The 115,343-nt window shown below is 52.4% G+C and carries 82 protein-coding genes and 34 pseudogenes (1 of these 116 running past the window's edge); 74 read left to right on the top strand and 42 right to left on the bottom strand.

The window, feature by feature from the left end:
• Positions 1 to 928 carry the 5' end (the start) of a bifunctional sugar phosphate isomerase/epimerase/4-hydroxyphenylpyruvate dioxygenase family protein gene (locus O3W44_RS20200; protein ID WP_269294569.1) on the bottom strand. Its footprint begins 965 nt before the window's first position, so only the first 928 of its 1,893 coding nucleotides appear in the window; it begins with the start codon at positions 926 to 928; the stop codon falls past the left edge of the window.
• A gap of 226 nt (positions 929 to 1,154) precedes the next feature.
• Between O3W44_RS20200 and pcaH the strand changes: the two are divergent.
• The 3 genes and pseudogenes from pcaH (at position 1,155) to O3W44_RS20185 (ending at position 3,502) form a co-directional block, all read left to right on the top strand.
• Positions 1,155 to 1,894: pseudogene (gene pcaH, locus O3W44_RS20195) on the top strand (protocatechuate 3,4-dioxygenase subunit beta).
• A complete protein-coding gene (pcaG, locus tag O3W44_RS20190; protein WP_269294568.1) occupies positions 1,891 to 2,511 on the top strand; it encodes a protocatechuate 3,4-dioxygenase subunit alpha in 621 nt (206 codons plus the stop codon). Before pcaH ends, pcaG begins: the two are co-directional and overlap by 4 nt.
• Positions 2,512 to 2,571: 60 nt before the next feature.
• A pseudogene (locus tag O3W44_RS20185) lies at positions 2,572 to 3,502 on the top strand (LysR substrate-binding domain-containing protein).
• A 9-nt stretch (positions 3,503 to 3,511) separates the two neighbouring features.
• Here the strand turns inward: O3W44_RS20185 and pcaDC are convergent.
• The 5 genes and pseudogenes from pcaDC to O3W44_RS20155 form a co-directional block, all read right to left on the bottom strand.
• The gene (gene pcaDC / locus O3W44_RS20175) at positions 3,512 to 4,654 is read right to left on the bottom strand and encodes a bifunctional 3-oxoadipate enol-lactonase/4-carboxymuconolactone decarboxylase PcaDC (protein WP_442954675.1); all 1,143 of its coding nucleotides are present in this window, start codon (positions 4,652 to 4,654) and stop codon (positions 3,512 to 3,514) included.
• Positions 4,651 to 5,991 carry a 3-carboxy-cis,cis-muconate cycloisomerase gene (locus tag O3W44_RS20170; RefSeq protein WP_269294566.1) on the bottom strand — a complete coding sequence of 447 codons (1,341 nt, stop codon included), beginning with the start codon at positions 5,989 to 5,991 and terminating at the stop codon, positions 4,651 to 4,653. Before O3W44_RS20170 ends, pcaDC begins: the two co-directional genes overlap by 4 nt.
• A 3-nt stretch (positions 5,992 to 5,994) precedes the next feature.
• Positions 5,995 to 7,197, bottom strand: a complete 1,203-nt coding sequence (gene pcaF / locus O3W44_RS20165; protein WP_269294565.1) for a 3-oxoadipyl-CoA thiolase — start codon at positions 7,195 to 7,197, stop codon at positions 5,995 to 5,997.
• 10 nt (positions 7,198 to 7,207) lie between these two features.
• Entirely contained in the window at positions 7,208 to 7,864 is a 657-nt protein-coding gene (locus tag O3W44_RS20160; protein WP_269294564.1) for a 3-oxoacid CoA-transferase subunit B, read from the bottom strand.
• A gap of 10 nt (positions 7,865 to 7,874) precedes the next feature.
• Positions 7,875 to 8,562 (bottom strand): annotated as a pseudogene (locus tag O3W44_RS20155) (3-oxoacid CoA-transferase subunit A).
• A 186-nt stretch (positions 8,563 to 8,748) separates the two neighbouring features.
• Here O3W44_RS20155 and O3W44_RS20150 point away from each other — a divergent pair.
• The 3 genes from O3W44_RS20150 to O3W44_RS20140 all read left to right on the top strand — a co-directional run bounded on the left by O3W44_RS20150 (position 8,749) and on the right by O3W44_RS20140 (position 11,181).
• Positions 8,749 to 9,552 carry an IclR family transcriptional regulator domain-containing protein gene (locus O3W44_RS20150; protein ID WP_269294563.1) on the top strand — a complete coding sequence of 268 codons (804 nt, stop codon included), beginning with the start codon at positions 8,749 to 8,751 and terminating at the stop codon, positions 9,550 to 9,552.
• Between the two features lie 192 nt (positions 9,553 to 9,744).
• Positions 9,745 to 10,086, top strand: coding sequence for a MerR family transcriptional regulator (locus O3W44_RS20145; RefSeq protein WP_331283447.1), 342 nt, complete (start codon positions 9,745 to 9,747; stop codon positions 10,084 to 10,086).
• Positions 10,087 to 10,482: 396 nt separating this feature from the next.
• Positions 10,483 to 11,181, top strand: a complete 699-nt coding sequence (locus tag O3W44_RS20140) for a diguanylate cyclase domain-containing protein (RefSeq protein ID WP_269294562.1) — start codon at positions 10,483 to 10,485, stop codon at positions 11,179 to 11,181.
• A gap of 327 nt (positions 11,182 to 11,508) precedes the next feature.
• On the opposite strand, the gene O3W44_RS20135 is transcribed toward O3W44_RS20140, so the two are convergent.
• The gene (locus O3W44_RS20135) at positions 11,509 to 12,177 is read right to left on the bottom strand and encodes a DUF3313 domain-containing protein (protein ID WP_269294561.1); all 669 of its coding nucleotides are present in this window, start codon (positions 12,175 to 12,177) and stop codon (positions 11,509 to 11,511) included.
• Positions 12,178 to 12,504: 327 nt separating this feature from the next.
• Between O3W44_RS20135 and O3W44_RS20130 the strand changes: the two are divergent.
• Positions 12,505 to 12,941 (top strand): annotated as a pseudogene (locus tag O3W44_RS20130) (amino acid permease); the annotation flags it as partial.
• Positions 12,936 to 13,229, top strand: a pseudogene (locus O3W44_RS20125) (Rpn family recombination-promoting nuclease/putative transposase); the annotation flags it as partial. The pseudogenes O3W44_RS20130 and O3W44_RS20125, both read left to right, overlap by 6 nt.
• 117 nt (positions 13,230 to 13,346) lie before the next feature.
• On the opposite strand, the gene O3W44_RS20120 reads toward O3W44_RS20125, so the two are convergent.
• Complete coding sequence (locus O3W44_RS20120; RefSeq protein WP_269294560.1) at positions 13,347 to 13,838, bottom strand: DMT family transporter; 492 nt, start codon at positions 13,836 to 13,838, stop codon at positions 13,347 to 13,349.
• Positions 13,838 to 14,274: pseudogene (locus tag O3W44_RS20115) on the bottom strand (DMT family transporter). The gene O3W44_RS20120 and the pseudogene O3W44_RS20115 overlap by 1 nt, the downstream one beginning before the upstream one ends.
• Positions 14,275 to 14,371: 97 nt before the next feature.
• On the opposite strand from O3W44_RS20115, the gene O3W44_RS20110 reads away from it, so the two are divergent.
• Entirely contained in the window at positions 14,372 to 15,307 is a 936-nt protein-coding gene (locus O3W44_RS20110) for a LysR family transcriptional regulator (protein ID WP_269294559.1), read from the top strand.
• Between the two features lie 52 nt (positions 15,308 to 15,359).
• Here O3W44_RS20110 and zinT read toward each other — a convergent pair.
• From zinT to O3W44_RS20080, 6 genes and pseudogenes are all read right to left on the bottom strand, one after another.
• Positions 15,360 to 16,036 (bottom strand): annotated as a pseudogene (gene zinT / locus O3W44_RS20105) (metal-binding protein ZinT).
• Between the two features lie 796 nt (positions 16,037 to 16,832).
• The gene (locus O3W44_RS20100; RefSeq protein WP_269294558.1) at positions 16,833 to 16,964 is read right to left on the bottom strand and encodes a LysR substrate-binding domain-containing protein; all 132 of its coding nucleotides are present in this window, start codon (positions 16,962 to 16,964) and stop codon (positions 16,833 to 16,835) included.
• 195 nt (positions 16,965 to 17,159) lie between these two features.
• Positions 17,160 to 18,266: a hypothetical protein gene (locus O3W44_RS20095; protein ID WP_269294557.1), complete on the bottom strand. Its 1,107-nt coding sequence runs from the start codon at positions 18,264 to 18,266 to the stop codon at positions 17,160 to 17,162.
• On the bottom strand, positions 18,263 to 19,282 hold the full coding sequence (locus O3W44_RS20090) for a hypothetical protein (protein ID WP_269294556.1): 1,020 nt from the start codon (positions 19,280 to 19,282) through the stop codon (positions 18,263 to 18,265). The genes O3W44_RS20095 and O3W44_RS20090 overlap by 4 nt, the downstream gene beginning before the upstream one ends.
• Before the next feature lie 38 nt (positions 19,283 to 19,320).
• Positions 19,321 to 20,403 carry a M23 family metallopeptidase gene (locus O3W44_RS20085; protein ID WP_269294555.1) on the bottom strand — a complete coding sequence of 361 codons (1,083 nt, stop codon included), beginning with the start codon at positions 20,401 to 20,403 and terminating at the stop codon, positions 19,321 to 19,323.
• 165 nt (positions 20,404 to 20,568) lie between these two features.
• Positions 20,569 to 20,997 (bottom strand): annotated as a pseudogene (locus O3W44_RS20080) (recombinase family protein); the annotation flags it as partial.
• 89 nt (positions 20,998 to 21,086) lie between these two features.
• Between O3W44_RS20080 and O3W44_RS20075 the strand changes: the two are divergent.
• From O3W44_RS20075 to O3W44_RS20065, 3 genes and pseudogenes are all read left to right on the top strand, one after another.
• Positions 21,087 to 21,635: a hypothetical protein gene (locus O3W44_RS20075; RefSeq protein ID WP_269294554.1), complete on the top strand. Its 549-nt coding sequence runs from the start codon at positions 21,087 to 21,089 to the stop codon at positions 21,633 to 21,635.
• Positions 21,611 to 21,946: a YopT-type cysteine protease domain-containing protein gene (locus O3W44_RS20070; RefSeq protein ID WP_269294553.1), complete on the top strand. Its 336-nt coding sequence runs from the start codon at positions 21,611 to 21,613 to the stop codon at positions 21,944 to 21,946. The genes O3W44_RS20075 and O3W44_RS20070 overlap by 25 nt, the downstream gene beginning before the upstream one ends.
• 209 nt (positions 21,947 to 22,155) lie before the next feature.
• Positions 22,156 to 22,338: pseudogene (locus tag O3W44_RS20065) on the top strand (Tn3 family transposase); the annotation flags it as partial.
• A gap of 83 nt (positions 22,339 to 22,421) precedes the next feature.
• On the opposite strand, the gene O3W44_RS20060 reads toward O3W44_RS20065, so the two are convergent.
• The gene (locus O3W44_RS20060) at positions 22,422 to 22,631 is read right to left on the bottom strand and encodes a hypothetical protein (protein WP_269294552.1); all 210 of its coding nucleotides are present in this window, start codon (positions 22,629 to 22,631) and stop codon (positions 22,422 to 22,424) included.
• Between the two features lie 692 nt (positions 22,632 to 23,323).
• Here O3W44_RS20060 and O3W44_RS20055 point away from each other — a divergent pair.
• The 3 genes and pseudogenes from O3W44_RS20055 to O3W44_RS20045 form a co-directional block, all read left to right on the top strand.
• A pseudogene (locus O3W44_RS20055) lies at positions 23,324 to 24,123 on the top strand (MFS transporter); the annotation flags it as partial.
• Positions 24,124 to 24,165: 42 nt separating this feature from the next.
• Positions 24,166 to 24,672 carry an MFS transporter gene (locus O3W44_RS25075; protein ID WP_442954679.1) on the top strand — a complete coding sequence of 169 codons (507 nt, stop codon included), beginning with the start codon at positions 24,166 to 24,168 and terminating at the stop codon, positions 24,670 to 24,672.
• 1 nt (position 24,673) lies between these two features.
• Positions 24,674 to 25,372: a cyclase family protein gene (locus tag O3W44_RS20045; protein ID WP_269294550.1), complete on the top strand. Its 699-nt coding sequence runs from the start codon at positions 24,674 to 24,676 to the stop codon at positions 25,370 to 25,372.
• Between the two features lie 190 nt (positions 25,373 to 25,562).
• Here the strand turns inward: O3W44_RS20045 and yjdN are convergent, their stop codons facing one another.
• The gene (gene yjdN, locus O3W44_RS20040) at positions 25,563 to 25,997 is read right to left on the bottom strand and encodes a VOC family metalloprotein YjdN (protein WP_269294549.1); all 435 of its coding nucleotides are present in this window, start codon (positions 25,995 to 25,997) and stop codon (positions 25,563 to 25,565) included.
• A gap of 522 nt (positions 25,998 to 26,519) precedes the next feature.
• Here yjdN and O3W44_RS20035 point away from each other — a divergent pair.
• Entirely contained in the window at positions 26,520 to 27,590 is a 1,071-nt protein-coding gene (locus O3W44_RS20035) for a porin (protein WP_269294548.1), read from the top strand.
• Between the two features lie 128 nt (positions 27,591 to 27,718).
• On the opposite strand, the gene O3W44_RS20030 is transcribed toward O3W44_RS20035, so the two are convergent.
• Both O3W44_RS20030 and O3W44_RS20025 read right to left on the bottom strand, forming a co-directional pair.
• Positions 27,719 to 28,855, bottom strand: a complete 1,137-nt coding sequence (locus tag O3W44_RS20030) for an HlyD family secretion protein (protein WP_269294547.1) — start codon at positions 28,853 to 28,855, stop codon at positions 27,719 to 27,721.
• A 4-nt stretch (positions 28,856 to 28,859) separates the two neighbouring features.
• A pseudogene (locus tag O3W44_RS20025) lies at positions 28,860 to 29,182 on the bottom strand (DUF3302 domain-containing protein).
• A 331-nt stretch (positions 29,183 to 29,513) separates the two neighbouring features.
• On the opposite strand from O3W44_RS20025, the pseudogene O3W44_RS20020 reads away from it, so the two are divergent.
• Positions 29,514 to 30,168: pseudogene (locus O3W44_RS20020) on the top strand (MlaD family protein); the annotation flags it as partial.
• A gap of 321 nt (positions 30,169 to 30,489) precedes the next feature.
• Here the strand turns inward: O3W44_RS20020 and O3W44_RS20015 are convergent.
• Positions 30,490 to 30,843: a DUF1428 domain-containing protein gene (locus O3W44_RS20015; protein ID WP_269294546.1), complete on the bottom strand. Its 354-nt coding sequence runs from the start codon at positions 30,841 to 30,843 to the stop codon at positions 30,490 to 30,492.
• 443 nt (positions 30,844 to 31,286) lie between these two features.
• Between O3W44_RS20015 and O3W44_RS20005 the strand changes: the two are divergent.
• Positions 31,287 to 33,280 (top strand): annotated as a pseudogene (locus tag O3W44_RS20005) (BCCT family transporter).
• 212 nt (positions 33,281 to 33,492) lie between these two features.
• On the opposite strand, the gene O3W44_RS20000 reads toward O3W44_RS20005, so the two are convergent.
• The gene (locus tag O3W44_RS20000) at positions 33,493 to 34,029 is read right to left on the bottom strand and encodes a hypothetical protein (RefSeq protein ID WP_269294545.1); all 537 of its coding nucleotides are present in this window, start codon (positions 34,027 to 34,029) and stop codon (positions 33,493 to 33,495) included.
• Between the two features lie 512 nt (positions 34,030 to 34,541).
• Here O3W44_RS20000 and O3W44_RS25070 point away from each other — a divergent pair.
• Together O3W44_RS25070 and O3W44_RS19985 are read left to right on the top strand one after the other, a co-directional pair.
• Positions 34,542 to 35,893: pseudogene (locus tag O3W44_RS25070) on the top strand (carotenoid oxygenase family protein).
• Between the two features lie 210 nt (positions 35,894 to 36,103).
• On the top strand, positions 36,104 to 36,670 hold the full coding sequence (locus O3W44_RS19985) for a TetR/AcrR family transcriptional regulator (RefSeq protein WP_269294542.1): 567 nt from the start codon (positions 36,104 to 36,106) through the stop codon (positions 36,668 to 36,670).
• Positions 36,671 to 36,717: 47 nt separating this feature from the next.
• Here the strand turns inward: O3W44_RS19985 and O3W44_RS19980 are convergent, their stop codons facing one another.
• Entirely contained in the window at positions 36,718 to 37,638 is a 921-nt protein-coding gene (locus O3W44_RS19980; RefSeq protein ID WP_269294541.1) for a LysR substrate-binding domain-containing protein, read from the bottom strand.
• Positions 37,639 to 37,722: 84 nt separating this feature from the next.
• Here O3W44_RS19980 and O3W44_RS19975 point away from each other — a divergent pair, with 84 nt between their 5' ends.
• Both O3W44_RS19975 and O3W44_RS19970 read left to right on the top strand, forming a co-directional pair.
• Positions 37,723 to 38,205 (top strand): GNAT family N-acetyltransferase, encoded by a 483-nt coding sequence (locus tag O3W44_RS19975; protein WP_269294540.1) that lies wholly within the window; start codon positions 37,723 to 37,725, stop codon positions 38,203 to 38,205.
• 113 nt (positions 38,206 to 38,318) lie between these two features.
• Positions 38,319 to 38,957, top strand: coding sequence for a LysE family translocator (locus tag O3W44_RS19970; protein WP_269294539.1), 639 nt, complete (start codon positions 38,319 to 38,321; stop codon positions 38,955 to 38,957).
• Positions 38,958 to 39,202: 245 nt separating this feature from the next.
• Here the strand turns inward: O3W44_RS19970 and O3W44_RS19965 are convergent, their stop codons facing one another.
• On the bottom strand, positions 39,203 to 40,120 hold the full coding sequence (locus O3W44_RS19965) for a LysR family transcriptional regulator (RefSeq protein ID WP_269294538.1): 918 nt from the start codon (positions 40,118 to 40,120) through the stop codon (positions 39,203 to 39,205).
• 161 nt (positions 40,121 to 40,281) lie between these two features.
• Here O3W44_RS19965 and O3W44_RS19960 point away from each other — a divergent pair.
• The 8 genes and pseudogenes from O3W44_RS19960 (at position 40,282) to O3W44_RS19925 (ending at position 51,863) form a co-directional block, all read left to right on the top strand.
• Positions 40,282 to 40,961 (top strand): annotated as a pseudogene (locus O3W44_RS19960) (type 1 glutamine amidotransferase domain-containing protein).
• A gap of 428 nt (positions 40,962 to 41,389) precedes the next feature.
• Entirely contained in the window at positions 41,390 to 43,570 is a 2,181-nt protein-coding gene (katG, locus tag O3W44_RS19955; protein WP_269294537.1) for a catalase/peroxidase HPI, read from the top strand.
• 94 nt (positions 43,571 to 43,664) lie between these two features.
• On the top strand, positions 43,665 to 43,877 hold the full coding sequence (locus O3W44_RS19950; protein WP_269294536.1) for a hypothetical protein: 213 nt from the start codon (positions 43,665 to 43,667) through the stop codon (positions 43,875 to 43,877).
• Between the two features lie 212 nt (positions 43,878 to 44,089).
• Positions 44,090 to 45,133: an acyltransferase family protein gene (locus O3W44_RS19945; RefSeq protein ID WP_269294535.1), complete on the top strand. Its 1,044-nt coding sequence runs from the start codon at positions 44,090 to 44,092 to the stop codon at positions 45,131 to 45,133.
• A gap of 934 nt (positions 45,134 to 46,067) precedes the next feature.
• On the top strand, positions 46,068 to 46,343 hold the full coding sequence (locus O3W44_RS19940) for a putative quinol monooxygenase (RefSeq protein WP_269294534.1): 276 nt from the start codon (positions 46,068 to 46,070) through the stop codon (positions 46,341 to 46,343).
• A gap of 952 nt (positions 46,344 to 47,295) precedes the next feature.
• Positions 47,296 to 48,315 carry a RepB family plasmid replication initiator protein gene (locus O3W44_RS19935; protein WP_269294533.1) on the top strand — a complete coding sequence of 340 codons (1,020 nt, stop codon included), beginning with the start codon at positions 47,296 to 47,298 and terminating at the stop codon, positions 48,313 to 48,315.
• Positions 48,316 to 49,672: 1,357 nt separating this feature from the next.
• Positions 49,673 to 50,880, top strand: a pseudogene (locus tag O3W44_RS19930) (AAA family ATPase).
• Positions 50,877 to 51,863: a ParB/RepB/Spo0J family partition protein gene (locus tag O3W44_RS19925; protein WP_269294532.1), complete on the top strand. Its 987-nt coding sequence runs from the start codon at positions 50,877 to 50,879 to the stop codon at positions 51,861 to 51,863. Before O3W44_RS19930 ends, O3W44_RS19925 begins: the two are co-directional and overlap by 4 nt.
• A 183-nt stretch (positions 51,864 to 52,046) precedes the next feature.
• On the opposite strand, the gene O3W44_RS19920 is transcribed toward O3W44_RS19925, so the two are convergent.
• From O3W44_RS19920 to xylA, 3 genes and pseudogenes are all read right to left on the bottom strand, one after another.
• Complete coding sequence (locus tag O3W44_RS19920) at positions 52,047 to 52,838, bottom strand: MBL fold metallo-hydrolase (protein ID WP_269294600.1); 792 nt, start codon at positions 52,836 to 52,838, stop codon at positions 52,047 to 52,049.
• Between the two features lie 114 nt (positions 52,839 to 52,952).
• Positions 52,953 to 54,404 (bottom strand): annotated as a pseudogene (gene xylB / locus O3W44_RS19915) (xylulokinase).
• 14 nt (positions 54,405 to 54,418) lie between these two features.
• Positions 54,419 to 55,741: pseudogene (gene xylA, locus O3W44_RS19910) on the bottom strand (xylose isomerase).
• A gap of 367 nt (positions 55,742 to 56,108) precedes the next feature.
• Between xylA and xylF the strand changes: the two are divergent.
• The 5 genes and pseudogenes from xylF (at position 56,109) to O3W44_RS19885 (ending at position 61,430) form a co-directional block, all read left to right on the top strand.
• The gene (gene xylF / locus O3W44_RS19905; protein WP_269294531.1) at positions 56,109 to 57,101 is read left to right on the top strand and encodes a D-xylose ABC transporter substrate-binding protein; all 993 of its coding nucleotides are present in this window, start codon (positions 56,109 to 56,111) and stop codon (positions 57,099 to 57,101) included.
• 57 nt (positions 57,102 to 57,158) lie between these two features.
• Positions 57,159 to 58,684: pseudogene (locus O3W44_RS19900) on the top strand (xylose ABC transporter ATP-binding protein).
• A complete protein-coding gene (gene xylH, locus O3W44_RS19895) occupies positions 58,677 to 59,852 on the top strand; it encodes a xylose ABC transporter permease XylH (RefSeq protein ID WP_269294530.1) in 1,176 nt (391 codons plus the stop codon). Before O3W44_RS19900 ends, xylH begins: the two are co-directional and overlap by 8 nt.
• Positions 59,853 to 59,935: 83 nt before the next feature.
• Positions 59,936 to 61,113 (top strand): annotated as a pseudogene (gene xylR / locus O3W44_RS19890) (D-xylose utilization transcriptional activator XylR).
• Positions 61,114 to 61,304: 191 nt separating this feature from the next.
• Positions 61,305 to 61,430 carry a hypothetical protein gene (locus O3W44_RS19885; protein ID WP_269294529.1) on the top strand — a complete coding sequence of 42 codons (126 nt, stop codon included), beginning with the start codon at positions 61,305 to 61,307 and terminating at the stop codon, positions 61,428 to 61,430.
• Between the two features lie 176 nt (positions 61,431 to 61,606).
• Here O3W44_RS19885 and O3W44_RS19880 read toward each other — a convergent pair whose 3' ends face one another.
• Positions 61,607 to 62,986, bottom strand: a complete 1,380-nt coding sequence (locus O3W44_RS19880; protein ID WP_269294528.1) for an MFS transporter — start codon at positions 62,984 to 62,986, stop codon at positions 61,607 to 61,609.
• 240 nt (positions 62,987 to 63,226) lie between these two features.
• Complete coding sequence (locus tag O3W44_RS19875; protein ID WP_269294527.1) at positions 63,227 to 64,453, bottom strand: LysR substrate-binding domain-containing protein; 1,227 nt, start codon at positions 64,451 to 64,453, stop codon at positions 63,227 to 63,229.
• A 159-nt stretch (positions 64,454 to 64,612) separates the two neighbouring features.
• On the opposite strand from O3W44_RS19875, the gene galB reads away from it, so the two are divergent.
• The 10 genes from galB to O3W44_RS19825 all read left to right on the top strand — a co-directional run bounded on the left by galB (position 64,613) and on the right by O3W44_RS19825 (position 72,579).
• Complete coding sequence (galB, locus tag O3W44_RS19870; protein ID WP_269294526.1) at positions 64,613 to 65,320, top strand: 4-oxalmesaconate hydratase; 708 nt, start codon at positions 64,613 to 64,615, stop codon at positions 65,318 to 65,320.
• On the top strand, positions 65,317 to 66,033 hold the full coding sequence (locus O3W44_RS19865) for a 4-carboxy-4-hydroxy-2-oxoadipate aldolase/oxaloacetate decarboxylase (protein WP_269294525.1): 717 nt from the start codon (positions 65,317 to 65,319) through the stop codon (positions 66,031 to 66,033). The genes galB and O3W44_RS19865 overlap by 4 nt, the downstream gene beginning before the upstream one ends.
• Before the next feature lie 2 nt (positions 66,034 to 66,035).
• Positions 66,036 to 67,118 carry a 4-oxalomesaconate tautomerase gene (locus O3W44_RS19860; RefSeq protein ID WP_269294524.1) on the top strand — a complete coding sequence of 361 codons (1,083 nt, stop codon included), beginning with the start codon at positions 66,036 to 66,038 and terminating at the stop codon, positions 67,116 to 67,118.
• 9 nt (positions 67,119 to 67,127) lie between these two features.
• Positions 67,128 to 68,000, top strand: a complete 873-nt coding sequence (locus tag O3W44_RS19855) for an NAD(P)-dependent oxidoreductase (protein ID WP_269294523.1) — start codon at positions 67,128 to 67,130, stop codon at positions 67,998 to 68,000.
• 395 nt (positions 68,001 to 68,395) lie between these two features.
• On the top strand, positions 68,396 to 70,051 hold the full coding sequence (locus tag O3W44_RS19850) for a tannase/feruloyl esterase family alpha/beta hydrolase (protein ID WP_269294522.1): 1,656 nt from the start codon (positions 68,396 to 68,398) through the stop codon (positions 70,049 to 70,051).
• Between the two features lie 440 nt (positions 70,052 to 70,491).
• Positions 70,492 to 70,761 carry a hypothetical protein gene (locus tag O3W44_RS19845; RefSeq protein ID WP_269294521.1) on the top strand — a complete coding sequence of 90 codons (270 nt, stop codon included), beginning with the start codon at positions 70,492 to 70,494 and terminating at the stop codon, positions 70,759 to 70,761.
• Between the two features lie 140 nt (positions 70,762 to 70,901).
• The gene (locus O3W44_RS19840; RefSeq protein WP_269294520.1) at positions 70,902 to 71,123 is read left to right on the top strand and encodes a hypothetical protein; all 222 of its coding nucleotides are present in this window, start codon (positions 70,902 to 70,904) and stop codon (positions 71,121 to 71,123) included.
• A gap of 247 nt (positions 71,124 to 71,370) precedes the next feature.
• A complete protein-coding gene (locus O3W44_RS19835) occupies positions 71,371 to 71,856 on the top strand; it encodes a VOC family protein (RefSeq protein WP_269294519.1) in 486 nt (161 codons plus the stop codon).
• Between the two features lie 16 nt (positions 71,857 to 71,872).
• Positions 71,873 to 72,352 carry a VOC family protein gene (locus O3W44_RS19830; RefSeq protein ID WP_269294518.1) on the top strand — a complete coding sequence of 160 codons (480 nt, stop codon included), beginning with the start codon at positions 71,873 to 71,875 and terminating at the stop codon, positions 72,350 to 72,352.
• A 50-nt stretch (positions 72,353 to 72,402) separates the two neighbouring features.
• Positions 72,403 to 72,579: a hypothetical protein gene (locus O3W44_RS19825; RefSeq protein WP_269294517.1), complete on the top strand. Its 177-nt coding sequence runs from the start codon at positions 72,403 to 72,405 to the stop codon at positions 72,577 to 72,579.
• A 157-nt stretch (positions 72,580 to 72,736) separates the two neighbouring features.
• Here O3W44_RS19825 and O3W44_RS19820 read toward each other — a convergent pair whose 3' ends face one another.
• The gene (locus O3W44_RS19820) at positions 72,737 to 73,162 is read right to left on the bottom strand and encodes a DUF4174 domain-containing protein (protein ID WP_269294516.1); all 426 of its coding nucleotides are present in this window, start codon (positions 73,160 to 73,162) and stop codon (positions 72,737 to 72,739) included.
• Positions 73,163 to 73,526: 364 nt separating this feature from the next.
• Between O3W44_RS19820 and O3W44_RS19815 the strand changes: the two are divergent.
• A pseudogene (locus tag O3W44_RS19815) lies at positions 73,527 to 74,704 on the top strand (M20 aminoacylase family protein).
• A gap of 15 nt (positions 74,705 to 74,719) precedes the next feature.
• Positions 74,720 to 75,496, top strand: a complete 777-nt coding sequence (locus O3W44_RS19810) for a transporter substrate-binding domain-containing protein (RefSeq protein ID WP_269294515.1) — start codon at positions 74,720 to 74,722, stop codon at positions 75,494 to 75,496.
• 120 nt (positions 75,497 to 75,616) lie between these two features.
• Here O3W44_RS19810 and O3W44_RS19805 read toward each other — a convergent pair whose 3' ends face one another.
• On the bottom strand, positions 75,617 to 76,291 hold the full coding sequence (locus O3W44_RS19805; RefSeq protein ID WP_269294514.1) for a GntR family transcriptional regulator: 675 nt from the start codon (positions 76,289 to 76,291) through the stop codon (positions 75,617 to 75,619).
• A 114-nt stretch (positions 76,292 to 76,405) separates the two neighbouring features.
• Here O3W44_RS19805 and O3W44_RS19800 point away from each other — a divergent pair, with 114 nt between their 5' ends.
• From O3W44_RS19800 to O3W44_RS19785, 4 genes are read left to right on the top strand one after another with little or no spacing between them, the layout of a single operon-like run.
• On the top strand, positions 76,406 to 77,086 hold the full coding sequence (locus O3W44_RS19800; RefSeq protein WP_269294513.1) for a DUF2848 domain-containing protein: 681 nt from the start codon (positions 76,406 to 76,408) through the stop codon (positions 77,084 to 77,086).
• Between the two features lie 11 nt (positions 77,087 to 77,097).
• On the top strand, positions 77,098 to 78,441 hold the full coding sequence (locus O3W44_RS19795) for an amidase (RefSeq protein ID WP_269294512.1): 1,344 nt from the start codon (positions 77,098 to 77,100) through the stop codon (positions 78,439 to 78,441).
• Entirely contained in the window at positions 78,441 to 79,076 is a 636-nt protein-coding gene (locus O3W44_RS19790; RefSeq protein WP_269294599.1) for a DUF4286 family protein, read from the top strand. The genes O3W44_RS19795 and O3W44_RS19790 overlap by 1 nt, the downstream gene beginning before the upstream one ends.
• A complete protein-coding gene (locus O3W44_RS19785; protein ID WP_269294511.1) occupies positions 79,069 to 80,382 on the top strand; it encodes an MFS transporter in 1,314 nt (437 codons plus the stop codon). Before O3W44_RS19790 ends, O3W44_RS19785 begins: the two co-directional genes overlap by 8 nt.
• A gap of 597 nt (positions 80,383 to 80,979) precedes the next feature.
• Here O3W44_RS19785 and O3W44_RS19780 read toward each other — a convergent pair.
• Together O3W44_RS19780 and O3W44_RS19775 are read right to left on the bottom strand one after the other, a co-directional pair.
• Entirely contained in the window at positions 80,980 to 81,474 is a 495-nt protein-coding gene (locus O3W44_RS19780; protein WP_269294510.1) for a hypothetical protein, read from the bottom strand.
• An 866-nt stretch (positions 81,475 to 82,340) separates the two neighbouring features.
• Positions 82,341 to 82,820: pseudogene (locus tag O3W44_RS19775) on the bottom strand (DUF2913 family protein); the annotation flags it as partial.
• A 177-nt stretch (positions 82,821 to 82,997) separates the two neighbouring features.
• Between O3W44_RS19775 and O3W44_RS19770 the strand changes: the two are divergent.
• Both O3W44_RS19770 and O3W44_RS19765 read left to right on the top strand, forming a co-directional pair.
• Entirely contained in the window at positions 82,998 to 83,951 is a 954-nt protein-coding gene (locus O3W44_RS19770; RefSeq protein ID WP_269294598.1) for an Rpn family recombination-promoting nuclease/putative transposase, read from the top strand.
• A 53-nt stretch (positions 83,952 to 84,004) separates the two neighbouring features.
• Positions 84,005 to 84,253, top strand: coding sequence for an AAA family ATPase (locus tag O3W44_RS19765; RefSeq protein WP_269294508.1), 249 nt, complete (start codon positions 84,005 to 84,007; stop codon positions 84,251 to 84,253).
• Between the two features lie 307 nt (positions 84,254 to 84,560).
• On the opposite strand, the pseudogene O3W44_RS19760 reads toward O3W44_RS19765, so the two are convergent.
• From O3W44_RS19760 to O3W44_RS19750, 3 genes and pseudogenes are all read right to left on the bottom strand, one after another.
• Positions 84,561 to 85,855, bottom strand: a pseudogene (locus tag O3W44_RS19760) (NAD(P)/FAD-dependent oxidoreductase).
• Between the two features lie 16 nt (positions 85,856 to 85,871).
• Entirely contained in the window at positions 85,872 to 86,294 is a 423-nt protein-coding gene (locus O3W44_RS19755; protein WP_269294507.1) for a RidA family protein, read from the bottom strand.
• 24 nt (positions 86,295 to 86,318) lie between these two features.
• On the bottom strand, positions 86,319 to 87,458 hold the full coding sequence (locus tag O3W44_RS19750; RefSeq protein WP_269294506.1) for a tyramine oxidase subunit B: 1,140 nt from the start codon (positions 87,456 to 87,458) through the stop codon (positions 86,319 to 86,321).
• A gap of 229 nt (positions 87,459 to 87,687) precedes the next feature.
• Here O3W44_RS19750 and O3W44_RS19745 point away from each other — a divergent pair, with 229 nt between their 5' ends.
• Positions 87,688 to 88,518, top strand: coding sequence for a helix-turn-helix domain-containing protein (locus tag O3W44_RS19745; protein ID WP_269294505.1), 831 nt, complete (start codon positions 87,688 to 87,690; stop codon positions 88,516 to 88,518).
• Positions 88,519 to 88,667: 149 nt separating this feature from the next.
• Positions 88,668 to 90,062, top strand: coding sequence for an APC family permease (locus O3W44_RS19740; protein ID WP_269294504.1), 1,395 nt, complete (start codon positions 88,668 to 88,670; stop codon positions 90,060 to 90,062).
• Between the two features lie 267 nt (positions 90,063 to 90,329).
• On the opposite strand, the gene O3W44_RS19735 is transcribed toward O3W44_RS19740, so the two are convergent.
• Entirely contained in the window at positions 90,330 to 91,439 is a 1,110-nt protein-coding gene (locus O3W44_RS19735) for a class II histone deacetylase (RefSeq protein WP_269294503.1), read from the bottom strand.
• Between the two features lie 237 nt (positions 91,440 to 91,676).
• Between O3W44_RS19735 and O3W44_RS19730 the strand changes: the two genes are divergently transcribed.
• Positions 91,677 to 93,161, top strand: coding sequence for an aldehyde dehydrogenase family protein (locus tag O3W44_RS19730; RefSeq protein ID WP_269294502.1), 1,485 nt, complete (start codon positions 91,677 to 91,679; stop codon positions 93,159 to 93,161).
• Between the two features lie 27 nt (positions 93,162 to 93,188).
• Here O3W44_RS19730 and O3W44_RS19725 read toward each other — a convergent pair whose 3' ends face one another.
• Together O3W44_RS19725 and hpaR are read right to left on the bottom strand one after the other, a co-directional pair.
• Positions 93,189 to 93,854, bottom strand: coding sequence for a helix-turn-helix domain-containing protein (locus O3W44_RS19725; protein WP_269294501.1), 666 nt, complete (start codon positions 93,852 to 93,854; stop codon positions 93,189 to 93,191).
• A 357-nt stretch (positions 93,855 to 94,211) separates the two neighbouring features.
• A complete protein-coding gene (gene hpaR, locus O3W44_RS19720; RefSeq protein WP_269294500.1) occupies positions 94,212 to 94,661 on the bottom strand; it encodes a homoprotocatechuate degradation operon regulator HpaR in 450 nt (149 codons plus the stop codon).
• A 342-nt stretch (positions 94,662 to 95,003) separates the two neighbouring features.
• On the opposite strand from hpaR, the pseudogene O3W44_RS19715 reads away from it, so the two are divergent.
• From O3W44_RS19715 to O3W44_RS19630, 17 genes and pseudogenes are all read left to right on the top strand, one after another.
• Positions 95,004 to 96,286, top strand: a pseudogene (locus tag O3W44_RS19715) (fumarylacetoacetate hydrolase family protein).
• Entirely contained in the window at positions 96,283 to 97,737 is a 1,455-nt protein-coding gene (gene hpaE, locus O3W44_RS19710; RefSeq protein WP_269294499.1) for a 5-carboxymethyl-2-hydroxymuconate semialdehyde dehydrogenase, read from the top strand. Before O3W44_RS19715 ends, hpaE begins: the two are co-directional and overlap by 4 nt.
• Positions 97,738 to 97,796: 59 nt before the next feature.
• Positions 97,797 to 98,870, top strand: a complete 1,074-nt coding sequence (hpaD, locus tag O3W44_RS19705; RefSeq protein ID WP_269294498.1) for a 3,4-dihydroxyphenylacetate 2,3-dioxygenase — start codon at positions 97,797 to 97,799, stop codon at positions 98,868 to 98,870.
• Between the two features lie 53 nt (positions 98,871 to 98,923).
• Positions 98,924 to 99,304, top strand: a complete 381-nt coding sequence (locus tag O3W44_RS19700) for a 5-carboxymethyl-2-hydroxymuconate Delta-isomerase (RefSeq protein ID WP_269294497.1) — start codon at positions 98,924 to 98,926, stop codon at positions 99,302 to 99,304.
• Between the two features lie 95 nt (positions 99,305 to 99,399).
• Positions 99,400 to 100,550, top strand: a pseudogene (locus O3W44_RS25065) (NAD-dependent succinate-semialdehyde dehydrogenase); the annotation flags it as partial.
• A complete protein-coding gene (locus tag O3W44_RS24705) occupies positions 100,537 to 100,782 on the top strand; it encodes an aldehyde dehydrogenase family protein (RefSeq protein WP_331283443.1) in 246 nt (81 codons plus the stop codon). The pseudogene O3W44_RS25065 and the gene O3W44_RS24705, both read left to right, overlap by 14 nt.
• Before the next feature lie 2 nt (positions 100,783 to 100,784).
• Positions 100,785 to 101,588: a 2-oxo-hept-4-ene-1,7-dioate hydratase gene (gene hpaH / locus O3W44_RS19680; RefSeq protein ID WP_269294495.1), complete on the top strand. Its 804-nt coding sequence runs from the start codon at positions 100,785 to 100,787 to the stop codon at positions 101,586 to 101,588.
• Positions 101,589 to 101,597: 9 nt separating this feature from the next.
• Positions 101,598 to 102,398, top strand: a pseudogene (hpaI, locus tag O3W44_RS19675) (4-hydroxy-2-oxoheptanedioate aldolase).
• A 17-nt stretch (positions 102,399 to 102,415) separates the two neighbouring features.
• Positions 102,416 to 103,790 (top strand): annotated as a pseudogene (hpaX, locus tag O3W44_RS19670) (4-hydroxyphenylacetate permease).
• Positions 103,787 to 104,655 (top strand): annotated as a pseudogene (hpaA, locus tag O3W44_RS19665) (4-hydroxyphenylacetate catabolism regulatory protein HpaA). The pseudogenes hpaX and hpaA overlap by 4 nt, the downstream one beginning before the upstream one ends.
• Before the next feature lie 224 nt (positions 104,656 to 104,879).
• Positions 104,880 to 106,440, top strand: a pseudogene (hpaB, locus tag O3W44_RS19660) (4-hydroxyphenylacetate 3-monooxygenase, oxygenase component).
• An 11-nt stretch (positions 106,441 to 106,451) separates the two neighbouring features.
• Positions 106,452 to 106,968, top strand: a pseudogene (gene hpaC, locus O3W44_RS19655) (4-hydroxyphenylacetate 3-monooxygenase, reductase component).
• 37 nt (positions 106,969 to 107,005) lie between these two features.
• Positions 107,006 to 108,636 (top strand): annotated as a pseudogene (pckA, locus tag O3W44_RS19650) (phosphoenolpyruvate carboxykinase (ATP)).
• A gap of 151 nt (positions 108,637 to 108,787) precedes the next feature.
• A pseudogene (locus tag O3W44_RS19645) lies at positions 108,788 to 110,088 on the top strand (NAD(P)/FAD-dependent oxidoreductase).
• 15 nt (positions 110,089 to 110,103) lie between these two features.
• Positions 110,104 to 110,472 (top strand): cupin domain-containing protein, encoded by a 369-nt coding sequence (locus tag O3W44_RS19640; protein ID WP_269294494.1) that lies wholly within the window; start codon positions 110,104 to 110,106, stop codon positions 110,470 to 110,472.
• A gap of 249 nt (positions 110,473 to 110,721) precedes the next feature.
• A pseudogene (locus O3W44_RS19635) lies at positions 110,722 to 112,153 on the top strand (APC family permease); the annotation flags it as partial.
• A 66-nt stretch (positions 112,154 to 112,219) separates the two neighbouring features.
• Positions 112,220 to 112,684 carry a DUF3156 family protein gene (locus tag O3W44_RS19630; RefSeq protein ID WP_442954678.1) on the top strand — a complete coding sequence of 155 codons (465 nt, stop codon included), beginning with the start codon at positions 112,220 to 112,222 and terminating at the stop codon, positions 112,682 to 112,684.
• 108 nt (positions 112,685 to 112,792) lie between these two features.
• On the opposite strand, the gene O3W44_RS19620 is transcribed toward O3W44_RS19630, so the two are convergent.
• From O3W44_RS19620 to O3W44_RS19610, 3 genes are read right to left on the bottom strand one after another with little or no spacing between them, the layout of a single operon-like run.
• The gene (locus O3W44_RS19620; RefSeq protein WP_269294493.1) at positions 112,793 to 112,927 is read right to left on the bottom strand and encodes a hypothetical protein; all 135 of its coding nucleotides are present in this window, start codon (positions 112,925 to 112,927) and stop codon (positions 112,793 to 112,795) included.
• The gene (locus O3W44_RS19615) at positions 112,881 to 113,384 is read right to left on the bottom strand and encodes a Na+/H+ antiporter NhaC family protein (RefSeq protein ID WP_269294492.1); all 504 of its coding nucleotides are present in this window, start codon (positions 113,382 to 113,384) and stop codon (positions 112,881 to 112,883) included. The genes O3W44_RS19620 and O3W44_RS19615 overlap by 47 nt, the downstream gene beginning before the upstream one ends.
• Positions 113,385 to 113,419: 35 nt before the next feature.
• On the bottom strand, positions 113,420 to 113,668 hold the full coding sequence (locus O3W44_RS19610) for a hypothetical protein (protein ID WP_269294595.1): 249 nt from the start codon (positions 113,666 to 113,668) through the stop codon (positions 113,420 to 113,422).
• A 95-nt stretch (positions 113,669 to 113,763) separates the two neighbouring features.
• On the opposite strand from O3W44_RS19610, the gene O3W44_RS25060 reads away from it, so the two are divergent.
• Positions 113,764 to 113,943: a hypothetical protein gene (locus O3W44_RS25060; protein WP_442954677.1), complete on the top strand. Its 180-nt coding sequence runs from the start codon at positions 113,764 to 113,766 to the stop codon at positions 113,941 to 113,943.
• A 647-nt stretch (positions 113,944 to 114,590) separates the two neighbouring features.
• Here O3W44_RS25060 and O3W44_RS19605 read toward each other — a convergent pair.
• A pseudogene (locus O3W44_RS19605) lies at positions 114,591 to 115,343 on the bottom strand (tyrosine-type recombinase/integrase); the annotation flags it as partial.

The following is a 115,343-nucleotide window of genomic DNA, read 5'->3' as shown; positions in this document are numbered from 1 at the left end:
TGACGGCAAATTCGATGAACTCCAGCGCCAGCAGCGCCGGCTGGGGTGCCGAGTGAAACAGCCCTTCACCGGCAAGCGAGGCCAGCGCGCTGGGCAACAGCGGCTGTTTTACCAGCCAGTCGCGAGTTTGTTCCTCCAGCCACAGCAGCGATCGGTAGCCATCCTGCGCGGTGGGCACGACCGGCGAGGCGCGGAACCCATCGTTAAAAATTTCCAGCGACCAGGCACCGCGATAGCCGTGTGCCGTCAGCTGCGTCATAAACTGCGTCAGGTTCATTTCTCCCTGACCGGGGAAGCAGCGAAAGTGACGACTCCAGGAAAGAACGTCCATTTTAAGCAGCGGCGCATCTGCCAACTGTACGAAAACGATTTTTTCAGGCGGCACCACCTCCAGTCCGTCCAGGCTGTCGCCGCGTGACAGAATATGAAAGCTGTCGAGCACGATGCCAAAGGCCGGATGGTCTACCGCCTCAACGCGGGCCCACGCCTCGCGCCACAGGCTGACATGGCGCCCCCAGGCGAGCGCCTCATAACCGAGAGTAATATTATACTGCGCCGCCAGCTCAGCCAGAGCCCGCAGATCGCTGACCTGCGTGGAGAAATCTTCACTGCATTCCGGGGAGACATTGCTGCACACCAGCATCCGTTGACACCCCAGCTGCTTCATAATCTCGAACTTGCGCGCCGCCCGGGCGAGGTTTTGGGCCAGCCTGTCACGCGGACCGCCTTCAAAGTCACGGAAGGGTTGAAACAGCAGTATCTCCAGCCCCAGCGTTTCACACAGCTGGCGGATGTCTGCGGGTGAGCCTGGATAGTAGACTAAATCGTTATCGAAGATTTCAACGCCATCAAAGCCGGCAGCGGCAATTGCCCGCAGTTTTTCCGGCAGCGTACCCGATACCGAGACCGTTGCGACAGAACGTTTCATTGTTGCCTCCAGATAAACGGTCACAGGGTGACCTCAAAGCGGCCAGTAAGTAGCGAGGCGTTCTACTCATGGAGATTGGCAATTGTTATGAACCATCTGGAACATCTCGTCAATGTAACTGGTTATGACTTTTGGTTATGACAACGCCTACAATTTTTCACTTTTCATTTACAAGTTACGCTTCCTACACTCGTCGATCTGTACTCTAAAAGATAAGGATGCCTGGATGAAAAACGACTGGCCCGCCCGCGAACTGGTACACCGTGATTACCGTCATCACCCACCGGCGCTTGCGCCATTGTATAAAACAAGCATACTGCGATCGCCTCGCAATTCGCTGATTTCCCTGCAAAACTCCTTATCGGAAATCACGGCACCGGTGTTCACCAGACAGGAACTGGGTCCACGCGACAGCGATCTCATTCTCAACTATGCGAAAGATGGCCTGCCGATTGGCGAACGTATCATCGTGCATGGCTACGTGCGTGATGCGTTTGGTCAGCCGGTACGCAATGCGCTGGTGGAAGTGTGGCAGGCGAATGCCGGCGGCCGCTATCGCCATAAAAAGATCAGTATCTGGCGCCCATCGATCCCAACTTTGGCGGCTGTGGTCGAATGCTTACCGACGATAATGGCTATTATTGCTTCCGCACCATCAAGCCCGGCCCTTATCCCTGGCGAAACCAGGTGAGCGACTGGCGCCCGGCGCATATTCACTTTTCCCTTTCTGGCGAAGCCTTCGCCCAGCGCCTGATTACGCAGATGTATTTTGAGGGCGATCCGCTGGTTGGCCGCTGCCCGATCCTTCAGTCGGTGGGCAGTGAAGAGGCCGTGCGCACGCTGATTGCGGAACTGGATACGCATTCGGCGGTTCCGCTGGACTGTCTGGCGTATCGCTTTGATTTGGTGTTACGCGGTCACCGCGCAACCTGGTTCGAAAACCGCACGCAGGGAGCCGCATCATGAAAGAGTACCTGGCTGAAACGGCCTCGCAAACCGCCGGCCCCTACGTGCATATTGGGCTGGCTCCTCATGCGGCGGGCTTTGATATCTTTGAAAATAACTTCACCGGGGTGCTCACTCAGCCGGAAACGCGTGGCGAACGCATTACGGTTGAAGGCTGTGTTTACGATGGCTCCGGCACACCGGTCCGCGATGTGTTAATTGAAGTCTGGCAGGCCAATGCCGCGGGACGCTACCAGCATCCCGCGGACCAGCAGCACCATAAAGCCCTGGATCCGGCCTTTCGCGGCTGGGGACGGACCTGCTCAGATTTTGACAGCGGCACCTGGCGCTTTGAAACCATCAAACCGGGCAGTGTGACCGGCCGCGACGGTCGCCCGATGGCCCCTCACCTGAACTTGTGGATAGTGGCGCGCGGGATCAATATCGGCCTGAATACCCGTCTCTACTTTGCCGATGAACAGGCGGCGAACGCCCTGGATCCGGTGCTGAATTTGATTGAATGGGAAACGCGGCGCAATACCTTGCTGGCACATCGTGAACAACGCGGCGGCGAAAGGGTGTACCGGTTCGATATCTTTCTGCAGGGCGAAAAGGAAACGGTATTCTTTGATGTCTGACAGTTAACATCTTCGCTACATAGTGCTTGCCGCTGCGGCGGCAAATACCTACCATGAACCATGGACACTATTTCCCGCTTTAGCCAACGCGTGCGCCTGCGTCATCTTCACGCTTTTGTTGCCACTGCGCAGCAGGACGCTGGGCCGCGCCGCACGCCAGCTGGGGATCACCCAGCCAGCCCTCTCCAAAACCCTCAGCGAACTGGAGTACCTGACGGGCGAGCAGCTGCTGTTGCGTAGCCGTCAGGGAACGGAACTCACCGCCAGCGGAACGCGATTCCTGCACGACGCAATTAGCATTCTGGATGCGCTCAACATCGTTGACCAGGTAATGCGGCCAGACAGTACGCCCAGCCTTGTGCCGCTGCACATCGGCGCCTTGCCGACCGCCATAATCAGCGTGGTCGCGCCGGTGCTGGCCAGCCTGCAGCAGCACTATCCGGGCTGGCGAATAGAGGTGAGCACGCTGGCGAACGATATGCTGCTGATGGCGATAAAGTCGGGGCAGATGGCGCTGGGGATAGGCCGCATGGCGGAACCGGTACTGATGGAGGGCCTGCATTTTGAACTGCTCTATCTGGAAACTTTGCGCCTGGTGGTCGCCCCACAGCATCCCTTGCTGCATGCCGGCGTGACGCTGGCGGAAGCGATCGCCTGGCCGCTGATACTCTCTCCACGCGGCACCGTACCGCGCCAGAATGCTGAGGCGCTGATGAACAGCCACGGGCTGACCTTGCCGGAAGGTGCCGTAGAAACCCTTTCAACCACGCTGGCGCGCCGTCTGACCCTGAATCACGGTTACGTCTGGCTGGCGCCTTACGGCGCGGTGCGTGACGACTTAACCAGTAATCAGCTTCAGGCGTTGCCGCTTCCGCAACAGGGGATGGCCGAGGCGGTTGGCATCCTAACCCGCCAGCAGCACACGCCGCCACCCGAGCAGCTGCGACTGGTAGCGGCATTGCGTCAGCGGGTGCTGGATGTACCGGTCTGACGTAGCGGATTAACGGGCGTTATCCTGTTCGTCAAAGACCGCCTGAGCCAGATGGAAGGCGGCATTAGAGGCCGGCAGGCCACAATAAAGCGCGGCATGCATCAGCACCTCTTTGATCTCATCACGCGTGACGCCGTTGTTAAACGCCGCCTTCAGATGCATTTTCAGCTCGGCTTCGCGGTTCAGCGCAATCAGCATGCCGATGGTGATCAGGCTGCGCGTGTGACGAGCCAGTCCTGGCCGGGTCCAGATTTCGCCCCAGGCATAGCGGCTGATAAAGTGCTGAAATTCTTCGTTAAGCGGTGACAGATTCTCCAGCGTGCGGTCAACGTGGGTCTCGCCCAGCACAGCCCGGCGAACCGTCATTCCTTGCTGATAGCGTTGATGCTGTGTCAGCTGCGCCGCAAGAAAAGACTGCAGGGCGCGATTAAACGCCAGCCACATCTCAACGCTGGAGAGGTGCGAGGCGGGCAACACGGCAAGTTGCGCCCCTTGAATTTGCGCCACGAGGGCTTCCGCGTCGGCCACCGTGGTGACCTCATCATCCCTTCCGGCGATCACCAGCACAGGGAGATGAATGGCCGCCAGCTCATGGCGTAAATCTGCCTCCGCCAGGGCGTCACAGCAGTCAGCGTAGCTTTCAGCATCACAGGAACGGAGTTGCGTCAGCAACGTCTGCACGGTCGCAGGCGCACGCTCACAGAACGCCGGGGTAAACCAGCGCGCGGCCGCCCCCGCAGCAACGGCGGCCATGCCGTGCTGCCGTACCTGATCTGCGCGCTGCTGCCAGGCTGCAGGCTCACCAATCTTCGCCGCGCTGTTGGCGACCGTCAGGGTGATCAGACGCTGCGGATGAAAACGCGCCAGCCAGAGTCCGATCAGCCCGCCCATTGAGATGCCGCAAAAATGCACCTTGCCGACAGCCAACTCATCCAGCAGCGACAGAACCGCCGCTCCGAGCGTTTCCAACGAACGGGTTTGCCCGTTGGGCGCCGAGTCACCGTGCCCCGGCACGTCGTAGCGCAGAATGCGATACTGACCGATCAGCGCATCGCGCTGCGGCTGCCACATCCCGGCAGATGTCCCGAGGGAATTACAGAAAAGCAGCACCGGAGCCTCTGCCGGCCCCTCAAGAAGATAATGAAAGGTCATAATTTCCTCGCAGCAGCCAGTACCTGCTGAATAAAGCGTGATGAACTGCCCGTAGCATTTGCTGGGTCGAGCAGCGTCTCCAGGGCAGAACGACTCAAATGGCAGGCGATCAGCGCATCTGCACACAGGACCGACAGCAAACTTTGCTGCGTCTCCAGCGCGCGATGGCAGCACTGTTCGATATGGTGATGCGCCTGCTGGCGTCCCAGCTTGTCTGCCAGCGCCAGGGTTACCGCTTCCGCCATGATTAAGCCCTGCGTCAGAGCGAGATTATGCTGCATCGCCGCTTCATGCACCTCAAGCCCCTCAACCAGCTCCGTACTTTGCGCCAGCGAGGCACCGCTGAGCACGATCAGCTGTGGCAGGCTCTGCCATTCTGCCTGCCAGCCGCCCAGCGCACGCTCATGCTCCTGCACCATACCGGCGTACAAGCCGGACATCAGAGCGGGTACGCGGTTGGCTGCGCTGAGAATCGCGGCGCAGAGCACCGGGTTTCGCTTGTGCGGCATGGTAGAAGAGCCGCCGCGCCCGGGTGCACGGGGTTCACTGACCTCACCCACTTCGCTTTGCATCAGCAGCGACATATCCCGGGCCAGCTTACCCAGCGTGCCGGTCAGGCCCGCATACCAGCCCGCCACCTCGGTCATCCTGTCGCGATGGGCATGCCAGGGCGTCGCGCTGCGCGGCAAATCGAGCGCCTCGGAGAATGCCTGCTCCACCTGCTCCCCCTTCTCGCCCAGCGACGCCAGCGTCCCGGCGGCCCCACCAAACTGGAGGGCCAGTACCCGCGGCTGCATCGCTGCCAGCCGCTGACGAAAGCGCAACAGGGCATCCAGCGTGCCGGCCAGCTTCAGTCCCAGCGTGACGGGCAAAGCATGCTGCAGCCAGGTGCGCCCCACCATGAGTGTTTTACTGTGCCGCTCGCACTGAACGCAGAGCGCGGCAATCAGCCGGTCCAGCAGCGCAGCCGTGCCGTTGAGCGCGGCGCGCAGTTGCAGCATGAAGCCGCTGTCGATCGCATCCTGACTGGTCGCGCCCCAGTGAACATAGCGCGCGGCGTCGGGCGACCGCGCGGCTACCACGGCGGTCAGCTGTTTGACGAGCGGGATCGCCAGATTCCCGGCCAGCCCTGCGGCCTGGGTCAGCGCAGCCGCATCAAGGCGATCGGCTCGACAACACGCCTTTATGACCTGAGCGGACTCGCTGTCGATAATCCCGGTCGCGGCAAGCGCCTGTGCCAGCCCGGCTTCGAAATCGAGCATCCCCTGCAGCAGTGCCGTATCGCTGAAGCAATCGCTGAGGGGAGAAGCCATAAACATGGCGCTGTAAAGAGACATTGGTTATACCCGTTCCAGAATAAGTGCGATTCCCTGCCCAACCCCCACACACATGGTGCAGAGCGCGTACCGACCGCCGGTGCGTCGCAGCTGATAAGCCGCGGTCATGGCCAGTCTGCCGCCTGATGCCCCGAGTGGATGGCCCAGCGCAATCGCGCCGCCGTTGGGATTCACCTGCGCGCTATCGTCGGCCAGTCCAAGCGCACGCGTGACCGCCAGAGCCTGGGCAGCAAAAGCCTCATTTAATTCGATCACGTCCATTTGCGCCAGCGTCAGCCCACTCTGCGCCAGTACTTTGCGCACGGCAGGCACGGGACCATATCCCATAATACGCGGTTCAACGCCGCAGGCTGCCATCGCTACCACTCGTACCAGCGGCGTCAGGCCATGCTCGGCCGCCGCCTTCTCGCCTGCCAGCAATAAAGCGCAGGCACCGTCATTGATGCCTGAGGCGTTGCCCGCCGTCACGCTGCCGTCTGGCGTCACTACGCCTTTCAATCCCGCCAGCGTCACCAGGGAGGTGCTGCGTGGATGCTCATCGCAGGAGACGCTGATCGCTTCCCCTTTGCGCTGCGGAATCGTCACCGTCATCAGTTCATCACTGAACAGGCCCATTTCCTGTGCCCTGGCGGTCCGGATCTGGCTACGCAAGGCGAACGCATCCTGATCGGCGCGGCTGATTGCAAAATCTCTGGCGACGTTTTCCGCCGTTTCCGGCATGGTTTCAACGCCAAAGCGGGCGCGCATCTGCGGGTTAATAAAGCGCCATCCCATCGTGGTGTCTTCCATCTTCAGGGAGCGGCTAAAGGCGCTTTCAGCTTTACCGGTCACGTAGGGCGCGCGCGACATGCTTTCGACGCCGCCCGCGATCATCATATCGGCTTCACCGCATTTTATCGCCCTGGCCGCCATGCCAATGGCATCCAGCCCTGACCCGCACAGACGATTGACCGTGGTGCCAGGCACGCTGGTTGGCAGTCCGGCCAGTAACAGCGCCATACGCGCCACGTTGCGATTATCCTCCCCGGCCTGATTGGCGCAGCCGAAAATCACATCATCAATCGCCTGCGTCACGGAAGAGGGCTGACGGGCAAGCAGCGCCGCCAGCGGCAGCGCCGCCAGATCGTCGGCCCGCAGGCTGGCAAGGGCGCCGCCATAGCGGCCAAACGGCGTGCGTAGTGCATCGCAAATAAAAGCCTGTTGCATCTGCGTCTCCTCAGGCGGTGGTCGCCAGTTCAGGTTGCATTAAACGCACCGGCGTTAACGCCTGGAGCGCGTCGAAACTCAGGCCGGGGCAGCACTCCACAACCAGCGGTCCCTGCGGGGTAATATCAATGACGGCCATATCCGTATAAATTCGGCTGACGCAACCCAGCCCGGTAAGCGGATAGCTGCACTGCTTCACCAGCTTGCACTCACCCTTTTTGGTCAGGTAGTCCATCATCACAAACACTTTGCGCGCGCCAATGGCCAGATCCATCGCGCCCCCAACGGCGGGGATCGCGTCTTGCGCACCGGTGCTCCAGTTGGCCAGATCGCCGCTGGCGGACACCTGATACGCCCCCATCACACAGATATCCAGATGTCCGCCGCGCATCATGGCAAAGGAGTCGCCATGATGGAAAAAGCAGCCGCCCGACAACAGGGTCACCAACTCCTTTCCGGCATTGATCAGCTCGGGATCTTCCTCTCCTGGCGCAGGTGCGGGCCCCATGCCGAGCATCCCATTCTCGCTGTGCAGAAAGATTTCTTTGTCCGCGGGCAGATAGTTGGCAATACGGGTGGGCAGACCGATACCGAGGTTGACGTAAGCCCCTTCGGGAATGTCACGCGCCACGCGCTGCGCCAGTTGTTCACGGGTTAACTTTTGCATGACGGCCTCCTCAGGCAGATACGGTCAGGGTAACGGGATGGGAAACGGTCACCAGCCGCTGGACAAAAATGCCCGGCGTGACGACATGTTCGGGATCGAGCTGGCCCAGCGGCACCAGTTCTGCCACCTGCGCAATCGTGGTAGTGGCGGCCATCGCCATGATCGGGCCGAAGTTGCGTGCCGCTTTGCGGTATACCAGGTTACCCCAGCGGTCGCCCTGATGCGCCTTGATCAACGCGAAATCAGCCCTGAGGGGTTTTTCAAACACGTAATGGCGCCCCTCTATTTCGCGGGTTTCTTTGCCCTCAGCCAGCGGCGTGCCAAACGCGGTGGGTGTAAAAATCCCCTAAGCCACCGCCTGCCGCCTGCATTCTGGCGGCAAGGTTACCCTGCGGCACAAGCTCCAGCTCAATGTCACCCCGGCGATAGCGTTCATCGAACACCCAGGAGTCAACCTGGCGCGGAAAAGAACAAATCATCTTATCGACGCAGCCCGCCTTAAGCAGCGCAGCCAGACCGCTGTCACCGTTTCCTGCGTTATTGCTGATCACCGTCAGTCCTCGCACGCTGCGTTCAATCAACGCATCGATCAGTTCCAGCGGCTGGCCTGCTGGCCCAAACCCGCCAATCATGATGCTGGCGCCGTCAGGGATCACCGCCACGGCCTCCGCCAGTGTTGCCACGCTTTTATCGATCATCTGCTGTTCCTTTGACCCGGCACACGCCGGTTTATGTTGAATAGCCAAAAAGTAGATCGCTCTGTGACCGCAAACAATACCGATAATCGAAATAGTGTGCGATTATCGGTCAATGGCAATGCCAGATGTTATACTGTGATCGTTCGCACATGCGCAAACCGATCCAGTCACTCACGGGAGACAATCATGACGGATGAACAGCAACCCCTGCGTGGGAACAGCGATCCCTGGAAAGGCGATCCCAACTTTATGGCCTCGCTGGCGCGTGGGCTGGAGGTTTTGCAGGCCTTCACGCCGCAGCGGCGGCTCATGTCTGTGTCGCAAATCAGTCAGCGCACCGGTATTCCCCGGGCGGCCGTGCGCCGCTGTCTCTATACCCTCAGCAAGCTGGGATTTGTCTACGCGGAAGATGGTAAAAATTTTGAACTGCGTCCACGTGTTCTCTCGCTGGGCCACAACTGGTTAGGGGCGACGCCGCTTGCCAGCGCCTCGCAGCCGGTTTTACGCCAGCTCAGCCAGACGCTGAATGAATCCTGTTCAATGGCGGTGCTGGACGGGGATGACATTCTCTACATCGCCCGCGCGTCAGCATCACGCATCATGACGATTGACCTGCACATCGGCAGTCGTCTGCCGGCCAGTACTACCTCGATGGGCAGAGTGTTGCTGAGCGGGCTGGCCAGCGAACCGTTGAACGATTTTCTGGCACGCTTAACCCAGCTGCGCTACACCAGCCACACGCTGGTCAGCAGCAGCGCGCTGCGCGAAGAGCTGGCCCGCGTCAGGCAGCAGGGCTACGCCATTAACGATCAGGAACTGGAAATCGGACTGCGCTCGCTGGCCGTGCCGCTTTGCGCACCGGATGGGCGCATCGTGGCGGCCCTGAACGTCGGCGTGCATGCCGGGCAGGTTTCCGCCGATATGCTGCGCCAGCATCATTTACCATTGCTGCAGGAGGCTGCCCGGGAAATCTCGCTGCTGCTGCGCTAATGAACTGCGCTGTTGTTCAACGCTGAGCCGCCTTCTGCCGTTGTGGCGGCTATCGAGAAACCCTTACCTAAGCGCGGCAGATGTAGCCGTAGCTTTCTTAGCCCGCCGGACAGTCGATCTGACCGGTAGCAGATCCCCGGAGGGGGTTGGTATAAACGTCAGTCTTGATGCTGCTGAGCAAGCCAGAGCTTAATACCCGCCGGTATATTACCTGAGCCCCTAAAGTGCTGGCAGTCCGCATCCTTTATTCCCCCTCCTTCCGCTGAAGGATATAACGACTCACAGGTCAGTGAAATCAGAGTGATACGCGCGCTGACTTCGTCTGGTGACACCCTCAGCGAGATATCTACCCTCCTGAATCAGTCATGGCAGTACCGGCCAAGCGGCTGGGAACTGCGCCGTCAGGAATTCATTATTCATCTTCACTACGGAACTGACGAAACACGCGCCCGGTATCTCTGGGAGCTCTATACCAGCTACAGCCCGGATGACATTCTGGCTGTAGCTGGCTCCGCTTGTCCGGTGGCGGAGTAGCGAGGACAAACAACTTTTGAGGGCCCGCTTTAAAAGCTGCCTGATGAGTCACGTCTTGCGGCTGCACCAGGTGAGACAGGAACCGAAACACATTAAATCGCTCCTCGGGATCATACGACTGATCCATAACTATCCCACCTCATCCTTACACTGATTGTGTGGATCATGTTCCAGGCAGCTAAATGCCCTTAACTTATCGCTCCGCATTCTTGCCTGGAATATGATGAAGTCACGAAGTTAATCGCGGGTCTGGTTAACCTCAGGAGGCTGTTTGTTGTTACGGACTTTAATCACAAAATTAATTAGCACGCTTATTATTTCATGATGCAAATCAATGAATGCGTTTTCCTGAAGAGTAAGCTGAGTTCTCCTGTAAACCTACTGGTATGAATTATCATGCTTCGCAAAATCAATGGCTTTGAAATAGAGGCCGATATCCGGGAACTGAACGCGGCCGTCGCCAGGCATTTCGAATGGTCTAATCAGCTTATTGCAACTCTCCTTTTCAGCGATAAACCAGATCGCAGCATGACAGATACGGAATCGCACCTTCACTGTAGCTTCAGTAAGTGGCTAAACATCAGTCTGGGATTTGGTCATCAGCAGATCACAGGCCTTCATGCTGTGGAAGAAACACATGCCGGCATGCATGCTGCTATGCATTCACTGTTGAAATCTGTCCAGTCAGGCAACAGCGAACGAACGCTGCTGGACGCTTATTTTTCAGCCCAGCGTGACTTTCTTGCTGCGGTGGAAAGGTATAAGGCGGCGTTGGTTGAGATGCGCAGTCACCATGACACGCTAACGGGCCTTCCGCTCAGGCAACAGCTGTACGAGCAGTTTTCTCAGCTGAAAGAAAACAGCAGACGCAACCAGGCACACCTCTATCTGACGCTGCTCGACGTGGATGGTTTCAGAGAAATTAATGACAAGCATGGCCATGTCTACGGTGATGCCGTTCTCAGAGAGCTGGGTAGTTATCTCTTGTTTGCCATCAGAAATGAAGAAAAAGCATATCGCTTCGGAGGCGAGGAATTTATCATTATTCACGAATGTGAAAACGATGCGGCTTTTTTGCAGCGATGGCTAAAATAATGTGCGGCATCAGGGCACACCTTTTATTACATCTAAAAGCACATTGCGTATGACCGTGACCTGTGGTTCATGCAAAATAAAAGAAAATGCAATACTGCAGTCCGTAATCGACGAAGCAGAGCACACCATGCAATATGGTAAAGAACAGGGTCGTAACCGCGCAGTTTATAATGACAATGCTTTAATTAACGTAATCTGTGAATAAGGTTTCGGAACAATTTTTAAGGCTACTTTGAATCCAACTGATTAAAACAATTGTGACTAATTTGCCCGCTGCGTTTATCCTCATTTGCCCCAGCAGGCACGTAAATTTGAAATGAAACGAAGCTACTGTACAGAAAACGCCACAATGTCTTTTACCATGTCATCTATTGCAGCTTCAACGTCTGCCGCAGTGATGGGCGTATTGCTGTTCGATACGGTTTTACCATAGCCTTTTCGTATAACTTTGATTACGGCTTTATTCGTGGATACGTCTATCGCCTCGGCCTCAAGGAAAAGCTCTGCATTCTGACTACGGTTTCCCGTTGCTGCCATAGTCCCGGCCAGTACAGCGGCGACCGGCACGACTTCATAAACCTGCATGTCTCTGTTTTCCGCCGTGACGGCAGTAATAGCCGTTTTAACCAAAAGACCTCCTGGCTGGGGCCGGTCAGTCAGTGGCTTGCGTGAGGCAAGGGCACTTTTCATCCGGTTCTCCGTATAAAGGCGCACCTGCTCCAGTGTCGCCGCGCTGACCCTGCTGTTTGGTGAAGGACGGGGATAATAAACTACCGGAGCAAAGTAAATACTTGAATATCGCCCGGACTGATAGTCCGGCGAGACCCATTTAAGGGTCTCATGCCCTGTTGCGGTTTTTACAGGCTGTAAACCGGAAGCATTTTTTATGAAGCCAGAATACTGAGACTTTTCAGCAGTTTTTGAAGAGCAACCAGCCAGCGCGGTTACTATCAGGACAAAAGTGAAACCGACCAGGTTTTTATGGAAATTAAACATGCACACCTCATCAAAATGGTTGAATGGTAATTGCAACTTTCTGACATTATTGAATTAAATATCTCCCCTACGAAACGGCCATTATATTTAAAGTGTATTTTTTTAAAAAACCCATTTATTCACCGGACTTAAAATTAACACCACCGGTTAAAGCCAGGTCATTAAAGTATGTTTTTAAAAAAAAGCACAGCTTTCACTTATTCTTTTTTACGCAACAATCAGCTAAAAGAAAATTAATTTTCTAAAAATAGAGCGGATATTAACTTTAGTCTATAAGTATATCCGACCCATATACATTTACTGAATAACCCACTCTGCGGAGGGTTTATGTCTACGCCTGAACAAAAAAGGTTGGTCTGATTCCCGTGACCTTAATGGTGGCTGGAAATATTATGGGCTCGTGAGTTTTTTTGCTTCCGGCAAGCCTTGCCTCTACTGGAGGGATCGCAATTTATGGCTGGCTCGTTACCATAATTGGTGCCCTGTCTTTGTCTGTTGTGTATGCCAAAATGTCGTCGCCTGATTCAAGCCCGGGTGGTTCTTACGCCTATGCCCGACGGGCCTTCGGCCCTTATCTCGGCTACCAGACCAACCTGCTCTACTGGCTGGCATGCTGGATAGGAAATATTGCGATGGTGGTGATCGGGGTGGGTTACCTGAGCTACTTTTTTCCTGCATTACAAAATTCCGTAGTTCTGACCATCACCTGTATTGCTGTGCTGTGGCTGTTTGTGGTGCTGAACATTGTCGGTCCGCAGCTGATTCAGGCGGGTGAAACGCCGGATGCGGAAGCCGTTATTCGCGAACTGGCACAGCGCGTGCCACAGCATGAGGAAGAACTGATGACGATTGCACAACAGCTTGAAGAAAAAGGCCGGGAAAAAGGGCGTCAGGAAGGGCTGGAGATAGGTCTGGAAAAAGGACGGCAGCCTGGCGGGCTGGAAGCCAGCCGGGAAATTGCCCGTAACCTGCTGGCAAACGGCATGGATAGCGTTTCAGTCATGAAAATGACCGGCCTGTCAGAAGAAGAGCTGCAGCAAATCCGCCACTGAGTTGAGTCAACGTTTGAGATGTAACTACAGCCAGTAAGGCAGAAGCCGCTTCTACAGTCGCGAATCGGCATAAACAAGCCCCCGACTAAGGGGCCCGTTACGTTGCAGACAACGATCTCAGTCACGAGCCGTTTTGGTTGTTAAGGTTTTACGCACCGGCGCAGTCGTGTTTCTGCTACTGGAGTAGATAAACGCCAGTGCAATACCCAGACAAATAATCGCGCCAAGGCGACTGAATGAAAATTCAATGGCCGCATTCCCCAGCCAGCCAAAGTTGTCGATCAGCATGCTCATGGTTAACTGACCAAAAATAACCGCGACGGTCGCGACAGCAGAGCCGATTTTCTGAATGGCCAGCACCATAATTACGATATACGGGACACCGCAAAAAGCGCCGAGCAACTGCCACTTCGGCACGTCCAGTAAAGTTATGGCCTGTTTGGGTTCAAAGTAGAGGATCAGTAAAGCAGTAACCAGCGCCCCAATCGAAAACGTCAGGAATGCCGTACGAAATACTCCCACTTTGCTGCCCAGGCGTCCGTTAATAGCCGCCTGAATACTCAGCGTAAAGCCACCAATAACGGCAAGTAAAATCATTAAAAGAGTCATTAGCTTCCCTTAGCCACCAGGATCAGAGCGGCAATAATAAAAATCAGCGCAATAATGCGTTTGCTGTCAATTTTGCGGTGCGGCGTGCCGAATAAGCCAAAATGGTCGATAACCAGACTTTTAAACACTTGCCCGGCCAGAATACCAATCATGGTCATGGCAATGCCGATAGCGGGCGTGGCGATGGTCAGGATCACGACATATATCGGCCCCAAAATCCCCCCAGGAGTTGCCAGCCCGGTTGTGCAAAAAATGACGGACTATTGCGCGGACTGAAAAAAAGCATCAGCAAAAAGGTTAGCGCGGCACCGACGCCAAAAATGGTAAAGGTCGCCCACAGATCGCCCACCTGAGCTCCTAATGGTCCAAGCAGACCCGCTTCAACAGACAGCCCCATGCCGCCACAAATAACAAGTAATATCAGTAAAAGCTGCATCACACCGCCTCCAGTCATTTAGGCGGCGAAGCATAATGCAGTCATCACAAATGAAAAACGGCATAATGTGAGAAACACCTTTGCAGGAATTGCATTAATGTATGAACCCGGATCGATCAGTATCAGGTCGTTGCTGATTTTTATCAGCGTATTTGACGCCCAGAGTTTTTCTGAAGTCGCCAGACGGGAAGGCGTCTCTGCTTCGTTGGTGTCACGCAGTATTCATCAGTTGGAAGATGCACTGGGCCAGCAGCTTTTTTACCGTAACACCCGCGCCGTGATCCCTACCGAGGCTGGCAGGCTGTTTATCGATTATGCCCGGAATATGACCGAGCAACTGAGCGAAGCTCGCAAAGAATTGCAGGATCGGGCGCTGGAACCTGCTGGTCTGGTCAGGCTTAATGCACCGGTATTTTTTGGCCAGCGCCATATTGCGCCCTGGCTACCGGGATTTGCCGCGCATTACCCCAATCTGCAGATAGAGCTTATTTTGACTGATGACTATATTGATCCGCACCGGGACGCCACTGATGTCATATTCCGTATCGGGACATTGACCGACTCTTCCTTTCATGCGCGGGTATTTGGGCCGCAACGCTATCATGCTGCCGCGTCGGCTGACTATATCAGCCGGCACGGGGCACCTGACTCTCCGGGCGATCTCCACAACCATAAATGCCTTGTCTACCGCGGCTCTTCCGGCCCTAACCGCTGGCTGTTCCGGGAAAATCAGGGACAATGGGTGCATTATCCCGTACCGGCTCTTCTGACCTCGAATAATGCGGAAGCCCTGCTTACGGCAGCGTTAGGCGGCATGGGGATTATTCTTTTTCCTGACTGGCTAATAGGTGATTCTATGCAGCGCGGCGATCTGATTAAGTTGTTGCCCGATTATGAAGCAGCAAACAAAACGGAAGCGCAGCATATTGCGGCCATCTACCCGAACGTCCGTCATCCGCCTCTGAACGTTCGCACCGTGATTGACTATTTCATTAGAGTGTATGGCTCGCCACTCTACTGGCGATATGACTGAAAGAGCTGCCCTGCTAAATCCCACAAACGCGGGATTTAGCGCGGTTGTTGACTCAGTGATGCAGCATATCGTCGACGACCTGCTTTTCTGTTAACTGATAGGGATAGTAGGTCGGCCAGTTATCCATCTCCTTCAGCAGGGCTTCCTGTGAGCTGTTACCTGTGAAAATGTGGAAGTGAGCCGACTGGCGTGGAGCAATAATATGATCACTGAACTGAACGTATTTAGGCGCGCTACTGGCGGCATCTTTACATTCAAACAGATAACGCACGCCCTTTTACCCGAAGCATAAGAGAGAATTTTATATCCGGCATAATGGTATTTACAGGCACTGACCTTACCGTGAGCAGTAAACTCGATAATGCCATTCTCAATACCGATCGTTTCGATGTCGGTGGCGTATCCTTTACGGTAATACTCTTTAATCTCAGCAAAAGAGTGATTGTTATCTTTCTCTGCTTTCTTTTTAAAGACGGGATCAAGCTCCCCCGTTAACAGATAGGGATAGACGGACTGCCAGACACCGTCCCAGTCTGTGAGATTTCTGTCCTTTACCGCTTCGTTGTCAAACATACCTTCTGCGGCTTTTTGCTCGGCTTCTGACATCGGTTTACCGTGTGAATGATGAGCATGAGAACTGGCCTGCCCGCTAACCAAAAGCGCACCCAGGAGTAAAACGGTTTTTTTAAAATAAACAGCCAAGATCAAGATCTCCGTATGATGTAACATTCTTCATATGTTATAACATAACATTGAACGGCACGGCAATATTTGCGCTTCCGCGGCTTGCTTAATGAGTTCACAGGTTTGTACCTCCGCTGTTTTTATTAAAACCTGCCGGTAACCGGCGGCTTCAGCGCCATATAGCATGAGTTGTGCTGTCAGACCCAGGGAGTTATCAGCAATGCAATTAGAAACAACAGCTATTCAGGACAAACAACACAACACCGGCCTGCGGCCGGGCGGCGCGCCTTTTCAGGAGGTCATTGCGGGCGCGTGTTAAAGATGTGCACGATTTGGAGCACAAAGGAACACGACAGAAAAAGTGCAACTAAATCTGTGCCTGGAGGGAGTTTAAGGCTCAGGTGACAGAGCGAAGAGATTAACGGAACCTGTTAAAGAATGATGTAACGATTCACATTAACATGACGTCTTCGGGTTGTACCTGAAAAACAGATAATCTCGCAGAATCAAAAGCATGCCCGTTGCCGGACAATCCAGGCTGAACAATACCCAGGCGATACAACCTGCATGATTTTTTCACGCCTCAGGTACTCGCTGTCGGCCATGTCTGAACATATACATCAACAGTGATGGACGGCAAAAGCTGACTAACGGCATATCCGCACGGGGCACTGACTTGTTTATTCAGTCGCTAGAGTGTTGTTCTGTTACCCGCGTTATCCTGCTCAAAAATTTTATGCTTTACCAGACGGTCACGAAGCCAGCTCTGTGCTTTTCCGGCTTTGGCCTGGTTTGACCACAGCAGATCCACAGCCACAATCCAGTCTGTATGGGGATACTCCTACTGACGCAATTCAACCAGGGTTCCGGCGCGCAGTTCACGATGAACGAATTCACGTGGCAGCGAGGCCCATCCCAGGCCAGCAAGCGCCGCATCAAGCATTGCGCTGTAGCTTTCCACTCGCCAGAGCATAGGACTACCTAAATATTCTGTTGTAGGGGTTTGAGGTCCAATGGAACGGAAACGTACGTTAAGATGATAATTCATTGTTTATATTGAATTTTTAATTTATCAGGCGGACCTCCATCAACGCCGCAGTGTCTTACTACCGTCGCTGACAGAGAATGTTATGCTCAGCCGGTTCCTCTGAATCTTCAAAAGTTCCGATTATAAGGGAATGTTTTCCTCTCTGGATTTCCATCCACTTTTTATTGATTTTATATGGCGTAACCCCGTAATCGAGTAAGTGCCAAATATTTTCAAATCTTTCGGTGAACTAATAGTCATTAGCTCACCACGACCAAAATAGCTTTCAACAGAACCGATGAAACACATCCCGTTCAACCAAACAGGGAGAACTGCGACAGGTTGAGTGACATAACTTCCAGCAATTTCAGTTTTATAATGCGCTGCATCTTCAGATGATGTACCTGCTGGGACTGGGCAAATAGGCTCTTGTTCCTGTTCTTCTTTTTGCTTATTGAAATAATACTTCTTAATATTGAGTGATTTAATTAACTGTTTTTTGTCGTGATCGTTTAATGCTGGATTTAACTGTTTTCCTTCGTCTTGCGCTTCAATCGAGGAGTTATCGTATTCGTACTGATAATAAATGGTTATACTTGGAATTTTATTGTCTGTATTAAATGGCCGCAACAAATAAAAGGTATCTTCATCATATTCACCATTAAACCAAAGTGCATAGACTAGGTCATTAATGCGGACCCACTGCCCCCACTGATTGGCTCCGCGCCCATTTTCTGAATATAGAGCACCTGTTATAACCTGAGCGTCATTTTTAGCATTGTTATTTATATCGGCGAATTTATCACCAAGCCGTTTCAGAACCCCCGTGTAACTAAATAATCCAGTACCTCCTGAGTAGCTACTAATAATGAGATCTCGCTCTCCGTCACCATCAAGATCAACAAGTTTGCAATTAACCTCTCCATTTTCCGAGTCAGCCCTGAAAGCTGTGTTGATAAAAGCCTGCCATTCATCATCACTGATTTTAGTGGAAGGCTTTTTGATTGTATTTATTGATGCTTCAGTGTTGATTGTAAAGTCAGTGTAGTTTGTTAATGGAAATTTATCTGCTATTTTTTCCAGCCCTTGTCTTGGTTCGTTTTGAAGCATCTCTGCCATGGTATTATGAAGTAATGTCAATGCAGAATTCTCAGACTCTACATCATGTTGGCTGCGTAGTTGAGCAGCAAAAAGTGGAGATGCGATAAAGAAAATTAAAATTGAAAATAATAGAACTCTGTTCATCATCCTCTCCTTAACTGGTTTGATTCAGGTTTTTCGACTATTGCATTGCCATTGTTGTCTGGGAATTTTTGCTCAGTGAGTACTGAAATAGCACTGCCATATACGCAGCAGCGATCATTGAATCCATTGAGGGCGGTTGAGTATAGAGTGTTTATTCTTCCAGGTAGATTAACTGAAGCACTGGCCCTCCAGAAGGCAGGGCTGCGGTAGTATATTTTTATTCTGAATTTTGTATTTACGCTACATCTTTCAAGCTCATGCTCTGCATCTGAATGATAAGCCATATAAGCCGAAACCCAATAAAAACCGGCACTGCCAACGACGTCATGATCGTTACTACTAACGTTACTTCTCCACGTAATAATATTATGAGGAATATCATTTTCTGTATCTGACAGATGATTGTCTGTTTGTCTGATATTTCTGTTTACATACAGGCGATTGTATTCTGCAGATAATCTATTTTTTATATCAGTAGTGTATATGAGGCCACGAAAACTAAAGTAGTCAAAGTAGTTGCCTGGGCTAGTTAGTTGCAATAACCCTCGCCCATGCCATGGATAATACCAAATTTGTCGGCTTCCAATCTCTTCTCTTTGGTATAACCACTGCGTTTCCTGTATGGCATTTCCAAGGAAGCAGGCAATACGCAGAGGTGTATTGATAAGATATTTTTGCATTCCCTTATTCAGGTGAATACGAATACTATCAGCCATACTTCCAGTCGCATCTCGATAGACTATTGGTTCCCAGAGATAATTATTGCGACGAGCCATTCTTATCACGTTCAGGGGGATAAGTTGTTTTAGCTCCTGCTTACTTATCCAACAGCACTTGCGGAAATGAGCAATAAAAGCCGTCGGATGAAAATGCCACATCCTATTTGTACCGAGTTCGCCCGTGTCAAAACACAGCGCCGAAGCATGACTTTTCAGCCGGTCAAAGCCTTCTTCTGACATGGCAAGGGCATCGTCAGCACCCGTTTTCAGCCAGGCATGGCGCCGGTCAAAGGTAGACATATTCCATTCCAGTGGAAAACGGCAGACCAGATGGCTACTCAGATCGCTGAAATGCCCGCTTTCCTGTAACCCGGCAATAAGGGGGAATTACACTGGCTGTTATTGTCCGTGTCATCGTCCACCATCCGCCAGCCCGTCCAGTGCGGGAAATCGGCATCGCTGAATTTTTTGATGTCAGAAGAAGCCAGATTGACCATACCCGTTCCGCCGGGGAAGCTAACGGCACGCCACAGCGGGGCATCAGCAGGCGTCAGGGTTTCATATTCGGTGTTAATTACCCGCCCGAAACGAAGCAATTCGAACCCAGCTGATGGGTTCTGGGGGTACAGACGTTTAGCCGTATTGTACAGGTTGTACTCATACTTCAGCATAGTATCTTGGCCATTATCAAGCTGGTCAGCATCGGCATTCACCAGCGGCTCCCCCACCATGTCGAAACGTGCCTCGGTGGTGGTGTTCTGCCTGCGGGTAATCATCGAGCAGTCGCCTTTTTCGAAGGTCATGCTGATGAATAGTGGTTCGGTACTGGTATGAACAGCATTCAGGCGATCCATATCTGGTGAGGCGGCGTCAGGCACAGATTCGTAAAAGCGCGTACCGGGAGGCAGATAAAAATGGATATCGCCGTAAAGGGTATCGGTTCTGCCGTCACGGGTGATATCCAGTTCGGGGGTGGTGCGTCCGGTCAACTTCAGCATGTTCTCGTTGTCACAGAACACCTCAAAATGAAAGGCATTGGTTTCGCTAATCATACCATTCTGCCCGATGCGATCCTTGCGCCAGACTTTTGCTCCGGCCCTGACTGCCGGGTCCAGTCGATCCATGAGATGCATGTACAGGGAGTAATACACGACACTACAGTTTTCACCGATATCGGTCTGATGCTTCAGCAGCACATACCCGTCATCGGTTCTGCCATCATAATTCAGCGGGAAAGTATCTCGTTTGTGTGTGGAAGACGGAGAACGAACAGAAACAACTTCCCCGTCCGCGATGGCGCGGACAAACTCAATGCGGTCGTAGCCTTCCTCGCGACGGTCGGTGTGGAGAACATGCACACCACCATGCCATGACGCGTGCCGGTTGAGCGGGAAATCCCGGTTTATATCCACGGGCATCATTCTGCTGACCCATGACGGGTCACTTTCTCCGGCGTTCCGGGGACGGACAAACGGCGGACTGATTATCATGCGAACTCCCTGTCGGGGCTGAAATTTAAGAGGCCGCAGGGTAACGCACTTTTATTTATACAAATGTTGATTACGGACAGGGAAAGCGGCAAATCATTATGCTTCGCTCAGGATTTTATAGACCGTGGAGCGGACAATGCCGAGCTGCCGGGATATCACCGTGGCACCGTGACCCTGCTGCTGAAGCACCAGTACATTGTTTCTGTCGATGGTGCGCCTGCGCCCAAACCGGATGCCTTTCAGCTTAGCTTCCTCCCGGCCTTCGTTAGTACGTTCCAGTATTCTCCGCCGTTCGGCCTGTGCGACGGCAGACAGGATGGTGACCACCATCTGGCCCATTTCGCCATCGGTACAAATCACGTCATCGATGAAACGGACGGCCACGCCTTGTGCGTCGAATTCCTTTATCAACTGGATCATATCGGCGGTGTCCCGGCTCAGACGGTCCAGTTTCTTCACCAGAAGGGCATCACCTTCCTCCATCTTCATGCGCAGCAGATCAAGCCCCGGACGATCAACGCTGCCTTTCGAACATGCCTGAATAATGATGAGCGATTTATTGTATTTGCGCTAAAAAAACACAATACAATCAGGAAATTTGAAATTAATGAGGTATGTATGCTTCCCCGGTTAATCGTCCCAACGCAACTTATCCAGACCGTTCAGTTAATCCAGTCGGCAGTGAAAACAGAAAAAGTGATTTTTCAAACACTGTTTCCAGCGTAGCCAATAGTTGTGAAACAATGAGTGCGACCTCTAAAAATAAGAGCAGAGGTGAAAGTCATGGTAAACCTGGCATCACTGATTGCGTTAATGAAAAAACAGCAGAAATTCCAGAACCTGATTACGACCATAGTGAGAGTAACATCAACGATTCAGATACAATGGCTGCTTCAGCAAACAGCAAAAATAGCCCAGGCCGCAGAGTATTCGCCGCGCTTACTGACGTTTACAGGGAGTTAACGGGTGTTTCTGATGTCGAACTGTTAAAGGAATTTAATCAAGTGGATTTCATTCAGGGATCGACACTGGCTAAAAAAGGTGTTTGTTTACCACTGGTAACAAAATGGCTGACTGAAAGAAACTCAATGATTGATTTTTTTCTGACATCTCGACGCCAGAAGGTCGAGAGGAGATCATGCATGTTGCGATGGCGAAAGTGAGAACGGGGAATGCTGGTGTTAATATGGATTACCTTGCAAATAAAGGATACGAATTAAAACTATTAGACGATGAAGCGCCAGTAACCTCTGGGTTATACTCTGTCACCGTGATATTGCCGGATGGATGCCATGGCATGGGACTTGAAGTAACAGAAAATAATAAAACTACCTTTTTTGATCCAAATTATGGTGAGTTTTCTTTTACTAACCCAGCTTCTTTCCACAACTTTTTACCGCCTTACTTAAAGGCTGCATACGACATTAAAGATGAGCCAAATTTTTCTTATGTTCAGTATGTGGAAGTAAGATAGTTGAAATCCAGAGGCATGCACTGTGTTCTCGTGGTTAATAAAACCTAAATATCTTCAGCGAGATTTTATAAACCGGGCAAGCAGCAATACGGCGCTGTCTGGACATGCCGGTAGCACCGCGCGATAACACATGCTCTCTGTCAAGGGTGCGCTTGCGGCCTGAACGTACGCCTTTCAGGATTAACACAATGCATTACCCAGTCAGGAAAAATAATGAGGATGACAGACGTCGCATTCTGACCCGGCTTAACCGGGGAGAAAACAGACATGCTGCCGCCAGCGTCATTTGCCAGGGACAGAAAGGCGAGTTCAGAAAACACTATCAGGACAGGCAAGAGGCGCAACAGGGTGTTCTGGAGCGGACGCCCAATGCCGTCGTGCTATGGAATACAGATGCTGACCGCACTGCTGCTGATGAGGCGCTTTGCTGACGCCCTCATGGTGGTTAGAAAGAGACTCTGCGTACGATTCCACTTCAGACCCTGCCAGCCGCCAGTCGCCACATTTTTTCTCGTATGGCTTCCTGCGTTTCCTTGTCTGGCGCAGCCTGGATATCCCTGAACAGTGCCCAGACTTTCTCTTCCAGTGCCTGGTTCTCTTGCTGATCAACGGAGTCACCGGGCTGCCCGTTATCCTGAGCCGGATGCTCGCCTTGTTTCAGCTCTGCTGCTGGCTTTTCAGTCATGAATTTTCCTTAATTTTTGGGCCAGCCATTGTCGTGGCGTGTGGCCTGATAAAAAGCTCGCAAGCAGAAGCGGATGAAATTTATAAAAATTTTGATTAAGTCCGTAAGTTCTGCTTTGAGAACAGCTATTGATCCTGGCTGAAGAGATTATGATTTCAAGCGAGACGGGCGCTGTTTTTTCTTATTCAGACTAAGCCGGTATAGCTGCCGTGCGTCAGCAGGCAGATGCGTTCAGCATTTACCGGGCAGGTGATCGCGCAAGCAAACAGGCATGGCGGGTTTCACCTTCCGCTCAGAGAAGATGACAGTACAGGCACGCTCTGTATATTGACGGCTGTTCGCTCTGTTACATTCAGGCCGTGGCGCTCAGGTCACGCCCGGGTATTCGCGACCCTTGTTGAAATCTATCTGCACGACCGAACCTGAAAAGGGTTCTCCTCACTCTTATCCGCCCAAAAATGTGAACTGCCTTGTGCTTTTTCCATCCAGTCGCTGTTTGATTGTGACCGGGATCCAGTTACACAGCCAGATTACTTGTATGGTAGTAATCGCAGAAACTATGTTAATTCTGTGTTTAATTTTTGATCTGAATTACCGTTCTGCTGGCATGAAAAAAGAAAAAACAGGGCGCGGCCTCTCCGGAATTAACAGGAGCAGGCGGCAGACTATAGCGACTTTTAAAGGCACCGGATATGACCTCTCCCTCATCTGAACTGGCGCAACAACCGGCAACAGAGACTCACACGGCCCAAAAACCTGTTGCACGGCGTGGCGTCATGCGCTTTTTACCACGCGCGCATCCCCTTTCCTGGTGGATGCTGGTGATTACCACCCTGGCGATTTTAATGAATTCTATCGACAGGATTATTCTTCCCACCCTGCTTCCGGCAATCATGACCTCGTTCAGTCTGACTGAAGTTCAGGCTGGATGGCTTAATTCATTAAGTTTTGTTGGCACCTTAACCGGTGCCGTTATTTTCGGCCTGTTTTCCGACTGGGTAGGCACCGGGCATAAACGCTGTTACAGCTGGTGCGTCGCCGTGCTGGTGGAGATCGTTTCAGGCGTGGCAACGGCATTTTGTAAATCGCTGGGTGCCTTTCAGGCTCTCAGAGTGGCAATGGGCATGGGAACCGGGGATCGGAGCCCATTAATGTCGCGCTACTGGGTGAATGGTGGCAGAAAGAGAATCGCGGTTTTGCCATTGGCGTACACCATACCGGCTTTCCACTGGGGCAATTTATCGGCCCTGTTCTGATCGCCGCTATTCTGGCCTTTGCAACCTGGCGCGAAGCCTTTCTGTTTATTCCGCTGATTGGTTTAGTGATTCTGGTGGCGCAACTTATTATCGGGACCCGTAAAAACCATCAGAAGGTGAATGACTGGATTGTTGATAACAAACTGACACCGCCCGTTACGGAATCCCTGAAGCATACGGTTGAAACCTCATCTGTCTGGGCTAACGCTGCCTCCTGTCTGAAAAACCGTAACTGCCAGTTGGCTATTTTGCTGATTTTTGGTTTTACCTGGGCTGAGATGGGCATTGCTAATTTCCTGACTTTACAGTTAACGCGTGAAGTCGGACTGGATCTGTCAACCGCCGCGATTATTTCTGGCGCATCCGGATTAACTGGCTGGATTGGTCAGATCCTGTGGGGCAGTTTCTCTGACGTAAAAGGACGTAAGCGTTCACTGGGTATTATTCTTGCTGGCTGGATTTTGGCTGCTGCACTATGCATGTTTATCCATTCCGCTGTGCTTGGCTGGACGATCCTGATCTTTTGGGGATTGTTTCGTAACTCACCCTACCCTGTCGCGTATGCCTTGCTGATTGACTCTTCACCTCGTGCAGCAGCGTCCAGTATGGGGCTGATGATCGGCCTGGCTGTTGGTATCGCCGGTATTTTGGTGGCGCCGGTCAGCGGCTGGATTATTCACAGTTTTGGCTTCACCGTACATTATCTGGTGATCGTCGCCGTACTGTTAATGTCCTCTCTTCCTTTATGGTTTATTAAAGAAACCGTTACGTTAAAAAAGGCCTGATATGACCCACGATCTGTTGACCCTGTTACGCCAGACCACCCTCGTTGAACTGAATCATGCATATGAAGAATTTATGCCCGTCTGGCCCACACATGGAAAGTTTTTCTGTAGCCGTGCGGAGGATTACAGCGCAGGCGATGGCAACTACAACTGTCAGTTAAGCCTTGGCGATCACTGTGGGACACATGTGGATGCACCCGTACATTTTATCGAAGGCGGCAAAACTATCGACCAGATTGACGTGCGCCAGTTAACCGGACGAGGCCGCTGCCTGGATATGTCGCATCTGGCTGAGAACGCAGATATTACGGTTGAAATGATTCAGGCATGGGAAGCAGATAAAGGAGAAATTGTCGCAGGGGATATTGTGATTTTTCGGACCGGTTATGACAACAAATGGCGTTGCCGTCCTCATCAGGCTGAATTTCTAAAAAACTGGCCAGGTCTGTCAGGGGAAGGGGCGCATTACCTCACAGAAAAAGGCGTAACCGTATTGGGCACTGATGCTATGTCACTTGACAGATACAGCAATGATGCGCATCCCGCTCACCTTGCCGTGTTGGGGTCAGACTGCCTGATCATCGAGAATCTTGCCAATCTGCAAAATCTGCCTTCCGAATTCATCTTTATGGCACTACCACTCAGAATCAAAGGCGCATCCGCTTCGCCCGTACGGGCCGTGGCCCTGCTGGAATCATAATTCAGGAGCAAACAGCGCCTTTACCTGTCGCATGGGCGCGCCCTCGCCCGGGGAGATGTGGCTGAACAGCGGACGGAGCCATACAGGTTCACGTCGGCATTCGCCACGGACAGGTGCCACTGTTGCTCAGAACCTTCGCACGTGAAGCCTGATTATCGACTTCACGTGCAAGCCGTTCGTTGAGTGACGGTTAGCTTTTCTTCACCACGTTAATACGCCACGGAATGCCAAATTTGTCGATGAACATCGCAAATCCCTCAGCCCAGAACGTTTCCTGCCATTCGGTCGTGACTTTGCCGCCCGCCGACAGTTTCTCAAACCAGGCTTTTCCCTGCGCCTCATCCGGGGTAGCCAGACTTACCGCATAGCCAGCATGTGAAGATGCCGGACCACTTTCCGTATTGCCGTCACTGAGCATCAGTTCACCCTGACCAATACGCAGGTGCGCATGCATGATTTTTTCAGGAGGTTGTGGCGTAGCGGATTTATCACCGATCTGTTCGCCCTGCTCCGGCATATCACCAAAGGTCATTTTTTCCAGAAGCTCACCGCCGGTGGCCTGCAGATAAAATTCAATTGCCTCTTCGCAGCGGCCATATAAAAACAGATAAGGACAGACTTGCATTGACACCTCCGTTCGTGGGTTGTGTTAACTTTTTTTTGCCTCTCAGGAAGTGTAGACGATTGTGTGACGTGCCGGACATTGCGCCCTGAACAGCGACCAGCGGCGGTTTTCACGCGGAACATCGCAGATGAAATGCTTTCCCCCTGCCCTGATAAGGTGCTTTGGTATCGCCGCACCGGATGTTTAAAAAAGGATATTCACCACAGCAGGGCCGCTTTTCTAAAAGTCACAAAAATATGCCGCAATCTGGTGCAAAAGGGGGTTTTCTGGTGGTTAACTGCACCAGCATAAAACAATAAACCCTGCACCTGAGCTTTGCTTTTTAAACAAACCTGCCTTATTTATTTTGAAATTCCCAAAAGCGTTTATTTCTGTAAATTAGCAAGGGTCGCGGCATGACCTTTTTAAAAATAAACAGCCACATCCTGCTGCGATCATTATTTTAATAAATCCCGTTTTTTCCACACGGAGAAGGCGCTCACTTTTCTTTAATTAAAAATAACAATCCCGAACTGAGGGTGTATGAGAAAAATTATATTGATAGCAGCATTGATGATCCTCTCAGATAATGCGACCTCTGCAATGATTTATAACAACAACGGCAACAAATTCGATTTTTACGGCAGCGTACGGGGACGCCATTACTTTAGCGATAACGCCAGTCAACGTGGTGATTTTTCTTATATACGCTTCGGATTTAAAGGCCAGACCATTATTAATGATGACATAACCGGCTACGGCCAATGGGAATATCAGGCGCAGGCTAACAAAGCGGAATCTGAGGGCAGCGGTTCAGACAAAACCAGGCTGGGTTTTGCCGGACTCAGTTTTAAAGGATGGGGTTCAATTGATTACGGGCGCGGCTTCGGCGTCTACTATACGTTTGCCAGCATCACCGATCTGGCCCCCATCTATGATATTCTTACCGATGCTTACATGGACGGATTTATGACCGGACGTGCTAATAATCTGTTGAGTTATCGAAATAAAAACCTGTTCGGCTACGCAGAGAATGTTTCATTAACGCTTCAGTATCAGGGCGCCAACGGCGCTGGCGAAAATAACAGTCGACGTTCGGTTTATACCGCGAATGGTGAAGGCTACGGCGCAAACCTTGAGTGGGATGTTACCTCCGATCTGGCGCTCCTTGCTGCTTACTCTTCATCGCATCGCACAGCAGAACAGAATGCCTTAACGCTCGGTGACGGCAAACTGGCGCAGATTTGGGGAGCAGGAATAAAATATAATCCAGGCGCTTATTACCTTGCAGTGAAATATTCAGCAGGAACTAACATCACGCCTGTGAACGGCTTTGGCTACGCCAATAAAACCCAAAATTTTGAAGTTTATACAAAATATATATTTGATAATGGCATTGAACCTGCCCTGGGATATTTTTACTCCAGAGGAAAGGATATTGAAGGATACGGCAACGTCGATCTGCTTAATTACATCGATTCATCGCTACGCTACTTTTTCAATATGAATATGTCTGTGTATGTCGATTACCGTATTAACCTGCTGGATAACGCTACGCCGTTTACTATTTTAACCGACGATACCGTGGGATTCGGCATTACCTACCAGTTTTAAATCTGTACGCTGGTCATAAACGGCACCCTTACCGGGTGCCGTCTGACAGTAAAATTGCCTGTTGATAATCATGCCATTTGCCACGCTCTGCCTTGCCGGCTGAACATTCAGACAGGGCGGTTCGCGCTTTAATGATCAAGATAGAGATAATGTACCCAGCTGGTCATGCGCAGCAAAACCTTACGCATGACCGAGACATGGGTAAAGTGATCGGAATAGACGGCTACCTGAGCAAATATACCGTCGGGTAATGCATCAAGATCAGCATTCGGTGCCAGTTCAATCACCGCCAGCACCCCATCAGTGCCTGGCGCAATGGTCAGTGACTGGAGCGTTCCTTGTGCCTGGTATGAGCCACCAGGCACCACTGGCAGGATCCTGAGCAGTTTTCCCGCAAATACCTGCCCGGGCAGCGCGTTAAAGACCGCTTCAGCCTCATCTCCCGCCTCCAGACGCAGCAGTGAATTTTGTCTGAACTGAGCAACAATTTGCCGCTTTTGCTCAGGAATAAAAATCATCACTGGACGCAGCGGCAGTGCTGCCGCGTAGCTACCGGGACGGATCAGAACCTGAGTCACGTAGCCGTTACTCGGTGCCCGAACGACCGTTTGTTCGAGGTTATAGGTGGCTTCAGCCAGTTGAGCTCTGAGGCTGACAATCTGAGACTGTTCGCCGTTCACTACGCTGTCTAACTGGCTTTTAATCTGTGCCTGCTCAGCAAGAGAACCTTTTACCAGCGCATCCTGCGCCAGAAAGGCCTGGCGGGCATTATCAATATCCCGTTCGGAAAAGGGATTCACCTTAGCCTTACTGCCTGCAAGATAGCGTTGATAGTCTTTAAATAATCGATCCCGCTCAGCCGAGACATTCGAGGTAATCGCAATAGCTTCATCTAACTGGCCTTTTAAAACCCGGATATTATGCACAGCCGTCGTTAAATCAGCCTGTAGTCTGTCCACCCGGGCCTGATAACGGGTGTTATCTATACGGAACAGCATCTCTCCTTTTTGTATGCGTATATTCTGTTTACGGGTGACGTCGATAACGATACCCGTGACCTGAGGCGTAACAGGAATCGATATCACCGCTTTTTGTGCCAGGGAAGTATAAGGATGGTTATAGTTCATCAGTAAGATCAGCGCACCAACCAGAAAAATACCGCCCAATGCTGCTGTTGGTACTGACCATTTATTTACCGGGATTTTAAATATTTTAAATATCGTCCAGGCGCATGCGACGTAGGTCAGAATAATCAACAGATCCATGGCATCACTCCGGTGGCAACGACTGGTTATCGCCCTGCTTGCGTTCCAGTTCCGTCACCCGCTGCTGCAACTGTTCCAGAGAGACATTTTGACTTTGTATCCCCAGCCGCGTTCCGGGCGATACAAAGTGGCCCATATCCATAAAAATGGCCAGATAACGTGGAGCGTAAACAGGCTCACCCAACCGGCCACGTGAATTGCGTCTGCGTGAGGATGATTGCGCGACTTTGCGATGAGATAGGGAATGTCGTGCAGGATGATAATCCCGTAGAAAATAACCAGAAAGACGAATACCAATACGCCAAGCGCAAAGTAGTTAAGAAACATACTCGCCTCACGAAATAAAAAGGTTACTGTTAAATATAGTCGTCATGATTCTGAATGGTTTCACCTGGTTTAAAGTTTTAACGGCGGATTCAGTGACAACGACATTATCCTCCCTCTTGCTTAATGCATCCTTTAACCTGATGTAAAAAAGGGCTTACCGCTGTTTTGATAAATTACCTGTAGTTAGTTCACTCAGCGTTCTTTTTATATAGCGTGAATTTATACATCGCCTGAGGAGAGAAATAATTAAATATGGAAAATATCAGAGGTTAATCATACTTTTCAAAATCCGGAAGCAGGAACAGAGCCTGATCGACGAAACAAGAACTATATTGGTGAAACTGCGAAGAGCAAGGCTGAATATCATCTTTTTGACAATCAGGACAGTATTCAGGACTCGCGCTATACCCGGCACATCGACTATCTGATGTTTTTTACCGATTCGGTGCGTGGCTTACAGGCAGGCGCACCGGTTGAATTTCGTGGCATACGCCCTGGCACCGTCGCACAGGTTCCGTTGTTTTTACCCGGCGTCACGCAGGATCTGCACACTCACTATCGCGTGCCGGTGCTGATCCGCATAGAACCCGGGCGTTTTATCAGTGGTATGGGCCAGCATTTTAATCTTGATCAACGGTTGCAGGATGGCAAAAAACGCGGTTTGAGAGCCGCACTAAAAACAGGTAACCTGCTCTCCGGCTCGCTTTATATCGACGTGGATTTTTATGACCATGCGGCGCCTTATCAAGGCCCCGCTAACGTCGCCGGAAAAGATGCAGCAAACCCTGCAGGAATTAAATCGTAGCATGAAGAGCCTGCAACCCGGTTCGCCAGCCTACATTAAGCTGGTGGGGGATATGCAGCACCTTGACCAGGTATTGCGGGAATTGCAGGCGGTGCTGAAAACGCTGAACACGAAAAGTAATGCGCTTATTCTGGAAGCGAAGGCGGTAGAGGATCCGCAGCCGAAGTGGGCCAGACAGTAAGAAATCAGAGAGGGGGCGACGGGTGCGCGCTCAATCAACAGAAGCAGCATGGCTTACTGGCTGATTCCAATCCGTTACCTTTAACCCAGCGTGATGTTATGACAGAAAAAGAGTTATCCACAGAAAATGGGGATAGCCTGTGCATGGAAAAGTATAAAAAGAGTCAGTCGCGTAATAATCAGATTATCACTGCATCACAAGCATCAGAACAGGTCGCGGTCACTGAGCCGAGGCAGCGCACGCCAGGCGGGGCCGCGACGACCTGAAATACGGCACGCCGAGGCAGCGTAAATCAGATCGCCTGCGTAAAAATTTTCCGCATTACGCATCCAGTATTACATTAAACCCACCATAAATCATACGCTTGCCATCGAATGGCATATTATCACCCAACGCTTTCATCCTTGGGTCAGCCATCATTTTTTCATTGGCAGCATCACGTATCTCTCGTGAGGGATATTCGATCCAGCTGAAAACCACTTCCTCGTTTTCCTCTGCTTTAACGGACATACGGAAGTCGGTGAGGTTACCCTCTTTTACATCCTCAACCCAACATTCAACAATGCGCGTTGCGCCAAACTCTTTAAATAAGGGTGCGGCTTTTTCCGCCATGGCGCGATAAGCCTCCTTATTTTCTGCAGGTACCGCGACGACAAAACCGTCAACATATGACATAACATCCTCCATCGTTTCGGGAGCGGTCAGCGCATCTGACCGCTATGGCCAGTATAGGTAAGCCACTGATTACTTTTCTGAGCGCGTTCTGGCAAAAAGCATCACTGTGCGATGCGCCAGGTGATGATGCACCTGGCGTTATGCAGGTCAACGATGAAAAGACATTATTGTTACCGGATCGGCGAGGCCCTAACCGTTTTGACATCAGGCCAGGCGCACTGCCCTGCTGTTGTTAATCCCGGGATTGCGTATCAATGACGGGATTGGCATCACACCGTCTCTGCTTAACGAGTTGGTCGTTAACAATGCGCTGCCGCTTCCAGAAGCAGGTACGCTGTGTACAGCAGAAACTCCCCCACTGATGGCTGAATAACCGAAATTTTTTGTGATCTGTGCCATAATGATTGTTACATTTGGTAATAAATAGCAGCTACAGGTAAGTTATGTCTCAAACTGAAGCGACAGATAAAAAACCCAGAAGTCAGATCAACCCGCCAGTGTTTTATACCTCGGCGATTTTAATTTTTATTATTGTGGCATTCGCCGCACTGTTTCCCGATCTCGCGGATCAGCAACTGAGCGCCCTGCAAAACGGCCTCTTCGCCAATGCCAGTTGGTTTTATATTCTTGCCGTTGCGTTGATATTATTAAGCGTAACCTACCTCGGTATATCCCGCTTTGGTGATATCAAGCTGGGGCCCGATCATTCAGAACCCGATTTCAGTTATGTTTCCTGGTTTGCCATGCTGTTCTCGGCAGGGATGGGCATAGGCCTGATGTTTTTTGGCGTCGCTGAGCCTGTTATGCACTACATGTCTCCTCCTGCCGGAACACCTGAAACCGTTCAGGCCGCCAAGGAAGCATTGCGCATTACCTTTTTCCACTGGGGTCTGCATGCCTGGGCTGTCTATGCCATCGTGGCGCTCATTCTTGCGTTTTTCAGTTATCGTCACGGCCTGCCTCTGACCTTACGCTCTGCGCTGTACCCCATTATTGGTGACAGAATTTACGGCCCCATTGGGCACGCCGTTGATGTGTTTGCCGTAACAGGTACTGTACTGGGTGTGGCAACCTCACTGGGATACGGTGTTTTGCAGGTCAATGCGGGACTAAGCCACCTGTTTGGACTGCCGGTTAACGAAACGGTGCAGGTGATCCTGATCGTGGTCATCACCGCTTTGGCTACGCTGTCGGTGGTGTCCGGCTTAGACAAAGGCATTCGTATTCTGTCTGAAATCAACCTGACGCTGGCTGTTCTTCTGCTGGTATTGGTTGGCGCAATGGGGCCTACGGTTCTGCTGTTAAAATCTTTCGTTGAGAATACCGGCGGTTATCTCTCTGAAATAGTCACTAAAACATTCAATCTGTATGCCTACGAACCCAAATCCAGCAAATGGTTAGGCGGCTGGACGCTGTTCTACTGGGGATGGTGGCTGGCGTGGTCTCCCTTTGTCGGCATGTTTATTGCCCGCGTATCGCGTGGACGTACAATCCGGGAGTTTGTCACGGGCGTACTGTTTGTGCCTGCGGGCTTTACGCTGTTGTGGATGACCTTCTTCGGTAACAGTGCAATCTGGCTGATCGTTAGCAAGGGTGCACGTGACCTTGCCGAGACGGTGCAGTCTGACCAGACACTGGCGTTGTTTAATTTCCTGGAACACTTCCCGTTTAGTTCAGTTCTCTCTTTTATCGCTATGGCGATGGTGGTGGTGTTCTTTGTGACCTCAGCTGATTCAGGCGCAATGGTCGTGGATACGCTTGCGTCCGGCGGTGTTGATCATACGCCGATCTGGCAACGTATTTTCTGGGCGGCACTGATGGGCGTGGTCGCCACCGTATTATTGCTGGCCGGTGGTATGAAAGCATTGCAAACCGTCACGATTGCCAGTGCGCTTCCCTTCTCAATCATTTTGCTTGCGGCGATATACGGGTTACTGAAAGCGTTACGGAGAGATTATTACAAGCGGGAAAGTAAGCAGATCACCACTATTGCTCCCCCTGTTTCTCGTAACCCTATACCGTGGCAACGCCGGTTGCGCAATATTGCTTATTTCCCTAAACGCTCGAACGTCCGACGCTTTATGAATGAAATCATTCAACCGGCCATGCAGATGGTCAGCGCAGAACTGGCGAAGCAAAATACCCCCTCACACATCGAAGACCGTGCTGATGACCGGGTTCGCTTTGAAGTTGATTTAGGCAATGAACTCAATTTTGTCTATGAAGCGCGTCTGCGTTCTTATATTCAACCTGCTTTTGCTCTGGCTGGCTTGAGTGACGAGCAGCAGGATGAAGAGCATCGCTATTACCGGGCAGAGATCTACCTTAAAGAAGGGGGCAGGATTACGATGTGATGAGCTGGACACAGGAGCAGATTATCAATGACATCCTTGACCAGTATGAGAAGCACCTGCACTTCTTGCACCTGGTACGCTAATCCCCGCCGCCGTTAACGTCACGGCTAATCGAAATGCCTGGCTGAGTATAACCAGGCCAGGCATTTCAAAACGCGACGGCTGCCAGAAGCCAGACACGATATTAAGCATATAAAGCCTCTGCTCAATATTCTCAGTGAACAGGTTATATACCCGCCTGCTTTCCCTGCCCGTCACTGACTGCCCTGTAGCGTTTCATAACAAAGTGGCAGCCTTAACTTTTTTGCCTCTGAAAACGGAGATTAAGCTTAATCGCTGCTGTGACAATGGCGATGGCAGCCAGTGTACTGAACAGATGTGGCGCACCGGGAACCAGCAGCATAAAGAGATCAGTCAGCCCCAGTAACAAAAAAGCCAGCGCCCAGATCCAGGTAATTTTATTATTAATCGCTATAAAGCGTGGGCTGGACCAGAATTCCGGTGCCACTGACTGCCTGGCATATTGCAGTGTAAAAGGTTTGCCGATCACGACCGTGATGGCTGCCATCAGGCCAAGTCCGGTATCCAGTATCATACGCACAGCATAGAAAGAGAGTGGCTTTCCTCCGGCCACACTATACAAAGCCATAGCACCAAATAATGCTGCGCCGGTCAGCTCAATCAGGCGTGCAGAGCCGGTTGTGTAGCGAAACCAGAGGCTGAGCCCCAGCGCCAGTATTGCCGCGGCGCTTAATGCAGGCAGAACGGCAACCTGATGAAATAAACAGGAAAACAGAAAGAACGGGAGAAAAGAGATAATCATGGTCATCATGCATATCCTCACAGGTTGCTTTTAAGCAACCCTGCCTAAATAAACCAAATAAGATTGAATTTATGATGGCCCTGTCTGTTTCTCGCCATCTTTCCACTGTAAACATAACATTGTTATTTTGCTGATAGCAATTTAAATAAAATGATATTTTTTATTTATTATGCAGAGAACATCACATTAATCTGCCAGAAAACATCCTTACTGATTGTTTATCTTTATTTTTTATCTTTCTCTTTTTTAAAAAATTACTTTATTCCCGTTGCGTTTGGCATCAGGAATACGCCTCACTAAAAATACAAACAGCAACAATGATTTATTATAAAACATTTATTCAAAATAAATCATGACCTTGAATCACCCGTAACTTTCCACTGTAAAAATAGAGTTGCTATCACTCTGCATCAGGCATATATTTCGTGCATAGAGATTAATCTGCCGTTTAAATAACGCGAAAGATTAATGCCTGCATTCCTTTTACCTGAATCAATTCAGTCCATTAAAGGCAAAGACTTATGTCACTTTCAAATGAACAACCTATCGATTTTGAAGTTGATCTGGATGCCCTGCCTGTTGTCGGTCAGTTGCCGGCAGGTCTGCAAGGCGTGCTGGTAAGAAACGGACCCAACCCGGTTAATCCCCAACCGGGTAGTCACTGGTTTACAGGTGATGGCATGCTACATGCCTTCTATTTCGAAAACGGCAACGTTAATTACTCAAACCGCTGGGTAAGAACACAACATTTTCTGGCTGAGACGCAGGATGAAGTGCATCAGGGGAAAAACCTTTCGCAGAAAGTGGCCGATGGTGCCGCAAACACCAACTTTATTCATCACGCTGGCCACTACCTGGCGCTTGAAGAAGCGCATTTACCGGTTGCCATTGATATCAGCGATCTCAGTACGCTGGGACAGGTCGCGTTCGATACTACAATGACGCGACGCATGACAGCTCATCCCAAAATTTTGCCTGCGAAGGGTTCACTGATCTATTTCGCCTATGGCACACCCGAGTCATTCAGCAATCAGGCGGTGTATGGTCAGATTGATCGAACAGGTCACGCGGTACAGGAAGAAGTCTTTACCATGCCCTACCCCAGCATGGTGCATGATTTCGCCATTACCGAGAATTATGTTCTGTTTCCGCTTTTTCCGCTGACGGCCAGCGCAGAGCGTGCGAAAAAGGCTATCCGCCTTTCGCCTGGGAGCCTGAACTGGGCATGTATCTGGGCATTATGTCCATTGCGGAAGGGGTAAAATCACTTCAGTGGATCCCAGGCGATGCCTGCTTCTCTTTCCATATCATGAACGCCTGGGAAGAAGGCGACGTAATCAGGCTCGATTTAATGCAATACGAAACGCCGCCGCTGTTTCCCTGGCCAGACGGAACGCCAGTGAATAACGGTGAAGCAGAAGGAAGATTTTTTCGCTGGTCAGTTAACCACAATGATGCAGAGCCGCATTTAACCTGCCAGCAGCTTTCAGACGTCAGCGGTGAATTTCCCCGTATTGATGAACGCTTTACGGGCAAACCTTACCGTCACGGCTGGTTTAGCGCCAACAAAACAAAGGATCATGCAGTCAGCCTGCTGTCTGGACTGGCCCATTACGATAATACCGCTGGCCTCACCCGAACCTGGTTCTGGAACGAGCAGGTTTCGGTATCTGAAGGCGTATTTGTCCCGGCATCCTCTGATGCGGGTGAAGGTGAAGGCTGGATCATGGCTACCGTCTGGTTTGCCTCGAAAAACAGCAGCGAACTGGCTATTTTTGATGCGCTGAATGTTGATCAAGGCCCGCTCGCCCGTGTGATATTGCCTCATCGTATCCCCGATGGTTTCCACGGTAACTGGTTCAATAAGCCTTAATATCATGTTCCTCACGGGCGGTGAATCGCCCGTGGCCTGCACGCTGAAAATGTGACTTCTTTCATGGGCAGGCATAAATTATCATCACCTTTTCTCATGTTCAGTTGTGTAAACAGTGCCAGGAGGCGGCATGTTAAAAAAAGGGATGCAACAGCAAAACCCTATCATCGCGGCGATGTTCCTGACGTTGTTTTATGTGCAGCCCGACGCGTGCTTTTACGCGATGGTATTGCCGGGTTAGGGCTTCGCGCTATTGCACGCGAAGCGGGCGTTTCTCATACCGCGCCCCGGCACCATTTTGGCGACCTCTCTAATCTGCTAAGCGAACTGACAAAAACAGGTTACAGAACCCTGAAACAGACGCTGCTGAGTGCCGTAAGCGAGGTTGTCGATCCGGTTCAGCGCCGTAAAACGCTCGCGAAAACCTATATCACCTGGGCTTACGAAAATCCGCAAATGTTCGGACTCATGTTCCGCAACGAGATTATCGATGCTAAAAATCCGGGCCTTATTCAGGCGATGCGCGAAACCATGGCTGTTCTGTCTGGCAGCCTGGAGCGGGAAGAGACCGCAGAGCGCCCGGCACAATCGCTCAGCCAGCAAAAAGCGATGCGCATCGTTATTAACTGGTCCCTGATCCACGGCATGGCAACGCTGCTGATTGATAATCGCCTTACCGCGCTGGCTAACAATGCCGAATACAGCGATGCCTTTGCCCTGATTTGCGCCACGCTGGATGCCTTACAACTCAACATAGCCTTCAAAGAGCCTGAATAAATGCTGGAGCCACACTGGTTAAAAAGCCTCTTATTTTGCTGTGGCCGTCAATGCTCCCCCACTCTGACTTGCTGTAACACCTTTTTTAACCAGTCAGTGGCTTCGCGTTTACCGCTGCGTTGATGCGAATATATTTTCACGCTAAATGCAGGCACGCGGAAAGGCAGCGCCAAAATGGCGATATCCGCCGCCTGCTTCAACCTGTTGGCGACCAGGCGGGGAATGGCCATTAACAAATCACTCTGCGCCACGATAAACGGCGCACTCAACACAGACGGCGTTTTCATTATGACTTTACGTCTGTAACCCTGGCCTTCCAGTTGCAGGTCAATCACGCCCTTGCTTTCATTCCACGGCGTCACGACTAAATGTCGGGCAGCCAGATAATCATCAAAGCTAAGGCTCGTCCGGTTTACATGACTGATGACCACGTACTCATCTTCAAACCAGTCAGTTTCGTCCAGTTCAGGATGTGCCGCTTCCCCCGGTACGCTGAAGCCTAAAGCCAGGTCGATTTCGCCTGCCAGTAGTTCGTTCAAAGCAGGGCTGTGTGGCAGGTAACGCAGATCAAAGCGCAGGCCTGGCGCGCTGGCCTGAAGCGCATGTATCAGGGCAGGGAAAACGCAAAACGCCGTATAATCCGTAATGGCTATCTGAAAACAGGCATCGCTGGTTGCCGGATCAAAAGCGGGCTGAGGTGAAAGTTGCTGGTTGAGGGAACAGAGTGCCGAGGCGACAGAGGGCGCCAGCTGGCAGGCATAAACGCTGGGACACATCCGGTGTCCTTCACGGTAGAAAAGCGGGTCCTGCAGAAAGATCCTGAGCCGCGAAAGCGCATGGCTCAGCGCCGATGTGCTCACAGACAACTCTTCTGCAGCGAGTCTGACAGAACGATGCCGGAAAACCGCATCAAAAACGGGCAGCAGGTTTAAATCGTGCCGCCGTAACGTAGGATGCATGCTTTTCACCTTTCGTTGATTTTATTGCACTTAATTCATCGAACATTAACGCTTATGCTTAGCAGCTTCAAACTGAACCAGGAAATGTAAAAGATGAGTATCACCCTTCGTCAGGCCCGCCCCGCAGATGCGGAGGCTATTTACAACATGATCGTTGAACTGGCTGTCTATGAAAAGGCGCCGGAAGAAGTTGTCACTCACGCTGATGAGATCAGAGAAACCCTGTTTGGAGATGACAGCAAAACCGAAGCGTTGATTTGCGAAGTGGCGGGGACTATCGCGGGCTATGCCGTTTTCTTTACCAGCTACTCCACCTGGCTCGGACGCAACGGCATTTACATGGAAGATTTGTATGTTTCACCTGACTATCGCGGTCAGGGCGCAGGTAAAGCGTTGCTACAGCATATTGCCCGGCTGGCCGTACAGCGCCAGTGTGGCCGGCTTGAGTGGAGTGTGCTCGACTGGAATCAGCCAGCTATCGATTTTTATCTGGGTATAGGTGCCAAACCGCTGAGCGAGTGGGTGCGCTATCGCCTTGAGGGTGAAGATTTGTTAAATTTCGCTGAAAAACAGTAAGTTAAAGCATTAAGCTTTAACGCTGTGTTTGCGCAATTCTTTCCAATACTGAGCCTGTCAGAAAGGTTGTAGTGAGAGCCTTTGTTACAGAATGTGGGTCAGGACGTCATTTTATGATGCAGTTTTCGAATGGTTTTTTACTGAGCCTGTCATTATGCCTTGATATTGGCATAGCCAATATTGCCATGATGACGCTCGCCATGCAGCGTGGCTATTTCCACGGATTCTGTTTAGGGATAGGAACCTGCATAGGCGATCTGATTTATGCTCTTCTGGCGTTAGCAGGAATGGCTGTATTGCTCCAGTTTGAAATTGTCCGCTGGGTACTGTGGATCGGTGGCGGCCTTATGCTGCTATGGTTTGCAGGAAAAATGCTGATGGCGGCTTTTCACAACACCACCGTTCCACAAACAGAAAGAGAACAAGAAAGGCGTTCATTACGGCGTGAGTTTTGCCGGGGCATACTGCTTGCCGTCTCCTCCCCAAGCGCACTTCTCTGGTTCGCCACTGTCGGAGGGGCGCTGATATCACGCATGGGGCAGCACAGTTTCGCGGCCTCATCCTGGTTTCTGAGTGGTTTTTTTATTGCCGGCGTGTTGTGGACCTGCGTGCTGTGCCTTGTCGGAAGCGTTGGCGGTAAAGTACTGGGGCGTCGCTTGCTTAAATATTCTTATGTCGCTTCTGCGCTGATTTTTTGCTATTTCGCCGCCTGGGTGATTGTTTCAGGCTATCGGGAATTTATGGTGGCCTGATCCTCTCTGTAAGATGTAGTGACGGGGCGTTGTTCCCGTCATTTTACGAAACGCATGAACAAAGTGGCGTTGGTTTTGACAACCTCCCCGCCCTGAAGGACGGGGATCCCGGCAAGCCAGAGTTCTTCTGTGCCGGTCAGACTGGTGCTGATGACATATTCATCGTGTAGATGTGTTGGAAAGCCGGCATCATCTGCGGAAACACGCGACAGATTGCAGAGCCAACCGTGAAGTTCTTTCCTCAGCTATGTTTGCAGAGCGTTTTCCATCCTCTCTTTTGCCACATCATTTATCAGTGAGCGTAGCCACCGATGAGCAGGATCGTGGCGATAGCGCACATGCCACCCCATCTCAACAGGAAAAGTGCCAAGATCGACGGGCGCAGGAAAAATGTTGAGTCGCGGATCTTTAGCAAGGTGATGGCAGATTAAATCGGGTAGCGTGGCGCAATAGTCCGTAACGGCAATGATTTCCGGGACAGCTAAAAAGTGAGTAACGGAAATGGCAACCTGACGTTTAAGCCCCCGCTGTTCTAATGCCTGAAACAGACCAGCACGCATTCTGCCGGGCGGCAGCACGTTCACATGTTTTAATGACTCGTACTGCGCTGAAGACAAGGCGTTATGGATTTCAGGATGGTCAGCCCGCACAACACAGGCGAGACCTTCATCCATCAGGTGCTGTACCACCAGATTATCTGGCGCGTCTGAAATCCTTCCCAGCACCATATCCGTGGTGCCCGATATTGCGCCAGTTTCCGTCAGATCGTTACCGAAGGGTATAAGCCTCAGCCTGATGCCGGGAGCACATTCGCGCAGGCGCGCAACAATGGCGGGCATAAGCACAAACTCGACGTAACTGTTTGGCGCGAGGGTAAAAAGCCGTGTCGCCTGAGACGGGTCAAAATCCTGCTGCCCCAGGATCACATCATCAAGGGTTGCCAGTGCAGCAGCAATCACCGGCACCAGCTCCTCAGCCATTTGTGTTGGCCTCATGCCGTAGCGTTCACGGATGAAAAGCGGATCGTGCAGCATATCACGCAGGCGATTTAACGCGTTGGAGAGCGCAGGCTGGGTGATCCCCAGCCGTTCGGCTGCGCGCGTTACGTTGCGTTCTTCCATCAGCGTGACCAGAACCGGGAGTAAATTCAGATCGTATTTCATCCAGCTATAATCTCTTATGAATATCTGAAATAAGATAAATAAATTTCCAGAATATGTCACTGCGGGCCACTATGACGCTGTCAACACAGCGACTGCTCTTTAAAGATAAAGGCATCGCTTAACCCATACAGCCTTAAAACAATGTGCAGAAGGATAAAAAAATGAAAATTCTTATGGTTCTGACTTCTCATGATCAACTCGGAAACACAGGCAAAAAAACGGGCTTCTGGCTTGAAGAACTGGCTGCACCTTATTACGCCTTTAAAGATGCAGGCGCAGAAATTACCTTAGCCTCGCCGCTGGGGGGAATCCGCCTCTGGATCCTAAAAGCAACGAGCCGATGTTTCAGACTGAACTGACCCATCGGTTTGAAGCAGACGCAGCGGCCATGGCGCAGCTTGCATCAACCGTTCGCCTGGACAGCGTCTCTCAGGATGATTTCGATACCGTATTTTATCCTGGTGGTCATGGCCCGCTGTGGGATCTGGCGGAAGACAAACACTCAGTCTCGCTGATTGAATCTTTTATCAATGCGGGCAAGCCTGTTGCGCTGGTCTGTCATGCGCCAGGCGTGCTGCGTCACGTTAAGGCAGCCAACGGGCAGCCGCTGGTGCAGGGCAAAAAAGTCACTGGTTTTACAAACTCTGAGGAGGAAGCCGTTCAGTTAACCCAGGTTGTGCCCTTCCTGGTCGAAGATGAGCTGAAAAAACTGGGTGGCCTGTTCTCGCGTGGTGATGACTGGGCATCGTATGTTGTCAGTGATGGTTTGTTGATCACCGGACAGAATCCGACGTCTTCAGCTGCGACCGCCGCACGGTTAATTGAACAGTTTGCGAAATAGCGAAAAAACGGCAGGCTCCTCACCTGCCGTTGCCTGTACAGGCCGATACATCGTCATCACACAATCCTGTTACGCCTGCGCCAGCTTTACCGTCTTTTCTTCAACCCGGTTATCTCCTGCCCGGATACGAATGCTCAACAAAGTCCCGCCTTCAGTGCGTCGGCAGAGATCGTTCGGTGAAACGCCGGCATAAGCCTGGCCAAAACACGCCAGACAGCATCACCCCCTGTTGAGTGTTCTCAGTTTTTCGCCCTGACTCCCGCAATGTCTGGTCAAATCCGTTAGGGCGCATCTGAGCGGGCGTTATTAAGCGGCGTTACGGCGCGTCCAATCAAAGGAAATAACTATCAAATCTGTTGATTAATTCAGGTATGACTTATCAGGGGAGTTCTGTAACGTAGCGGTGAAGCTAAAAACGGAGCATCATAATGAGCACACCTACTGATACACACAATGCTTTATCTGCGGGAAAATGCCCTTTTCATCAAGGCAATCAAAATGAAAGTGCCGGCGGTGGTACTAACAATCGTGACTGGTGGCCTAATCAGTTACGCGTCGATCTGCTGAACCAGCATTCTAATCGTTCTAATCCGTTGGGAGAGGCGTTCGACTATCCCAGAGAATTCAGCAAATTAGATTATTATGCCCTTAAAGGCGACCTTAAAGCGTTGTTAACTGACTCTCAGCCATGGTGGCCTGCGGACTGGGGCAGCTACATCGGTCTGTTCATTCGTATGGCATGGCACAGTGCTGGTACTTACCGCTCTGCCGATGGTCGTGGCGGTGCCGGACGTGGTCAGCAGCGTTTTGCGCCATTAAACTCCTGGCCGGATAACGTCAGCCTTGATAAAGCCCGTCGTCTGCTGTGGCCGGTTAAACAAAAGTACGGCCAGAAAATTTCCTGGGCCGATCTTTTTATTCTGGCTGGTAATGTGGCACTGGAAAACTCTGGCTTCCGTACATTTGGCTTCGGTGCCGGACGCGAAGATGTCTGGGAACCGGATCAGGATGTGAACTGGGGTGATGAGAAAACCTGGCTGGAACATCGCCATCCGGAGTCTCTGGCGAAAGCGCCATTAGGTGCGACCGAGATGGGTCTGATTTATGTCAACCCAGAAGGTCCAAATAACAGTGGCAATCCTGCTTCAGCCGCACCTGCTATTCGTGCCACTTTTGGCAACATGGGAATGAATGACGAAGAGACGGTTGCCCTGATTGCTGGTGGTCATACGCTGGGTAAAACCCATGGCGCTGGCGCAGCCAGCCATGTCGGTGTTGATCCGGAAGCCGCGCCAATTGAAGCTCAGGGCCTGGGCTGGATGAGCAACCACGCCAGCGGCGCAGGGGCTGACGCGATCACGTCAGGGCTGGAAGTTGCCTGGTCGCAGACACCAACACAGTGGAGTAATTACTTCTTTGAAAACCTGTTCAAATATGAATGGGTACAGACGCGCAGCCCGGCGGGTGCGATTCAGTACGAAGCCGCGGACGCACCAGAAATTATTCCTGACCCGTTTGATCCGTCGAAAAAACGCAAGCCGACGATGCTGGTTACCGATTTAACGCTTCGCTTCGATCCGGAGTTTGAGAAAATCTCACGCCGCTTCCTGAACGATCCACAGGCGTTCAATGAGGCCTTTGCCCGTGCCTGGTTCAAACTGACTCACAGGGATATGGGACCAAAAGCGCGTTACATTGGTCCGGAAGTGCCAAAAGAAGATTTGATTTGGCAGGATCCGCTGCCACTGCCTTCTTATGCCCCATCGGCTGAAGATATTGAGCGCCTGAAGAGAGAGATCGCCAACAGTGGCCTGTCTGTCAGCGAACTGGTTTCAGTTGCCTGGGCTTCAGCGTCCACCTTCCGTGGTGGCGATAAGCGTGGTGGTGCTAACGGTGCCCGCCTCGCGCTGGCGCCGCAAAGAGAATGGGACGTTAACGCAACCGCTGCCCGTGTACTTCCGGTACTGGAAGCTATCCAGCAGGCATCCGGCAAAGCTTCTCTGGCTGACGTTATCGTATTAGCAGGGGTTGTCGGCGTTGAGCTGGCAGCTAAAGCGGCTGAAGTAGAAGTCACGGTTCCCTTCACGCCAGGCCGCGTTGATGCACGTCAGGATCAGACAGACGTTGCACAATTTGAACTGCTTAAACCGGCTGCCGATGGCTTCCGTAACTATCGCGGCGTACGTAACGGCACGTCAACTGAAGCACTGTTGATTGATAAAGCACAGCAGCTGACATTAACCGCGCCGGAACTGACGGTACTGGTAGGGGGTCTGCGTGCCATTGGCACTAACTTCGATGAAAGTCAGCACGGTGTATTCAGCGATCGCGTAGGTGTGCTCAGCAATGATTTCTTTGTCAATCTGCTGGATATGCGTAATGAGTGGAAAGCTACCGATGCCACTGCCGAGTTGTTTGAAGGTCGTGATCGTCTGAGCGGCGCTGTGAAGTTTACCGCGACCCGTGCAGATTTGGTGTTTGGCTCAAATGCGATTCTGCGTTCAGTGGCTGAAGTGTATGCCAGTGGCGATGCCAAAGAAAAATTCGTCAACGATTTCGTCGCTGCCTGGACGAAAGTCATGAATCTGGATCGTTTCGACCTGCTTTAAGTTTTATCTGCGGGGAAGGGTTATGCCCTTCCCTTTTTTTAGCGTTTAAATATGTCTGATGACAGATATATATACTCAGACAGAGAACGGGTTTATGTTGCTTAAAGAGATGAACAACAGTCAGCCATCAGCTTATTCGGCTAAGCAGGAATGGGAAAATGACAGAGCACCACGGGTTATCTGTACGAACAGCAAGGAGCACGCCAGAATCGTTAATCTTTACCGGATGGGGCTTTCCCTGCAAGCCATTGCTGCAATAACCGGTATGACAGAAAGAGAACTTAAACGCTTTAAAGCTTATAAATAAATCTTTGCTGCTTCGCTTTTCTGCAGGCGCAGATTTTCATTCGTTCATCCTGCACGATAGTGTTGATCCCCTTAATTTATCTTTTTTTCTGTCTGCGCCAGGAAGATAAACTTGTTTGCTAAAGGCGAATGAGAAAACCCCCATTGTTACAGATGCATTTGCTTAAATAGAATGACCCGCACAATTATCTCTTCCTGAACGAGTCATTAAGCATGCACAACAGACTTACCGGGCTTGATCTTCTTCGCTCAATTATCATGATCTTCGGCCCTGTCTTTCATGCATCTATGCTCTACAACGGGGCGTGGGGGTTTGATTACCAACTTTATAAAAACCCGTGGATAGTCGATGCATTAAATCTGACGCACCCCTTCCGAATGGAACTGTTTTTTATGATATCCGGTTTCTTTTCATCGCTGTTAATTGCCAGGAAGGGCAGTGAGCACTTTATAGAGAGTCGTATAAAAAGGGTGTTGAAACCGACTTTTTGGGCTGTCATTATTACGTTGCCGATCATTGCATCGGAGATGTATTTCCTTTTCGGTGACCGACGATTGGGTGATTATCTCAGCTATAAGCACCTCTGGTTTCTTATTGTTCTTTCTCAAATCAGTCTTTTGCTTATGTCAGCGCCAGATAAAATAAACACACTGGCGCGTAATCTGGCAGACACGCTCAATAAAATGCGCTGGGTGTCTGTGTTCACCCTGTTTTTAACTGTGATATATGCGTCTGTTGCCTTAAGCAAAGCGGTTAGCATGTTTTTGCCCCGCGCCTTTTTAAACATCACGCAACTGGCAGCAACTCTCCAGTATCTGCCCTTTTTTATGGCAGGAATGATTCTGTTCTTTGTGAAGAAAAACATAGCGGCAAAAAGCGCCCTTTTTTTAGTGCTGCTTTATTTTATTTGGTTTTTGGCCAACGTTCATTTCGACGGAAAACACAAGCTGACGTTTAAGGTTGCGGAAGTTGTGGCCGTGCTTTCAGTCTGTATGGCGCTGTTTTTTATTTTTAAAAATTTAAAAATCAAACAGAGCACGGCAATAACCGCTTTATCAAAACTGGCGCTACCTTTTTATCTGACGCACTTGCCAATTTTGATCTTCCTTGGGTGGCTAGGGAGTGAATATGAGATCTCACGAAATCCGCTGTTATTTCTGAGTTATGTTGTCACGCTTAATGTTGTTTTGAGCTTTATCGCCTCAGTCTCTATCAGGAAAAGCCCGGTGATCTCCAGGTTTTTGGGATTGGCGTAGACAGAACAAAAAAGAGTAGCAAGGGCGACCGTCACTGAGGTCGCCTTTTTTCGCAACGGCTTCAGATACGCCGTTTTATTTCCAGCAGTCATCCTCCTGCTCTCCAGCGGAGCTATCGCTTTTCTCTCTGTGTTTCGGCATCGGCGGCTCTGTTTTATGAACGGCTATATCACCGCATAAACGGTCAGGCTGCACTCAGCGGCTTTTTCCGGCACATCAAACATACCTTTCTGCCGCCTGTTACGCTCAGGATGCACACTCACGGCTCGGGTAAATGATTATCCCGGCCCTATCTGCGAAGGCAGCAAGGGTACGAACGGTTTTCTGTCTGGTTACCTCAGGAGGGTTACAGATTATGCTGTTACCGATCAGCGCGGTTTTGCATAGCAAAAATTACATATGAGTGCAGAAATAAAATCACTGTTCAGAAAGATGACGAACAATAGCCGTGTGATGAACATTGTGTTCATGCCGGGAATTTCAGTCTGAAATATTTCTAATTAATCTATTGAAAACAATAACTTAAACATGAAATGATGCCGGGTATAACATCATTATTTCAGAGTATTGAACACAGCATTACAGCATATGATGAAGAAATAATTCCCCACGCCTGGCTTTATCCCAGGGCAAACGTTTTTTCCCAACAGGTAACAAGAAGAGGGCGTTACTATCAAAAACGGATAAAGCTGTTAACGCAGCAGTGGTGAGCTCGGCATTGACACACATTTTTGTCTCCATGGAAAAGCTGGCTATCCTGTTGCGTTTTCCATAACAACTGATACCCGGGATAATAGAAAAATTGCGTAAGCGGGTCAGGATATAAAAATATTCAATACCTCTCTGTTACCTGCAACGGCTTCTCTTTGTGTTATAAAAACCAAAAGAAATACAAAATACTGAGACGTTTACCTACTCATAAAAAGGACAAAAAATGATTAAGCTGAGCGGCTGGTTGATATGCAAAAACGTAAATGAATCTGAGGTTGTTCAACGCTTTCTTCCGGAGCATATGCGTTTAACAAAACAGGAAGCAGGGTGTCTCTCATTCAGTGTGACAGAAACAGCGGATCCTTTGCTCTGGAAAGTAGAAGAACTGTTTACAGACAAACAAACATTCGAAGCGCATCAGTTAAGAACAAAAGCCTCCATATGGGGAGAGAAAACCCTTTCGATCCGTAGAGAGTATGATATTTCGGAAGTTAAGTAAGCTTGCTCTGTTCACAAAGTAACGTAGCCAAAAGACAACGTGGGTGCGGGTTGCGCAGGGTAAAATATAGCCCTGCTTATTGATAAAAAACACTGTTCCGGTGGGAATTTCAGCCTGAAATTTTTACTTTTTATCCTTAAATTACAAATACATAAATGTAAATTGCGTGGGGTAGAGCTCATCAGAATTTTGTTTGTACAACTTCACACTATACGGTTTTGCACAGAATGTAATCCGTGAGCAGAAACCCAGGGTTTTTGTCCGCGCGGGGCTGTCGCAGGCAACAGTGAAAACGCTGCCTCTTTGGTCCTGCAACCTAACGCAGGCAGTCCGTTTAAAAGCATGACAGAACACTAGCGACAAATTATCGCTATGCAAAAAAATGCTCTGCCTTGGTAATACCAAAATTGCGCAGGTTGGCTGAAACTATTACTGGTGCTGATAAAAGGCCTGGCAGACAGACGTCTCGCTCAGCGGTTACGCTCTGGCTGCATCGTTTTTGTTTCAGTGCTGTTTATTGTCTGAATTAGCACGACTCAAGGTTCTGGAAGTCTTTTCCTGATGAGAGGCCGTTCGCTTTTTCAAGGTCATGTATGATTAAGAAAGATCAGGTGAAGAACTTTAAAATCACACCCTGGAACAACAGATAAAGCGACTCATACTTATCCCCATTATTAACAGGGTAGATCCAGTAGTAAGATCTTAATACGATCCAGTATCGATCCTAAACTGCCAAAACGATCCCCACACCTTCCAAAGCCTTGCCACGTCTGGCCTGAAGCCCAGTCAGGGTTATCGGTCGTATGCAAAAAGTTGTTAGTCGTATGCAAATCGTTTCCGCTTATATGCTTAAGGTTATCAGTCAGATGCGCTTTGATTTCCGCTTATATGCTGGTAAGGTTATCGGTCATATGCCAACGCCATTGGGCCTGTTGATAAGTGGATCTTTTTTATGCCTAAGAAAGTCAAAGACTTAGACAGTATGACTGATGAAGTGAACAAAAAAACCGGCGAAGTTGTCCACTTAAATCCTACGGCCAATGCCACAGTTCAGCCGGTTGCGTTGATGCGTCTTGGCCTGTTTGTTCCCAATACTGATCATGCCAAATCCAAAAGCTCCGTTAACACCGTTAAATCTACGGTTGATGCATCGGAAGATCTTTGTCACCTGGAAGTGGTTAAGAGGGAAGGCTATCAGGATATCTCTATCCGCTCTGAACGGTTAGATATGGCAACAGATTTCAGGGTGTGGCTCGGTATTATTCGTTCTATTTATGACAATGGCAGCTTCGCGGGCAAATTGAAGCTTCCCTTCACCCGATTTCTCCAAAACTGTGGCTTTGACGCAAAGCGTTCTAATAAAGACATGAAGAAACGCATAGATGAGTCTCTGATGCGTCTGCGTGGTGTAACCATACAGTTTCGCAACGAGACCGGTTCACTGACCACAGGGCTCGTTAACAGCGCACATTACAGCCTGGCGAAAAATGAAGTTGAGATCGAAGGTGATCCCCGTCTGTCTGATCTGTATCAAATGGATTATAAGGTTTATCTGCGCCTGAAGGCCATTGATCACTTACCCAGAAAAGAGTCTGCTCAGGCTCTTTATACCTTTATTGAAAGCCTGCCTAAAAACCCTGCGCCCGTCTCAATGAAGCGCCTGCGTGAAAGGCTCAGACTCAAATCTCGTACTGCTTACCAGAATCATATCGTTCGTAAGGCACTGGAAGAGCTTAAAGAAATTAATTATCTGGAGTACAGCGAGTTTAAACGAGGGCGGTCTGTTTATTTCAATATCACCAAGAGAAACCCGAGTTTAGTACCTGATAAATTACTTAAAACAGAGAAAGCCGGTGCAACAGAGCCGCAAATCGTCAGCGAAGAGATGATCTCTAAAATCAGTAAGTTAAAAGACTCAGGCTTTACAGAAGAACAGATCGCGAAGATCCTGCTAAGCCTTGATTCAGAATGATTGTTCTCTTGTTTACGCCAGCATACGACGGCTAACCTTTATAAATTAACCTGTTTTTTCAAAGAGTTAAAAAGCAGGTTAATGCATTAGACTTACCCTTTCAGCCTTAAACCGCACTTTTTCGCTCGCCTTTCAGCTGCATTAGCATACGGGCGATAACCGTATTGCCCACCTGTCAGCATACGACTGATAACCTTTTAAAGTATGCAAACGTTTTATACATCCGCTCAGCATATGAGTGATAACGTTCTGCCAGGTGACGGCGTGGTGTCATTATTTTTTGTCGGTTTATCTCTTTGAAATAAAAGGTATTTATCAGAAGGACTGCAGGGGTTAATGAAACTACGTGTGCTGTTAATTTATCAAACATCTTCCCCTGTAGCATATGACTGGAAACTTTTTAGCATATGACTGGAAACCTTTTGGTTCAGAAGTTGACGATTTGGCTTCGTTCATATTTCATCAGGAATGCAGGCTTCCTAAACGAAAACGATTGAATCTGTTGCCACTCACATGAACTCACTCTGTTTTTTCGTTTTATTTCCCTGATTTAAATGGATATTTACTCTGATGGCATACAACCGGTAACCTTTCCCACGACTGAAAACTTTTTCAAGCGGTTTAACGGAATTTTCACTTAGTATTCATAATGATAATCGGGTGGCGCAATAAGCGGTTTTTTCTGCCTGGCATACAACTGATAACCTTACCTGCACTCAGATTACGCCTGTTTAAAATAAACCTTCCCTGATCTCTGCGTAGTGATAAGCATACAACCGATAACTTTCAGCATACGACTGCAAACCTGAGCTGTTTTTATGCGCAAACTCTCACCGGCGCTAAAGATTGTGGCTTCTCAGAGACATGAATAAAGCTGATTTTAAATGAATAACACCTCATTCGTATGCACTGAGCAGGCGTTTTTCCCTGTTGTCAGTTTTGCAGGATGACATACGACTGGAAACCTTTGAGATATAACTGGCAACCAGCGTTTGTATAAGCCGCAGTTTTTGTTCGCAAAGTGGACAGTTAAATCAGCATCCGCATATTTTCATGCCTTATTTAGCATATGACCGGAAACCTTCAACGGCTTGTCTCCGTCGGAGGAACAGAGCTGGTTATCAAAAACGCTCAGCTGCTAAGACTGCGCCTGTGCTGTTGTTATCACGTCTCCAACGCGCCTGCTGAGTGTCAGCCGTTCTGTGAGATCCCCACAAGGCAAAGGCCAGTTAAAAGCACTGATACGTTGCTGACAAATTCTTTTTGCTGAGTACAATTTTTTCCTGAAAAACGAAAAAAGTTGCACATGACAATTTCGTATGTACACTTGGGAAAAATTCTGTCGGGGAGCAACGGGATGAAGAGTAACTATGGCGGCGTAGACGAGACGGCTCGCAGGGCAAATGCGATGTTGCGTAGCATGAGCGATGACATCATCGACAAGCGCCATGAATTTGGGCTTGATCGCTATTATCAAACGTTTACGCGCAATTCTGTTGCTAACATGCCGAAGCTGAGCCGCCGTGCTGTAGAGCAGGCGATTGAGGAAATGGAGGCGCAAGGCCATCAGTTTGGCAAAAAAGTCGCAGGCAATACGAAACATTACGCGCTGACAGTGCAGGATGTTGTCGACATCTACGCCCACAGAAAAGTCCCTAAATATCGTGATATCCACGAAAACAAAGGTCCTTTCGTCATCTTCGTCGTTAACCTCAAAGGCGGCGTTTCTAAAACCGTCAGTACGGTCACGCTTGCTCACGGCCTTCGTGTTCATCCCGATTTGCTGCAATACGATTTGCGTAACCTGGTCATTGATCTTGACCCACAGGCATCAAGCACGATGTTTCTGAACCATACCAACAGCATCGGCTCCATTATGGAAACGGCCGCGCAGGCCATGCTGAACGATTTGGATGCACAGCAGCTGCACGAAGATATCATCCAGCCAACCATCATTCCTGGCGTCGATATTATCCCCGCCTCGATTGATGATGGCTTCGTTGCCAGCCAGTGGAACGATCTTGTACGTGAGAATCTGCCGGGCGTTCTGCCTTCAGAAGTGTTACGCCGCAACATTATCGATCGCGTGGGCAAAGATTATGATTTTATCTTTATTGATACCGGCCCACATCTCGATGCGTTCATGCTCAATGCCATTGCGGCCAGCGATCTGCTGCTGACTCCGACGCCACCCGCACAGGTTGATTTTCATTCAACCCTGAAATATCTGACTCGCTTACCCGAAATGCTTGAGCAGCTGGAAGAAGAGGGATCAGCCCTCGCATCAAGGGTAACATCGGGTTCATGTCTAAAATGACCACTAAGCGCGACCATGAAATGACGCATGGTCTCGCCAGAGATGTTTTCACCTCTTATATCCTTGATGCCGCTCTGCCGCGCCTTGACGGTTTTGAACGCTGTGGTGAAACCTTTGATACGATTGTCAGTGCCGATCCTCAGTCCTATCCCGGCAGCGCCGAGGCGCTTAAAAACGCGAAACGGGAAGCTGAGCGTTTCACTCAGGCAGTTTTTAAAAGGATTGAGTTTGTAAGGGGCATGAAATGACCAAAGTAATGAAAAAAATGGGCCGCACTCTGGGGAACTCTAACTTCTCTAAAATGCTGAGTGAAAGTGAAGGCGCCCGCGTCTTTGTGCTCAAATCGGGTAAAGAAGCCCGTTTTGTGCTGACTAAAATTCTCCACGACGATATTGAAGCGCAGACCTACATTGATTCATCGGTAAACGGCCGCGATCAGTCGCTGCTGACGCCAGAGTCAGTTAGCGACATAGCCCGCACAATAAAATTGCAGCAGTTCTTTCCTGCTATTGGCAGGGAAGTGAACGGGCGTATCGAGATTCTGGATGGCTCACGCCGTCGCGCAGCCTGCCTTTATAACGGTACGCCTTTTGAAGTGTTGGTCACGAAAGATAACCTTGAAATCTCAGATGCCCGCCAGTTAGCTGTTGATATACAGACCGCCAAAGAGCACACGCTTCGCGAACTGGGAAAACGTCTTGAGTTGATGTATGCCAATGGCATGAGCCAGTCTGACATTGCGAAAGCTGAAGGGATCTCCTCTGCGAAGGTCACACGTGCATTTCAGGCTGCTTCAGTACCGGATGAAATGATATCGGTCTTTCCGTCAGTCAGTGAACTCGCTATCACGGACTATCAAATACTGCTTGAGATTGCCGAAAAAGCGCAGGCGAAACGCATTGATATTAATGAGATCGTAGCGGGTGTGCGTGAGCGAATGGAAAAAGAGAGCGTCATTGACACTGATGACCCAATGAGCAAAACGAAAATCATCCATTATTTTCGTTGCGAAAGTAACAACCTCAAAACGCCGAAAACGGCCCAAAAAGCCGTGACTGAAAAGCTGTGCGAATTTAATGATAAAAAACAGTTCGCCCGCAAAAAAATCGATGCTGAAAAGAGACGGGTGACGTACGAATTTTCACGCATCTCCTCCGCCTGCCAGGCTGAACTTGATGTGGCTATCAGGGCCGTGCTTGAAAAGATGAAGCGGGAAGAGTCTCAACAGTAACCATGTTTTGAAAAGATGCCGGTACAAGCTGGCATCTTCACATCCTGACGCCTCTCCTCATGGCATGTATCACCCGCTTAAGAGCTGACTCTCCAGGCAGGGCCGGGCGGAAAGCAGCAGTCAACTGTAGCGGATTGCAGGGCAAAAGCCTGTATTCCGTCACCGGGAGAAAACGACACTCCCTTATTGCAGACAGGAAATATATTTTTTACCTGACCGCAGAACACTCTCTTTAGCCTTCGACGTCATGTTTTGACCCGCAAAAGCGCCGTAAAGCTGATTAAAGCTGATGGCAGCCAGTCGGCGCGTGATGTCATTCACCACACTGGCGGGAAGAGGAAGCATATTCGGGTAACTCCACATAAATGAAACCGCATCAGCGCCCGGTGTAACCTGAAGAATATCACCTGCAAGCAGAATGCCCTCACCCTGCTGCCAGTGAAGAACCGCGCCTCCGGCGAAGTGGCCGCCCAGGCGTAACAGTTTGACAGAGGGCATCAGTTCCAGCTCGTCTCCTTCCCAAAGCCGTATAGCCGGGCTGTCCCGCATAACCCATTCACTGTCACTGGCGTGCAGATAAACGGGGGCATCGAACGCTTTTGCCCAGTCCTGCATGGTGGTGTAGTAATGAGGATGGGAAATGGCAATGGCGCTGATCCCGCCAAGAGACGTTATTAGCGTTTTAGTTGCATCATCAAGGTTGGCAATGCAATCCCACAGGATATTTCCCTGTGGGGTTGTTATGAGAAAAGCGCGCTGGTTAATCGCGAAAGCAGGAACCGTTTGAATACTGAACAGGTTTTCTGTGTGCTGCTGCCATTTATTCGTATGACTTTCGCGCAGCGCGTTTAAGGTAATCCATTTCTGACCGCTAACGGGAACGAACTGGCGTTCATCATTACATATTGTGCAGTAAGTAATTTCACTGTCGCGATCGTCGAATGATGTGCCGCATGCAGTACATAATTTAATCATCATCGCATCCTCTGTCTCGTCGCTGAGGTTAATTCTAGAAGCAGAGAACGTAATGAAGTCGCAAAAAGTGGTTTATTACCGCACAGGCGACACGTTGAGACGGCAGAGGAACCCTTACATCAAAGACACCAGACGCGAGTAGAGCTCTGCGAATATATCGCGTTTTGACTGGTATTCTGCATGTCGTCTGGCCTCTGGCGCATGACGCTGCTGAAGCGGTAACTCAGGCAACAGCTCAGCACTATCACGCTGAGGTGACATCGCTATCATAGCCAGTCGCGCAGCGCCGAGTGCCGCCCCTACATCGGCACTGGAACAGTAGTCGAGGGTTTGCCCACTGATGTCTGCCAGCATTTGTCGCCAGTACGCGCTGCGTGCGCGCCGCCACCGGTGAGCATAATGCTTTCGGGGTGACACCACAGGCATGCACCGCATCGATCCCCTGCGCCAGCGCATAACCCACCCCTTCCAGCACCGACTTTGCCAGCTCCGGCCGACCATGTTGATGAGTTAAACCAAAAAACAGCCCTTTGGCTTCAGGATTGTTGTGTGGTGTACGTTCGCCGGAGAGGTAAGGCAAAAACCAAAGGGGGAGAGATCTTCCTGCGCCAGCTGTGCCTCTGCCAGTAAATGCGGCACATCATCACAACCGGTGAGTTTTGCCGCCCAGTCAAGACAAGACGCGGCACTCAGCATCACCGACATTAAATGCCAACGCTGGGGCAGGGCATGACAAAAACTGTGCACCGCCGATGCCGGGTTCGCCATAAAACCGTCTGTTACCAGGAAATAGACGCCGGAGGTGCCCAGCGACAGCATACCCTGACCAACATTGACCATACCCACACCGACAGCGCCTGCGGCATTGTCACCTCCACCCGCGACGATCTCTGCTGCTTCAATGCCCCAGCGTGCAGCAATATCAGCGCGCAGCGGGCCGGTAAGCTGATTACCTTCAAACAGTGTCGGCATCTGCTGACGCGTCAGGCCACAAGCATTCAGCAGGGCGTCATTCCAGTCGCGTCTGGCTACATCAAGCCACATCGTGCCAGCCGCGTCCGACATATCGGTGGCGCAGACATGACTCATTCGCCAGCGCAAATAATCTTTAGGCAGCAATACTTTACTGATTCGAGCAAAAACGTCTGGTTCGTGTTGCTTTACCCACAGCAGCTTTGGTGCAGTAAACCCCGGCATCATCACGTTGCCGGTAATGGTACGGGATGCCGGAACCCCGTTTTCGAGCTGCAGGCATTGTGCTGCGCTGCGGCCATCGTTCCATAAAATGGCCGGGCGCAGGACATTAAACTCGCCATCAAGCAAGGTAGCGCCATGCATCTGTCCACTGAGGCCGATAGCACGCACCTGGCTGAGATCCTGTTCTGCCGCCAGAGCGCGCATCGCTGTATCCGTAGCGAGCCACCAGGATTCGGGGTCCTGCTCATTCCAGAGAGGCCAGGGTCGTGAAACGCTGAGCGGCTGCATCTGACTGGCAACCAGTTTGCCACTCTCGTCCAGCAGCACGGCCTTCACGCCTGACGTGCCTAAATCGATCCCGATATACATAGGTGGCGGCTCCGTTATTTTGCAAACAGGTAAGAATTCACCAGATTTTCCAGCTGTTCCTGACGACCACTCTGCGGCTGGGGATCGAGGTTCTGTTCTGAAGCATACTGAGCCAGAGAGGCGAGAGAATGCTCTCCTTTCAGGATGCGTTGCCCCAGTTCACCGTTCCAGCCGCTGTAACGCCGCGCGACGCGGCAATCCAGCTCACCCTCTTCAATCATTCGCGCAGCCACCTTCAGTGACAGCGCCATCGTATCCATTGCACCAATATGACCGTAGAACAGATCATATTTATCAATGCTCTGCCGACGAATTTTAGCATCAAAGTTCAGACCGCCGGTGGTAAAGCCGCCTGCCTTGAGAATTTCGTACATCACTAACGCATTCTCTTCAACGCTGTTCGGAAACTGATCGGTATCCCAGCCAGTCTGAGGATCGCCTCGGTTGGCATCGACGGAGCCGAAAATTCCCAGCGCGATGGCGCTGGCAATTTCATGATGAAACGAGTGTCCTGCCAGCGTGGCATGGTTAGCCTCAACGTTCACTTTTATCTCTTTTTCAAGGCCAAACTGCTTCAGGAAACCGTAAACCGTGGCAACGTCGTAATCATATTGATGTTTGGTTGGCTCCTGCGGTTTGGGTTCGATTAACAAAGTGCCCTGGAAACCCATTTTATGTTTCTGTTCTACCACCATCTGCATGAAGCGGCCAATTTGCTCGCGCTCCTGACGTAAATCGGTATTCAGCAGCGTTTCATAACCTTCCCGCCCACCCCATAACACATAGTTTTCACCACCGAGACGGTGTGTGGCGTTCATGGCGGTAAAGACCTGCGTGGCCGCCCAGGTAAAAATTTCAGGGTCGGGATTGGTGGCGGCACCACTGGCGTAGCGCGGGTGGGTAAAACAGTTAGCCGTGCCCCATAACAATTTAACACCGCTCTGCGCCTGCTTTTCCGCCAGAACATCGGTCATGGCAGCAAAATTATAGAGATAGCTTTTTAATGAGTCGCCTTCGGGGAAACATCCACATCATGAAAGCAATACCAGGGCACATTCAGCTTATGAAAAAACTCAAAGGCGATATCAGCTTTGCGCTTAGCCTGTTCCAGCGCATCACCCGGCTGCTGCCAGGGGACGTTGAAACGCGCCACTGCCAAACATGTCAGCGCCGTTCCAGCAGAAGGTATGCCAGTAACAGGCCGCAAAGCGCAGATGATCTTCCATGCGTTTACCAAGGATAAGCTCATCGGGATTGTAATAATGAAAAGCCAGCGGGTTGGTGCTTTGCGTTCCTTCATAGCGGACGCGATCAAGCTGATCAAACCAGGATTGCATGTTTATCTCCTTAACCGTTAAGCAGCTGAACGATCAGCAGCAGGTAATTATTATTCTGAGGAGTGAGCCGTGTCTGCTCAATTACGTTATTTAATAGTGTGATTAAGATTATTATTAATTGTGCGTTGGCTCGCAAAATAATGCTGATGCGGAGATTTATATGTCTCAGTCTCCGCAAAATAAAAGCAGTGAGTCAGCGGTGATCGTTAAAAACTCGATCGGCTTCATAAATTTTCAAATAAACCAAAAAACATAATGGCAAGATGAAAATCTGTAATTGCTGGCGCGAAACTGAACGATAACAATTCATCAGCGCGTGATCGCACTGACTGTTTTTACCCTTACCTCAACCTGGAAGGTCATAAAAATGAAATTGAAATATACGCTGCTTGCCCTTTGCGCCTCGCTGGCGTTACTCAGCCAGGCGGGGCATGCCAAAGAAGTAAAGATTGGCATGGCCATAGATGATTTACGTCTTGAACGCTGGCAGAAGGATCGCGACATTTTTGTAAAGCAAGCCGAATCGCTCGGTGCAAAGGTATTTGTTCAGTCGGCTAATGGCAATGAAGAAACGCAAATGTCGCAAATAGAAAATATGATAAATCGCGGCGTAGATGTGCTGGTTATTATTCCCTATAACGGCCAGGTATTAAGTAATGTTATTGCCGAGGCGAAAAGAGAAGGGATTAAAGTACTGGCTTATGATCGCATGATAAATAATGCTGACATCGACTTTTATATCTCTTTTGATAATGAAAAAGTCGGCGAAATGCAGGCGCAAAGTCTGATTCAGCGCGTGCCGCAAGGCAATTATTTTTTAATGGGCGGCTCGCCGGTTGATAATAATGCGCGGCTGTTCCGCGACGGTCAGATGAAAGTGCTTAAACCGCTTATCGACAGTGGCAAAATTAAAGTAGTCGGCGATCAGTGGGTTGATGCCTGGCTACCCGAAAATGCGTTAAAAATCATGGAAAATGCGCTGACTGCGAACGGCAATAAAATTGATGCGGTGGTCGCTTCAAACGATGCCACGGCAGGAGGCGCTATTCAGGCGTTGGGTGCACAAGGCCTGGCTGGCAAAGTCGCTATTTCCGGTCAGGATGCTGATTTGGCCGCCATCAAACGCATCAATGGCGGCACCCAAACCATGACGGTGTATAAACCGATCAGCAAGCTGGCCAATGATGCAGCAAATATTGCCGTTGAACTGGGAGAAGGCAAGCAGCCGAAATCCAACGCCAGGCTCAATAACGGTAGCAAAGAGGTTCCGGCCTGGTTACTGGAACCGATCGCGGTTGATAAATCGAATATCGACAGCACGGTTGTTGCAGACGGCTTCCACAAAAAGAGTGAACTCTGATCGTGTATCCGCCGTGTCTACGGCGGATAACCGTTTATGGCGGCCGGGAGAAGCACGATGACCAAATTGCTTGAAATGAAAAATATCACCAAGCTTTTCGGCGCGGTTAAAGCTGTAGATAACATTTCACTGACGCTGGAGCCGGGCGAAGTGATGTCGCTGTGTGGTGAGAATGGCTCGGGTAAATCGACGTTGATGAAGGTGCTGTGCGGCCTTTATCCGGCAGGTAATTATCAGGGCGCGATTTTTTTCGCTGGCGAAGAGCTGCGTGCCACCAACATCAGAGATACCGAGCGCAAAGGCATTGTCATCATTCATCAGGAATTAGCCCTGGTGCGGCAGATGACGGTGGTCGAAAACATTTTTCTGGGCGGTGAGCTTACCCGGCACGGTGTGCTCGATACAGAGACCATGATGCTGCGCTGTCAGAGCTTGCTGCAGCAGGTTCGGTTAAAGGTTTCGCCAGAGACGCGCGTGGGTGAGCTGGGACTGGGCCAGCAGCAGCTGGTTGAAATTGCCCGGGCGCTGAACAAGCAGGTTCGTCTGCTGATTCTGGATGAACCCACCGCTTCGTTAACCGAACAGGAAACCCGGGTGCTGCTGGATATCATTCGTAACCTGCGTAATCACGGCATTGCCTGTGTCTATATTTCGCACAAGCTGAACGAGGTAAAGGAAATCTCCGACACCATCTGTGTGATCCGTGATGGCCAGCATATTGGCACCCGCCGTGCCGATGCGATGAGCGAAGATGACATCATCACCATGATGGTCGGACGCGAACTGAGCTCACTCTATCCTGTGGAAGCGCATCCGGTTGGCGCTGAGATTTTGCGCGTAGAGAACCTCACCGCCTGGCATCCGGTTAACCGCGATATTAAGCGCGTGGATAACCTCTCGTTTAGCCTGCGGCGGGGAGAAATTCTCGGTATCGCCGGGCTGGTCGGTGCCGGTCGTACCGAAACCGTACAGTGTTTATTCGGCGTCTGGCCGGGCCGATGGGAAGGGAAGATAGTCATTGATGGCAAAGCGGTGCGTATCAATGACTGTCAGCACGCTATTGCTCATGGCATAGCGATGGTGCCTGAAGATCGTAAAAAGATGGCATCGTGCCGGTCATGGGCGTCGGAAAAAATATCACGCTTGCCGCACTGGGGCAGTTCAGCGGGGCGTTGTCTACTCTCGATGAAGCGAAAGAGCAGCAGGCGATCAATGACGCCATGGCGCGCCTGAAAGTCAAAACTGCCTCGCCTGCGTTGGCTATTGGACGTCTGAGCGGTGGTAATCAACAAAAAGCGGTGCTGGCGAAATGCCTGCTGCTTAATCCGCGCATTCTGATCCTGGATGAGCCCACGCGCGGCATTGATATCGGCGCAAAATATGAAATCTACAAACTGATCAATCAACTGGCCCGGCAGGGAATTGCCATCATCGTGATTTCATCTGAACTGCCAGAAGTCCTGGGTCTCAGCGATCGCGTGTTGGTGATGCATCAGGGACAGCTCAAAGCCGATCTCATTAATCAGGATCTGACCCAGGAAAAAATTATGGAAGCTGCCCTTCGGAGTGAACACTATGCTTAAGACCGATTCAACGCAGACAGCTGCGCCGCTGGCAACGCGCAAAAAGTTCGGTATACCGATTAATCTGCAGGTCGGCGTGATGATTCTCGCCATCGTTCTGATTATGGCTTTCTTTACCTGGACCACAGACGGTGCTTATCTCAGCGCCCGCAATATTTCTAACCTGCTGCGACAAACCGCCATTACCGGCATCCTGGCGGTGGGTATGGTGTTTGTTATCATCTCAGCGGAAATCGACCTGTCGGTAGGATCAATGATGGGGTTGCTGGGCGGTGCCGCAGCGATTTTTGATGTCTGGCTCGGCTGGCCGCTGCCGTTAACCATTATCGTGACGCTTATTATGGGGCTGCTGTTAGGGGCCTGGAATGGCTGGTGGGTTGCCTACCGTAAAGTGCCCTCTTTTATCGTGACGCTGGCAGGCATGCTGGCGTTCCGGGGCATTCTGGTGGGGATTACCAATGGCACCACCGTTGCACCCACCAGCCCGGCAATGTCGCAAATCGGGCAGAGTTACCTGCCAGCGGGCATGGGCTTTGGCTTCGGCGCTGTGGGCCTGGTGCTGTTCATTCTCTGGCAGTGGCGACTGCGGCTGCGGCGGCAGAAGGTCGGGCTGCCGCTGCCAGCGGCGACCGGCACGGTAACGCGCCAGGCACTGACCGCAGTGATCGTGCTGGGCGCTATCTGGATGTTAAACGATTACCGGGGCGTGCCGACGCCGGTACTGATTCTGACCTTACTGTTACTTGGCGGACTCTTTGTTGCCACACGTACCGCTTTTGGCCGACGTATTTACGCGATTGGCGGTAACATTGACGCCGCCCGGCTTTCTGGCATCAACGTGGCGCGCACCAAGCTGGCCGTGTTTGCGATTAATGGGTTAATGGTGGCGATTGCCGGACTGATCCTGAGCTCACGGCTCGGTGCCGGTTCACCTTCGGCCGGTAATATTGCCGAGCTGGATGCGATTGCCGCCTGTGTCATTGGCGGCACCAGCCTGGCTGGAGGCACAGGCAGCGTGGCGGGTGCGGTGATGGGGGCATTTATCATGGCGTCGCTGGATAACGGCATGAGCATGATGGATGTGCCCACCTTCTGGCAGTACATCGTCAAAGGCGCGATTCTTCTGCTGGCAGTCTGGATGGATGCCGCAACCAAGCGGCGCGTGTAGGCGATCACATGACGGGTGAATTAATTTCTGGTTACGACAGCACTGTGCTATTCAAAAGGCAGAATAAACAGTGGACAACCGCCATGTTTGAAAAACGTTTTCGCATCACCCTGCTGTTTAACGCCAACAAGGTTTATGACCGCCAGGTGATTGAAGGTGTCGGCGAATATCTTCAGGCTTCGCAAGCCGACTGGGATATTTTCATTGAAGAGGATTTTCGCTGCCGAATCGACAACATCAAAGAGTGGCTGGGCGATGGCGTCATCGCTGATTATGACGATAAGCACATTGAACATCTGCTTAACAACGTTGATGTCCCTATTGTCGGCGTGGGGGGCTCCTATCATCGCGAAGAGGATTATCCCGCAGTGCATTACATCGCCACTGATAATTTTGCTCTGGTCAAAAGTGCCTTTCTGCACCTGAAAGAAAAAGGGGTACACCGTTTCGCCTTTTACGGCTTGCCTGCCTCAGGCGGCAAACGCTGGGCGCAGGAGAGGGAGCACGCCTTTCGTGAGCTGGTGGCTGAAGAACGCTATCAGGGTGTGGTGTATCAGGGAATGGAGACCGCACCGGAAAACTGGCAGCATGCACAGAACCGCCTGGCGGACTGGTTACAAACGCTGCCGCCGCAGACCGGGATTATTGCGGTTACTGACGCGCGGGCACGGCATCTGTTGCAAGTGTGTGAGCATCTGAATATTGCGGTGCCGGAAAAGCTGTGTGTTATTGGCATTGATAACGAAGAGCTGACCCGTTTTCTGTCGCGCGTGGCGCTCTCGTCAGTGGCTCAGGGCTCCAGACAAATGGGTTATCAGGCCGCCAAACTGATTCACCGCCTGTTAGATCAGCGTCAGCTTCCGCTGCAACGTGTTCTTGTTCCGCCCGTCAAAGTCATAGAACGCCGCTCAACAGATTATCGCTCGCTGCGCGATCCTGCCGTCATGCAGGCAATGCATTTCATTCGATACAACGCCTGTAAGGGATCAAAGTGGAGCAGGTATTAGATGCCGTCGGCATGTCGCGCTCCAATCTTGAAAAACGCTTCAAGGACGATACGGGAGAAACCATTCATGCCGTGATCCATACCGAAAAGCTTGAAAAAGCACGTTCTCTGCTGGTATGCACGTCGCTGTCCATCAACGAAATTTCTCAGATGTGTGGCTACCCCTCATTGCAATATTTCTATTCTGTATTTAAAAAAGCCTACATCACAACCCCGAAAGATTATCGCGAAAAATACAGAGAAATTGCCGTCTAAAGAGCGGTTTTCTGCTGTAAATCAAGATCGGCAATCGCCTGCTCAATTCTGTGCTCCGTCTGTGGGTGCATCTGCCCTCGCTTATGACGTGCCCTGTCAACGGTTACATGGCTCCATCCCGACCGGGTGGCTGGCTGCTTTATCATGAATTTTTTCAGGGTGGATGTGCGGTTTTTATGCGGCTTTGCTCAATGAATGTAGCCGCTGGTTTGCCAGGCAACAAGCCAGAACAGCAGGCGATTACGCAACTTCCGGCGCGCCCTGTTGCGCGAATTCTGTCACCGCCTTTCACCGGGTTCCGTCGTGCTTGTGGTTGAAAAGCTGTCGGCTGATACCGCCGGGAGTGAGCGAGCTACCCGGATGTGCGCCAGAAAAAACAGTGCCAGGCAGGGTATTTTGCCTGGCATAAATTTTAAAATCACGAGTTGTGACCTGCTGGAGACAACACGCATCAGCGAACGTTACCTTAACGGCACAGTAACGGTTAATTCACTTACCGGTTATTTAGCGTTTGCGACAGTGCCGGGATTTCACTGAGACCTGCGCCTTTTATCTTCATCGTCAGCTGGATATTGCGGTGAAAAACAATGCTGATCGCGGCAAGCAGCGCGGGCAGGGCAAGAATAAAGAAGATGGCGGACTGACCCGGAAAGGCACCCATCAACAGTCCTCCCAGTGATGAACTCAGGATAGCGCCAATGCGACCGATGCCGTGCATCCAGCTCACACCTGTCGCCCGAATCTCGGTCGGGTAGTAAGCGGGCGAGTACACCTGCAAACCATTTTGAGCGCCATTGATGCACATGCCGGTGATGAAAATAATAACACCCAGCGCCACGCCGCTCAGGCCAAACAGACCCTGCGTAATCAGGCAGACGCAGCCAGTGAAGTAAACCACGCCGATCACCCATTTGGCACGCAGCTTATCCATCAGCGCGCCGACGATAATGCCACCTAGCGGGCCACCCAGCTGGAACAGACCGGCAATGATAGCAGCTTGTTCCAGTGAAATACCGCCGGAACGCATGATGGTTGGCAGCCAGCCATTCAGCAGATAAATGACAAACAGCCCCATAAAATAGGTCAGCCAGAGAATAATGGTGCCACGCGCAAAGCCGTGACGAAACAGCTCTGCAATGGTGCTGTTGCGCTTTATGCCAGGAGAATTAAGGATAAAAGCACTCTCATCACTGAAATTGCCGCCCATACGATTCAGCAGCGCGGCAATCTGCGCGCGAGGTGCCTTGCGTACCACCAGATTCAGCGCCGATTCCGGTAACAGCCAGGCAATAACCGGCAGCATGATTAGCGGCAGCGCACCGCCAAAAATCAGCACGGCGGGCCAGTGATAATGTGCCAGCAGCCCGGCGGCAATAAATCCGCCCAGTCCCGAACCAATATTGAAGCCGCTGAACATCAACGTGATCATGATGCCTTTACGGCGCTCAGGCATGTATTCAGACAGCAACGTCACGCAGTTTGGCATCACGGCCCCCAGGCCCAGGCCAGCAATAAAGCGCAGTAGCGCCATTTGTGTCGGGGAGGTGGCAAACGCACAGGCGAGGCTGAAAGCAGAAAACATCAGCACCGACAGTAAAATGACCCGCTTGCGGCCGTAGCGATCGGACATCGGCCCGGCGATCAGTGCGCCCAGTGCCACACCAAACATTGCCGCTCCGAGAATCGGCCCCATCGCGGAGCGGCTGATGCCCCAGTGTTCAATCAGCGCCGGGGCAATAAAGCCCATCACGGCGGCATCATAGCCGTCAAACATAATAATAATCAGGCACAGCACCAGTACGCGCCACTGAAAGGACGAGACGGGCCGTGCATCAATCCACGCTTTCACATTGACCAGGTTATTTGCTGTCATGGGTATGCTCTCTTCTGTGCTACCCGGGGCAGCAGTCGTTGTGGTGAGAGAAAGGGTAACAATCCAGCAACACGTTAAGCGGGGTGAACGATCCTGTCTGTCAAAAAAGGCTTTTAGAGGTATGAGTTAGCTTTATATTGTGATGTGTTTAACATTGCCTGCAAGCGCGTTAAACAGCGCCAGAGTGCCACCTGAGCCACCTCTGACGCCGGGAATAGTAAGCTATGCTATGAATTTCGTTTAGGTTGTGTGCGAGAGCGTTTCATTGATACAACTCAGTAACGCTTTTGCCGCAGGTGAATGCAGCGCACCCTGACGGAAAGTCAGACCAATTTCACGTCGGGTATCCGGCAGATTAAGCACCAGTGGTGCAAGAATGCCGGCGCGTAGTTCATATTCAAGCTGATGCGAGGAGACGGCAGCCACCATATCTGAATGAAGCAGCAGCCCACGCACTATCGCTAAATCTCCACTTTCCACGACCGGCTGTGGCGCAGAGATGCCCAGTGCCTGAAAGGCGCGATCTAACAAGTGGCGGGCTGGCGTGTTATCACGCGGCAGGATCCACTGGGTCAGCGCCAGATCGTCTGGCGTCAGAGGGCGTCCGGCCAGCGGATGCTGCGGCCGCGCCAGTAAAATAAGTTCCTCATCAAATAAAATCTGATTATGAATATCCGGCACGGCGGCATTCTGACGCAACGCACCGAGAATGAAATCAATATCGCCAGCCCGTAACTCCGTCACCAGCGCGCTAAAGGCGCTCTCATTGGTCACTACTTTGACGCCCGGATAGCGCGTCACCAGCTGAGCAATCGCCAGAGGCAACAGACTGCTGCGGCACAGCGGCAGTGCGCCCACATGCACGGTGCCGGTGAGGATACCCTGATGTGCTGCAAGATCTTCAGGGATATGCCGGATCTCATTCAGTGCGCGACTGATGAATGGTGCTATTTCGCGCCCGGCAGGGGTGGGCATCATGCCTTTTGGCGTGCGCTGAAACAGCGTTAATCCCGCGCCCTTTTCCAGCACCTTTAACGCCGCGCTGACTGCGGGCTGGCTGATCCCCAGCGACGCTGCCACGCTTTGCGTGTGATGAAGCCGGTACAGCGCCAGGAAGATTTGCAGGCGGCGCAGATTAAACAACCAGATCGGCTCCGCCTCTTCACGCCCGCTGTTGCGCTGTTTCAGTTTGCTGAGTAGCGACGGGATCAGATGCAATTCCTGAATAGCGCGTCTGGCGCGCGGCAGCACACATTTACCCATTTCCGTCAGCATCATGCCGCTTGCGTGGCGTTCAAACAACGGCGTGGCTAAAGTGTGTTCAAGATCACGGATTGATCGGGTAATGGCCGACTGGGTGCGAAATAATTTATCCGCCGCCTCCGATACGGTACCGCGTTCTGCAATCATACAAAATGCACGTATTTGCATGATTTTTAACGGGTATCCTTCAGATATTTTTTTCATTTTTTCCGCGAAGAGTATGAGGACTGAATCACAACATAAATAAAAGTCATAGCTCACGCAATGAAAGGCATTATCCGCGTACTGAACGGCATGCAAGGATGAAAAAAACAGCAAAACGCAGGATAACATGATGGAAAAGATCGCAAAAAGAGTGCTTTAGTGGTCAGTGCCCACTCCGCTGATTTTGTCTGGCGTGCAGGCGGCGCGATTGCGCTGCATGCCTCTCAGGGCTACGACGTGCATGTGGTGTGCCTTTCCTATGGCGAGCGGGGCGAATCAGCCAAACTGTGGCGCAAAGGTAACATGACGGAAACCGTCGTGAAGCAGAACCGTCAGCAGGAAGCCGAAGCGGCCGCGAAAATTCTCGGTGCCAGCATTGAATTCTTTGACCTTGGCGACTATCCGCTTCGCGCAGATAAAGAGACGCTGTTCCGCCTTGCTGATGTGTTTCGCAACGTACAACCGCACTTTGTTCTGACCCACTCAGTGAATGATCCCTATAACTACGATCACCCGCTGGCTGCAAACCTGACCCAGGAAGCGCGCATCATCGCGCAGGCTGAAGGGTATCGTCCTGGTGAAACCATTATTGGTGCGCCGCCTGTCTATTGTTTTGAGCCACATCAGCCCGAGCAGTGCAACTGGAAGCCGGACGTGCTGCTGGATATCACGTCCGTATGGGACAAAAAATATGCGGCGATACAGTGCATGGCAGGGCAGGAGCACCTGTGGGAATACTACACGCGCGTTGCTTTACAGCGTGGTGTTCAGGCCAAACGCAACGTTGGCATCGCGTCACCAAAAGTTATCAGCCACGGTGAGGGATATCAGAGCCTGTTCCCGCGCGTGACGGAGGATTTGTCATGAGTCTGGTGAATAAAAAGGGTGTGGTGGTGCGAAACATTGAGCGCGCCAAAGCCGAACTGGTCACGCGGTTTGCACGCTACGGCGTGGCAACAACGCATGAAGCGCAGGGACGAACGGGGTTGCTGGATGTGCGCGTGCGCCCGGTTCAGCAAAACCGCACTGTCGCAGGCAGTGCCATCACTGTGCTGGTCTCACCCGGTGATAACTGGATGTTTCACGTTGCGGTGGAGCAGTGTCAGCCGGGCGACGTATTGCTGGTAGCCCCCACGTCTGACTGTCACGACGGCTTTTTTGGCGATTTGCTGGCAACTTCATTGCAGGCGCGTGGCGTAGTCGCTCTGGTTGGCGATATCGGTATTCGTGACAGCCAGACGCTGCGTGAGATGGGATTTCCCGTCTGGTCGCGGGCTGTTTACGCGCAGGGTACGGTAAAAGAGACGTTAGGCTCGGTGAATGTGCCGGTTATCTGTGCCGGGCAACTGGTCAGTCCGGGCGACATCGTGGTGGCTGATGACGATGGTGTCGTGATTGTCCCGCGTGAGCAGGCTGAAACGGTTGACGCTGCGGCGCAAAAGCGTGTCGACGCGGAAGAAAGTAAACGTCAGCGACTCGCCGCAGGTGAACTGGGGCTGGATATTTATCAGATGCGGCCAGCGTTAGCTGAGAAAGGGCTGCGCTATGTGGACTCTCTGGATGAACTGAAGAAGGGCTGAAGATGAAACAGACCTTACTCCCTTGCGTTCTGATGCGCGGCGGTACCTCTAAAGCCGCCTGCTTTCTGGCTGCGGACCTGCCTGCAGATCACGCCATGCGCGATCGCGTGCTGCTGGCCGTTATGGGCTCGCCCGATGCGCGGCAGATTGACGGTATCGGCGGTGCCGATCCGCTGACCAGCAAAGTGGCGATTGTCTCCCTCTCCACACGTCCGGACGCGGATGTTGATTACCTGTTCGCGCAGGTCAACGTGAATAAAGCCGTGGTGGATTACGGGCAAAACTGCGGCAACATCCTCGCTGCCGTCGGGCCTTTCGCGATTGAAAAGGGGCTGGTGGCGGTGCAGGGAGAGGTCACGCGGGTGCGCATTTTTATGGTAAACACCGGTCAGATTGCAGAAGCACACATCGCCACGCCTGATGGCGCGGTGGAGTATGAAGGTGATGCGCAGATTGACGGCGTACCGGGTTGCGCCGCCGAACAGATCCTCAATTTTCAGGACATTGCCGGCTCGAGCTGTGGTGCACTGCTGCCGACGGGCAATGCACGCGACAGCTTTGACGGAATTGACGTGACCTGTATTGATAATGGCATGCCCGTGGTGCTGCTACGCGCTGCCGATCTGCAACGCAGCGGGCTGGAAACGCGTGAACAGCTGGATAACGACGAGGAGCTGAAAGCGCGGCTGGAGTCGATCCGCTTACAGGCTGGCCCGCGGATGAATCTGGGCGATGTGGCACAGCGTACCGTACCCAAAATGACCCTGATTGCCGCCCCGGCACAGGGCGGTGCCCTGACCACGCGCACCTTTATTCCTCACCGCTGTCATGCATCCATTGGCGTATTAGGCGCGGTGAGCGTGGCGACCGCCTGTCTGATCCCGGGCGCTGTTACCGAATCGCTGGCTGAGGTCAGCACCGCCCGCCAGCAGCGACTGGCTGTTGAACATCCCACCGGTGAGTTCAGCGTAATGCTGACGCGCGATGCGGCGGGCAACGTTATCAATAGCGGACTGATTCGCACCGCACGCCTGCTGTTTGACGGACGTGTGGCCATTCCGGGTTCGCTCTGGTCAGGCAACTAAGGAGAGCACATGCTACGTATTGCGATTGTAGGTTTTGGCGAAGCCGGACAGATTTATGCGCAGGATTTAGCGGGTGCTGCAAACGTGCGCGTCTGGGACAAAAAGTTTCTCAGCCCGCACGCCGAGCATTTGCGCGGGCTGGCGGGGCAAACTGGCGTCCAGCCCGCAGCGTCACTGGCTGATGCGCTGGACGGTGCGGATATTGTGTTGTCCCTGGTGACAGCGTCCAGCGCGCTGGAGGTGGCAGAGCAGGCTGCGCCGCTGCTGCGTACTGGCCAGCTTTTTCTGGACTTTAATTCCGTCGCGCCTGGCACCAGACGTGCCGCCGCTGCGGCCATCATCGCGGGTGCCGGAGAGTATCTGGATGTGGCGGTGATGGCGCCGGTGCCGCCAAAGCGGCTGGCTACGCCGCTGCTGATTGGCGGACCGGCAGCCCCTCGAGCTGCGGATACGTTAACTGCGCTGGGTTGTAACGCACGCGCTGCCAGTGAACGCATTGGCGACGTGTCGGCGATTAAGATGTGTCGCAGCGTGATGATAAAAGGGCTGGAAGCCTTAACCACTGAATGTCTCAGCGCGGCGCGGCAGTACGGTGTGGAAGAGGCCGTTTTAGCCTCTCTGCATGCCAGCTTTCCGTCGCTGGGATGGAACGATCAGCTGCCGCATTATCTTATCAGCCGTGTTGCTGAGCACGGCCTCAGACGCGCTGAAGAGATGGGCGAAGTGGTGAAAACGTTGCAGGATGTCGGTGTGGCAGCGGTAATGAGCCATGCAACGCAGCAGGTACAGGCCGCATTACCGGCAAAAATGGCGGAGCAGGGTGTGCGCTACAGCGACTTCCAGCCGTTTGTCTGGCAAGCGGCAACAGACCGTTTAAGGTAATTGCGCAGACAAACGACTGTCGGGCTAATCACTGTCAGTCCACTGATTTCATTGCGTTAACAGCCGCTTCACTGATCAATGCTTTTTCTGCCTGCTCATGCGCGAAAGGCCATAACAGCCGATCCCGTGCCCTACTGTGCATGACGATAGCCGGTTTAACAATCGCGAACGGTTTTGTCAGTGAGCAGGCCACATATTTTCTTACATTGCTTATCTGAACACTGACTTTCTCCACAAACAGATTTCGCAGTGAAAATATGCAGTAAATTTATACTTGTCACACCCGGAAATTCCTCAGGAAACCCTATGAAGAACAAGCTTTTTTACGGCCTGCAGTTGCTGTCACTGCTGGCGGTTTTTTAATACTGCCGGATGCGCATGCAGCCGATCTGGCGATGCTGAAGCCAGCCATCAGTTGCGACAGCCTGAAATCTACTGACCTGACCGATATCGGCGGTAAAGGCAGCCAGGTAGACACTACCGCTGCGGTCAAACTGAATAATGCGCAGTGGTGCAAAGTCGAAGGCACGCTGGCCCCGGAGATTCGTTTTCGCCTTTTATTACCTGCAGACGGCTGGAATCAGCGTTATATGCAGGTAGGCTGCGGCGGCTTGTGTGGCTCCATCACATTGCAGCCAGGCGCAGCGGCAGGTTGCGCGCCGCTTAACAGCAACGGCTTTGCCGTGGCGGCAACAAATATGGGGCACAGTGAAGAGGAAACGGACTGGGGAAACAACCGCCAGAAGCGCAGCGATTTTGCCTGGCGTGGGCAACATTTAACGGCACTGGCCGCGAAAAAACTCATTGCCGCGTTCTATCAAAAACCGGCAGCATTTGCTTACTTTAACGGCTGCTCCGACGGCGGACGCGAAGCCCTGATGGAAGCACAGCGTTTCCCGCTGGATTTCAACGGCATCATTGCGGGTGCCGCAGCCATGAATTTTCAGGTGCAGAACGCGATGTATCACGCCTGGCAGGTAGTGAGTAACCGGGACAAAGAGGGCAATGCGCTGCTGACGTCGAAGGATCTACCATTGATACATCAGGCGGTGCTGAATCAGTGTGATGCGCTGGACGGACAGAAAGATGGCCTGATTGCCGCGCCACAAGCCTGTCATCCCGACCTGGAGGTGCTGCGCTGCCACGCGGATCAGCAGGAGGGTAAATGCCTGAGCAAGGAGCAACTCACTGCGCTGAAGAAACTTTATGACGGGCCTCGCGAGGCAAAAACCGGTCGTAAACTGATTGTCAGTGGGCCGCAGTACGGCTCTGAGCTGGCCTGGCAGGGTGTGTTTATTCCTGAAGAAAAGCGCCAGCCAGTGATGAGCTCAATGATTTCGCTTTCTTCGCTGCGCTACGTTAATTTTGTCACTAATCCGTCACCTTCATTTACGCTCAGCGCGCTGAAGTTCGATCAGAAAACGTTCGATGAGCTGAGTAAACTGCACAGCCTGTATGATGCCACCAATCCTGATTTGCGCGCGTTTGCTCAGGCAGGCGGTAAGCTGATCATCTGGCACGGCTGGGCCGATCCGCACATTTCCCCTCTTAATTCAATTGCGTATCACCATGCACTGGGTCAGGAGATGGGCGCATCACAGCGCCAGGCTTTTGAACGTCTGTATGTATTGCCCGGCGTTTATCACTGCTCAAATGGAGAAGGCCCGAGTCTGGTTGATTTCCTGACGCCTGTGATGAACTGGGTAGAAAAGGGGCAGGCACCTGATGCTGTCACCACCTGGCAGGCCTCACCGCAGCAGCATAACAGCTTCGGTCAGCCTGTCGGCGCGGGCGGTAAAGGTCCTGTAAAAACTGGCCCAGTACAGGCAGAAAAGCCTTCGCTGAAAGAACACCCGGATATGAAGCTGGAAACCATCCCGGCCAACGCCGCATCACGTCCTGTGTATCCTTACCCGCAATATGCGGTATGGAATGGCAAAGGTGATGTGAAACAGGCGGCTTCTTACGTGCCAAAAACATTACCTGTGGTAAATGCACACTATGACTGGGCAGGATCGGGTTTTTATCAACCTTATCAGTTCAGTAATTAAAACGGGAAATAATGTAAAAGGCGTCGCGACTGCGGCGCTTTTTTATTTTAAAAAAGCGGACGGTTACCGCTACAGATGCATGCAGAAAATCTTTTGCAGTGCATTAACGCTTTTATGGAAATGCTACGTTTTGAGCCGTTTTATCAGGGTGAAAAAGGGGGTGTACAGCAATTAAATTTTATATGCAGAGGTGAAGCGTCATGATAAAGAAAACTCATGAGTGAATAAATATTAATGACTGGCTTTTCCTTGTCCCTTAATTAATGAAATCGGTATTGTTTTAATCCTGTTATTTCACCGCGACAGCAATCACAAAAGGCCGCGAAAGTACTGTTATTCATCTCTGTTTCAACCTGCTTCTGTATGTCGTTAACCGATAATAAATAAGGTTGCCTGAAAGGGTGGCTGACTTTTTATTTTATGTCAACGGCAGGCGGTAAATGAAAGCAGGATGGTACGCTGAACTCACCAGAAATGAAAAAAGAACCTGGTGGACATGTCTTGGCGCATTTACGTTCGACTCAATGGGCAACACAATTTATTCGTTAGTCATGCCAGTATTATTAAGTCTGGCCATATTGACTAAGTCTGAAGCCGGAATATCAGGAGCGGCATCGTTCCGGCTGTTCTGGTGTGGTTTATTCGTCGCCTGGTACCGGAGTCACCTGTTTTTTCAAATAGCGGGCAAAATAAACAGCCTAAAAGAATAACTGAAATCTTTCAGGGCAAGCACCGACATATTACCGTTACCGCAACATTCTTACCCAGCGGTATATTTGGTGCTGCGTATATTATGATTACCTGACTGCACACCTGTTTGCGTAGGGAATTAGGTTTGCCGGTCGTGTCAATGTCAGGATATTTAGCAATAAATATTTTAGGTTCGCTGGCGGGTCCCTTCCTTTACGGCCGGTTAAGCGATAAGTTTTTCCGCTGGAAAACCATTATTCTGTTTCTGCTGTGTCAGATGCTCGTTGTCAGTATCCGTATGTTCGCTGACGTCAGTCTGAATATGACGCCTGGATTGGGGTTTTCCCCGGTGCGTTACAGGGCGGTTTGGCTTCAGGCTTAACCCCCGCTTTTTCTGAACGCTATGCCACCCCGTTGAGACGCACTCAGGCTCCCACTGCCACCGGGAAACAGCTTGTGAATCAGGCGTTGCCTGTTCTTTGCGCCTCTCTGTGTTATCGCTGTCACATTATAAAACAAACTCATACCCTCAAAGGTAAAACCCACTCTCTTATTGGATGAAAGGCAGATAACTTACCTGTTAATTAAACTGAGAATACGGGTACGCCTGCATAAATAGGAAGGTCCTTATGACAAATCAAATGACGGAACCCTGCCACGATATTGCCCATCTGGCACATGTCGAGATTTACACTGACAAATTTGAGGAGAGTCTCGATTTCTTCGTCAACGTCTATGGTCTTACCGTCTCCGCCCAGGATGAAAAGCATGCCTGGCTGCGTGCCTGGGATGACTATGAATTTCATACTCTGAAGTTAACACGTCATCATACAACGGGTGTGGGGCACATCGCTTACCGTGCCAGCTCGGAAGCGGCGCTGATGCGACGTGTTGCGGCTATTGAGGCCAGCAAATATGAGGTCATTGGCTGGGTGGATGACGACCAGGGACAGGGCCGCGCCTTCCGCTTTGCCGATCCTTTTGGCCACATATTTGAAATTTACTACGATACCGTACGCTATCAGGCTGAAGCGGGTGAGCGCCCCTCGTTAAAAAAATCTGGCGCAACGTTACCATGGTCGTGGCGCTTCTCCCCGCCGCCTCGATCACCTTAACCTGCTGGCAGCAGACGTGTCTGAGTTTAAAAATTTTATGGAAACCTGTCTCGGTTCGCGTGTTACCGAGATGATCCTGTTGGATAACGGCCGTATTGGTGGCTGCTGGTTTACCATCAACAATAAAACCTATGACCTGGCTTGCACTGAAGAGCATGGCGGTGGCAGCGGACGTCTGCACCACGTGACCTATGCCACAGATACCCGTGAAGAGATCCTGCGCGCAGCCGATATTTTCCTCGAAAATGGCGTGCACATTGAAACCGGCCCGCACAAGCATGCAATTCAGGGGACATTCTTTCTCTATGTCTGGGAGCCTGCGGGCAACCGCGTGGAGCTGGCAAACTCAGGCGCTCGCCTGATACTGGCACCGGACTGGCAAACTGTGGTGTGGACAGAAACCGAGCGAAAAAAGGGCCAGGCGTGGGGATTAAAAACCATCGATACGTTTCATACACACGGTACGCCACCGGTGCCAACGGATGGCACAGAATGATGAAAGCATTTGTCCAGGCAGGCGAGTGAAAAGCCCGGTATTTGCGGGTCATGGCGCAGCCTGCAGCCTCTGATCCGCTAAGCTTTTTGACGATCACCTGTTCGCCGTTAATGAAGCATCAGGCGCGGCGTGTGATGGTCATGGGCTGGCGACACAGTCAGACCATTGCGCAACTGATTTACCGGACCCTGGGTGCCGGCCTGACATCGCGAATGGCAGGCTGCTGACACCGTAGCGCAAGGAAAGCGCGATCCCGTTGTCGTTACTCTCCGTTGCCTTTCAGGCATCAGTGATATCTGAAGGAGGGGATTGTCGGGCAGGAAGGCGGGGCGGGGTATGATGTGGTGAGCACCTTATGTCATCGCTGATTATCCGCCTGACGGCTCAGTCCTGCTCCGCCTTACGCATTGGCATGCTGTCAATAGTAGAGAGCAACACCGCTGAACTTACCGGTGTTTGTTGTCTTAATTTCATCCCCCCATCTTTACCAATCAGCACAACTTCAAAACCCCGGGGCTTAAGTTGAGCGCGGAGCTGTCCCTGAGTAGCAGGAGCGGTATCACTCAGGACAATAATGTCGCGGTCAGCCAGCTCAGCTTCGGTCTTTTTCAGCATCGCCATCTGTTGAACATAATTAGCCTCGATCTCAGAAGGCGCAAAGATCACAACGGGGCGATAATGCCATTGGTATTGGTTCAGCGTGGCAGTATCAGGCGCTAAAGAACGAAATATCGTGTTGTCTGCTGCCTGAGCAGCAGGGCATAACAACAGACATAGTGCGAACAAGGGCGCAGGCAAAGCCAGCGTCAAGCCACGCTTATCATGGGATTGTGCAGCTAAGCCTGAAGGGATATGCAGCATTGCGTTTATCTCCCCGGCGCCCTGCGGCGCTTAACTGAAATGATGAACTGTTATGACGTTCGGTAAACAGGAGGACATCGTATCAAGGCTAGCGCAAGTTAACCGGTCTGACCGCCTGTTAACGCATATTTACGCCCAGGGCCGGATAGTGAGCGCGGTGGAATGAGTAAAGCCGTGGGGCAAAATCAGGAGCAGGCTCCTCTTCTCTTTGTCATAGCATTTTCCAATATCACCGACTTTAAGATGTTGGCTGCAACAGGGTTGTGCTATTTGTGTCTGAAAACCCGACCGCTAATTTCTTAAGGAAAAACAGATGCCCAACCTTGTTATCCCGGAAATCAAATCCTGGGAAGATGAGATGATGGCTATTCGTCGTCATCTTCACGCTCATCCGGAATTAAGCCTGGAAGAGTTCGAAACCAGCCAGCTGGTTGCAGAACTGCTGGAAAGTTATGGCTATCAGGTGACGCGGGCGATCGGCAGAACGGGCGTGGTGGGCTCTCTCACCAAAGGACGCGGCGGTAAAGCAATTGGGCTGCGGGCCGATATGGATGCCTTGCCCATTCATGAAACCACCGGCCTTGAGTGGGCCAGTAAACACCCAGGCAAAATGCATGCCTGTGGCCATGACGGCCATACGACAATTTTGCTGGCGGCCGCCCGCTATATAGCTTCCGAAGCCTGTCAGTTCAACGGCACGGTGCATCTGATTTTCCAGCCAGCGGAAGAGGCATTTGGCGGTGCCGATCTGATGATCAAAGAGGGATTATTCGACCGTTTTGCCTGTGATTGTGTCTTTGCACTGCACAACATGCCGGGTATGCCAACGGGAAAACTGGGATTCTACAGCGGCAATTTTATGGCTTCCGCGGATACGGTGAAAATCACGATTAAAGGCTATGGCGGCCATGGGGCGCATCCTGATCGCACCATCGATCCTGTCGTCACCGCTGCCGCATTAATTATGTCGCTGCAAACCATCGTCTCCCGCAATGTTACGCCAGGGAAACGGCGATTGTGACGGTTGGCACGATACAGGCAGGCATTGCATCAAATGTTATTCCGGAAAGTGCTGTGATGGAGCTGACCGTGCGGGCAATGAAACCGGAGGTTCGTGAGCTGCTGATTCGTCGCATCCGGGAAACCGCTGAGCTGACCGCGCAAAGTTACGGCGCGCAAAGTGAAACAGAGGTTTATGACTCCTATCCGGTACTGATAAACACAGATGAGCAAACCGCTTTCGCCCGCAATCTGGCCGTGCAATGTTTTGGTGAAGCGGCGGTGGTGAACGACGTTACCCCCACGACCGGCAGTGAAGATTTTGCCTTTATGCTGCAGCAAAGGCCTGGCAGCTATTTTCTGCTGGGTAACGGTATGCCGGGGGAAAAAGGCGGCTGTATGGTGCATAACCCGGAATATGATTTCAACGATGCAATCATTGCGCCCGGCGCCTCTTTTTTCGTCAAGCTGGTTGAAGCTTATTGTCGTTAATGAGTGAGGTTTATTATGAAAAGAACGCTAATTACGCTGCTTGTTCTGGCCTGCAGTTCCCCGGTGTTAACGGCAACGGCAAAAGAGATCCGCTTTGGCGTTGATCCCGGCTTCGCCCCTTATGAATCCAAAAACAGTGACGGCAGGCTGGTGGGATTTGATATCGATTTAGGTAATGCGATTTGTGCGCATCTTAAGGCAAAATGTGTCTGGGTTGAAGGCGGCTTTGATGCGCTGATCCCTTCGCTGCAGGCACGCAAATTTGACGCTATTTTGTCGGCGATGAACATAACGGAAAAACGTGAAAAACAGGTATCCTTTACCAATAAACTGTACAACGGCCCGACTTTCCTTGTTGCCAGAAAAAATACCTTATCCTCCTCATTGCCGGAGGCGTTAAAAGGTAAAACCCTTGGCGTTGAGCAAGGCTCTATTCAGGAAATGTATGCCCTGAAACACTGGCAAGCGGCGGGCGTGCAAATTATTCCCTATCAGGGCACGCAAAATCTGCTGCAGGATCTTGAAGTGGGCCGCCTTGATGGCGCTGTGTTATCGGGGGTTATGGCAGATTACAGTCTGTTGCGTAAGCCGCAGGGGGCAGACTTTGCTTTTGTTGGCAGCGCGCTTAAAGATGATGATCTTTTTGCTGGCGGGTCGGCGATTGCGGTGCGTAAAAACGATGACGCGCTCAAAAACGAACTTAACGGCGCTATTGCCGCCATCCTTGCTGACGGCACCTATAAAAAACTGGCCGGAAATTATTTCAGCTTCGATATCTATTCCGGTCAGTAAGCAATAGCCCGATCAGCCATGTCATGCCTGCGTGGGGAGTACTGACCGCCTTTCAGCCGTAAAAGCGGTCGTCAGCAGCACAAGGTAATCCCCACGCCCGCCGGAGAATGACTCAGCGCATCAGGCCGAAAGCAAGGCGCGTTTAAACGAGTAGATGTGCGCACGTGCCGCGTCGGCAGCACGTCGTGAATCACCTGATTCCAGCGCCGCAATAATCTCGTTATGTTCCGCGATAACTTCATGCATATGGTCAGCATCAGACAGCGTTGTTGCCCAGAAGCGTTGTGCCTGCGCGTGGATCACGCTGAGAATGTCGGAGAGCCGCCGGTTTCCTGCAATATCCGCCAGCATCTGATGAAACGCCCGATCCAGCAACATCATCTCCTCTCTGCTACGGGCCTCGCTCGCACGGGCAATCTGTTGATTCAGCTTGCGCAGTTGATGAAGGTGCGGCTCACTGACCTTCTGGCTGGCAAGTTCGACACACAGCGTCTCGTTCACCAGCCGCACCTCGATTAATTCCAGTGCATCGTCTATCGACAGCGGGGCAACCATGACCCCTTTACGAGGAATAATTTGCAGCAGCCCCTCCGTCGCCAGGCGGTGAATCGCCTGATTAACCGGGGTGCGGCCCATTTCCAGATCATTCATGACCTGAGCCGTATTTAAATATTCTCCGGGTTTATACCGCAGCGTAATGAGCCTGTGTCTGAACGCCAGATAAGCTTGTTCATTCAGCGAAAGGTTTTTTGCCGAACTGTCGGGGTTCACATTTTCAGTCATTGACTCACGCATTACGACGTTCCTTTTTTTGTCTGTGCGACATATTACACAAAAAACTGGCATGAAAATCGCTAGATTGAAAACACTGTGAAATTTCACTGTGTTTTTTCAAGCGGAGATTAACGCATGCACCTTCAGTTCACATCAGGCGACGCCGTCGCTACCACGCTAGACGTTGAGGTCACGCATTTCATTATTGCGGGCTGGGCAGGCCGGGATAAGGATGCCGTATTGCACCACATCAGGGAACTTGAAGCGTTAGGTGTGCCCGCTCCCGGTGCAGTGCCGCTTTTTTACCGCGTCGCCACCAACCAGCTTACTCAAAAGCAGCGGCTGGAAGTCGTTGGCAGCGAAACATCGGGTGAAGCTGAACCCTTCGTATTTTGCCATCGTGGCGAGCTGTGGGTCTCTCTGACTTCCGATCACACCGATCGCCATCTGGAAACCTTCAGCGTCGCACTTTCTAAACAGGCGTGTATCAAGCCGGTTGCCCGCAGCGCGTGGCGCATGAGCGAAGTAGTGGATCACTGGGATGCACTCGCGCTCACCTCATGGATAAAAGAGCAGGATGAATGGGTGGTTTATCAGCAAGGCACGCTGTCGTCACTTCTGACGCCGCAAGAGCTGCTCGGCCGCTATCTGAATGGCAGCACTGCCCAGGAGGGACTCGCCATGTCCTGCGGCACGCTGGGCGCTATCGGCGGCATTCGTCCTGCCAGCGCGTTTCGTATGGCGCTGCACGATCCCGTGCTGAATCGCACGCTTGAGCACGCTTACTGCACCGGCACGTTGCCGGTGGTGGCATGAGGAGTTCTCTAATGACAACACTTTGGCAGGCAAGTCAGCAGTTACAGACAGGCGAATCCGGACCTGAAGCATTCACAGCAGCGGCGCTACAGGCTGTACGCGATCGTGAAATAGCGGGCGAGTGCGTTTTCATAAACCGTTATGAAACGCAAGCCACACAACAGGCCCATAAGGCAGGTGTTCGCTGGAAAGCGCACCATCCGCTGAGTACGATTGACGGGCTTCCCATCAGCATTAAAGATCTGTTCGACGTTGAAGGCGAGGCGACGACAGCGGGGTCCCGCCTGTTGTCGGATGCGCCGGTTGCCACGGCAAATGCCAGCGTGGTGGAGAGGCTGAACCTTGCAGGGGCTGCGATAGTCGGTAAGACCAATATGACCGAATTCGCATTCTCAGGGCTGGGCATCAATCCGCATTATGGAACACCTGCCAATCCCTGGCAGCGTGCAGAGAAACGTATTCCCGGTGGCTCTTCATCTGGCGCGGCGGTGGCCGTGGCAGAGGGCATGTGCCTTGGCGCGATTGGCACTGATACCGGCGGCTCGGTTCGCATTCCTGCGGCGCTGTGCGGTCTGACCGGTTTTAAACCCACGGCAGACCGCATCAGCCAGGCGGGCACCTTGCCACTTTCCACCTCACTCGACAGCATCGGCGTCATCGCCCACGATGTGCGTAGCTGCTGGTTGCTTGACAGCGTCATCGCTGAACGACCGCTTGCGTTAGAACACTATGATCTGTGCAGTGCGCGTTTTGCCATTCCGCAGAGCCGCGTTTTGGACGGGCTGGAACAGGACGTTGCGCAGGCCTGGGACGCTGCCATTAAGGCCTTGCGCCATGCCGGTGCCACCCTTGTGGAGATCCCACTCAGTGAGCTGGATGAGCTGAACGCCATGAACGCCCGTGGCGGCATCACGGCTTATGAGGCGTGGCAGTGGCATCAACGCACTGCGCAGGCACAGCCCGATGCTTATGATCCGCACGTGCTGGCGCGTGTGCAGCGCGGCAGCCATCTTACTGAACAGGATGCGTCGGAACTCTGTCAGCAGCGTGAAGCCTGGCAGCAACGTGTTAATGCAGCACTGGCAGGATTTGATGCGTTGATCATGCCCACTGTTCCCTGCATCGCCCCAACCATTGCCTCACTGGATGATCCCCAGCGTTACCGGGAGATCAACGCGCTGATGCTGCGTAACACCAGTGTCATTAACATGCTGGATGGCTGCGCCATCTCGTTACCCTGTCAGCAAACTGGTCGCGCGCCGGTTGGTCTGAGCCTTGCTTCCGTTCATGGCGACGATGCCCGCTTAATCAGCTGGTCTCTCGCCGTGGAAACAGCCCTTAACTGGAGATCATGATGATGACTCAACCCCACGGTATGTTGTTTGTTGCGACCAGCGTTGGCGCTGAAGATGAAGCGGATTTTAACCAGTGGTATGACCATGAGCACGTAGAGGAGCGTGTGGCAATCACGGGATTCCTGCGCGGTACCCGATATCAGGCAATTCATGCCGAACGTAAATACCTTGGTTTGTATGAAACCGACTCGCTGGAGGCCTTTACCAGCGCGGATTACCACGCGGCGTTTACCCGTCAGACCGCATGGTCAGTGAAAAATTTACAAAAGATGATTAATCCCATGCGCCGGGTCAGTGCCGTCACGCATATCCATGGCAAAGGCACAGGTAATAACCTGGCGGTGGTGACGCTCAACGCTGTCGATTTTACTGCATTAACCGCATGGCAGCAGCAAGTCAGCCAAACGCCCGGCTATATCTCTTCCTGTCTGCTCACACCCGATACCGATCTCAGTTCGCCATTGCCGATGGAAAGCAAAGATAACCGCCAGATGTTACCGATGCTGCTTATCCATTGCAGTGACGCACAAGGTTGCGATCGGCTGGCTTCAGCCGCCGCCGAGAGGCTTACTGGCGATGTTCAACACTATGCCCTGAGCTGGCAGTTAACTAAACAGGAGCTGGCCCATGGCTAATACAGATTCTGCTCTGCATCAGACGGTAAGCGATAAGCGCACTAAATCAAAAACAGGTCGCCTGGCGGCGGCCAGTTCAATAGGCACGGCGCTGGAATGGTATGACTTCACCGTCTACAACATCATGGCTGCGCTGGTATTTAATCAGGTATTTTTTCCCAGCTTCGATCCCTTAGTGGGAACAATTCTGGCATTTTCGACCTATGCGGTGGGTTATATTTCACGCCCGTCAGGGGGTTTTGTCTTTGGTCATCTCGGTGATGTTGCCGGTCGCAAGGCCGTGCTGATCATTACGCTGATGATTATGGGTATCACCACGGCACTAATGGGGCTGCTTCCTGGCTATGCCGTTTGGGGGATCTGGAGTCCCGTTCTGCTGGTGGCGCTGCGCTTTGTGCAAGGCATTGCACTCGGCGGTGAATGGGCCGGCGCGGTTCTGCTGTCAATGGAGCACGGTGATGCCGACAAACGTGGCCGCAATGCCTCGTTTGCCCAGGTTGGCCCCTCTTGCGGAACGCTGATTGGTACTGGCTTTATTACCCTGGTAACGGTCGCAATGAGCGCCGATCAGTTTCAGGACTGGGGCTGGCGCATCCCGTTTCTGCTGAGTTTGTTACTGGTGATGTTTGGCCTGTGGCTGCGTCGTGGTGTGGAAGAGACCCCGACATTTGTTGCGATGCAGGCGGAAAAGAAAACCACACATACGCCGCTTAAAGAGGTGTTCTTTAACTATCCCAAACAACTGCTGATCGCCGGTGGATCGCGTATTGGCTCGGATGTGCTTTATGCGCTGGTCGTGGTCTTTACGCTGACGTATGTCACCACCGTGCTTCATCTGCCGCGCCCACTGGCGTTGATGGCGACTATGCTGGGAGCGGTTGGTAATGCTGTCACGGTGCCGATGTTTGGGGCGCTGTCAGACAAATGGGGACGCCGGCCGGTTTATATCACCGGCGCCCTCCTGGCTATTGTCTGGTCGTTTGTTTTCTTTGTACTTCTCGACAGCACACAACCCACACTGATCGTTCTGGCAGTCGCAGGCGGGCTGCTGATCCACGCGATGATGTACGGCCCACAGGCAGCATTTGTTACCGAGCAATTTCCCAGTCACGTGCGTTATGCCGGATCGTCGCTCGCCTACACGCTTGCCGGTATCGTCGGCGGCGGTTTTGCACCATTGATTATTACTTCTCTTTTTAAAGAGACGGGCAGCACGCTGTGGGTATCGCTGTATGTCAGCCTGGCACTGATGATTACGCTGGTTGCATTGTGGAAAGCAAAAGAAACGGCGCATCGGCCCCACTGAGAGAGATGATGGCAAAGGAGTGCCTGTACTCAGGGGGTTTCTGACCGTGCGCATTCTGCCAGGTGCCAGCGCCTGGCGGGCATAGTCCGCTGCATTAACCGAAGTGGCAGGCTGTTACGACCGGTGCGTTACAATTTGAAACACAACATAGTGCAGTTCTTTCCGCTGTGGTCGATACCTTTGTTACGCCAGCGGAGGAAGTGCGGCGAGCCAACACCAGGGCAAAACCGCCGCCTTCCCCGCACGGCATTCAGTGAAATCGGGAAGAGTCAGTCTATGGCAGTATGTTTTCTGTTGCGCTCCATGGATCTCCTTCTGAAACACTGGATTCAGAAAGTGCCCGGCCAACGTCGATGTATTATTTTAATTTTACCGGGATCGGCTTTTCGGTCTGCTGAAGGCGCTCTGTCTGTGTGTTTTTGATTCTGCTGATAAAGCTGTTCAGCATTTGCTCATGCAACTCAATCACTTCGTCTGCCAGGCCAGAAAGAAGAGAGGGGTGAATAATAATTCTGTATAATACCCGCTACGGCAGCAAAAAAATCAGTGATTTCAGGGGTGTTTATCATCCCTGACGATAAAAGCTGAAAGTGTGAATCAACTCTTTGTAACGGCATCAACTGGACTTTTTTCAAACCAAAAGAACTTGTGCTCATTTGGTCTCTTTGGGTTTTCCATCTTTTTGAGCAGTACATAACGCTCGTTGCATGCTTCATAAATAGTCACAGATCCGGGAGAGGCTTTTACGGGTAAGTTAGAGCAATTAGCTAAAGCCTCAGCAAACCCCGTCCCACCTGCCCTGCAGGAAACAAGCCGAACGCTTGTAATATTGTTATCAAGAATTACTGGCTTGATTTTATTATGAAGCTCTTCAGGAGTTGACTGAACTTTGTTTATTAAACTAACAAAAGTGATCCCACCTTTGTCACCATGACCGATAATATTTATGCGGTTACCAGTTTTATTTTTAGGAACATCAAAAAAATACTGATAATCACTATTATGTCCTGTCTCTAATTTAGTGCTGTTTTGTTGCTTTCCTCTAAAACAATAATTTCGAAAATCTGCCAGCGAAACCCTGAACTGCCCCATTAAAATATCTCCTTACAAAGCCTGTACCATCAGGCTTTAGTGAAGAACAGTATACGAATTTTTATAATTTTTCCGTCAAAAACCGCCACTGAGACAGGGAGCGGGATTCAAATTTTCTGAATTACAGAAAATATTTACCAAATAAAATGGAGTGAGTTTTATTACTTTTGATAATGAAACCAGACAGGGTTTTCAGATAGTTTCCGGCGATGCAAGCCGGTGTTGGATAGCTCAAAAAACAGTCTTAATTTCGATATCCAGGCAGGCCGTTAAATGGCGGGTATTAGAATGACGATGTTTATCGGTCAGAGGTAAGAATGCGTTTTCTACGGCCGTGCCCATCTCTCCTGTGCGTTTTGGGTTGAGACTTGCCCGGTTTTAGTGGATTAGTAGAGGCGGCCGCTTCGAAAATCCCTGAAAGAAGCGATATCGTTTAGCTTTGACAGTTTTTTATGACCATCGCCGTTCTTTGATAATCTGATATCAGCGACCAGGTATGATGCGGAGCGGTGGCCACTGGCCTGAGATTACAAACAGTATTTATGTCTGGCAGCACCGACCTGTCTGCATGCCGAGCAATTCTGGCTACAGGAGTCGTAGTGCGTCTGACCATAATATGCACTCCTATAGCTTCCAGGAAGTTACACCGTAACGTAAGGCGGATGCTTTATGCTGTCCCTTGGTGGCTTATCTCTTCGTAAAATACAATCCACTGTAATCAGTAAATGCCGTTTTACTGAGCAATTTTAAACATTATCCAGCACGCCCGTTTCTGTGGATGGATTGATTTATCCATTATTTTCAGCGGCTAGCGTAAAAAGGTTTTTGAAATCATCATTGCGTTCTGCAACAAGCTTCCATCCTCAGCGGTCAAAAAGCTGCTCAAGGCCAGCCACGCTCCCTGTCAGGCGCGCCATCAGTGGTTTTATCTGACGGCCTTCGGCGTCAAATCCTGTGGCCAGACTGGTTTGCGAGACACAGATGCTGTTCAGACCGGGATTCAGGTTTACGGCGTAACGTCCCGACCACTCCCTGTCAGTGAGCAACCGGTAAATCCAGCCCATATCTTTTGCGGCTTCCATTACAAAGGTAAGGCGACTGAGAGCATCCTGTCCGTAAGCGTCCCGGAACGGGATTGCCACAGATAGATAGTCCAGCTTGTCAGCCAGCTTCGCATTAACGCCATACTGCCGACCCTGTTTCAGCAACCAGTCAATATCGGGAGCGACATCACGAGAGAAGCGACGCTGCTTCTGAGCAAAAGCCAGCCAGCATGTGAGGAAAAGATTTTCCTGAGCGGCAGAACGTACTGTTCCGTCCTTTCGGGCAAATGCCAGTGCGATCAAGGCACATCAGGCCAGATGACCAGACTTTTCTGTCAATGACACTGCAGATTTTCCCCGTAAACGTACAGAGCGGTTATTTTAACGCAAACAGTTTCGAACATCTGATAAGAGTGGTTCCTCGCACAGCGTTTCTGCTCTCATGTTATTATGTTCGCGTCATTTAATGAGTCAGCACGGATGAAGAAGAAAAACAGCACGCCAACGCCTCACGACGCGACTTTCAGGCAGTTTCTCACGCAGCCGGAGATTGCCCGGGACTTTATGGAGCTTCACCTCCCGGCAGAGCTGCGTGCGCTCTGCGATCTCAGCACCCTGAAGCTGGAGTCTGGCTCTTTCGTAGAGGATGACCTGCGGCAGTACTTCAGCGACGTCATTTACAGTCTGAGGACTACCACCGGAGACGGCTACGTTCACGTACTCATCGAGCACCAGTCTTCCCCGGACCGGCATATGGCCTTTCGCCTGATGCGCTATGCGGTAGCTGCCATGCAACGCCATCTTGAGGCCGGTCATAAGAAGCTGCCGCTGGTGATACCCGTGCTGTTCTATACCGGAAAACGCAGCCCGTATCCGTACTCCACCCGCTGGCTGGATGAGTTCGACGATCCGGCAGTCGCAGAGAAGCTCTACGGCAGTGCTTTTCCCCTGACAGACATTACCGTCATCCCGGATGATGACATCATGAATCATCGCAGCATGGCGGCACTCACGCTGCTGCAGAAGCACATCCACCAGCGCGATATGGCCACGCTGACCGACCGGCTGGCCACGCTGCTGATGGCGGACTATCTTTCTTCATCTCAGGTGACAGTGCTGATACACTATTTACTGCAGGCGGGAGAGTCGGCCGACTCCGAAGCCTTCGTTCGCGAACTGGCACAGCGTGTGCCGCAACACGGAGACGCACTCATGACCATCGCACAGCAGCTCGAGCAGAAGGGCATTGAGAAAGGACGCATGGAAGGACGCCAGGAGGGGATTCAGCTTGGCGAGCAGCGAGGTATTGAAAAGGGCGAGCGCGAAGCAACCCTGAAAATTGCACGAACCATGCTGCAGAATGGCCTTGACCAGAGTATCGTCATGCAGATGACCGGCCTGACAGAAGACGAGCTGGCGCAAATTCACCACTGAGCAGCTCAGCCATTTTCCTGAGTGCTCTTTCAGGTATTCAGATACGCCTTCTGATGCACCCGGTTCCTTTCGAGAGCAGATGTCTCAAAAATTTCAGAAAATGTTCTTCGCTGTCTTTTTCTTTCCAGCCTGGCAGGAATGTGATCATCGGCGATAACGAGTCCGGCAAGAGCAGTATGCTGCTGGCGCTGGACCTGGTACTGAGCGACAGCCGACATCGGGTTGAATCGCTGGGCATAAAGGCATTTCTTTCTCAGCAAGCATATCCAAGCCAATCCTCTGCATTTAGCTATTATATGTAAAGTTCGCTTAATGCTATTTATGTTAAATTAAGCGTATTAAACTCTGTTTGAAAGAAACTTCAGTATTTTTTCTTACGCTTATCATTCCCATGCCAGCAATACGGTTTATATAACCAAAAAAATCTCAAGCCGGACCATCAATAAATCCCGCTATTCCAGTTTTACATAGAGAAAAATGGGGTTACGGGCGGATGCGCATAAAATAATACCCCACCTAGCGATTTATGAATGCGTCGAGTAAGGGCATGTCAACCAGACATCAGGCGCTTGAATTAAATATACAGTCCAGGCGGCTTATGAACTGCCATTACAGCAGGCGCGCAAACCTGTAAGGAGCTGGATCAACCACAGGAGGATGGTTAGTCACCAAATCCGCAGCTAGCTGTCCAGCGGCAGGTGAAGTACCAAAGCCATGGCCAGAGAAGCCTGTCGCCAGGGTTAATCCCGGTATGGCATCCACCGGGCCAATCACTGGGTTAGAATCTGGCGTGACATCAATCACTCCTGCCCATGATTCGGCCATTTCGGCTTGTTGAAAGACTGGCCAGGCCGCACGTAAATTACGCATTGCTTCATTATTCAATGCCGGATTGGCTTGTGGATCCAGCGTGCGGATTTGCTCAAAGGGCGAACGCCGATCGCTTCGCCAGCGACGCGCCAGGGCTAAATCTTTTGCGAAATATTTGCCCAAAGAAATCCGCAAATTGTCTCGCGCGTGACGTAACTGCGGTAGATAGCGCGTCCCGATCAAGAGATGATCGAGCGTCAAGGGCGCATCCAGCGCACCTCGTTGGGTAATAATAAAGCCCCCATCCTGATGTTTGCGGAACGAAAAATCAGGAGCGCCGATTGCGGTATTGGCAGGACCCTGTAACGGTTTAGTGCGCATTACTGAGCAAATAAGCGGTAGTGTTGGCAAGTCGATGCCGTGATTACCTAAGAAGCGACGTGACCAGGCACCGGCTGCCAGTAGAACCTGATCGCATCGAATTTCACCTCGTTCTGTCACCACGCCGCTGACTTTACCATTGCTGGTAGCTAACGCGCGCACAGCGCACCCCTCTATAACGTACGCGCCCTTAGCGATAGCGGCTTTCGCAATAGCACTTGCCGCCAGCGTAGGTTCTGCCCGTCCGTCAGATGCGGTAAAAATGCCTCCCGCCCATTTTTCTGCGCCGCCAGGTGCATGCGCTGCAATTTCGGCATTGCTGAGCAGTCGGGTGTCCAGCCCAGCGGTATTGACGCTCTTGAGCCACTTTTCATGCATTGCCATCTGCATCTCATTGCGAGCGATAAACATAATACCCGCCTGACGATAGCCTACATCATAGCCCACACGCGTTGCCATCTCTGCCCACAGGCGATCGGCTGCCTGCGCCAGCGGAATATCATCCAGCGCGCGGCTAGTTTTACGGATCCAGCCCAAATTTCGTGACGACTGTTCCCCGCGATGCGCCCTTTCTCCAGGACGACTACCGGAATATTGCGCTCAGCGAGCGTCAGAGCGGCCGTTAACCCTACAATGCCGCCACCGATGATCACCACAGTGGTAGCATCCGGCATAACATGTGAGGTTGTGACTGGCGTAATAACTGGTGCCATAGCGCATCTCCCGCCCTTACAGAGCTACATTAATTTCCTGAATTTGGGCTTTGCCTGCTCCGCGGTAAGCGGTCACTTCCAGCTCTACTTTATAAACAGTGGATCCCAGCGGTGGACAGGTTACGGTTGATGCCGGATTGATACCGCGAAACTTCTCGCCGATGATAGCCATCACGGCGGGGACATCATCCGGGTCTTGAATAAATACACGCGAGCACACCACATCCTGCAATGTGGCATCAATAGCGGCCAATGCTGTTTCAATATTGGCAAAAACCTGCAGCGTCTGTTCGCGCAAATCTGTGGGGATCTCTTTAGTCTGCGGGTTACGACCGGCGGTATTTGACACATAAATCCAGTTATCCACCGCGACAAGACGTGAGTAGCTCGCTTGCTCTTCAAATTTCGAACCGGTTTTAACTTTAATGATGGTAGTCATGATTTTTCTCTTTTAATAAACTGATTAACGTAAAACCGGTGATTCCCACAGGTTGAGTTTTATGCCGATACCTCTCTCGATAGCATTGCGATACAACACTGTGCCCCAGGCCACATCTTCTACCGGCATACCGCCAACCGACATAATGATGATCTCCTCATCGTTTTGGCGTCCAGGCGCATCACCGGCAACGATCTTGCCAATGTCTTCCAGCTGCTCCGCTTGCAGTTTTCCTTCAGCCAACATGTCCATAAAACGCACACCAATAATTGGAATGTAGCGATGCGCGGGTTTAGGCACTTCATCGAACCAGGCGTGATACAGGCCGGTATTATCTAGCACTTTGCGAATGTCAGGCTGCTCCATGCCTGCATCGATATTGCACAAGGCGGGCATTGCCAAAAAAGCTCCTCCTTTTACCCACTCACGTTTCACAACTGGATATGTAGCTGGATCCCCCACTTCGCCTGAGCTGCAATAGGTGACAATATCACTGTCGCGTACCACCTCTTCCAGCGTATCGACAATCTCTACCTGCTTGATCTGCGGATAGGTTTCCTGCACCCACGTAAGGAAGTTATCAAGGCTAGGCTGCCCTCGCCCTTTCACTTTGATGGTGTCGATACGCGGACACACAGCAATAAACGCTGCAACAGCGGTTTTGCCCATCACACCTGGTCCGAGCAAACCAATCACCCGTGAATCCTTGCGTGCCAGATGACGCGCCCCCACACCGGGCACTGCGCCAGTACGGTAGGCCGACAGCAGGTTGGCAGACATGTGCGCCAAAGGCGCGCCGGTATCGGCATCATTCAGGGTGAACATCAGAATTGAGCGCGGCAGCCCTTTTTCGCGGTTAGCGATATTTGAGCCATACCACTTCACGCCTGCCGTGCAAAAACTGCCGCCTAAATAAGCAGGCATGGCCATCATGCGCCGGTCAGCGGTGGGTTTTGGCATTGTAGGGAACGGCGAGTTTTCTGGAAAAGTCACCATGGCACCATGCGAATCATTATTTGCGCCTGCCATGCGATAGTCGCCGTGATACAGCAGGCCAAACATCTCTTCCATGGTATCCACACAGGCGGCCATGTCGGTCACGCCAGCTCGAATCATGTCTTGCTCTGACAAGTAAATAAAATCGATGCGGGTTGAATCATTCATAGGTCGCCTCTTCAATCACTCTTATGGTCTATTTCCTGCTGTATCAATGAATGTCATAAACAGAAATTTCACTGGCTTTTGCCACTTATCGGACAAGGGGGCATTTGCTGTGTGAAACAGGAATAGCGCGTCAGATGTCCAGCTGTATTGAATATTTGCGACATGGCGAAAAGCAGGCGTGGCATAGCGCTTGCATTCTTGAGACTAAATAGCCCAAGCGGAGCTTGCCATGACCTCACTACCCTTATATCGCCACCGAGGATTTCAACCTGAGCAGCCATGGTTTGTGATGAATGCAGCTCAGCATTACTCGTTGATAGCCTCAGATAATCCTGCGATATCGCATTTCTATAGTTTTGAAGTTGCGCAAAATGCCAGTATGACGTTGGCTATTCCTGACGGCTGCGTGGATATCCTCTTTGATTGTCATGCAGAAAATCCTCAGGCACGCGTGTGTGGCACCACGCTTGAAGCGCGTGGCGCAGATATGCAGCATAATCATCGCTATTTCGGCGTAAGATTTGCGCCGGGCGTAATTCCTGACTTTCTTGACGTGATGGCAGAAGAGATACCCGATCGCGAATTCAGTTTTCTCGATGTAGTACCCGATGCGCGTTTAGCGTTTGAACAGATCGTGCAGGCACAGGATTTTTCCCGGCAAATTATGCTGTTTAATGCTTACTTTACGTCGCGCTTGATGCGTAAAGCCTCGGCGGTGACGTCGGTAATTATTCAGACAATTCGCCGGCTGAATGGCAATATCCGCGTTGATCAACTGGAGGCCTTGACGGGATATACCTGCCGTACCATTCAACGCCAGTTCCGCCATGATACGGGTATGTCGCCTAAGGCTTTTAGCCGCATTCTGCGCTGCCAGTCGGCCATCAACACTATTCACTTACGAGAGGAGTTGTCATTCAGCGATCTGGCATTTGATCTTGGATTCAGTGACCAGTCCCACTTCCTGCGCGAGTTTAAAAAATTTGTCAGCACCACGCCGTGTGACTATCAGCGTCTTATCAGGCATGAAGATTATTTCCATCGCCTTCATTTTCACTGAGCACTAAAAGAGTGCAGCGTTGCACTGTGACGCTGTCCGATTTTTTCTATCTGCCAGCCTCAATGCTGAGAAATGATGCCGCTACCTTATCTGCCTCAGGCTGTCACTCCTGCCTGAGAAAATTCACTTAGCTGTTGAGGGCACTGGCGATGAATACGGATTCCGGCTTACGCAAGAATACGTTGGGTTTGTTTTCCTTAGTCTTTTTTGTCGTCGCGGCAGCATCGCCACTGACTGGTGTAGTAGGCGGTTTACCGGTAGCGATTATTTCTGGTAACGGCGGCGGCATTCCAGTTTTTTATATTCTCTCCTGCATTATTTTGATGTTTTTTGCGGTCGGTTTCATCGCTATGAGCCGCCACGTGAACAATGCAGGTGCGTTTTATACTTATATCTCCAAAGGTATGGGCGAAAACTGGGGTGCATCAGCATCTGTATTGGCAGTCATGGCTTATATCTCTATCCAGATTGCCATTGTGGCTATGCTTGGCTTCTTTACAAAATTATTTATTGAAGAACATTTTTCCCTCCATATCCCCTGGTGGGGGTTAAGTATGATCTTTGTTTTAATATGCTGGATGTTAAGTATCAAACGCGTTGAAGTAGGCGGAAAAGTTCTCGGTGTGTTGATGCTGGCTGAAGTAGCCATAGTGTTGTTAACCGATGTGATGCTGTTAAGTAAAAAAGACGGCCCTTATACTTTCGAGTCTTTTGAGCCTTCGGTATTTATGCAGGGTAATCTGGGTATTGCGTTTATTTTCACTATTGCGGCATTTATCGGCTTTGAATCCACTGCTATTTATGCCGAAGAGTGTCGCGATCCGCAGAAAACCGTTCCACGGGCTACCGTCTGCGCCCTGCTACTGATTACCGGTTTCTTCTGCTTCACCAGTTGGTCGCTGGTGCAGGCCTATGGTTTTGACCAGATTGTGGCCATTGCCAGCAAAGATCCCGGTAACTTTGTATTCAACATCACCCGGCAATATGTTGGCCAGTGGGCAGTTGAAACCATGTCGGTACTATTAATCACCAGCCTGTTTGCCGCAGCGTTAGCTTTTCATAACAACATATCGCGCTACCTGTTCAGTATCAGCCGTGATGGATTAATCTGGAAAGAACTAAGTAAAATTCACCCAACAAACGGCACGCCGCATAATGCAAGCCATGCGCATAGTGCCATCATGTTAATGCTGCTGGCGGGCATGGGGAGTGCGGGACTCGATCCGATGGTCCATATCTTTGCAATTGGTTCTGCCGTGGCGACCTTATGCATTCTTATTCTGCAGTTAGGCGTGTCCGCTTCCGTCGTTCTGTTCTTCCAGCGTCTTGACAGCAATCATAGTCGGTTTACGGTGTTTTGGGCTCCGTTACTGTCCATGCTGTGTATGGCCATTACCATTATTCTTGTAGTAAACAATCTGCAATCGCTGAGCGGGAGTGATTCCAGTGCAGTGAAATGGATACCATGGTTTATTGTGGGATGCGCGCTGGCAGGATATGGCATGTCGTTTAAACGCGGTATGAAAGCCGCATATAAAAAATAATTTTTTGCCGGAGGCCTGGACAGAAATTCAAACTCTTTCTGGGCTCTCCATCCCAACAGGTTTACAGAATGATTAGTTAGTCAGTGATGATAAGCCCTTATTACGTTGCTGTCAGACCCTGCCTGGTGAAACGTATATCAGCCACTCAGAATAAAAATCAAGACATAGCATATTTTATTAAGATAGCACCTCACCTGTCCGTTTTTGTCACAAGTAACAGAGCGGGCGTTAGCGTTTCAGCTAGCTTTAGTGAGGCGCTCCTGATAATTACAACTGCAAATTACGCGCATACTCATCTATTAACGCATATTGCACGCGGTTAAAGGTGTCGCGCGGCTGCTGCTGTTCGATAAACGCAAGAAGCGGATCGGCGACATCAGTTTTAATGCCGCTCAACTGCTCCATAACGGCCAGCCCGCAAAACGGCACATAGGCTTCGGAGTATCCGCCTTCATGTACCATTACCAGTCGGCCTGAGCAAAGCGCGCGGGCGGCCTGTTGGACCTTGCGGGTCATGCTACGATAGCTTTCGCTGTGCAACAGCATCCGTCCCAGAGGATCAATGGCGCTGGCGTCATAACCACAGGCGACAATAATGAGGTCAGGCTTGAAGCGTGCCAGTGCAGGCAGTACGATGCGATCCATCGCATAAAGCCAGGCCTCATTACCCGCGCCCGCCATCAGCGGAATATTGATATTAGCACCAGCGCCTTCACCGCATCCCGTATCCATTTCTCCACCGTAACCCGCTGGGAAGCAGCCATCCTGATGAAGCGAAATGGTCAGCACATCGCCGCGCTGATAATAAATATGCTGCGTTCCGTTGCCGTGATGAACGTCCCAGTCAATAACAGCGACCTTACCCACACCCTGGAGCGCTTTGGCGCGTTCGATTGCGATCGGAATGTTGGCCAGAAAACAGAAACCCATTGAAGCGTCCGGCAGGCAGTGATGCCCTGGCGGACGGCTCAGGGCATAGGCCTGGTCGCACTCCCCGTTCAGAACCGCCTCGATGGCGGCGCAGGCAAGACCGGCGGAAAGACTGGCTATCTCGTAGCTTCCCGGCCCCAGCGGCGCCTCGTCACCCAGTAGCCCGCCGCCATGATCGCTGAGATATTTGAAGCGCGTGAGATAGTGAGGCTCATGGACGCGTAAAAGATCGGTTTCGCTGGCCGGCGCGGCCGACATATTGCGTAGATGAGATGACAAACCTGAGACGTCCAGAAGGTTTTTAAACCGTCGTTTAGTTTCAGGGTTTTCGGCATGCGCCGCACCCGACGGCGGCTGAACCCAGCCGCCGACTGGAAGCGTAACAACATGCAGGCCAGTACTGTGCCAGAAACAGCGTTCATCATAAAAGAAGCCGGTTTTATTCATTTTTATCTCCATAAGTCCACTTCCAGTAGCGCTTTTGGCCGCGCTGAAAACTACTACTCATATCGCACTGACGATCCTGTTGTCATCGCCCTAAAGAACTACACGCATTGCCGCCTCAGAGAAAGAACAAAGCTGCTCCGCCTCGTTCTTTTGGCTGATAGGTCTGAGCGCCGTCTCGTGCTGTGATAACCCTGAATGCGCATTGCGCGCCTGGTCTGCTTTTAAAGAGGGTTTTCTATGCCGCAGATTCCATTACTGGCTGAGGTAACGGCATTTCTTGCCCGTGATCATGGAAGTTACATAGAGGGCAAAGCCGTTTTGGGGACGGATGCACCCTTCGACGTTATCAATCCCGCTACAGGCGAGCCGCTGGTTACCCTGCATAGCGCCAGCCTGGCACAGGCGGATGCCGCAATGCGCAGCGCACAGCAGGCGTTTATCAACTGGCGTGATATGCCAACACTACAGCGCGGTACGCTGTTATTGAAGCTGGCTGATAAACTGGCTGAAAAGCGTGAGGAACTTGCGCAGATCGAAACGATTTGTTCAGGCAAAACTATCCAGCTGGCGCGTATGCTTGAACTGGATCAGTCTGTCGCCTTCTTACGTTATTTCGCTGGATGGGCTGGTAAAATTAACGGTGAGACGCTGGATGTCTCATTGCCCTCTTTTGCTGGCGAAAAATATACCGCCTTCACCCGCCGTCAGCCGCTGGGTGTGGTAGTGGCAATTGTGCCGTGGAACTTTTCCATCATGATTGCAGTATGGAAAATCGCGGCGGCGCTGGTGTGCGGCTGTACCGTTGTAGTGAAACCCAGCGAATATACGCCGCTGACGCTGCTGCGGCTGGCGGAGCTGGCAAGTGAGTGCGGATTTCCGCCAGGCGTAATAAATGTGGTTAACGGCCCCGGCGGCGAGCTGGGGCCAGCGCTGATCAGTCATGAAGCCTGCGCCAAAGTGAGCTTTACTGGTTCGGTTGCCACGGGGAATGCAGTCAGCCGCGCCGCCAATGCTCAGGGTAAGCGCGTCACGCTGGAACTGGGCGGCAAAAATGCCGCGCTGTTTCTGGGCGACCTCTCGGTGACAGAAATGGTCAATGGCATTCTGGAGGCCGGGTATCTTAATCAGGGGCAAATTTGTGCTGCGGCAGAATGCTTCTGGCTTCCCGTCGACAAGATAGATGCGGTACTGGAAGAACTAAAATTCCGTCTTAACAGCACCGTCATCGGTTCGCCGCTGGATGAGACGACGGCGATGGGCCCGCTGGCAAACCGCGCTCAGCTGGAGAAAATTTCAAGTTTGCTAGCCACTGCGCGCCGCGAGGGTGACGAGATAGTCTGCGGCGGTGAGGCGATAGCTGGAGGCGGATACTTTCTGCAGCCCACTGCCGTACGCGTGGCATCCGCCAGCAGTACGCTGATGAAAGAGGAAACGTTTGGACCGGTAGGCAGTTTTATCGCTTATGAAGACCCAGAGCAGGCGCTGAAAACCATTAATGCCTCTCCCTTTGGTCTGGCGGCAAGCGTCTGGTCACGTAATATCAGTCAGGCGCTGCGTTTCAGCGAGCGCCTGGAAGCAGGCATTGTCTGGATCAATATGCATACCTTCCTCGATCCGGCGGTCCCCTTTGGCGGCATCAAAGGATCCGGCTCAGGACGCGAATTCGGTAGCGCGTTTATCGATGATTACACCGAACTAAAATCGATAATGGTGCGCTACTGAGCCGCTGCGGCGAGCCTCGGCTCGCCGTTAACTTGCCCGCTCGACATACCAGCTGGCATTGACGTTACGCAGCAGCTCTGTGCGGTTGCTGGCGTGCGTTTTGCTAAAGATATTGCGCAGATGGGTTTTTACGGTGGAGAGCGAAATATCCAGCTGACTAGCGATGCGTTTGTTGCAGGCTCCTTCGCGGATCATATCCACAATGAGTTGCTCTTTTGGCGTCAGTCGTTGCTCTCCGCTATGCGGCATCAGCTCGTCGGTCGCGACCTCTACCAGCGACAGCATAGCGCGCAGACGCATTCGCTCCTGCAGGCTATAGACTTTATCGCGCATCAGAGAGAGCCCCGCCACGATTTTGCGGTTCTTGCGCACATAGACTTCAATGGAATCACCCATCGCGTTGGGCTTCATAAACTGGCGATAGTAGGCCGTTTTGCGCGATGCGTCATCCATACCAGCGAAGCTGACCGGCTGAGCCGCATAGCGCTGAGGATGAAAAGGATCGAGAGCGATAAAGTCTCGCATATAGGCCTGATGCGTCTCGTCAGAAATGCCAAAGCGCACATGCTGATAAGGCATCATCTGTTCATTGACCAGATAAAACACACCGATCGAACCGGGAATAAGTTGAGTAAAGTTTTCCAGGCAGCGACAGATAAAGGCATCAGCCTGAATGGAGGCAATCTCCGCCATGTTATGTTCCTCATCATTGCAATCTCTGCTACACCGCTACGCGTAACGCCCTGAGGGTTTGCGCATAAAAGCAGTGAAACAACATTAAATTAACATTTCTATACATACCGCTTTTTTACAGTTGCGCCAGCGCCCTCTTTTCTGAAACCGGAGCTTGATCAGAATTTTTAATTCTGCCCGACTCTGCGTTAAATTAATATAAACAGAATAAATTCAATAAGTTGTAAAGCATACTGGTACTTTTCCCTCAACCTTAAGGACGATAACTCTCGCGCAGCCGGTGCGGTATACACAGGGGCAGGCAATCTACATACCCGGTGGCAGGTGAAAGAGATGTTAAAGAAAATAAGGGCGGGCTTAGCCCGTCAATTCCTGTTCCTCCCTCTCAGAGGCATCGCCCTGCAGCGTGTTGAACTCCTGCAGCAGAATTTTCAGCTGTGCCATCTTAAGCTCGCCAAACTGCGCCTCGATTTGTTGGTAGCCGGCATCAATCTCACGGCTCGCCTGCTGAAAAATTTCGACGCCGCGCGGCGTCAGCGAGGCAAACAGCTTGCGCTGGTCGTTCAGCGGCTTCAGGCGAAAGACCAGCCCATCGCGCTCCAGGCGAGTCAGGATGCCCGTCAGGCTGGGCCGAAGAATGCAGGCCTGCCGAGCCAGCGCATGGAAATCCAGCGAACGATGCTCCGCCAGGATGCGGATAATGCGCCACTGCTGCTCGGTCAACGCATAACGGTTAAGAACAGGCCGGAAAAAACCCATCGCTGTTTCGCGCGCCTGCAGCAAGGCAATGGTCAGAGAATCATGCATATCACGTCACTTTGTCATCGAATGGCTTAAGTGGAAGTCAGTATAGGGACAGCCACAGATGCTGCACAGGATTAAAGAATAACACTGCCAAAATAAGTTAAAACATTAACTAGTTAATAAAGTGATCGCTATCACGAAAGATGAAACAATTATTTAACAATCATAGGTGCCGCCATTAATTAACTAATTGATTAATTTTAAATTATTTTATTATCGTGTGAATTTTATAAAAATATCATTCGCTTACACCCTCTTGATCTCATCAGCTATCACGATCTAATAATTGATCATTAACATATTAACAACTGAATGATGCAGTCCGAACTGCCTGAAGGAAATATGATGAAAAGGTCCGTCTTTGCCGTTGCGTTAAATCATCGCTCTCAGACCGAAAAATGGGACGAGGTATTCCATCAGTCCCCTTACAAAACCCCGCCGAAAACGCCCGTATGGTTTATCAAACCGCGTAATACACAGCGTCAGTCTGGCGACACTATCGCTTTGCCTGTTAAGCAACAAACCTTTAGCGGCGGCACGCTGGCGGTAGTAATAGGCGAAACAGCGCGTAAGGTCTCTGTGGTTGATGCGCCGCGCTATATCGCCGGTTACGCGCTGGCCAATGAGCTGAGCCTCGCGGAAGAAAGCTTTATCGTCCGGCCATCAAAGCGAAATGCCGAGATGGATTTTGTCCGATTGGTGAAGTCGTCCCTCTGGCCGACGTCAGCGCGCTGGATATCCTGACTGAAGTAAATGGCGTCGTTAAGCAGAGCTGGTCTACCGCCGAGCTGCATCGCAACGCGGCGGAGTTGATTGCGGCGCTGAGCGATTTCGCCACGCTGCAGGTGGGTGATGTCATTTTGCTTGGCACTCCGCAGCAACGTATTCCAGTCATCGCGGGCGATACTGTGACCATAAAAGCGCAGGGCCTGCCCCCATTACTTAACCAGTTCACTGACAGCCAGCCCGTGCAGATCCAGCCAGATAACCATCCCACGCTGTTTGCCCTTGGGCTCAATTACGCTGACCATGCCGCCGAGCTGGCATTTAAGGCGCCGGAAGAGCCGCTGATTTTCATTAAAGCCACCAACACTCTGACGGGCGACAACAGCGTGAGCGTGCGTCCGGACAACCTCGAATATATGCATTACGAAGCTGAACTGGTGGTAGTGATCGGTAAAACCGCGCGCAACGTTAAACGCGCCGACGCCCTCGACTATGTCGCGGGCTACACGGTGTGCAACGACTATGCGGTGCGCGATTACCTTGAAAATTACTACCGCCCCAACCTGCGCGTAAAAAGCCGCGACACCCTGACGCCATTGCTGGCGCATGTTACCCCACGCGACGCTGTTCCCGACGTGCAGAACCTGCAGCTGAAAACCTGGGTCAACGGCGAACTGAAGCAGTTCGGCACCACGAGCGACATGGTGTTCGATGTCCCCTTTCTGATCGAATACCTGAGCGAATTTATGACGCTGCAACCAGGGGACATGATCGCCACTGGTACGCCGAAAGGGCTGGCTGACGTAAAGCCGGGCGATGAAGTAGTAGTGGAGGTGGAAGGCGTGGGCCGTTTAACCAACCGCATTGTGAGCGAGCGTGAATTTGAGGAGAGCCGGAAATGAAAACTATTAATCACTGGATAAACGGAAAAAGCATTGCCAGCAACGACTACTTTACCACCCTAAACCCGGCCACTGGCGAGGTGCTGGCTGAAGTGGCATCAGGCGGCGAGCAGGAAATCCATCAGGCGGTAGAGGCGGCAAAAAATGCCTTCCCAAAATGGGCCAATACGCCAATGAAAGAGCGTGCGCGCCTGATGCGTCGTCTCGGCGAGCTTATTGATGAAAATGTGCCTGAGATTGCGGCGATGGAAACGGCGGATACCGGACTGCCGATTCATCAGACCAAAAACGTACTGATCCCGCGCGCGTCGCATAACTTTGAGTTTTTTGCCGAAATCTGTCAGCAGATGAATGGTCGCACCTATCCGGTTGACGACAAAATGATGAACTACACGCTGATCCAGCCGGTTGGCGCCTGCGCTCTGGTGTCACCGTGGAACGTTCCCTTTATGACGGCCACCTGGAAAACCGCGCCCTGTCTGGCGTTGGGCAATACAGCGGTGCTGAAAATGTCTGAACTGTCGCCACTGACTGCCGATCGCCTTGGCGAGCTGGCGCTGGAGGCAGGCATTCCGGCAGGCGTGCTGAACGTCGTGCAAGGTTACGGCAATACCGCCGGCGATGCGCTGGTGCGTCATCACGATGTGCGCGCTATCTCCTTTACCGGCGGCACCGCCACCGGCCGCAAAATCATGCAAACCGCCGGACTGAAAAAGTATTCAATGGAGCTGGGCGGCAAGTCGCCTGTTCTGGTATTTGAAGATGCCGATATCGAACGCGCGCTGGACGCTGCGCTGTTCACCATTTTCTCCATCAACGGCGAACGCTGTACTGCGGGCTCCCGCATCTTTATCCAGCAAAGCATCTATCCGGAATTCGTTAAACGCTTTGCCGAACGCGCTAACAGACTGCGTGTCGGCGATCCGACCGACCCTACCACCCAGGTGGGCGCACTGATTAGCCAGCAGCACTGGGAAAAAGTTTCCGGTTATATCCGTCTCGGCATTGAAGAAGGCGCCACATTGCTGGCAGGCGGCCCGGACAAGCCTGAAGGGCTGAGCCATGGCAATTTTCTACGCCCTACCGTTTTTGCCGACGTCGACAATCGTATGCGCATCGCGCAGGAAGAGATATTCGGGCCTGTCGCCTGCCTGCTGCCGTTCAAAGATGAAGCTGAAGGCTTGCGTCTGGCGAATGACGTTGAGTATGGCCTCGCTTCCTATATCTGGACGCAAGATGTCAGCAAAGTGCTGCGCCTGGCGCGCAACATCGAAGCCGGCATGGTGTTCGTCAATACCCAAAACGTACGAGATTTGCGTCAGCCGTTTGGCGGCGTGAAGGCGTCGGGCACCGGCCGCGAAGGCGGCGAATACAGCTTTGAAGTCTTTGCTGAGATGAAGAACGTCTGCATTTCATTTGGCGATCATCCCATTCCGAAATGGGGCGTGTAATCGGTCAGCGCCGCTCTGCCGCGCAGAGCGGACATTTCTTACCCTGAGAGAAGATAACAATGACGACGAAAAAATTAACCGCCACCCTGCCCGCGCCGGATGTTTTGCGCTGCGCCTATATGGAAATTCAGGTCACCGATCTGAAAGCCTCTCGTGAGTTTTATGTCGATATCCTCGGCCTACACGTCACGGCTGAGGATGACAAAACGCTTTATCTGCGTTCGCTGGAGGAATTTATCCACCACAATGTGGTGCTGCGCGAAGGCCCCGTGGCCGCCGTAGCCGCCTTCGCTTTTCGCGTGCGCAGCCCGGAAGATGTCGATCGCGCTGAGGCTTATTACAAGGCGCTCGGCTGCAAAACCGAACGCCGTGTCAACGGCTTCGTTAAAGGCATCGGCGACGCGGTGCGCGTCGAAGATCCGCTCGGCTTCCCTTATGAATTCTTTTATGACGTGCAGCACGTCGAACGCCTGGCCTGGCGTTACGAACTTTATACTCCGGGCGCGCTGGTACGTCTCGACCACTTCAACCAGATTACGCCGGACGTGCCGCGCGCGGTGGAGTATATCGAAGGACTGGGCTTCCGCGTTACGGAAGATATTCGCGATGATCAGGGCACCGTTTACGCTGCCTGGATGCGTCGTAAATCGACCGTGCACGATACCGCTATGACCGGCGGCGCAGGTCCGCGCATGCACCATATCGCTTTCGCGACCCATGAAAAGCACAACATTCTGGCAATCTGCGACAAGCTGGGCGCGCTGCGTAAGTCTGACATGATCGAGCGCGGCCCGGGTCGTCACGGCGTATCGAACGCGTTCTACCTCTACATTCGCGATCCTGACGGGCACCGCATCGAGATTTATACCCAGGACTATTACACCGGAGATCCTGATAACCCGGTGGTGAGCTGGGACGTGCACGATAACCAGCGCCGCGACTGGTGGGGCACGCCAGTAGTTCCGAGCTGGTACACCGACGGTTCACTGGTGCTGGGTCTGGATGGCCAGCCGCAGCCGGTGCGCGAGCGTGAGCAGGCCAGCGAAATGGCAGTCACCATCGGCGCAGACGGTTTTTCTTACACCCGCAAGGGTGATGAACAGGCGGGCTATAAGCTCGGCAATACCCTGTAATCCGCAGGCTGCGGCTCTGGCTGCCGCAGCCGCGTTTTCTTCCGGAGCCTCCCATGCCCCACTTTATCGCCGAATGTACGGAAAACATCCGTGAACAGGCCGATCTGCCAGGCCTGTTTACTCGCGTTAATCGCCACCTTGCCGACAGCGGCATCTTTCCACTGGGCGGTATCCGCAGCCGCGCGCACTGGATTGACACCTGGCAGATGGCTGACGGCAGTCAGGATTTTGCCTTTGTGCATATGACCCTGAAGATCGGCCAGGGTCGCGCGCTGGAGGAACTGCAGCCGGTGATGGCGGCGCTGTTCGAGCTAATCAAAGCGCATTTCGCCGCGCTCAGCGGCGAACGCTATCTCGCGCTGTCGCTGGCGGTGGAAGAGCTGCACCCGGTGCTGAATTTTAAACAAAATAATGTTCACGCGCTGTTCCGCTGAGGAAGCTGTGATGAAAAAATGAAATTAATCTGCGTCGTCAGCAGGCCTTTATCAATGGCGAATGGTGTGACGCGCACAGCGGCAACACCTTTGCGGTGCACAATCCGGCTAACGGCGAGGCGATTGCGCAGGTAGCGGATCTCGGTACCGCAGAAACGCGTCAGGCGGTCGACGCGGCGGCACGCGCGCTAGTGACATGGCGCGCCGCGACGGCGCATGAGCGCAGCGCAATCCTCAAACGCTGGTTCAAGCTGATTACATTGCATCAGCGGGAGCTGGCACAGCTGCTCAGCCTGGAACAGGGTAAGCCGCTGAGCGAGGCGCTGGGTGAAATCAGCTATGGTGCCAGCTTTATCGAATGGTTCGCCGAAGAGGGCAAGCGCATCTATGGCGAAACCATTCCGTCGCCGTCGGCGCAGCGTCGTCTGGTTACTGTCAAACAGCCGGTCGGCGTGGTGGCGGCGATCACGCCATGGAATTTTCCCTGCGCAATGATCACCCGTAAGGTTGGACCCGCACTCGCCGCAGGCTGCACCGTTGTGCTGAAACCCGCGGCTGAGACTCCGCTTACGGCGCTGGCGCTGGCGGTGCTGGCCGAGGAGGCGGGTTTGCCGCCAGGCGTGCTTAACGTTATCACCTCAAGTGATGCGGCAGCGGTAGGCGCGACGCTTACCGCCAGCCATATAGTGCGCAAGCTCTCGTTTACCGGTTCTACCCGCATCGGCAAGTTGCTGATGGCACAAAGCGCCGACACGGTAAAAAACTGTCCCTTGAACTGGGCGGCAACGCGCCGCTGATTGTGTTTGACGATGCCGATCTCGACAGCGCCGTTGCCGGTGCGCTGGCGGCGAAATTCCGTAACAGCGGGCAAACCTGCGTTTGTGCTAACCGCATCCTGGTGCAGGACGGCATTTATGACACCTTCGCCGAACATTTTGCCGCCGCAGTCTCCGCGCTCAAAGTCGGCCCTGCCAGCGATACGCAGTCGCAACAGGGTCCGCTTATCTCCCAGGCGGCCTGCCGCAAGGTAGAGGAACATATCGACGACGCGCTGCGTCATGGTGCCAGGCTGCTGACCGGCGGTCAGGCGCACAGCCTCGGCGGCCAGTTCTGGCAGCCCACGGTGCTGACGGACGTCACACCCGCCATGCGTATCGCCCAGGAAGAGACGTTCGGTCCGGTCGCCCCACTATTCCGTTTTCACAGCGAGGAAGAAGCTATTTCACTGGCGAATGACAGCGAAAGCGGCCTGGCCGCTTACTTCTGGACGCAGAACGTGCAGCGCTGCTGGCGCGTTGCCGAAGCCGCTGGAGAGCGGCATGGTTGGCATCAACGAGGGGTTAATTTCCAGCGAAGTGGTGCCTTTTGGCGGCATCAAACAGTCCGGGCTGGGACGCGAAGGCTCGCGCTACGGAATTGAAGACTATCTGGAAGTGAAATATCTCTGCTTCGGCGGGATTAACGAGACGGGAGTATAGAGATGTTAGATCAACAAACTATTAAAAATCTGGCGCGTGAGCTCCACCAGGCGGAGCAAAGCCGCGAGCAGACGCGCCAGCTCTCGCTGCGTCACAGCGCCATGACCATTGACGACGCTTACGCCATTCAACGCGAATGGGTAGCGACCAAAATAGCCGAAGGCCGTGTACTGAAAGGTCACAAGATTGGCCTGACCTCTAAAGCGATGCAGGCCAGCTCGCAGATCAGCGAGCCTGACTACGGCGCGCTGCTCGATGATATGTTCTTTGATGACGGTAGCGACATTCCAGCCGATCGCTTTATCGTGCCGCGCGTGGAGGTCGAGCTGGCGTTTGTGCTGGCGAAACCCCTTCGTGGCCCGAACTGTACGCTATTCGATGTTTATAACGCTACGGACTACATCATTCCGGCGCTGGAAATCATCGATGCGCGTTGTCACGGCATCGATCCGGAGTCGCAGCGCCCTCGCAAGGTGTTTGACACCATATCCGACAATGCCGCGAACGCAGGTGTGGTGTTGGGCGGACGGCCGATTAAACCGGACGCGCTGGATCTGCGCTGGATCTCGCGGCTGATGTATCGCAACGGTGTGATAGAGGAGTCCGGCGTTGCGGCAGCAGTACTCAACCATCCGGCCAACGGTGTCGCCTGGCTGGCGAACAAGCTGGCACCTCATGACGTCGGGCTTGAGGCCGGACAGATCATCCTTGGCGGCTCCTTTACCCGTCCGGTCGCAGCACGCAAAGGCGATACCTTTCATGTCGATTACGGCGTGATGGGCGCCATTAGCTGCCGTTTCGTCTGAGGAGAACACATGCTGATTAATACCTTCAAACAGGCGCTGGCCGCGAAGCAGCCGCAGATTGGGCTATGGCTTGGGCTGGCGAACAGCTATAGCGGTGAAGTCGTAGCGGGCGCGGGTTTCCACTGGCTGCTGATTGACGGCGAACATGCGCCAAACGACGTACGCTCCGTACTTGGCCAGCTGCAGGCGGTGGCACCTTATCCCAGCCATCCCATTGTGCGTCCGCCGTGGAATGACGCGGTAATTATCAAACAGTTGCTGGATACCGGTACGCAGACTCTGCTGGTGCCGATGGTGCAGAGTGCCGACGACGCGCGCAGCGCAGTCAAAGCCTGCCGCTACCCGCCACGCGGCATACGTGGAGTAGGCAGCGCCCTGGCGCGCGCCTCGCGCTGGAATCGCGTTCCCGACTATCTGAAACAGGCCGATGAGCAGATCTGTCTGCTGGTGCAGATTGAAACGCGCCAGGGCGTAGCGAACCTGGCGGAAATTCTGGCAGTCGAGGGCGTTGATGGCGTGTTTATCGGGCCGGCCGATCTCAGCGCCGACATGGGCTATATGGGCAATCCTGCACATCCAGAGGTGCAGGCGGTCATCGACCAGTGTATTGAGCAGATCCTCGCAGCCGGCAAAGCGCCTGGCATTCTGATGGCGAACGAATCGCTGGCGCAGCGCTATCTACAACGGGGGCGCTGTTCGTTGCGGTCGGCGTCGACACCACGTTACTGGCGCGTAGCGCCGAAGCCGCTTGCCGCTCGATTCACTTCCAGTCTTCAGCAATCAGCAGGCGGCGAACAGAGCGTATATTAAGCCGCCGGGAGAAAACCATGACGACCACCACGCAACAGAATGATGAAAAACGCCTTTCCGATACGGAACAGCGCGTAATGAAGAAACTCTTCAGGCGTCTGATTGTTTTCCTGTTCGTCCTGTTTGTTTTCTCCTTTCTTGACCGTATCAACATTGGTTTCGCCGGACTGACCATGGGCAAAGATCTTGGTCTGACTTCGACGATGTTCGGTCTGGCGGCCACGCTTTTTTATGTCACCTATGTACTGTGCGGCATCCCGAGCAACATTATGTTAGGTATCGTCGGCGCGCGGCGCTGGATCGCCAGCATTATGGTACTGTGGGGCATTGCCTCAACCTGCACGCTGTTCGCCACCAGCGCGCAAACGTTGTACCTGCTGCGCATGCTGGTCGGCATCGCCGAAGCGGGTTTTTTGCCGGGGATTCTGGTCTATCTCACCTGGTGGTTTCCAGCCCACTACCGTGCGCGCGCCAACGCGCTATTTATGATCGCCATGCCGGTGACCATGATGCTTGGCTCCATATTGTCAGGCTATATTCTGGCACTTGACGGCTTCTTTAACCTCAAAGGCTGGCAGTGGTTGTTCCTGCTGGAAGGGCTGCCTTCAGTGATTCTCGGCGTGGTCACCTGGTTTTTTCTCGACGATCGCCCTGCGCAGGCGCGCTGGCTGGACGACGACGAAAAGCGCGCGCTGACGGCGATGCTGGATCGCGAGCGTGAAATTCCAAAACCAGATTTCGCTGCGCGCAAACCGCTGTGGCGTGAGGTGCTAACGCCTGTCGTGCTGCTCTATACCCTGGCTTACTTTTGCCTGACCAATACGCTGAGCCGCTATCAATATCTGGACACCGCAGATCCTCAAAAGCTTTAACGAAAGCAGTAGCAATATCGTTATCGGCCTGCTGGCCGCAATCCCGCAGGCCTGCACTATTCTGGCAATGGTGTGGTGGAGTCGTCGCTCGGACCGCCTGCAGGAGCGTAAGCGCCATACTATCCTGCCCTATTTGACCGCGGCGCTTGGCTGGCTGCTTGCCTCTGCCAGCGATCATCCACTGCTGCAGCTGTCGGGTATTATTATCGCCTCGTCTGCCGCCTTTACCGCAATGGCGATTTTCTGGACCACGCCGGATCAGGCGATCAGTTTCGCCGCGCGCGCAGTTGCACTGGCGGTCATTAACGCGGTGGGCAACGTCGGTTCAGCAGTCAGCCCGCTGCTGATAGGTATTTTGCGCGACGTGACCGGTAGCTTTAGCGCAGGGTTATGGTTCGTAGCTGGCCTGCTGATGCTGGGCGCATTAGTGCTGACACGTATTCCAATGGGCGAAAGTGGCAGAGCCAAGCCGCAGGTTAGTCCAGCGGCGACGCACGGCGTGCGGCGGGAGACGCCATGAGCGGCTTTGAAAATATCGACATCGGCAAGGTATATGATGCGCGCTACGCTGGCGAAGATGTGCATTATGAGACCTTCGCGCGGCTGGCCAGCTTTTTTGGCCGCGACATGCATCCGCACTGGCATGACCGCTCTTTTCAGCTGCATATGCTGGTGACCGGCAAAATCACCCTGCAGCTGGACGACCATTTTTACGCGCTAAAGGCACCCTTATTTGTTTTGACGCCGCCCTCGGTGCCGCATGCTTTTATCACCGAATCGGACAGCGACGGCCATGTGCTGACGGTGCGCCAGGAGCTGATCTGGCCGCTGGTGGAGTCGCTGTGGCCCGGCAAGGCCGAAGCAATTAACCGCACCGGCATCTGCCTGTCGCTTGAATCTTCACCCGCTGCGCTGGAGGCGCTGCATCACTATTGGGCGCTGATAGCGGAAGAATTTCGACACCGCGCGCCGGGCAGAGAGCAACTGCTGGTGTCGCTGGCGCAGGCCGTCTTCACCAGGTGCTGCGCGAAGCGCCACCGGATGAACTGTCAGCTACCAGCGTGCGCGGGAGATGCGTCAGTTTCAGCCGCTTTAACCGCATGATTGACGCCTGTTTTCGTCAGCATCTGACAGTGCCAGATTATGCTCGCGAGCTTGGCATCAGCGAGTCGCGACTGACCGAGATGTGTCGCCGCTTCGCCAACCAGTCGCCCAAGAAGCTTATTTTCGAGCGCGTGCTGCGCGAGGCCAAGCGCCAGCTGCTGTTCAGCAGCGCCAGCGTTAACCAGATTTCCTATGCGCTGGGCTACAAGGATCCCGCCTATTTTGCGCGTTTTTTCCATCGAATGGCGGGCTGTTCACCGAGCCAGTTCCGTAACCGGTAAGTCCCCTGCGCGATCAGGCGATGAGGAAAAACCTCATCGCCTTTTTAATTCCATTTGATCCTGCTCTCACTTTGTCTGCCCGTGGTGAAAAGTACCAGTAATCCCCTGAAAGTTCTCTTCCGGCCCCGCGCTTCAGGCGCTTAAATCGGTTAACACAAAGCAAACATTTAAATAACAACCCTCGGCGTTTGTACCCGAAGCGTCCCATTTGTGAGGTAAACACTATGAAACCTGAAGATCATCGCGCAGCCACTAACCGTCCTTTTACCGGGGAAGAGTTCCTGAAAAGCCTGCAGGATGGACGCGAGATTTACATCTATGGCGAACGCGTAAAGGATGTGACGACGCATCCGGCTTTTCGCAATGCCGCTGGCTCGGTTTCTACGCTATACGATGCACTGCATGCGCCTGAGTCGCACGACAAACTCTGCTGGCAGACCGATACCGGCAACGGCGGCTATACCCATCGTACTTTCCGCTTCGCCCGCTCTGCTGATGAAATTCGACAGCAACGCGACGCTATTGCCGACTGGTCGCGTCTGACCTATGGCTGGATGGGCCGTACGCCGGATTACAAAGCCGCGTTCGGCTGCTCGCTGGGCGCTAACCCGGAGTTTTATGGCGAGTATGCCGATAATGCGCGCCGCTGGTATAAGCGCATTCAGGAAGCAGGCCTTTATTTCAACCATGCGATTGTTAACCCGCCTATTGACCGTCACAAGCCGGCAGACGAAGTAAAAGATGTTTATATCAAGGTCGAGAAAGAGACAGACGCTGGCATTATCGTCAGCGGTGCCAAAGTGGTTGCCACCAACTCGGCGCTGACCCACTACAACTTTATCGGCTTCGGCTCTGCCAGGTCATGGGCGACGATCCCAGCTTCGCCCTGATGTTCGTCGCGCCGATGGATGCCGATGGCGTGAAGCTTATCTCCCGTGCCTCCTATGAACTGGTTGCGGGCGCGACGGGCGCACCGTTCGACTATCCGCTCTCCAGCCGCTTTGATGAGAACGACGCAATCCTGGTAATGGATAAGGTACTTATCCCGTGGGAAAACGTCTTGATTTATCGCGATTTCGACCGCTGCCGCCGCTGGAGTATCGAAGCCGGCTTCGCTCGTCTCTACCCGATGCAGGCCTGCGTGCGACTGGCGGTAAAGCTCGACTTCGTGACCGCACTGCTGCAAAAAAGCCTTGAGTGCTCTGGTGTGCTGGAGTTTCGCGGTGTACAGGCGGCGCTGGGAGAGGTCGTGGCGTGGCGCAACCTGTTCTGGTCGCTGAGCGATGCGATGGCAGCAGAGGCGCAGCCGTGGAAAAACGGCGCGTGGCTGCCTGATATGCAGGCGATGCAGACCTATCGCGTAATGGCGCCGATGGCCTACGCAAAAATCAAAAACATCATCGAGAGCAATGTGACCAGCAGCCTGATCTACCTGCCTTCAAGCGTGCGCGACCTGAACAATCCGGAAATTGACCGCTACCTGGCGCAGTACGTGCGCGGCTCCAACGGCATGGATCACGAGCAGCGTATCAAGATCCTGAAGCTAATGTGGGACGCCATTGGCAGCGAATTCGGCGGCCGCCATGAGCTGTATGAGATTAACTACGCTGGCAGCCAGGATGAAGTGCGTTTGCAGTGTCGCGCCATGCGCAGGGCTCCGGCAATATGAAAAGCATGATGGAGATGGTGGATCGCTGCCTGGCTGACTATGACCGCAACGGCTGGACCGTACCGCATCTGCATAACAACACCGACATCAATCAACTTGATCGTCTGCTGAAGTAAGCGAGGTAATTATGTCCAGAGAAGAAGAGCATCGTCTGAAATTCCGCGACGCGATGGCCAGCCTGCCCGCAGCCGTGAATATTGTCACTACGCAGGGCAGCGCCGGACGCTGCGGCATCACCGCCACCGCCGTTTGTTCGGTTACCGATACGCCGCCCACCTTGCTGGTCTGCATTAACAATCGCAGCGCCATGGTACCGGTGTTTGAGCAGAACGGTAAAATGTGTCAACGTGCTTAACCACCAGCAGGAGGACATGGCGCGTCATTTTGCCGGAATGACCGAGTTGAGTATGGAGCAGCGCTTTACGCTGGAGGGCTGGCGGGAAGGCGCGCTGCAGCAGCCGATCCTGCAACAGGCACTGGCCAGTCTTGAGGGGGAAATCCAGCAGATACAGAGCATCGGCACCCATCGGGTCTATCTGCTTGAGATTAAAAATATCACGCTGGCCAGCGAAGGCCAGGGCCTGATCTATTTCAAGCGTCAGTTCCATGCCACGCCGCAACACCAGCATGAAGTGACGGCCTGATCTTTCGGGGCGCTTGCGCCCCTTTTCCTGATGGAGAATGCAGATGGAGATCTCAGCAGCGCTGCTCGCCTCGCTGGAACACCTTGGCCTGCGCCAGATAGCGGAAATTATCTATAACCCTGATTACGCTACGCTGTTTACAGAAGAGACGCGTCCGACGCTTACCGGCTACGAGAAGGCCGCAGTGACGACCTCCGGTGCCGTCGCCGTCGACACTGGAGAATTCACCGGCCGCTCGCCGAAAGATAAATATATTGTGCGCGATGATGCCAGTCGCGACCAACTGTGGTGGGCCGACGCCGGGCTGGGCAAGAATGATAACCAGCCCATAACGCCAGCCGTGTGGCAGTCGCTAAAAGCCTGTGTCACGGAGCAGCTTTCCGGCAAGCGCCTCTTTGTGGTAGATGCATGGTGCGGTGCTAATCCCGAAACGCGGCTCGGCGTACGCTTTATCATGGAAGTTGCCTGGCAGGCGCACTTTGTCACCAATATGTTTATCCGTCCTACAGCCGATGAGCTACGCAACTTTCCAGTCGATTTTGTGGTCATGAACGGCGCGAAGTGTACCAATCCGCACTGGCGGGAACAGGGACTCAACTCCGAGAATTTTGTGGCCTTTAACCTGACGGAAAAGATGCAGCTGATCGGTGGCACATGGTACGGCGGGGAAATGAAAAAGGACTGTTCTCGATCATGAATACGCTGATGCCGCCGCGCGGTGTCGCATCGATGCACTGCTCCGCCAACGTTGGCGCTAAGGGCGACGTCGCGTTGTTCTTCGGCTTGTCGGGAACGGGGAAAACCACTCTTTCTACCGATCCGCGGCGTCAGCTGATTGGCGATGATGAACATGGCTGGGACGATGACGGCGTGTTTAACTATGAGGGCGGCTGCTACGCTAAAACAATCAATCTTTCGCCCGATGCCGAGCCGGAAATTTTTCAGGCGATCCGGCGTGACGCACTGCTGGAGAACGTGGTAGTGAACGCCCGTGGCGAGACTGACTACGCCGACGGCAGTAAAACGGAAAAACACTCGCGTTTCCTACCCTCTTTCACATATCGCTAACCGCGTCAGGCCGGTCTCTGCCGCCGGGCACGCGCAGAAGATTATTTTTCTACGGCCGACGCCTTTGGCGTATTTCCGCCCGTTAGCCAGTTAACTGGCGATCAGGTAGCCTGGTACTTCCTTTCAGGTTTTACCTCTAAGCTGGCTGGAACCGAGCGCGGTATCAGCGCGCCTACGCCAACCTTCTCAGCCTGTTTTGGCGCGGCGTTCCTGACGCTGCATCCAAATGATTATGCCGACGTGCTGCTGAAACGCATCGAACAGTCACAGGCGCAGGTATGGATGGTGAATACTGGCTGGAATGGTCGAGGCGAACGCATCTCTATCAAAGACACGCGCGCGATTATTAATGCGATTCTGGAGGACAAGCTGGATGATGTACCGCGAGCTACTTTGCCCGTCTTTAACCTCTCAATGCCCTGCGGCTGCCAGATGTCAATCGCCAGCTGCTCGACCCGCGTAACGGCTGGGAAAACCCCGACCAGTGGACACGCAAAGCCCGCGAACTGGCGACCATGTTCCATGATAATTTCGCTAAATTCAGTAATACGGAGCGTGGCAAGGCGATCGCTGCCGCTGGCCCAGACCGTCTTTAAATAGCGCTTTTTTTACCCGGCTCCGCCGGGTTTTTTGTGGGCTGGCCCACATAACCTGCTCACGGCGATTCCGCCTCCTTCTTATGGGCGATAGTACCTGCTCTGGGCAACGTGGTGTTATTTCATCCGGTCAGACCTTAAGACAGGGCACGAGGATGAACATCAAAATTGATGCGCTGAACTACTACAGCGCCACGAAAAAGTATCATCTGCACTTTCCAGCATTGACTGAGGATATCGACGCGGATGTCGTGATCATTGGCGGCGGCTTTTCTGGCGTCAATACCGCGCTGGAACTGGCAGAGCAAGGCATTGCCCGCGTCGTTATTCTGGAAGCACGCCACCTGGGCTACGGCGGTACGGGCCGCAATGGCGGCCAGGTGATGGCAGGCATCGGCCATGATATCGAGGCGGTAAAGAAGCACGTCGGCAAGGAAGGAATGGCGTCGCTGTTCGCGATGGCAAATATGGGCGCGGGTATTATCCGCGAGCGTATCCAGAAGTACCAGATCGATGCGGATTTTGTACCTGGCTATGGCTATCTCGCTTACAACAAGCGGCAGGAAAGACGTTGCGCCAGTGGGAAAAGGGAGTTTAAAGCCGCAGAGCCTAGCCAGGATATTGCGCTTTATACCGGAAGCGACGTTCAGAAGGTAGTGGGCTCGGACGTCTACTGCGCGGCCCTTAAGCATATGGGCGGCGGTCAGATTCATTCACTTAATATGCTGCTGGGATCGGCCCAGGCCGCGACCTCACTGGGTGTGAAAATTTATGAATCTTCGCCCGTAGTGGAGGTGGAGTACGGCAAACAGGTACGGGTCCGCACAGCGATGGGTAGCGTACGCGCCGCTAAACTGCTGTGGGCGTGCGACAGCTTCCTCAATAATCTTGAACCGGAAATCCATAACAAAACGCTGGTGACGTACTCTTATCAGATTGCCACCGAGCCGCTTTCCGATGAGCTGGTGGAACGCCTCAGCCCTATCCGCGGCGCATTCAGCGATATTCGTCCCGTAATCAACTATTACCGTCTGACCCGCGAAAACCGCCTGCTGTTTGGCAGTGCTACACGCTTCGTTGAGTACACGCCGCGCGATTTTTCAGCCTGGAACCGCACGCTAATGCTGGAGGTTTTCCTTATCTTCGCGACGTAAAGATCGATTTCGCCTGGGGCGGTCCGATGGCGTGCAGCGCCAATCTGTTCCCGCAAATCGGCACCCTGAGTCAGCATAACAACGTGTTCTATGTGCAGGGCTACTCCGGTTTTGGTGTTACGCCGTCGCATATCGTTTGCAAAGTGCTCGCGGAGGGCATAAATGGCGGTTCTGCACGCTACGACCTGATGAGCAAAATTCCGCACGCCCGTATTCACGGCCGCGACAGCATGCGTCTGATGCTGGTGACGGCTGGCAAGTTATTACATCAAACCGCTGGCTACTGGAAAGGCCGTAGCTAACCGACTGGAGAAAAAATGAAATCGATAAAGTTAAACGATCCCATCCCCGACCTGCATCCGATTGGCAGCGTCAGCCTGCTTGGTGCCACACCGATAGAGGGCGATCCGCAGGTGGCGGGCCTGATGATTTATGGCGAACCGCAGGATGCCTTCTCCTGTGGCCTGTTCTCGTCAACGCAAGGCAGTTTCAGCATGACCTATCCATTCACTGAACAGGCCACTGTGCTGGAGGGAGAAGTAGAGCTAACGGTCGAAGCCACCGAGAGAACCACGCGCTACCAGAAAGGCGATACCTGGTTTGCCGAACAGGGCACTGCAGTCCTGTGGAAAGTGTTGACGCCGCGCTTTGTTAAGTGCTACCTCGCCAACGTTGAATCACGCTAGTTCACTGGGCGGCTCCCGAGCCGCCGTCTCCCCTTTACTCTGCTTTAGCCTGCGCTTAAAAACGCGTAGAAGATCACGTTCATGTGAAAAACAGATGACAGAACAAAACTTAAGTAACACTCTGATAACAAAACATTAAGCCCTGTCTGATCGTTCGAATCTCATTCCTTCGGACGATATTCCCCTGTACCCAAGCCTGCTTTTAATGAGCCTGAGCGTATCACCGTTAATCATGTTTCCGGGGTAAGTATGAACAATAACAAACTTAGGTCGCTTCTTGAGCGCGGCGTAGTAGGTTTTCCAACAACCTTAGCCAGTTCGGTGGGGTTGATTATGGCCAGCCCGGTAATCCTGACCGTTACCAGCGGCTTCGGCATGGGCGGTGACACCTTCGCGCTTGCGGTACTGATCGCTTTTATTATGATGCAGGCGCAAATCACAACGTTCTCCGAAGCGGCCACGCTGATGCCGACCACTGGATCGGTCTACGACTATATCTCCTGCGGCATGGGCCGTTTCTTCGCCATTGTCGGCGCGCTATGCGCCTATCTGATCGTACATATTTTTGCCGGAACGGCGGAAACCATTCTTTCGGGAATTATGGCGCTGGTGAACTTCGAATCGATTAATGCGCATCTTGATGCTCACCACAGCACCTGGCTGGTAGGTGTTGGCCTGGTTATTCTGTTTGGCCTTCTTAACGCGCTCGGCGTTGAGATTTTCGGCAAGGTTGAAGTGGTACTGACGTTTGTGATGTGGGCCACGCTGGCCATTTTCGGCCTTTGTGGCGTGCTGATGGTGCCAGCAACGCACCATTCAGGGTGGTTCGGCAACGCGCTGGATCTGCATGACATTTCCGGACTGTTCGGCTATATCGGCATGGCTATGTTTATGTTTGTCGGCTGCGAACTGGTGACTCCTATGGCACCGGAAATCAAACAGGCGCATCGCACTATTCCGCGCGCCATGGCGCTCGGGCCTGTGCGGCGTCGCCTCCCTGCATGTTTTGTACGGCGCGGCGATCAATCGCCAGGTTGAAAACGTGGTGGTCGACGCCGCCAGCGGCGTGCATCTGCTCGACACGCCGCTGGCGATCCCGCCTTCGCCCATCGCGTAATGGGCGACTTTGGTCAATACTGGCTGGGCTTCGGTCTGCTAACGGCGGGCGCGGCCACGATTAATCGCTAATGGCCGCCGTGCCGCGCATTCTCTATGGTATGGCACTGGATGGCGCGCTGCCGCGCGTGCTTACCTGGCTTCACCCGCGCTTTAAAACGCCGCTGGTAGCGATCGCGGTCGCGGTTGCAATTCCCTGCCTGCATGCGTGGTATCTTCAGGGCAATCTCGACCGTATAGTGCCGCTGATCCTCGCGGCGGTATGCGCCTGGGGCGTCGCTTATCTGCTGGTGACATTGTCGGTGGTGCTGCTGCGCCTGCGCCGCCCGATCTGCCCACGCGCCTATCGTTCGCCACTGTTTCCGCTACCGCAAATCATCTCCAGCGCGGGCATTATCATCGCCATTCTGAATATTACGCCGCCGGGAATGAACAAGAGCGATATCCTCATCCCGTTCGGCATTATGCTGGCGGTGACCGCAGGCTACGCCTTGTGTGGACGGTGCTGGTGCAGCGCGTGAACCCCTTTAGACCGGTGGCGGTTGAAGAGGTGCTGGATCGCGCATTTGCGCGCCACGGCGACCCTGCGCCAGCGGTGCCTGACGATGCTGCGTTCGCTGGTGTAACTGCCATGCTGACAGCCCTTGCACGCGATCTTGCTGGCTGGCCGCTGAGCCAACAAAACGATGGTTTTCACCTGCAGCTGGGCGCAAAACAACAGGTGATGATCGGGCTGCGCACCCGACGGCTGTTTATGGCCTCGATTATCAGCAGCCACTTTAGCTGCCGAGGCGAAGCGCCACAGACAACGCACTGCCGCATTGAGGTGCATCAGCCGGGGTGGCTGCGTCGGCGACCGGTGCGGTTCCGCTCGCGACAGCCCGCGGGACAAATGCTGGCTGCCTGGCTGAACGGCTTTCCACGGCTGTGTGAAACGCTGGCCGAGCTCGATTATCGCAGCATTACACTGACGGTTGATGCGCAGCAATGGTCTTGCGTTATCGAGCCGTGGGCGGCGAGCGAAGTTATTGCCGTATGCCGCCGCTGCGGCGCTATTTACGCCTTGAGCAGTCGCAGCGTGTGCTTTGCTGAGTAGTCTGAAGATGATAAGCGAGGCTTTTGATATGTTGGTAGAGTCAGCGCACTAGTTGCTCTGGCTCTTTTGCGCTACAGGCCGTATTACCTGGCTGACTGTAATACCTCGCTAGAAGGGTCCCCAGTTGACAGCCACACCGATTAAAAGCGTTACCACACAAATAACAAACCAGATCGCCACCACCGGCGCGACAAATTTAATCCATTTGCCGAAGGAGATATTTGCGGTTGCCAGCGCAGCCATCAAAACGCCCGGAAGTAGGACTGATAGAATTAACAATCCCTTCGCCTAACAGTACCGTTTGCACGGTCACCTGACGCGTCAGCCCCAGGTTATCGCCCAGCGGTGAAAAAACAGAAATCAGTAGCGCAGACTTGCCCGATCCCGATGAAATACCGAAATGCATCAGGGCTGCGCTAATAAACATGCCTACGGCGGCTATGGCCGGATGAACAGGAGCCAGCAGAACGGACAAAAATCCCACTATCGGATCCAGTATATTACCTTGCTGCAGTACGACAGAAATTGCCCCGCCATACCGACGATAAATCCCCTTTACCAGCTGGGAGCATCCGGCAAGAAATGTGTTAGCAATTGCTGAGCCTGACATGCTTCCAGTTATCCCGACAATAATCGACAGAATAATGAACATCGCCGACATTTCATTGGTCGCCCAGTGCAGCTGTACAGTGCCGACCATAAATGTCAGAAGTGTTACCGCGCAGGTAATCAGGATCAGTTTATGACGGCCGGTAATGGCCAGATTGTTATCGCTTGCATGCTTTGCTCTGTCCGAACCTGACCATCAGCACGCATGCGCTTCACTTTAATGATGAGATAAAACATCACCGTCATGACAAACAGTAAACAGGTTATGCCGCGCAGCAGCATGCCTGAGAAGAGCGGCAGTTGCGCCAGATGCTGGGTCAGGCCGGTAGTTGCGGGCCCTAAGACAGAAACGTTGAACCCGGCCGCACATGTCAGGTAAACCAGAGCCGTGCCGATTAGCGGGATAAGCCAAGGGAACGGGCGACGAGCAGGCCGGTGGGAACAAATGCCACAGCTTTAACCGTGGACCCATATGCGCGATTGTCCGGAACGATCATCCCGTCGCCTTCAGGGAGCAGGTTGACGTCGCCGATCTCCCCCGATATCCGCTTATTGGTATGAATAAGGATTTCCGGATCCAGAGCTATATGAATGTCATGTTTAACCAGGAGAGGCTGGTATTAAGTCCGGCATACAGCTGTAACCTTTAGCAGCGCAATCGCTTTAAGTCAGGCGGGAAATGGGCATCGCATTTATGACCGCAAAGTAGTTGAGGAGGCGTTAACATTACGACATCTGGTTGCCGTGCCTGTTCGGCATCGCATCGCGCGCGAAAGGCAATGTCACCTGTTACGCAGCGCCGATCATCGTTTACGCCTGCTGCATAGCATCTCTGGCAGTTGCTGGTGCAATTTTTGAGAAAGTACTGGCGGCTTAGCCTGCATGCCGGCGCGCATGCAGCCTAGGCGCTGAGCATCGCGTCACCGGAAGTTTTCGCCATTTGATAAAGCCTGAATCTGCGTCTCCAGCGGGGAGGCTGTACGATTAGGGTGGCAGTGTAACTATATGACTGGCATTGACAGGTGTCACCGGGACGGTATTTACGCTTCCGACTGTTCCGCCAGAACAAAGGCGCGAGGAAAATGTTAAGGTGCCGCAATGAAGAACAGGCAGCGCACCTACAATCTCTGAAACTAGAAACTGGATTACACCCAAAATTAACGCGTTGTTTTTAATTTGATAATATTTTTATCCACAGAAAATGGGGATAGCCTGTGCATGGTTAAGTATAAAGGCTGGTGGGTGTTTATATACCGTTGCCATCTGCAACCCGCATCAGAATTCTGCTTTACCACTCTTAAAACTTCATTCTGTCCGCCGCCTTACGCAGACGCTCATCTCCGCGACGGTCATATTTCTGCGTGGTAGTGACGCTGGCATGCCCCATTGCATCCCGGACGGTAATCAGGTCTTCCCCGTTATCCAGCATCATTGAGGCAAAGGTGCGGCGTAAGTCATGCGGCGCGCACTCACCGATACCGCTTTCCACCCGGCGCTGGCCAAGGATGCTGAGCAAACCGCCTGCGGCGTCAGGCGCCGAAAAGTGACATCGTCACCGCTACGTATGCGGGTAAAAAGCGGTCCCTCCTGTTCGCCCCGGATGGTGTCGGTCCAGATATGAATGCGTTGCCAGACCCTGTCCGGCATAAATGCCAGACGCTCTTTGTTGCCTTCCCTTGCACGAGCAGCGCCACCTTCTGATGAAGAATGCTGGCGTAGTCCAGAGTGATTACTTCTGAACGGCGCAGGCCGCAGCCAACATGACCGCCAGCATGGCAGCATCGCGCGGCCCTTTGCAGCCGGCGTCCTGTTCACAGCTGCGAAAAAGAGCGTGAATTTCTTCCGGTGCCAGCGCACGTCCGCGCGTCGTCGCTTCACGTACTGCGCGCACCGCCAGAATCTGCTGCCAGCTCTCCGTATCCATCTGCTTCATCATCCAGGCTTCGCGGGCGGTGCCTTTCAGGGCTGACAGATAGGTGTTGATGGTGGCTGGCGCTCGCCCGCTGACCTGCAGCATTTCCAGCAGCCCCCGGATATGGTGTCGGCGCAG

The organism is Pantoea sp. LMR881, from assembly GCF_027157825.1.
Taxonomy (GTDB): domain Bacteria; phylum Pseudomonadota; class Gammaproteobacteria; order Enterobacterales; family Enterobacteriaceae; genus Pantoea; species Pantoea haifensis.
Note: the sequence above shows the minus strand (reverse complement) of the source record. Positions and strands in the feature narration are given on the sequence as shown.

Excerpts from the sequence above, each read along its gene's own strand:
- O3W44_RS19765 (WP_269294508.1), top strand. The coding sequence starts at position 84,005 with ATGCACCCGGTTCCTTTCGAGAGCAGATGTCTCAAAAATTTCAGAAAA.
- pcaDC (WP_442954675.1), bottom strand. The coding sequence starts at position 4,654 with ATGACCTTTCATTATCTTCTTGAGGGGCCGGCAGAGGCTCCGGTGCTG.
- O3W44_RS20135 (WP_269294561.1), bottom strand. The coding sequence starts at position 12,177 with ATGTTTAATTTCCATAAAAACCTGGTCGGTTTCACTTTTGTCCTGATA.
- O3W44_RS19925 (WP_269294532.1), top strand. The coding sequence starts at position 50,877 with ATGACCAAAGTAATGAAAAAAATGGGCCGCACTCTGGGGAACTCTAAC.
- O3W44_RS20100 (WP_269294558.1), bottom strand. The coding sequence starts at position 16,964 with ATGCTCTGGCGAGTGGAAAGCTACAGCGCAATGCTTGATGCGGCGCTT.
- xylH (WP_269294530.1), top strand. The coding sequence starts at position 58,677 with ATGCTTAAGACCGATTCAACGCAGACAGCTGCGCCGCTGGCAACGCGC.
- xylF (WP_269294531.1), top strand. The coding sequence starts at position 56,109 with ATGAAATTGAAATATACGCTGCTTGCCCTTTGCGCCTCGCTGGCGTTA.
- O3W44_RS19825 (WP_269294517.1), top strand. The coding sequence starts at position 72,403 with ATGGCGCAGCCTGCAGCCTCTGATCCGCTAAGCTTTTTGACGATCACC.
- O3W44_RS19850 (WP_269294522.1), top strand. The coding sequence starts at position 68,396 with ATGCTGAAGCCAGCCATCAGTTGCGACAGCCTGAAATCTACTGACCTG.
- O3W44_RS19755 (WP_269294507.1), bottom strand. The coding sequence starts at position 86,294 with ATGACTACCATCATTAAAGTTAAAACCGGTTCGAAATTTGAAGAGCAA.
- O3W44_RS19770 (WP_269294598.1), top strand. The coding sequence starts at position 82,998 with ATGAAGAAGAAAAACAGCACGCCAACGCCTCACGACGCGACTTTCAGG.
- O3W44_RS19800 (WP_269294513.1), top strand. The coding sequence starts at position 76,406 with ATGCACCTTCAGTTCACATCAGGCGACGCCGTCGCTACCACGCTAGAC.
- O3W44_RS19745 (WP_269294505.1), top strand. The coding sequence starts at position 87,688 with ATGACCTCACTACCCTTATATCGCCACCGAGGATTTCAACCTGAGCAG.
- O3W44_RS19885 (WP_269294529.1), top strand. The coding sequence starts at position 61,305 with ATGAATGTAGCCGCTGGTTTGCCAGGCAACAAGCCAGAACAGCAGGCG.
- O3W44_RS19785 (WP_269294511.1), top strand. The coding sequence starts at position 79,069 with ATGGCTAATACAGATTCTGCTCTGCATCAGACGGTAAGCGATAAGCGC.
- O3W44_RS20060 (WP_269294552.1), bottom strand. The coding sequence starts at position 22,631 with ATGACTGAAAAGCCAGCAGCAGAGCTGAAACAAGGCGAGCATCCGGCT.
- O3W44_RS20015 (WP_269294546.1), bottom strand. The coding sequence starts at position 30,843 with ATGTCATATGTTGACGGTTTTGTCGTCGCGGTACCTGCAGAAAATAAG.
- O3W44_RS19970 (WP_269294539.1), top strand. The coding sequence starts at position 38,319 with ATGATGCAGTTTTCGAATGGTTTTTTACTGAGCCTGTCATTATGCCTT.
- O3W44_RS19620 (WP_269294493.1), bottom strand. The coding sequence starts at position 112,927 with ATGGCTGCGCTGGCAACCGCAAATATCTCCTTCGGCAAATGGATTAAA.
- O3W44_RS19840 (WP_269294520.1), top strand. The coding sequence starts at position 70,902 with ATGTCAGGATATTTAGCAATAAATATTTTAGGTTCGCTGGCGGGTCCC.
- O3W44_RS19855 (WP_269294523.1), top strand. The coding sequence starts at position 67,128 with ATGCTACGTATTGCGATTGTAGGTTTTGGCGAAGCCGGACAGATTTAT.
- O3W44_RS19780 (WP_269294510.1), bottom strand. The coding sequence starts at position 81,474 with ATGGGGCAGTTCAGGGTTTCGCTGGCAGATTTTCGAAATTATTGTTTT.
- O3W44_RS20000 (WP_269294545.1), bottom strand. The coding sequence starts at position 34,029 with ATGATGACCATGATTATCTCTTTTCTCCCGTTCTTTCTGTTTTCCTGT.
- O3W44_RS19945 (WP_269294535.1), top strand. The coding sequence starts at position 44,090 with ATGCACAACAGACTTACCGGGCTTGATCTTCTTCGCTCAATTATCATG.
- O3W44_RS25075 (WP_442954679.1), top strand. The coding sequence starts at position 24,166 with ATGGGCATTGCTAATTTCCTGACTTTACAGTTAACGCGTGAAGTCGGA.
- yjdN (WP_269294549.1), bottom strand. The coding sequence starts at position 25,997 with ATGCAAGTCTGTCCTTATCTGTTTTTATATGGCCGCTGCGAAGAGGCA.
- hpaE (WP_269294499.1), top strand. The coding sequence starts at position 96,283 with ATGAAAACTATTAATCACTGGATAAACGGAAAAAGCATTGCCAGCAAC.
- O3W44_RS19790 (WP_269294599.1), top strand. The coding sequence starts at position 78,441 with ATGATGACTCAACCCCACGGTATGTTGTTTGTTGCGACCAGCGTTGGC.
- O3W44_RS19845 (WP_269294521.1), top strand. The coding sequence starts at position 70,492 with ATGAAAGCAGGATGGTACGCTGAACTCACCAGAAATGAAAAAAGAACC.
- O3W44_RS20120 (WP_269294560.1), bottom strand. The coding sequence starts at position 13,838 with ATGACTCTTTTAATGATTTTACTTGCCGTTATTGGTGGCTTTACGCTG.
- O3W44_RS19615 (WP_269294492.1), bottom strand. The coding sequence starts at position 113,384 with ATGGTCGGCACTGTACAGCTGCACTGGGCGACCAATGAAATGTCGGCG.
- O3W44_RS19950 (WP_269294536.1), top strand. The coding sequence starts at position 43,665 with ATGTTGCTTAAAGAGATGAACAACAGTCAGCCATCAGCTTATTCGGCT.
- O3W44_RS19805 (WP_269294514.1), bottom strand. The coding sequence starts at position 76,291 with ATGCGTGAGTCAATGACTGAAAATGTGAACCCCGACAGTTCGGCAAAA.
- O3W44_RS19725 (WP_269294501.1), bottom strand. The coding sequence starts at position 93,854 with ATGGCGGAGATTGCCTCCATTCAGGCTGATGCCTTTATCTGTCGCTGC.
- O3W44_RS20170 (WP_269294566.1), bottom strand. The coding sequence starts at position 5,991 with ATGTCTCTTTACAGCGCCATGTTTATGGCTTCTCCCCTCAGCGATTGC.
- O3W44_RS20035 (WP_269294548.1), top strand. The coding sequence starts at position 26,520 with ATGAGAAAAATTATATTGATAGCAGCATTGATGATCCTCTCAGATAAT.
- O3W44_RS19640 (WP_269294494.1), top strand. The coding sequence starts at position 110,104 with ATGAAATCGATAAAGTTAAACGATCCCATCCCCGACCTGCATCCGATT.
- O3W44_RS20110 (WP_269294559.1), top strand. The coding sequence starts at position 14,372 with ATGTATGAACCCGGATCGATCAGTATCAGGTCGTTGCTGATTTTTATC.
- O3W44_RS19860 (WP_269294524.1), top strand. The coding sequence starts at position 66,036 with ATGAAACAGACCTTACTCCCTTGCGTTCTGATGCGCGGCGGTACCTCT.
- O3W44_RS20030 (WP_269294547.1), bottom strand. The coding sequence starts at position 28,855 with ATGGATCTGTTGATTATTCTGACCTACGTCGCATGCGCCTGGACGATA.
- O3W44_RS19935 (WP_269294533.1), top strand. The coding sequence starts at position 47,296 with ATGCCTAAGAAAGTCAAAGACTTAGACAGTATGACTGATGAAGTGAAC.
- O3W44_RS20045 (WP_269294550.1), top strand. The coding sequence starts at position 24,674 with ATGACCCACGATCTGTTGACCCTGTTACGCCAGACCACCCTCGTTGAA.
- O3W44_RS19730 (WP_269294502.1), top strand. The coding sequence starts at position 91,677 with ATGCCGCAGATTCCATTACTGGCTGAGGTAACGGCATTTCTTGCCCGT.
- O3W44_RS20095 (WP_269294557.1), bottom strand. The coding sequence starts at position 18,266 with ATGATGAACAGAGTTCTATTATTTTCAATTTTAATTTTCTTTATCGCA.
- O3W44_RS20160 (WP_269294564.1), bottom strand. The coding sequence starts at position 7,864 with ATGCAAAAGTTAACCCGTGAACAACTGGCGCAGCGCGTGGCGCGTGAC.
- katG (WP_269294537.1), top strand. The coding sequence starts at position 41,390 with ATGAGCACACCTACTGATACACACAATGCTTTATCTGCGGGAAAATGC.
- O3W44_RS19735 (WP_269294503.1), bottom strand. The coding sequence starts at position 91,439 with ATGAATAAAACCGGCTTCTTTTATGATGAACGCTGTTTCTGGCACAGT.
- O3W44_RS19630 (WP_442954678.1), top strand. The coding sequence starts at position 112,220 with ATGCTGACAGCCCTTGCACGCGATCTTGCTGGCTGGCCGCTGAGCCAA.
- hpaH (WP_269294495.1), top strand. The coding sequence starts at position 100,785 with ATGTTAGATCAACAAACTATTAAAAATCTGGCGCGTGAGCTCCACCAG.
- O3W44_RS24705 (WP_331283443.1), top strand. The coding sequence starts at position 100,537 with ATGACAGCGAAAGCGGCCTGGCCGCTTACTTCTGGACGCAGAACGTGC.
- pcaF (WP_269294565.1), bottom strand. The coding sequence starts at position 7,197 with ATGCAACAGGCTTTTATTTGCGATGCACTACGCACGCCGTTTGGCCGC.
- hpaR (WP_269294500.1), bottom strand. The coding sequence starts at position 94,661 with ATGCATGATTCTCTGACCATTGCCTTGCTGCAGGCGCGCGAAACAGCG.
- O3W44_RS20075 (WP_269294554.1), top strand. The coding sequence starts at position 21,087 with ATGTATGCTTCCCCGGTTAATCGTCCCAACGCAACTTATCCAGACCGT.
- O3W44_RS19810 (WP_269294515.1), top strand. The coding sequence starts at position 74,720 with ATGAAAAGAACGCTAATTACGCTGCTTGTTCTGGCCTGCAGTTCCCCG.
- O3W44_RS19750 (WP_269294506.1), bottom strand. The coding sequence starts at position 87,458 with ATGAATGATTCAACCCGCATCGATTTTATTTACTTGTCAGAGCAAGAC.
- O3W44_RS19700 (WP_269294497.1), top strand. The coding sequence starts at position 98,924 with ATGCCCCACTTTATCGCCGAATGTACGGAAAACATCCGTGAACAGGCC.
- O3W44_RS19795 (WP_269294512.1), top strand. The coding sequence starts at position 77,098 with ATGACAACACTTTGGCAGGCAAGTCAGCAGTTACAGACAGGCGAATCC.
- O3W44_RS19940 (WP_269294534.1), top strand. The coding sequence starts at position 46,068 with ATGATTAAGCTGAGCGGCTGGTTGATATGCAAAAACGTAAATGAATCT.
- pcaG (WP_269294568.1), top strand. The coding sequence starts at position 1,891 with ATGAAAGAGTACCTGGCTGAAACGGCCTCGCAAACCGCCGGCCCCTAC.
- O3W44_RS19865 (WP_269294525.1), top strand. The coding sequence starts at position 65,317 with ATGAGTCTGGTGAATAAAAAGGGTGTGGTGGTGCGAAACATTGAGCGC.
- O3W44_RS19880 (WP_269294528.1), bottom strand. The coding sequence starts at position 62,986 with ATGACAGCAAATAACCTGGTCAATGTGAAAGCGTGGATTGATGCACGG.
- O3W44_RS20140 (WP_269294562.1), top strand. The coding sequence starts at position 10,483 with ATGCTTCGCAAAATCAATGGCTTTGAAATAGAGGCCGATATCCGGGAA.
- O3W44_RS20085 (WP_269294555.1), bottom strand. The coding sequence starts at position 20,403 with ATGATGCCCGTGGATATAAACCGGGATTTCCCGCTCAACCGGCACGCG.
- O3W44_RS20090 (WP_269294556.1), bottom strand. The coding sequence starts at position 19,282 with ATGTCTACCTTTGACCGGCGCCATGCCTGGCTGAAAACGGGTGCTGAC.
- O3W44_RS19835 (WP_269294519.1), top strand. The coding sequence starts at position 71,371 with ATGACAAATCAAATGACGGAACCCTGCCACGATATTGCCCATCTGGCA.
- O3W44_RS20150 (WP_269294563.1), top strand. The coding sequence starts at position 8,749 with ATGACGGATGAACAGCAACCCCTGCGTGGGAACAGCGATCCCTGGAAA.
- O3W44_RS19875 (WP_269294527.1), bottom strand. The coding sequence starts at position 64,453 with ATGAAAAAAATATCTGAAGGATACCCGTTAAAAATCATGCAAATACGT.
- O3W44_RS20070 (WP_269294553.1), top strand. The coding sequence starts at position 21,611 with ATGCATGTTGCGATGGCGAAAGTGAGAACGGGGAATGCTGGTGTTAAT.
- O3W44_RS19965 (WP_269294538.1), bottom strand. The coding sequence starts at position 40,120 with ATGAAATACGATCTGAATTTACTCCCGGTTCTGGTCACGCTGATGGAA.
- hpaD (WP_269294498.1), top strand. The coding sequence starts at position 97,797 with ATGACGACGAAAAAATTAACCGCCACCCTGCCCGCGCCGGATGTTTTG.
- O3W44_RS19975 (WP_269294540.1), top strand. The coding sequence starts at position 37,723 with ATGAGTATCACCCTTCGTCAGGCCCGCCCCGCAGATGCGGAGGCTATT.
- O3W44_RS19920 (WP_269294600.1), bottom strand. The coding sequence starts at position 52,838 with ATGATTAAATTATGTACTGCATGCGGCACATCATTCGACGATCGCGAC.
- O3W44_RS19740 (WP_269294504.1), top strand. The coding sequence starts at position 88,668 with ATGAATACGGATTCCGGCTTACGCAAGAATACGTTGGGTTTGTTTTCC.